We start from the raw sequence: 86,482 nt of genomic DNA, 5'->3' as shown, positions 1-86,482 counted from the left end.
CAGCGTCCTCGCCCTCCTCGGCAACCGCGACGTCCCCGTCGGCGAACTCCTCTTCGACCCCGAACTCGTCGTCCGCGCCAGCACCGCACCCCCGACGAGGGAGTGGGGCTGACGGGCGCCGTCCCGAAGGCGCGCCCGTCCTCTGCTTTGCGGCGACACAGCACGAATTGGCAGCGATCAACACTCACGGATGCCCCGGAGGGACTGTCCATGTCTCGGTTCGCGTTTCTTGGAGTTGCACTCGCGTTGCTCGGCGGCGCCGGCAGCCCTCCTGCCGCCGCGGTGGCGAAAGCGACCCCGGTGGTGGTCGACGTGGACGACTACGGAGCCGACCCCACGGGCCGGGCGGACTCGACGCCCGCCGTCACCGCGGCGCTGCGGCACGCCCGGAGCATCGACCGGCCGGTCAGAATCGTGTTCTCGAAGGGCACCTACCAGCTCTATCCCGAACGGGCCGAGAAGCGTGAGCTCTACGTGTCCAACACCGTGGGCGCCGACCAGCGTTACCGGGACAAGAAGATCGGGCTGCTCGTCGAGGACATGCACGACGTCACCGTCGACGGCGGCGGGGCCGAGCTGGTCTACCACGGTCTGCAGACGGCGTTCGCGTCGATCCGCTCCACGAACGTGACCTTCACGAACTTCTCCTTCGACTACGCGGCCCCCGAGGTCGTCGACGCGACCGTCGCCGCCACCGGTGTCACCGACGGGCACGCCTACCGCGTCCTGTCGATACCCGCCGGCAGCCCCTACCAGGTGAACGGCACGCACATCACCTGGCTCGGCGAGACCAGCCCGGCCACCGGGCAGCCGTACTGGTCCGGTGCCGACGGACTCCAGTACACCCAGATCCACGACCCGGCGGCACAGCGGACCCGGCGCGGGGACAACCCGCTGTTCAACGACGTCGCCTCGGTCACCGACCTCGGCCACCGCCGGATCCGGATCGACTACACCACCGCGGCCCGGCCGGCGGACGCCGGGCTCGTCTACCAGATGCGCAACATCGAGCGGACGGAACCGGGCGCGTTCATCTGGCAGTCGAAGAACGTGACCCTGCGCTCGATGAACGCCTACTACCTTCAGTCCTTCGGCGTGGTGGGGCAGTTCAGCGAGAACATCTCGATCGACAAGGTGAACTTCGCGCCCGATCCGGCGTCCGGCCGCTCCACGGCCTCCTTCGCGGACTTCGTGCAGATGTCCGGCGTCAAGGGGAAGGTCTCGATCACCCGGAGCCTCTTCGACGGCCCGCAGGACGACCCGATCAACATCCACGGCACCTATCTGGAGGTCGTCGGGAAGCCCGGCCCGGCCACCGTCACCCTCGCCTACGAACACCCGCAGACCGCCGGATTCCCGCAGTTCGCCCCGGGTGACGAGGTCGAGTTCACCGACAAGCGCACGATGACACCGCTGACGGACGCGCACGCGGTGGTCACCGCGGTCGAGGGGCCGAGCGGCACGGACCACGACAAGTCCCTCACCACGATGACCGTCACCCTCGACCGGCCGGTACCCGGCGGGACCGAGATCAACGGCACGGTCGTCGAGAACATCACGGCCACCCCGTCGGGGGTCATCTCCCACAACGTGTTCCGCAACGTCCCGACCCGCGGCGTCCTGGTCACCACCCGCAAGCCGGTCCTCATCGCCGACAACCGGTTCGACGGGATGTCCATGGCCAGCATCTACGTCTCCGCCGACGCCTACCAGTGGTACGAGTCCGGTCCGGTCACCGACCTCACGATCCGCGGGAACACCTTCACCCGGCCCACCGGTCCGGTCATCTTCGTGGAGCCGACCAACCAGGTCGTCGACCCGGCGCACCCGGTGCACCACAACATCAAGGTCGAGCAGAACGCGTTCGACATCGGCGACGTCACCGTCGTCGACGCCAAGAGCGTCGGTGGCTTCGCCTTCACCGGCAACACCGTCCGGCGCCTGGACGGCCCGGACCAACCGCCGTACAGCTCGCCGCTGTTCGTCTTCCACGGCAGTTCGGGCATCCGCATCGCCCACAACCGCTACGACAAGGGCCTGAACACCTCCGTGGTCACGGACTGATCCGGACTGATCCGGACCGGCCCGGGATGCCCCGGGCCGATGCGGGGATCTCCTCGGCGGCCGACGGCAGTTGCCCCGTCGGCCGCTCAGCCACTCAGCCGCGGAACACCACGGGCATGCTCGTCCAGCCGTTGCGGATGTGGTTCATGACCGGTGTCGGTTCGCCGGCGAGCTCCACGCCGGCGAACCGGTCGAGCAGTGCGTCGAGCACGATCGGTGCCTGGGCGCGGACAAGGCGGGCACCCATGCAGTGGTGGATCCCGGCGCCGAACGCCAGATGCCTGACGCTCTCGCTCCGGGTGATGTCGTAGCGGTGGGCGTCGGGGAACACGGACTCGTCCCGGTTGGCCGCCATGTACATCAGGTAGACGTGCTGTCCGGCGCGGATCGGCCGGCCGTCGATCTCGACGTCCTCCGTCGCGGTCCGCAGCATCGCCCGAGCCGGGGTGACGTAGCGCAGTGTCTCCTCGACGGCCGAGGGGATCAGCGAGCGGTCGCGGCGGAGCAACTCCCACTGGTCGGGGTGGAGGGCCAGCTGCCGGACCAGTCCGGAGAGCAGGGACCGGGTCGTGTCGTTGCCCGCTGCGAGCATGGTCATGGCGAACATGACGACGTTGGCCTCGGAGACGCCCCTGCCGTCGAGTTCCGCGGCCAGGAGGACCGTGAGGAGGTCGCCGTCGCCGGGGTCGCGGCGCTTTGCCTCCAGGTTCTCCACGATGAACCGCTGCAGGCTCTGGAACTCGGCGGCCGCGGCCCGCAGTTCCTCGAACGTCAGGTCGCCGGCGAGCTTCTCCAGTTCGTCGCTCCAGAACCGGACGCGCTCGAACTCCGTGTGGGGCAGCCCGATCATCCGGATCGCGGCGTCGATCGGCACCCGGTTGGCGTAGGACACCCAGTCGACCACCGTGTCCGGGGCGATCCCGGCCACGAGTTCCCGGACGTCCCGGGTCAGCGGTTCCCGCACCCGCCGCATCGCCTCCGCCGAGAACGCCGGTGCCATCACGCGGCGCAGCTCCGCGTGGCGCGGCGGGTCCGTGGTACCGACCTGCTCGCCGCCCTTGGGGAAGAAGCTGTCGGTGATCAGCTCGTCGCCGGCCTGCGCCTGGTACTTGACGTCGTTGAGGAACAGGCCCTTGGAGCTGACGAAGATCTCCGGCAGGCCGGCGACGGCCCGGATGTCGGCGTGCCGGGTCACCACGAAGGTGTCGAGAGGTTCGTAGTAGGAGAAGGGCGCGTTCTCCTGCATCCGGGCGAAGACCGGCCACGGATCGTCGACGTAGAACCGCGGGTCCTCGATCGGGACGGCGGGCGGGCTGTCGGTCATGTCGCGCTCCTGTCAGCTGCGTTCGCATCGTTCCGGGGTACGTGCCGGGAGTTCAGAAACGTCCTCAGGTCCGCCAGCGCCCCGGGCCCGGGACCGGCGCTCACCAGGAACTCGGGAACGGTGAGGTCGGGGAGCCGCAGCGCTCTCGCGAGCGAGTGCCACTCGCCGCGACACAGGCCGTCGTCGGTCTCCCCGCGCACGCCCACCTTCCGCACGGTGTAGCCGCGTGCGGCGTACTGGTGCGCGTCGATGACCACGCACCGCAGAAGTGTGCGGTGGGACGTGGTGGGAAGCGAGATCACCCCGTAGCCGGCGTCGGCGAGGACATCCAGCACGTCCGGTGTGCCGATCAGGTCCGCCGCGACCACGGCGACCCGGCCGCCGCGACGGTCCGCGGCGGCGCCGTGCGCGATCCCGGGCGACGCACTCATCCCGCCAACCCGCTCTCCAGGTCGAGCCGCAGCGAATCCGGTGTCGCGCCGGGCAGGTCCATTCCGACGCCCACCAGGCGCGGCGGCCGCAGTCCGCGTGCGCGGATCTCGGCCTCCAGTTCTTCGATCCACACGCCGCGCCCCGGGACCACCGTCCACGCGTCGGACCGCCCCGGCTCGCCGCGCCAGCGGGGGGCGCTCGTGACCAGGCCGACCCCGCTGGAGGGACTGCCGTCGATTCCGATCACGACGACCTCGGTGTCGGCGGCCGACGGGTCCCCGCTCATCTCGTCCACGACCGCCCGCGCGAGCTCGCGGCAGTGTTCGCGGTAGGTCGGGGTGTCGTACTGCTCCTTCGACTGCCACCAGCGGTCCGGCCCGGCGAAGGTGAATTCCGGGCAGGGCATCTGCACGATGCGGTGGTTCCGCTGCCGAAGCAGGTCGATCACGGGCGAGACCACCCCGGGACAGATGGCTCCGTCACTGACTTTCGCATTCTGGTTGAGAAGGCAATGGGACACCAACGCGATCGGCATGGCCCGTCTCTCCATGGGGGTGCGGTTTGTACGTCGCGTGCTGGTACGTCACGTCGGGCGCCGGGTCAGCCGGACCGGGACCTCGACAGGTCCCTGCACTCCGGACGGCGGGCCCCACCGCGCCGCGCCCGTCGGCTCCGGTGCGCCGAACCGGGCCGCCAGAGCACGCAGTACGGCGGTCAGCTGCCGTTCGGAGGCCGTGGCGCCTATGCAGTAGTGCAGGCCGGCGCCGAAGCTGAGGTGCGGCCGGGACGGCACGCGCCCTGGCTGGTAGGCGTCGCCGTCGGGTTCCGCGTCGCGGTTGGCCTGCACCGCGCACAGGAGTACCGGACGGCCGGGTTCCAGGGTGCGGTCGGCCAGCGTCAACGGCTGTTCGGTGAACCGGATCTGGATCGGCGCCGTCGGCATCCAGCGCAGCAACTCCCGCACCGCGGAATGGGCGACCGTCTCGTCCTCGGCCGCCGCCGACCAGGTCCGCGGGTGGTCCGCCAGCACCGCGACCAGCTGGCCGAGCGTCAGACGGTACGGCTCGAACCCGATGAGGAGCGACATCCGGGAGCGCGTCCAGTCCGGGCGCTCGGCCGCCGTGACGCCCTCCCGGCGGGCCAGCCGGCCGAGGAAGTCCTGCACGTGCTCGACGGCCGCCCTCGCCTGTGCGAGCGTCTCCAGCGGCATCAGCCGGTGGATGAGCGCCAGGTCCCGTACCGGTTGCGCGATCTCGCGGTACGTCCCTCTGTCGACGTCGAGCAGTCGCGCCGCCTGCGCGTCCACGATCGCGTCGGCGACGTCGGCCACGAACTCGCACGCGCCGTCGACGCCGGCGGTCGCGGCGAGGGCCTCGGCGGCGGCGAACGACGGGTCGAAGGCCGGGCCGCGCAGCAGGGGACGCATGCGCTGCCGCAGCGCGTCGTGGTCGGCGGCCCGGGAGAAGATGAGCAGCGAGGCGAACCAGGAGCCGATCGCGTGGTCCGTGACCCCGGAGCACCGGAGCTGCCGCCAGGGGTCGTGCACCAGGGTCGGCTGCCGCAACAGCCGTCCGACCGTGGCGTGGTCGCAGACCACGGGACCGTAGATGCTGTCCGGGAGCAGGCCCTGCGTGCGGGCCGCGCGCAGGCGGCGGTCGTCGAAACGGAACGAGGGGGAGCCGACGTCGACGAACGGCCGCTCCACGCCGTGGGGGGTGTCGTGGGGAGTGCCGCGGGGAGTCTCGTCCCCCTCGGCGACCTGCAATGCCATCGCGTGGCCTCACTCGTGGTGGCAAGGGCTCACCCGGCCCAAGCGCCTTCGCACGTACGCGAGTCATTGTGGGCGGGGCGCCCGGCCGCCGGTCAGGTCCCCGAACAGGCGTCCCCGATCGTCACGCGTCCCCGTACGCCTCCCCGCCCAGTTCGAGGGTCGCGGTGCCCGCCGTCGCGTCGGCGAGCCAGGCGCGGAAGGTGTCCACGTCGACGTCCGGCAGGCCGATCTCGATGGTGACGGCCTCGCCGTAGCGGACGTCGCGGACCTCGCGGCCGGTGGCGCGCAGGTCGTTCTGGACCTTGCCGGCCCGCTGGTGGTCGACGGTCACCGTGGCCAGCCGGAAGCGGCGGCGGGTGAGGGTGCCGAGGGTGTCGAGGGCCTCGCCGACCGCACCGCCGTAGGCGCGGATGAGGCCGCCGGCGCCGAGCTTGACGCCGCCGTAGTAGCGGGTGACGACGGCGACGACGTACCGCATGTCGCGGCGGAGCAGCATCTGGAGCATGGGGACGCCGGCGGTGCCGCCCGGTTCGCCGTCGTCGCTCGCCCGCTGGGTGGCGGCGTCGGCGCCGATGACGTAGGCCCAGCAGTTGTGGGTGGCGTCGGCGTGCTCCCTGCGGACCGCCGCGACGAAGTCCTGGGCCTCCTGCTCGGTGGCCGCCGGGGCGAGGGCGCACAGGAAGCGGGAGCGGTTGACCTCGGTCTCGTGCGTGCCCGCGCGGGCGACTGTGCGGTACTCGTCCTGCATCCGCCCAGCCTATGCGGACGCCGGGGGGCCGCTCGCCAGGGTGCCTGCCCCTGACCGAGCGCCGGTGACCGGTGCACCCGCGGCGACACGGACGGACCGGTCGACCGCGCGCCACCGACGCCCGGATCACCCGGTACCCGGGGGCAGGTCCTCTCGCGGGTGCTGCCCGTGCGTGCGCTCGTAGTGGCGGGCGACCCTCACCCGGTTGCCGCACACGTTGGCCGCGCACCACGTCCGCCGCTTGGTGGCGGCGAGAAACAGCATCGAGCAGGACGGATTCGCGCACCGGCGCACGGCGGCCAGCCGCTCGGGCGAGGCCAGCAGCTCGATGGTCCCGCGGGCCACGGCGGCGAGGGCCGCATTGCCGCCCTGCTCGGTGTGCCAGCGGGTCTGTGCGGTGATACCGGACTCCCCCCTGACGATGCGCGGACTCGTCGGCACGGCCGCGGCGGCCGCGTTGATGTCCTCGACGGAGGTGTCCTGAGGCGGCCGACCGGCCAGGTGGGCATCGAACACGTCGCGGATCGCGGCCCGCAGCGCCCGGGTGGCCTCCGGGCCGGGGACGGGCCCCTCGGGCAGCCGTGGCGCCTGCAACCTCCACCAGGTTGCGACGGCCGCCGGCGTGCCGATCAGGTCGACCTGCGGTTGGACGGCGAGCATCAGGGTGTCCGCGAGGTCCAGCGCGACCGAGGGTTCGCCTCCCATCGGAAAGCCGGCGCGCTGCATGTCCTCAAGCCTGGGCGGTGTCGTCATGACATCCATCTTATCCATTAGCCCCCACCGTCCCTTCTTGGTGCATGTCAGACAGAAGGCATCCCCTTTCTAACGCATGAAGTAGAGGAGTTGCCGTTAGTGTCCTAACGTGTATAGCCTCACCGTAGAAGTTAGACAGCGCGGGGGCGGCAGCGAACACCGGGACAGCGAGAGCAAAGGAACGGAACATGTCCACGAACCACATCGACGTCGTGCTGGTGCACGGCGCCTGGGCCGACGGATCGAGTTGGAGGAAGGTGATCGGCCCGCTGAAGGCCGACGGCATGCGGGTCGTCGCAGCGCCCCTGCCCCTGACCTCCCTGACCGACGACGTCACGGCGCTCGACCGCGTACTGGAGCGGCTCGACGGCCCGGTCGTCCTGGTCGGTCACGCCTATGCGGGCACGGTCATCACGGCGACACGCCACCCGAAGGTCGCCGCCCTGGTCTACGTGGCGGCACTCGCGCCCGACGAGGGAGAGTCCGCCGGCGACGTGTTCCACCGCGGGCGGCCGCACCCGCTGACGCCGAAGCTCGCGCCCGACCCGCACGGGATGGTCTGGCTGTCCGACAGGGACTTCACCGACGCCTTCGCGCAGCACGCCTCGGCCGAGGACCAGGCGGTCCTGGCCGCCGCGCAGCGCCCCATCGGCGCCCCCAGTATCGGGGCCCCGATCGAGCGGCCGCTGTGGAAGGACCGCCCGAGCTGGTTCCTGGTCGCCGAGGACGACCGCATGATCGCCCCGGAGACGCAGCGCTTCACGGCCGAACGGATGGGCGCCCACGTCCGCACCCGCCCCGTCGACCACACGCCGCAGGTCACCGCGCCCCAGGATGTCGTGGACATCGTCCTCGACGCCGTGCATGACGTGGTGACGACCGCGCACCCGGCCCGCACGAGCTGACCGGCAATCCGGGGGCGGGCGCGAGGTGACGACCACCAGGCGGCTGCCCGCCCCGAACCGACCCGCAGGAGAGACACACCATGGCCCCCACGAAGTACCGCACCGCCGACGTGAACGGTCTGAAGGTCTTCTACCGGGAATCAGGACCCTCGGACGCCCCGAAGCTGCTGCTGCTGCACGGCTTCCCCAGCGCCGGTCACATGTTCCGGGACCTGATCCCGCACCTGGCCGACCGATTCCACGTGATCGCACCCGACCTGCCCGGCTTCGGACAGTCCGACATGCCGGACCGTGACAGCTTCGGCTACACCTTCGAAACCCTCACCGACGTCGTCGAGGGCTTCACCGACGCGGTGGGCTTCGATCGGTACGCGCTCTACGTGTTCGACTACGGCGCCCCGACCGGGTTCCGGCTGGCCCTACGGCAGCCGGAACGGATCACCGCCATCGTCACGCAGAACGGAAACGCCTACGAGGAGGGACTCAGCGACGGCTGGAACCCCATCCGTGCGTACTGGAAGGAACCCACGCAGGCCCATCGCGACGCTCTGCGGACCATGGTCCAGCCCGAGACCACGGTGTGGCAGTACACCCACGGCGTCGCCGACCCGTCCTCGGTCTCACCCGACGGCTACACGCTCGACAACCACTACCTGGCCCGTCCGGGTGCGCACGAGATCCAACTGGACCTCTTCCTCGACTACGCGAGCAACGTCGACCTCTACCCCGCGTTCCAGGAGTACTTCCGAAGCCACCGGCCGCCCCTGCTGGCCGTCTGGGGCCGCAACGACCCGTTCTTCCTGCCGGCCGGAGCCGAAGCGTTCCGACGCGACATCCCCGGCGCCGACGTCCGGCTGCTGGACACCGGTCACTTCGCGCTGGAGACACACGCCGGTGAGATCGCCGACGCCATGCGCGGATTCCTCTCGAACTGACCGGGTGGCCCGGGCGAGTGGCTCCCCCGACACGGACTCGGCCACCCGCCCGGGCACCGGCGGCTCGCACCACGCGACCTCGGCTCCCGCCATGAGGTCACCCACGCGAGAGCAGGATTCACAATGCCTCAGTCAGTAGCCATCGTCACCGGTGCCAGCCAGGGCATCGGCCGATCCACCGCGATCCGGCTGGCGCGCGACTTCGATTCGATCGCGCTCGTGGCCCGCAACCGTGCCAACCTCGCCAAGACGGCGACCGCCGTCACCGAAGCGGGCGCCGAACCCCTGGTCGTCGACGTGGACCTGGCCGACCCCGCCGCGGCACGCCGTGTCGTCGACAGGACCCTCACCATGTTCGGCCGCATCGACGCCCTGCTGAACATCGCGGGTGCCGTCCCGCAGGTCGATCTGTTCGACATGAGCGACGAGCAGTGGGACCAGGGGCTCGCGCTCAAGCTGCACGGTGCCCGCCGCCTCACGGTCGCGGCGTGGCCGGCCCTGAAGAAGACCAAGGGGTCCGTCGTCCTCATCTCGGGCAACTCCGCGCTCTTTCCCAAAGCCCCCTACGCCGCGGTGGGCACGGTCAACGCGGCGATCGTCGCACTGGCCAAGGCGTTCTCCGATCGCGGCATCGCCGACGGCATCCAGGTCAACAGCGTCCTGCCCGGACCGGTGATGACCGGCCGCCGCCGCTCCTACCTGGAGCACTGGGCACCGCTCCACCACATGACCGTCGAGGAGGCCACCGACCGGTTCCCCCGGGAGGCGGGCATCGGACGCTACGGCGAACCGGACGAGATCGCCGAACTCATGGCCTTCCTCGTCTCGCCGGCGGCACGCTGGATGACCGGCTCGGCCCTCCGGATGGACGGCGGCGAGGTCAAATCGGTCTGAGCCCACCGCCCGCGACCGGTCTGAGCCCACCGCCCGCGACCGGAACTCCGCCGCCCGCACCGGAACCCCGCACAGCGACAGGCGGCTGTCACTGCTCCTTCCCCCGGGCCACCGTCACCTCCGTCAGCAGGGCCGTCCCCGGGGCGAGGGCCGCCCACGTCGTGCCGTGCCAGGCCAGGACGGCGATCGCAGAGGTCGGGAACTTCTTGCGCACCTGCTCCAGGGTGTCGTCGAGGCCGTCGCCCGCGAGGTCGAGGACGAGTTCCTCCAGGCCGGGGTTGTGCCCGACCAGCAGCAGCGTCTCCACCTCGGCCGGCACCTCGTGCACGACCGCCAGCAGGTCGGGTACGTCGGCCGCGTACACCCGCCCGTCGTAGCGGACCGGCGGCGGTGTGCCCCACTGGCCGGAGGCCAGCTCCCAGGTCTGCCGGGCGCGTACCGCGGTGGAGCACACCGCGAGGTCGGGCAGGCAGTCGGACTCGGCGAGGGCACGGCCGGCCGCGGGGGCGTCGCGGCGGCCGCGGTCCGCGAGCGGGCGCAGCCGGTCCGGGACGCCCTCGGGCCAGGCCGACTTGGCGTGCCGCAGGACGACCAGGCGGCGCAGCGGGCCCGCGCCCGCCCGGGTGATCACGCCGCCCGCCCGAGGTCGCGGGTGAGGTCGAGGGCGAGCAGCCGGTCGGCGTAGGCGCAGGTCTCGAAGCGGGCGCCGTCCGGGATCTCGGGCTGGTTCTCCATCCAGCGCAGCACGCCGAGCACCCCGGGCACGTCGAGGTCGTCCTCCCAGGCGTCCCGCAGTCGTCCCCTTACCTTCTCGGGCACCGGCCGCGAGGGGCTGCGTGCCCAGTGCGCCACCGACCGGCGCAGCCTGCCGAGCCGCCGTCCGGCCGCATCGAGGGCGCCGGCGCCGAGGTGGACGGCCGTGCCGCGCGGGGCGTCGAGGAGGGCGAGCCGCAGTGCGGCGGGGTCGTCGAGGGTGTTGAGGACACCGGCGTCGGGTCCGTCGGCGGGGGCGACCGCGACGGTCACGCCGGTCCCGGTACCGGGCACGGTGCCGCCCGTGGCCGTCACGTGGACGACCTGTGCCTCGCCCAGTCCCGCGGCGAGGTCACGGCCGTCCTCGAAGGGGCGGATGCCGAGGGTGGTGGCGGCCGCGTGCAGCTCGGCCTGGTGGCGGTCGGCGATGAGCAGGGGCAGGACCGGGGTGCCGCCGAGTTCCAGCGCGCGCAGGAGGAGGTCGGTGGTGAGCAGGACCCGCAGCGCCGTCAGGTCGTACCCGGAGGCGTGTGCCTCCACCCGGGTCAGGGCACGGCGGGCGGAGACGGCGGGGACGGTCTCACCGGACTTGGCGTCGAGGATGCGCAGCACGGGCTGAGCGTAGGCGGGTGGCGGGCCGTACGCAGGCACCTTGCGACGATTCAGGTCACCGTGGCGGGACATGCGGGACATGCGACACCCCCTGCCGCGTGGGCTGTCCCGACGGTACCGCGCGGACCGGGTCCGGGCCGGGGAATCAGGGTCCGGCGGCCGCTGTTGCCCACGGCGAATGTTCCCCGAGCCGAGGAGGCCGACGGTGTACGGCGACGAAGCGACGATCCGCAGGATTCTGACCGGGACGGGTGACACCTGGGCGGTGGTCGGCCTGTCGTCCAACCGGGGACGGGCGGCGTACGGGGTGGCGCAGGTGCTGCAGCGGTTCGGCAAGCGGATCGTGCCGGTCCACCCCAAGGCGGAGACGGTGCACGGTGAGCAGGGCTACGCGTCCCTCTCGGAGATCCCCTTCGAGGTCGACGTCGTCGACGTCTTCGTCAACAGCGAGCTGGCCGGGCCGGTCGCGGACGAAGCGGTGGCGAAGGGCGCGAAGGCGGTGTGGTTCCAGCTCGGGGTGGTCGACGAGGCGGCGTACGAGCGGGTGCGGGCCGCGGGTCTGGACATGGTCATGGACCGCTGCCCGGCCATCGAAATTCCCCTCCTGGACCAGAACTGAGCCGGATTTGAGGAAGATCTGAGCTTGCCTGTCTTACCCTCTTCTCACTAAACACAACTGAATACGGACATTCTGTGACCCTCGCTGACCTGTGCAAAAGCTTTGGCCAAGACAGGAAAGATCGAGGGTCAAATCTTTGGCAACACTCTTCTCCGGTTGCGGCGTGCGCCCTTAACTTGTGCCCTCTTGCTCGTTAAATCTGCGTTCAGAAACTGAGAGGCCACTTGACATGGTGAGTGTCGAGAAAGCCGCGACGGAGGACATCACACCTTCGGGCGGTCTGAGGCGGGACGTCGGCCTGATCGGCCTGATGTGGGCCTCTGTGGGCTCGATCATCGGCTCCGGATGGCTGTACGGCGCCGAGAAGGCGGTCGGCATGGCCGGCCCCGCGGCGATCATCTCGTGGGTGATCGGCGCGGTCGCGATCGTGCTCCTGGCACTGGTGCACGCCGAGCTCGGCGGCATGTTCCCGGTGGCGGGCGGAACGGCCCGTTACCCGCACTACGCGTTCGGCGGCCTGGCCGGCATGTCCTTCGGCTGGTTCTCCTGGCTCCAGGCGGCGACCGTGGCCCCGATCGAGGTCGAGGCCATGATCGGTTACGCCGGTCACTGGAAGTGGGCCCAGCACCTGGAGCACGCCGACGGGACCCTGACCACGAGCGGCCTGCTGGTGGCCGTCGTGCTCATGGCCCTGTTCGTCGGTGTCAACTTCTTCGGCGTCCGGGTGCTCGCGCACACCAACAGCGCCGCGACCTGGTGGAAGATCGCCGTGCCGCTGGCCGCGATCTTCATCATCGCCATCGGCAACTTCCACCCCGCCAACTTCCACTCCGAGGGCTTCGCACCCTTCGGCGCGAAGGGCGTGCTCACCGCGATCAGCACCAGCGGCATCATCTTCGCGCTGCTCGGCTTCGAGCAGGCCATCCAGCTGGCGGGCGAGAGCCGCAACCCGAAGAAGGACCTGCCGCGCGCCACGCTCGGCTCGGTCGCGATCGGCGCCGTGATCTACGTGCTGCTCCAGGTCGTGTTCATCGCCGCGCTGCCGCACAGCACGTTCGCGCACGGCTGGGCCGCCCTGAAGTACGCGGGCATCAGTGGCCCGTGGGCCGGTCTCGCCACCCTGGTGGGCCTCGGCTGGCTGGCCGTGGTGCTGTACATCGACGCGATCATCTCCCCCGGCGGCACCGGCCTGATCTACACCACCGCCACCTCCCGGGTCTCCTACGGTCTGGCGAAGAACGGCTACGCGCCGAAGATCTTCACCCGGACCGACTCCCGCGGTGTGCCGTGGTTCGGTCTCGTCATGTCCTTCGTGACCGGTGTGATCTGCTTCCTGCCGTTCCCGAGCTGGCAGCAGCTGGTCGGCTTCATCACCTCGGCGAGCGTGCTGATGTACGCCGGTGCCCCGCTGGCGTACGGCGTCTTCACCGACAAGCTGCCGCAGCGCGAGCGCCCGTACCGGCTGCCCTTCGGCAAGGTGATCTCCCCGCTGTCGTTCGTGGTCGCCAACCTGATCATCTACTGGTCCGGCTGGGACATCCTGTGGCGGCTCGGTCTCGCGATCATCCTCGGTTACCTGCTGCTCGGCGGCTACGCCTTCTACGCCCACAGCAGGAACCTGCCGGACGCGCCCCGGCTGGACTTCCGGGCCGCGCAGTGGCTGCCGGTCTACCTGATCGGCATGGGCCTGATCTCCTGGCAGGGCAGCTTCGGCGGCCAGAACAACATCGCGCTGTGGTGGGACATCCTGGTCATCGCCGTCTTCTCGATCGGCATCTACTACTGGGCCAAGGCGACCGCCTCCACGGCCCAGGACATCGAGCGCAGCATCGACGAGGTCGTGGTCACCGACGCCCCGGCGCACTGACCCGTCCTCCTCACCCGCGTCCCGTCAGCCACGGCGGCACTGCCGTGGCTGACGGGACACCGTCATAATGCGGGGGTGACTCACCCCTCCCCCCACAGCAACTCCCCGTCCGAAGAACGCCGTACGGTCGTCGTCGTAGGTGCCGGGCCCGCCGGGCTGACCGTCGGGAACATCCTGCGGGCAGCCGACGTCGACTGCGTGGTCCTGGAGACCGAGAGCAGACAGTTCATCGAGACCCGGCCGCGGGCCGGGGTCATCGAGGAATGGGCGGTGCGCGGGCTCCGGCAACGCGGCCTGGGCGACGGCCTGGTGGCCCGGGCGCAGGTGCACAGCGAGTGCGAGTTCCGCTTCGGCGGCGACCGGTTCCGGTTCGACTACAGCGAACTGACGGACCATCACCACTACGTCTATCCGCAGCCGTTGCTGGTGACGGACCTGGTGCGGGAGTACGCCGACGTACGCGGCGGGGACATCAGGTTCGGGGTGCGGGACGTCGCGCTGCACGACCTGGAGACGGACCGGCCCGCCGTGTCGTACGTCGACCCCGCGACCGGCGAACGGCACGTCCTGCGCTGCGAGTTCGTGGCGGGCTGCGACGGGGCGCGCGGGGTGACCCGGGACGCGATACCGCAGGGGCGGGTGCGCATCGCCCGGCAGGACTACGGCATAGCGTGGCTGGCGCTGCTGGCCGAGGCGCCGCCGTCCTCGGACTGTGTGGTGTTCGGCGTCCATCCGAACGGTTTCGCCGGGCACATGGCGCGCAGCCCCGAGGTCACCCGTTACTACCTGCAGTGCCCGCCGGGCGACGACCCGGAGAACTGGCCGCACGACCGGGTCTGGGACGAGCTGCGCGAGCGGCTCGGCGCGGCCGGGGCACCGCCGCTCGCCGAGGGGCGGCTGATCGAGAAGCGCCTGCTGGACATGCACGACTACGTGGTCGAACCGCTGGTGTTCGGCCGCCTCTTCCTGGCCGGTGACGCCGGGCACCTGACCGCGCCGATCGCCGCCAAGGGCATGAACCTCGCCCTGCACGACGCCTTCCTGCTGGGCGACGCGCTCGCCGCGCACGCCACCAAGGGCGACGACACCGGCCTGGAGGGCTACTCCCACGCCTGCCTGCGCCGGGTCTGGGACTACCAGGAGTTCTCCCAGTTCCTGTCCGGCATCTACCACGGCACGGCCTCCGGCGATCCGTTCCTCGCGGGCACCAGCCTGGCCAGGCTGCGCCGGCTGTTCACCTCGCGCACGGCGGCGACGGCCTTCGCCGAGCAGTACCTCGGTGCGGCCGCCGCCTTCTGAGCACTACGCGGGAACGGCCGCCGGGTTCCCGGTACGGGTCGTGAACAGCGCCGTACCGGCGAGGGCGAGCAGGACGACCGCGAGGGCCATGGCCAGATGGATACCGGCCAGGGGCGTGGCCCCCGCGGCCATCAGGGCGGTCGCGGCGGCCGAACCCAGGACCGAACCCAGCTGCCGGACCGTGTTGTTGACCCCGGAGGCCGCTCCGGCCAGGGACGCGGGCACGTGCCGCATCGCCTCGGTGGAGAGCGGGGCGATCATGCAGCCGGTGCCGAGGCCCATGAACATCAGCGGCACGGTGAAGACCGGTGCCGTGGCCGAGCCCTGCGCGAGCAGGATCACCGCGAGCAGTCCCGCGCAGAAGGACACCAGTCCGGCCAGCAGCACTTGGCGGCCGCCGATCCGGTCGCTGAAACGTCCGGCGAACGGCGAGACGAGGAGGGAGACCAGCGGGGAGGGCGCGAGGGCGAGCCCGGCGTGCACCGCGCTGAAGCCGAGCTGCTGCTGGAAGTAGAGGCCGAGCGGCAGCACGGCGGCGATCAGGGCGGCGCCGATCGCACCGACCAACGCGGTCATCACGGTGAAGCCGCGGTCGGCGAAGAGCCGGAAGGGCACCAGCGGCTCTGTCCCCTGGCGGCGCGCCTGCTGACGCAGGAACAGGCCGGCGAGAGCGAGCCCGGCGGCGCCGAGCGCGAGGATCCCGGCGTTCCAGGAGTACCGGTCGCCTTCCATCAGGGCGAAGGTCACGCAGGTCAGCGCGGCGGTGGCGAGCAGGGCACCGGACAGGTCGAGCCGGTGGGTGCGGCCGGTGCGCAGGTCGGGCACGAGGAGGAAGGTGAGGGCGAGGACCAGCAGGCCGATCGGGACGTTGACGAAGAAGACCCAGCGCCAGCCGACCGTGCTGACCAGCAGCCCGCCGAGCGTCGGCCCGGACAGCGTCGCCACCCCGGCGACCGAGCCCCACACGCCGAGCGCGGTGCCGCGCCGCCCGGCCGGGAACACGGCCACGACCAACGCCATGGTCTGCGGGGTGAGCAGCGCCGCCCCCAGCCCCTGCACGAGCCGGGCGGCGACGAGGACCCCGACTCCGCCGGCGAGCCCGCACACCGCGCTGGCCGCGGTGAACACCGCGACCCCGGCCGCGAACAGCGTCCGCTGCCCCCTCATGTCACCGAGCCGGGCCGCCGTCACCAGCAGGGCGGCCAGCACGAGGGTGTAGCCGCTGACGGTCCACATCACCTGGTCGAGCCCGGTGTGCAGGTCGCTCATCACGTCCGGGATCGCGATGTTGACGATCGTCATGTCCAGCAGGGTCATGAAGAACCCGAGGGACAGGGTGACCAGGACGGCCCAGGGGTTGCCGCGGAGCTTCGTCGTCTTCAGCATGAGCAGAAGCATATCCATCGGATGGAGATGCATCAAGATGAGATGCATCTTCTATGGATGTATCTTGGGGGCGTGAACGTCACCGACCTCTATCTGCTGGGCCACCGCCTCCAGAAGCTCGCCGAGTCCGCCATCCCCACGGACGGCATCGGCGAACACCCCACCAGCATCGGCACGGTGCTGATCGTCGCCGCCGACCTGCGGGACCACCCCCGGACCACGGTCACCGAGATCGCCAAGCGCACCGGCCTGGCCCAGAGCCAGGTCTCCAACTGCGTGGCCCGGCTGCGCAGCGCCGAGGCGGTCATGGCCGAACCCGACCCGCGCGACGGCCGGCGTACGCTGCTGAGCCCGGCCGCCGAGCCGTCCGCCCGCATGAAGGCGGTGCAGGAAGCACCCCTCGGCCCGGCACTGGCGGCCGAGACCAGTGACCCAGAGGCGGTACTCGTCCTACTGGAGAAGCTCAACCATCTGCTGCGGTAGCCGTCTCGGTCAGCCGGTGGTCCGCCACCTTCAGCGCCTCCTCGACCAGGCGCCGCAGATGACCGTGGCGCAGCGAGTACACCACCCGCCGCCCCTCCTTGCGCGTGCCCACCAGACCGGCGAGCCGCAGCCGGGCCAGATGCTGGCTGACGGCCGGCCGGGCGGCGCCGCACACCTCGGTGAGCGTGGTGACGTCGGCCTCCCCGGTCGTCAGGGCGTGCAGCAGGGTGAGCCGGGTGCGGTCGCCGAGCAGGGCCAGGAGTTCGGCGGCGAGCGCGAACTGTTCCTCGCCGGGGGTGCGCGGATGCGCATGATGCGCAGGTGATAGGTGCAAGCGTGCGCTCATACGCACATAATGGCGTCGTGGGCGTCCCGTGTCCACGTCCCGCACACCGGAGAGGGGAGCCGCATGAGCGACCGGCACCATCACGAACACGCACACGCGGACGGCCGTCATCCCCACCCGCACACACCCGCGGACGACCGCCACCCCCACGAGCACGCCCACGCCCCCGACCGGCGCGGCGAGCCCGCCCACGGCCATGAACACGACCACCGGCACGACCACTCCCACTCCCCCTCCGCGTCCGGCGGCCTCCGGCACCGTATGACGCACCTCCTGACGCCGCACTCCCACGAGACGGCCGACAAGCTCGACCCCGCGCTGGAGTCGTCGGCGCGGGGCATGCGCGCGCTCTGGGTCTCGCTGGCCGTGCTCGGCGCGACGGCGCTCGTGCAGGCGGTCGTGGTGGTCCTGTCCGGCTCGGTGGCCCTGCTCGGGGACACGGTGCACAACGCGGCGGACGCGCTGACCGCCGTACCGCTGGGCATCGCCTTCGTGCTCGGGCGCCGCGCGGCGAACCGTCGCTTCACCTACGGCTACGGGCGGGCCGAGGACCTCGCGGGGATCGCGATCGTGCTGACGATCACCGCGTCGGCCGTCTTCGCCGCGTGGACGGCCGTGGAACGGCTGCTGGATCCGCGTCCGGTCACGCACCTGACGGCGGTCGCGGTGGCCGCGCTCGTCGGGTTCGCCGGGAACGAGTGGGTGGCCCGGTACCGGATCCGGGTGGGCCGGGAGATCGGCTCGGCCGCGCTGGTGGCCGACGGGCTGCACGCCCGTACCGACGGATTCACCTCACTGGCCGTGCTGCTGGGGGCCGGCGGTGCCGCCCTCGGCTGGCAACTCGCCGACCCGCTGGTGGGGTTGGCGATCACCGCGGCGATCGCGCTGGTGCTGCGGGACGCGGCGCGCGAGGTGTTCCGGCGCGTGATGGACGCGGTGGACCCGGAGCTGACGGACCGGGCCGAGCGGGCGGTGCGGGAGGTGCCGGGAGTCCGGGCGGTGGGTGAGCTGCGGCTGCGGTGGATCGGGCACCGGCTGCGCGCCGAGGTGGCGGTCGTGGTCGACGGCGAGGCGACCGTACGGCAGGCGCACGCGATCGCCGTCGCGGCGGAACACGCGCTGCTGCACGCCGTACCGCGGCTGACGGCGGCCCTGGTGCACGCGGATCCGGCGCCGGCGCCGGGCCAGGCGGACCCGCATCTGGCGCTGGCGCACCACGCGCACCCCCGCTCCTAGACGCCCAGCCCCGCCAGCACGACCGCGCCCGGCAGCTCGGCGAACGCCTTGCCGGGGACCAGGAGTTTGCCGCGCCGACGGCCGCTGCCGACCAGGACGTAGGGCAGGTCGACCACGGCCGGGTCCACCAGCAGCGGCCAGTCGCGCGGGAGTCCGATCGGGGTGATGCCGCCGTACTCCATGCCGGTCGAGCCGGTCGCGGTGTCCGTCGAGGCGAACGAGGCCTTGCGGGCGCCGAGTTGGCGGCGCACCACGCCGTTGACGTCCACCTTGGCGGTGGACAGCACCAGACAGGCGGCCAGGGTCGTCTCGCCGCCGCGCCTGCCCGCCACCACCACGCAGTTGGCCGACTTCTCCAGCAGATCGCGCCCGTAGTGCTCGACGAAGACCGCGGTGTCCGCCCACTGCGGGTCGGTCTCGACGTAGACGATCCGGTCGGCGGGCACAGCACCGGTCCACGCGCGCAGGGCGTCGGCGACCGGCGCGGTCAGCTCGTCGAGGCAGTCGGGGGCGGGGACGGCGGTGTCGAAGTCTCCGATGGGTGCGCGCATGTCCGCACGCTAACAGCCCCGCCCGCCGGGCTCAGGGCACGGGCGGTACGGAGACCGTCATGACCATCTCCATCGGCACGTCCCCGGTGTTGCCGTACACGTGGGCCGTGTTGGCCTCGAAGGAGGCGCTGGCCCCGGTCGGCACGCGGTACTCGGTGCCGTCGACGGTGAGGGTCAGTTCACCGGCGATGACGTGGACGATCTCCACCGTACCGGTGGGGTGGGGTTCCGACGGGCTGCTCTCGCCCGGCATCAGGTGCCAGTCCCACATCTCCAGCGGGCCGGGCGCCTCGGTGCCGGCGAGGAGCCGGTTGTAGCTGCCGGCGTCGGTGTGCCACAGCCGTACCGCCTTGTCGGCGGGGATGATCTGGACCTTCGGGCCCTGTTCGTAGTCGAGCAGGGTGGTGATGCTGATGCCGAGCGCGTCACCGATCTTGACGACCGTGCCGATGCTCGGGTTGGTGCGGGCCTGCTCGATCTGGATCAGCATGCCGCGGCTGACCCCGGCCCGGGTCGCGAGCACGTCCAGGGTGAAGCCGCGCACCGCGCGCCAGTGCTTGACGTTGCGGGCCAGGGACTGGGTCAGCAGGTCGAGGTCCGACACGTTCCGTCCATCGTGGAAAGCATTGTGGTCCAATATTCTGAATGACGCAGTTCATCTGACTGAACTACGATGGGGTGTACCTGATCGTTCACCGAACTGTACTGCGAGGCGGGCCGTGACAGCATTCTTCGCCCTGACCACCAGTCTCCTGTGGGGGCTGGCCGACTTCGGCGGCGGGCTGCTCACGCGACGCGCCCCGGCGCTCACGGTGGTCGTCGTGTCGCAGGGCCTGGCGGCGGTCGTACTGGGTGTGATCGTGGTCGTCACGGGAGGCTGGAGCGAGGCCGGGCCCCGGCTCTGGTTCGCGGTCGCGGCGGGGCTGGTCGGACCGGTCGCGCTCTTCTCCTTCTACAAGGCCCTCGCCCTCGGCCCGATGGGCGTGGTCTCCCCGCTGGCCACGCTGAGCGTCGCCGTCCCGGTCGGGGTCGGGCTGTTCCTCGGTGAACGGCCGGGGCTGCTCCAGGTGGCGGGTATCGCGGTCGCCGTCACCGGGGTCGTGCTGGCCGGCGGCCCGCAGCTGCGTGGCGCGCCCGTGCAGCGCCGGACGATCCTGCTCACCCTGGTCGCCGCCGGCGGCTTCGGCACGGTGTTCGCGCTGATCACGGAGGCGTCCACCACGGTCACCGGCCTCTTCCTGGCCCTCTTCGTGCAGCGGCTGACCAGCGTTGCGACGGGCGGCGCGGCCCTGTGGCTGTCCGTGCGGCAGGGCGCGCCCGCGCTGCCGGAGGGCGGCTTCGCCTGGTCCACGCTCCCGGCGCTGGGCTTCGTCGGTCTCGCCGACGTCGCGGCCAACGGCACGTACTCGGTCGCCGCCCAGCACGGCCCGGTGACCGTCGCCGCGGTGCTCGCCTCGCTCTACCCGGTGGTCACCGCGCTCGCGGCCCGCGGCTTCCTCAGCGAACGGCTGCGCGCGATCCAGGCGGCGGGCGCCGGGCTGGCGCTGGTGGGAACCCTGCTGCTGGCCACCGGCTGAACCGGCGGCCGACGGCCCGCCCGGGCACCGCTCAGCTCTCGGGCTCCAGCTCGGCGAGCCGCGCCACGTCCTGCTCGTCCAGCTCCGCCAGCGCGCGCAGCTGCTCCGGCGTGGTGCCCGCCGGGATCGGCACCGGCGGGGGCGTGCGCAGCGGCGGCTGCCAGCCGGTCTCGGGCGTCCAGCGGCGTACGACCCGGGCGGGCGCGCCGGCCACCACGGCGTGGTCGGGCACCGCGCCCCGGACCACCGCGCCGGCGGCCACCACGACGTTCCGGCCGATCCGCGCCCCCGGCAGGATCACCGCGCCGGTGCCGATCCAGCAGCCCGGGCCGATCTCCACGGGCTCCATGCGGGGCCACTGCCTGCCGATGGGCTCGTGCGGGTCGTCGTAGGAGTGGTTGGTGGAGGTGACGTAGACGTACGGGCCGAAGTAGCAGTCGCTGCCGATGGTGACCGTCGTGTCCGCGATGACGTGACTGCCGCGGCCGAGGACGACGCCGTCGCCGATGCGAAGGATCGGGTCGGGGCCGAGGTCGAGGTCGGGCATCAGGCCCGCGGTGAGGGTGACCTGTTCGCCGACGATGCAGTGCGAGCCGAGGTGGATCCACGGTTCGCCGAAGACCGTGCCGAGCGGGAAGGCGAGCCGGGTGGCCTCGCCGAGGGCGCCGAACCGGAAGCGGCCGGGGTGGTCGGCGGTGACGGATCCCGTGCGCTGCACCCAGGCCCAGGCCGCGTGCACTGCGCGTTGGGCGAGGCGGCGGCGCCAGGACGAGAACGTGTTCTTGGGCTTCGGCACGCTGTCACGCTACTCAGCGGGCGCCGACTTAAAGAGGGCGGGCTGCTGTGATCTTCGCCCCAGGCGGTGGGCTAGGTTGCCGGGGAATCGACGACGACGGGAGACGGTGATGACTCAGCAGGCTCTGATCGTGGGGATCGGGGGGCGTGAGCCGAAGATCGAGGCCGACGTGTTCGTGGCGCCGACCGCCTCGGTGATCGGGGACGTGACGCTCAAGGCCGGGGCGAGTGTCTGGTACGGGGCGGTGGTGCGGGGGGACGTGGAGAAGATCACCGTGGGGGCGCACGCGAACGTCCAGGACAATGTGACATTGCACGCGGATCCGGGGTTTCCGGTGAGCGTCGGGGAGCGGGTGTCCATCGGGCACAACGCGGTGGTGCACGGGGCGACCGTGGAGGACGACTGCCTGATCGGGATGGGGGCGACCGTGCTGAACGGGGCCGTGATCGGGGCGGGGTCGTTGGTTGCGGCGCAGGCGTTGGTGCCGCAGGGGATGGTGGTGCCGCCGGGGTCGTTGGTGGCGGGGGTGCCGGCGAAGGTGCGGCGCGAGCTGACGGAGGAGGAGCGGGAGGGGGTGACCCTCAACGGGACCTTCTATGCGGAGTTGGCCAAGGCGCATCGCGGGGTGCATGAGTAGGTTCCACGGCGGGTGCGGGTGCGTGGGGGGGCTGGTCGCGCAGTTCCTCCCCCAGCCTTCGGCCGGGGGTACCCCCAGCGCCCCTAAAAACATCTACTCCCCGGCGCTTACCGGTTCGGCTTCCTTCTGGGTGACCTGGGCCTTCTTCGCCTTGCGGCGGACGAACAGCATCGACGCCAGGCCGAAGAGGACCGCGGCCGCCAGCCCCACGTACGAGAACCTCTTCAGCCAGTCCTCCGCGACGATGCCGACGTAGTAGACGACCGCTGTCGTGCCGCCCGCCCAGCAGATGCCGCCCAGGAGGTTGGCGGTCAGGAACTTCCAGTACGGCATCTGGAGGACGCCGGCCAGCGGGCCCGCGAAGATGCGCAGGAGGGCGATGAAGCGGCCGACGAAGACCGCCCACATGCCCCACTTCTCGAAGGAGCGCTCGGCGGTGGCGACGTGGCCCTCGCTGAAGTGGCTCGGGAACTTCTTCCCCAGCCAGGCCAGCAGCGGACGGCCGCCCTTGCGGCCGATCGCGTAGCCGATGGAGTCGCCGATCACCGCGCCCGCGGTCGCGCAGGCGCCGAGGACGAACGGGTTGACGCCCGAGTGCTGGGAGGAGAGCAGCGCGGCGGAGACCAGGACGATCTCGCCCGGCAGCGGGATGCCCAGGCTCTCCAGTCCGATCACCAGCGCCACCACGGCGTAGACGGCGACCGCAGGCACCGAGTCGAGCCATTCCTGGACGTGCACCGCCGGATCCTCCCCTGTCGCGTGCTCCTTCCCCAGGAAGGCTACCGGGTCGGCCGGGTACCACCGCGCCCGCGGCACCGGCCCGCCCCCCTGCCTTCGGTTTTCGGACATCCGGGTGTCATACGGGACGGGAAGGCTCCCCGGCGTCTGCTCGCCCGCGGCTCCCCACCGCAGGCCCGCCGTGGAAGGACAACGTCCCCGTGTCCTCACTGTCCTCACTGTCCCCGCCCTGCCCCGACGCGCCCGTGCGTCCGCTACCGGCGCCCTCCTCGATGGTGGGCCGGCCGCTCCGGCTCGCCCTGTGTCTGTCCCCGCTGCTCATCGCCGCGGTCTGGGGGCTGACCAACCAGTCACTGCTGTACGAGGGCGTCACCCGGCTCACCCGCGCCGAACCGGCGTGGCTGCTGGCCGCGGGCGGTTTCACCTGTCTGACCTGGGTGGTGGCCGCCTGCATGCGACAGGGCGCCGTACCCGACCGGCTGCCGCCGGGGCTGTTGCTGGCCTCGCAGTTCGCCGCCGGGGCCGCCAACCACGCGCTGCCCGCCGGACTGGGCGCGCACGCCGTCACCGTGCGTTTCCTGCGCACCCGGGGCGTCCCCCTGGAGCGGGCCACCGCCTCGATCGCGCTGTACTCGGTGGCGAAGTCGGGTGCGAAGACGGTCGTGCTGATCGGGTTCCTGCTGTCCTCGTCCGCGTGGCGGCGCCTCGGTGAACTGGTGCCGGACGGCGTGGTGCTGATCCCGGTCGCCGCGGTCCTCACCCTGATGGGCGTGGCGACGGCCGTCGTACGACCGCTGCGGCGCCCGATCACCGGCATGGTGCGGACCGCGCTCACCGACGCCCGGACGGTTCACGCGCGGCCCGCCCGGGTGCTGGCCCTGTGGGGCGGAGCCACCGCGATGCCGCTGGTGCAGGCGTGCGTGCTGGCCTGCACCGGGGAGGCGCTCGGGCTCGGGCTGTCCTGGGGCACCGTGATCTTCGCGTACCTGGCGGCGGGCACGGCGGGGGGTGCCGTTCCGGTACCCGGCGGGGTCGCGGTGGACGCGGCGCTCGTGATCACCCTGGTCGCGTTCGGCTCCCCGGTCGCGGTGGCCACCGCGACCGTGATCGGCTACCGCGTCCTGACCGACTGGATACCGCTGCTGCCGGGCGCCCTCGTGCTGTCGGCGATGATCCGCGCGAAGGTGCTGTGAGCCGTCCTCAGTCGCGGCGGGCCACGATGCGGTAGGCGTTGGAGACGCGGAGGCGGCGGGAGAGCGGCCGTACGGCGAAGCGGTCCAGGAGGGTGCCGGCGATCAGGGCCGGGATGCCCGCGATGAGCAGGGCGGCGCGGAGTGTCTTCTGCAGCGCGCCGGGCGGTGTCGGCAGCCAGGGGGCGTCCTCGGGCGGGGCGGTGTGGTCCAGGGCGAGCCAGACGGCGGCCAGCAGGTCGACGGGGTCGTGGGCCTCGGCGTGCTCTTCGGCGACGACCGTGAAGCCCAGGTCGGTGAGGCGGGCGCGGAGGTTGGCGACCGGGACGAAGTGCAGGTGCTGCGGCTGGAGCCAGGGCAGCCACCAGCGGCCCAGGAGGCGGGCGTAGCGGCTCTCGGGGTCGGGGACCTCGATGAGAAGGTGGCCGCCGGGGCGTACCGTCTCGTGGGCGGCGCGCAGTTCGCGGTCGGGGTCGGTGCTGTGCTCCAGGTAGTGGAACATGCTGACGACGTCGTAGCGGGCGGCGAGGTCGGGGGCCAGGTCGGGGAAGGCGCCGCGGTAGGCGTGCTCGACGCGGCCCTCGCGGGCGGCGAGTTCGACGCCGTCGGTGAAGTCGAGGCCGTCGAAGGCGGTGCCGGGCAGCACCTCGCGGGCGGCCTCGCAGAAGTGGCCGTGGCCGGTGCCGACGTCGAGCCAGTTCTTGGGGGTCGCGTCGTGCGGGACCATGGACCGGGCGCGGCCCTGGTACATCTTGGTGCGGCCGCCGAAGGTGCCGCTCATCTTCTGCTCGCCGAGGCCGTCGTAGAAGTCGCGGTAGTAGAACTCCAGGCCCGTCTCGTTGAGGCGCGGGTTCTGGAAGGTGTGGCCGCACTCCGCGCAGCGGTCGAGGACGAAGGCGCCGGGCTTGCGCTGGAGGAGGTCGGTGGTGCGCAGCCGGGTGGTCAGCCGGTCGGAGTCGCACCAGGGGCAGGTGGTGCGCCGGGGTTCGAAGAAGCGGTCGGTGCCCTCGGCGAGGTCCCGCTCGTAGGCGGGGCGCAGCGCCTCGATGTCACTCTGCTTGCTCATCGGCTCTCCTTGCGTGCGGGTCGGCTGCGAGGGCTTCCAGGTGGGTCGCGGCGGCCGGCGCGCCGCCCGCCGCGCGGAACGCGGCGCGGATCCTGGCCGCCGCCGTGCGCGGGCCGGGCTCGTACAGGACGGTGTCGAGGGCCTCGCCCAGCCGCGGGGCGGTGACCCGGCCGAACCGGACCCGGAGGCCCGCGCCGGCGTCGACGACCTGCCCGGCGATCACCGGCTGGTCGTCGCGGATGGGCGCGACGACCAACGGGACGCCGTGCCACAGGGCCTCGCACACGGTGTTGTGCCCGGCGTGGCAGACCACCGCGTCGACCCGCTCCAGGAGCGGGAGTTGGGGCAGCGAGGGCAGGATCAGGATGTCCTTGTCGTCGGCCGCGGGGGGCAGGGTGCCACCGGGGTCGGCGACCAGCGCCTGGACCCGGTCGGCCCGTTCGCGTACGGCGGCCACGCACTCGGCCAGGAACCGCCCGCCCACGTCCGCGTTGGCGGTGCCGAGGGAGACGAGGACGCGCTCCCGGCTCGGGTCCAGCCACTCCCAGGGGAAGCCGTCGGCGACCGGCCGCTCGGAGATCGACGGGCCCACGTAGCGGACCGCCGACCGGTCGGTGGGGCCCGCCAGTTCGGGTGTGGTGAAGGCGAGGGTGAGATACGGCGAGAAACGCGGGTCGGCCGTGCCCGCCGGGTCGCCGGTGCGGCCGCGCAGTTCCGCGAGCCGGTCCCGGAGCCACTCGGCGACCTTGGGGATGCCGTCGTACGCCCCGCCGAACTCGGCGGAGGTGGTCGCGGAGGTCGCCCACGGCAGCCCGAGCCGCTCGGCCACCAGGGCACCGGCGAAGGCCTGTTGGTCGGCGACCACCACATCGGGGCGGAAGTCGTCGACGGCCGCCCGTACGCCGGGCGCCATGGCGTCCGCCAGCGGCACCAGGAACCACTCCCAGAGGAACTTCAGCGCCTCCGCGCCCCGCAGGTCGGCGGGCCGCTCCCCCTCGGCGGTCCCCGCGCACGGGAACACCCGCGCCTGCGGCCCGGCCAGCCGGTGCACCAGCCCGGTGTCCGCGCAGACCCAGGCCACCCGGTGCCCGCGCGCGGCGAGTTCGGCCGCGACGGCGACGGCCGGGTTGATGTGCCCGACCAGGGGCGGTACGACGAACAGGAAGCCGCTCACCGGACCCCGGCCGCCCGCGCCCCGCCGACCGAGTGGATCAGCTCCAGGATGTGTCCGCCGACCGTGCCGGCCGCCTCGACCAGCACCGAGTGCTCGTGCCCTGGCAGCACCACCGACCGGTAGTCCGCAAGGAGGGCCTCCTTCAGCGGGACCACCTCGACCAGGTCGGAGTCACCGCCGTACACCCCGAGGACCGGGCAGCGTACGGCGCTGATCTGGTCCTCCGTCAGGACCCGGCTGGCCGGGATGTCCCGGCCGAGGCTGGTCTCGCGGGCGAGCCGGGCCGCGCCCTTGGCCAGCCGGGCGGTGTTGTGGCTGCGGTGGGCGGTGATCCAGGCGATCGCGTCCGGCTCGTTGTGGGCGAGTTCGGTGACGACCCGGTGCAGGATGCCGCCGAGTTTGGCGGCCCAGGCGGCGGTCGCCGGTTCGGACTCGATGAGGGTCAGGCTGGCCGCGCGCTCCGGGTGGCGGGCCGCGTAGCCGAAGGCGATGGTGCCGCCGTAGGAGTTGCCGACGAGGTGGACCGGGCCGGTGATCGACAGGTGGTCGAGCAGGGCCTCCAGGTCGTCGATGTTGTGGTCGAGGGTGTAGCCGCCGGTAGGACGGCCGCTGCGGCCGTGGCCGCGCAGGTCGTACATGACCACGTCGAGGCCGGAGGCGGCGAAGGCGGGGGCCACGGTGAAGTAGTAGCTGGCGAGGCTGTCGGTGAGCAGCCCGTGGACGAGGACCACGGTGGCGAGGGGGGTACGGCCCTCCCCCGGGCCCATTCTCTGTACGTGCAGCCGGATGTCCCCGGTGTCGACGATCGCCATGGCTCAGCCCGCCTCCGTGGCCTTCAGGCTCCACACCACGTACTCGACGAGCCGGCCGACGGTCAGCTCGATGATCTCGTCGAACTCCATCCCGGCCAGGAACTCGGCGAAGTTGACCCGCTTCCCGTACCGCTCCTCCAGGAGCCCGGCAAGGGTGACCAGGTCGATGCTCTCCAGCTCCAGGTCGCGGTTGAAGGTGGTGCTCATGCCGATCTCGGCGTCGTCGTCGCCGTACTCCTCCAGGAGGGTGCGGAGCATCCGCGCGAGGTCGGCGAGCACGGCCTCCTCGTCGGCGCGGATCTCGGGCTCGGTGGGATTCATCGCGGGTCCTCCTCGGGGTCTGCGGCTGCCGGTCCGGTGGTCCAGGCCACGACGTAGTCGCGGTCCGGCAGTGCGGGGGGATTGCGGACCGGCGCGCAGTGCACCGGGTAGGCGCGTTCCAGCCGGCCCGAGACCAGCAGCCGGCTGCCGTCCGGGGCCGCGTCCAGAACGGTGAAGTCCCGTGGCCGGCCGTCGAATCCGGTGCCCTCGGCCTTGGCGACGGCCTCCTTGGCGGCCCAGAAGCGGGTGAACCACAGCGACGGGGAACCGTCGGCGTCGTCTGCGGAAAGAGCGTGCAGCAGCCGGAGTTCGTCCGCGCCGAGCGCGACCTGCATGGCCGCCGGGTCGCGATCGGTGACCTCTTCGAGGTCGATGCCCGGACCGGGTCCCGGGGTGTGCGGACGTACGATCGCCACCGCCGCCTCGGCCCGGTGGGCGAGGGAGACGTCCAGCGCGGGCAGCGTGCGGCCGTGCACGCCCACCACGTACGGGCGACCCAACGCGTCGTTACGGACCCGGAGTTCGGCCGGGAAGACCGGGCCCTCGCCGTGCTGCCAGAGCCACTGCCGTACCGCGTCCTTCGCGGCGATCCGGCCCAGCAGCCACTGCCGACGGCCGCGTGGCGGGTGCTCGGCATACTCCGAACGCTCAAGTCCGCCCAGGGAGTTACGCATGATCAGCTCCCGGGAGGCCAGGTCCGGCCAGCGTTCGTGGAGCAGGGTCCAGCCGCCGGGCCGGGCCTCGGAGAGGGTGTTGCGCTCCGGGAAGCGCTCGACGGGGCGGGTGTGCGGGTCGTTGTCGAAGCGGCGGTCCTGCCAGCCGTCGATCCGGGCCCAGACCCGGTCGCCGACGGTGAGCTCCACGTCCGCCTCCAGGACGGTGTCGGTGAGCGAGGTGATCCGCACCAGGCAGCCGACCTCGGTGCCGGGGGCGGGGTGCGGGCCGTGGAAGCGCATCTCCCGCATCTGCACCGGGAAGACGACGGTCCGCTCGGTGCGGGTGGACATGATCCAGTAGCCGAGGATCTGGCCGACGTTGTCGAGCAGGGCGCCCGGGGCGGTGGGCGTGGTGATCACGCCGCGGACGTGCCGGTCGCCGATCGCGGTGAGTTCGGTGACGCCCTGGAACGCCGGGCCGTGGAACATCCAGCGCTCGGCGTACAGCTCGGCGGCGGTGTGGTCCGGGGTGCGTTCGAGGGTCGGGGGGTCGGCCGGGCCGGTGGGCGGCGGGGCGTGGTCCGGGGCCACTTCGACGACCGCGCGGGCGGTGGGGCCGAAGGTGACCGAGACGCGGCCGGGTCCCTCGGGGGTGACGGTGACGGGGACGTCGACGGGGGGTGTGGCGGTGAGCCAGCGGTCGAAGCGGGCGCCGTGCACGGCGACCGCCCGCAGTCCGGTGGCGGCCTCGGCCGCGTCCGTCATGTGCTGGACGATCGTGGTGGCCGGGACCACCGGCCAGCGGTCCTCGGTGTCGGGCCAGCCGGGGCGTTGCGGGAAGAAGCAGTGGTCGAGGAGGTGGGGCATCGCCTCGGGTGACACCCGGAGGGTGGTGGTGCGGGAGGCGGGGGGCGGTGACTGAGGTCCTGTGGGCTGAGGCACTGCGGGGGCCGGGATGCGGGGCAGGGCACGGGAGGCGGTTGCGGCCGGGGCGCCGGCCACGGTTCCGGCCGCGGTGTGGATCGCGGTGCCGGACGGGGTGCGGATCGCGGTGAGGACGGCCGCTGCCGTGTCGGCCGTCTCCCGGAGCAGCGCGTCGAGTTCGGCGGCGGCCGGGATGCGGGCGGCGAGGTCGTCCAGCGGGGAGGGCCCGGCGGGTGTCCGTCGGCTGCTGCCCAGCGCCGCGCGGAGTTCGGGCAGTTCCGGGCCGTCCAGGGACACCAGCGCGCCGCCCAGGTCGAGCCGGACGGGCGGCCGCTGTCGTGACGGCGTGGCCGTGCCGACCGTCCTCGGGACCGCCGGTGCGACGGCGGCGCCGGCCGTCCACAACGCCGTTGCCACACGCCGGAGTTGGGCCAGGCCGGAGCGGTGCGGGGAGTTGGCGGCGACGGCGAGGTGGTCGCGGTCGCCGAGGGTGTCGCCGATCAGGGAGGCCAGCTGGCCGGGGCCGGTCTGGACGAAGACCCGGTGCCCGTCGGCGTACAGGGCCTCGACCAGCTGCCGGAACCGGACCGGCTCCAGCAGGTGCCGGACGAAGAGTTCGCGTACGTCGGCCTCGGCCGCCGGGAAGGGGGCCGCGGTGGTGCCGGACCAGACCGGGACCGTCGGCCGGTGCAGCCGGAAGCGCTCGGCGGCCTCCCTGATGGGGGCCAGGTACGGCTCCAGCATCGGGGTGTGGAATCCGGACCGGAACGGCAGCACCTGGCACAGCACGCCGTCGGCGCGGAAGGCGCGGACGAAGTCCGCGACGGCCCGGTCCGGGCCGCAGACCATCGACTGGTTCGGCGCGTTGTCGTGGGAGAGGACGATCCCGGTGTCCGTCCGGTCCGCGTGGAGTGCGGCGAGGACCCGGTCGGCGGGAGCACCGACGACGGCAAAGGCGAGACCCGGCACGGTGACCGCGTCGGGGTCGAAGTCGGCCATGAACGCGTCGACCTGGTCCCCCGAGTAGAGCCCGGCGGCCACCATCGCCGTCCACTCGCCGACGCTGTGCCCGGCGACCGCGTCCGGCACCACGCCCATCCGGCGCAGCGCCGCGTCCAGCAGCCGCCCCACGCCGACGACACCGAACCCATGACGGCCTACGTCCCCGACCCGCACGGCGTCCGCGGCGGGGCCGGTGACGGTGGGGAGACCGAAATGCGCGGCGATGTCGTCGACGCGGGGAGTGAACTCGCCTTCCAGCCCGGGGAAGACGAAGGCCAGCCTGCCGGTGCGCAGCAGCGGGGCGGGCCGGTACCAGACGTCGGTGCGGCCCTGCCAGGCGCGGCCCTTGCCGACCGCGCGCCGGGCGAGGGCGAGCCGTTTGGCGGTGGGGTCGACGATGCCCAGGCGGGCCGGGCCCGCCTCCGGGTGGGTCCCCTCGGGGTCGAGGCCGGCGGCGAGGACGGCGGAGTCGTCGGCGGCGAGGATCGCGGTCAGCTGCTCGGGGGTGTCGGCTGCGAGCAGGAGGATGCGCTCGGGTTCGGTGACCTCTGTGACGCGGGGTTCGGTGACCTCTGTGACGCGGGGTTCGGGGCCCTCGGTGCTGCGGGGTGCGGTGACTTCCCCGACGCCGGGCCCGGTGCCCCTCGTGCCGCGGCCGACGGCGGCCGCGCGGTTGCCGGGGGCCTCCTCCAGCACCACGTGTGCGTTGATCCCGCCGAACCCGAAGGCGTTCACCGCGGCTCTGCGGACCGGCTGTCCGGGAGCGGTCTCCCAGGGCCGGGCCCGGTCCAGGGTGCGGAAGCGGGTGGCGGCGAGGGCCGGGTGCGGGTCGTCGCAGTGCAGGGTGGGCAGCAGGGTGGCGTGGTGGAGCGCGAGGGCGGCCTTGACCAGCCCGGCGACTCCGGCGGCCGGCATGGTGTGGCCGATCATCGACTTGACGGAGCCAAGCACGGCTCGCTCGTCCTCGCCGCTCGGCCCGAACACCTCGGCCAGTGTGGTCAGTTCGGCCGTGTCGCCGGCCGGGGTGGCGGTGCCGTGCGCCTCCAGGAGGCCGACCGAGTGCGGTGCGGTGGGGTCGAGGCCTGCGGCCCGCCAGGCCTGGCGTACGGCGTGGGTCTGGCCGCCGGGGTCGGGGTTGACGAGTCCGGCGGTACGGCCGTCGCTGGCCACGCCGGTGCCGCGGATCACGGCGTAGACGCGGTCGCCGTCGCGTTCGGCGTCGGCGAGGCGCTTGAGGACGACGACTCCGGTGCCCTCGCCGATGAGGATGCCGTCGGCGTCGCGGTGGAAGGGGCGGATGCGCTGGCTCGGGGAGAGCGCGCGCAGTTGGGAGAAGACGCTCCACAGGGTGATGTCGTGGCAGTGGTGCACTCCGCCGGCGAGCATCAGGTCGCAGCGCCCGGCGGTGAGTTCGGTGACGGCCTGGTCGACGGCGACCAGGGAGGAGGCGCAGGCCGCGTCCACGGTGTAGGCGGGGCCGCGCAGGTCGAGGCGGTTGGCGATCCGGGAGGCGGCGAGGTTGGGGACCAGGCCGATCGCGGACTCGGGACTGGCGGGGCCGAGCCGATCGGTGAACGCCTCGCGCACCCGTGCCAGTTGGCCGGGCGTGAGATCGGGCACCAACTCGCCCAGGGTGCGGACGAGTTGCCCGGCCGTGCGGACCCGCTGGTCGAGCCGGACCAGGCCGGGGGTGAGATAGCCGCCCCGGCCCAGGATCACCCCGATCCGGTGCCGGTCGGGCAGCCGGTCCGCGCCGCCCGCGTCGGCGATCGCCGCGGCGGCCACGTCGAGGGCGATCAGCTGGTCGGGTTCGGTGCCGTGGACGGAGTTCGGCATGATCCCGTACCGGGTGACCTCCACCTCGGCCAGCCCGTCCACGAAGCCGCCGCGCCGGCAGTACACCTCGTCGGGGACGGCGGGCCCGGCCGCCGAGCCGGGCCGGTAGTAGTCCGCGTCCCAGCGTCCTTCGGGCACCTCGCCGATCGCGTCCACGCCGTCGCGCAGGTTGGTCCAGTAGGCGTCGAGGCCTGCGGCGCCGGGGAGCAGCACCGCCATGCCCACGATCGCGACCGGTGTCCGGCGGTCGTCGGTCATGTCACCAGCCCGAGGCGGTGTAGACGACGGCCCGTACGGACTCCGCGCCCCAGGCGAGCTCCCGCAGCAGGGCTGCGGTGCCCTCGTCGGGGTCGATCAGCTCGATGCCGCGGCGCGCGTACTCGCGCCCGAGTTCCGGGCTGACCATGCCGGTGTGACCACCGACGGGTGCCCAGGGCCCCCAGTGCACGGTCAGCGCGCGGTTCCCGGTGCGCTCCGCCCAGCCGGCGCCGAGGCTCTCCAAGGCGTCGTTGGCGGCGGCGTAGTCGGCCTGGCCGCGGTTGCCGAGGACGGCCGAGATGCTGCCGAACAGGACGGCGAAACCGGGACCGTTGGGCAGTTCCTCAAGGGCGGCGAGCAGGGTGGCCGCGCCGGTCGTCTTCGTGCCGTAGACCCGCTGGAAGGACTCCGGGGTCTTCTCGGCGATCAGCCGGTCCTCGATCACCCCGGCCGCGAAGACGACCCCGTCCAGGCGGCCGTGGTCGGCGTGGATCTCCTTGACGGCCTGGAGGGCGGCGTCGCGGTCGCGGAAGTCGACGGCACGGTAGCGGGCCTCGCTGCCGAGCGCGGCGAGTTCGTCGAGGGTGGCGGTGATCTCCCGCTGGGCCAGGACCAGTTCGGCCTCGCGGTTGATCTCGGCGGGCTTCAGGCCGCCCCGGGCGGCGAGGGCGGCGCGGAGTTCGGCGGGGGTGCGGGCGGCGGCGGTGTCCGGGGCCTCGGGGCCGGTGGGCGCGGGGGTCCGGCCCAGCAACTCGATCCGGCAGCGGCAGGCGGCGGCGAGGGTGGCCGCGAACTTCGCGGTGATGCCCCGGGCGCCGCCGACCAGCAGCACCACCGAGTCCCGGTCGAGGCCGAGGGCTGCGGCCTCGGCGGCCCCCGCCCCGGCCGGTCCGGCCCCGGTGCTGCCGAGCGCGCCGGGCGCCACCTCGACCAGTTCCAGGCCCTGCCGGCCGACCGCCGTGCGCAGCACGACCGGAGCCGGCTCCGGTGCGAGCAGCTCGGCGACCAGAGCGTCGGCGACCGCCTCCGGTGCGGTGTCGCCGAGGGCCACGACCCGGGCGACGGTGTCCGGGTACTCCCGGGCCACGGTGCGGAAGAGCCCGTGCAGCCCGGCCGAGCGTGCCGCGTCCGCGCCGCCGGCGGGGCGGGCGGCCAGCAGCCAGCGCGGGCTCCTGGCCAGGGCCGCCCGCAGTACCGGGTAGGCGTCGGGCAGCACGGGGGTGTCGCTGCCGGGCAGCGCGCCCAGGTACAGCACGCCGTCGACCGGTCCGTCCGCGTCCCCGAGCAGGTGGTCCGCGTCGACGGCCACGGCCTCGGCGCCGTACGCGGCGAGCCGTGCCGCCAGCTGCGTGCCGTCCCCGAGGACGAAGAACCGCTTGCCGGACAGCACGGCGGCCGGGTCGGCCACGGCGTCCGGCGCGGCCAGGGCCACGGGCCGCATCTCGAACCGCTTGGGCGCCTCGCCCGCGGGGACCTCGTCGGCCGCGGCGGGGTGCGGCGCCGGTACGCCCGGGCCGGCGCCCGGCTCCGTCACGGCGGCGGCCGCGACCGCCGGCTCGGCCACGGCGGCCGTCGCGTCGGTGGCGGCTGAGGCCGGTCCCGCCGCAGCCGGGGCCGTCTCCTCCTCGCCCGTGCCGACCCGTGCCCTCAGCCATCCGGTGACGGCCGCGGCCGTGCGCGCCTTGGCCAGCTCCTCCAATTCGGCGTCGTCCAGGGTCTCCGCACCGCCCGCGATGCCGAGTCGCTTGGCCAGCTCCCCGGCGATCTCGGCCCGTTTGATCGAGTCGATGCTCAGGTCGGCTTCCAGATCGAGGTCGGGCTCGATCATGTCCACGGGGTAGCCGGTGCGCTCGCTGATGATCTCCAGGACGACCCGCTCGACGTCCGCCGTCGCCTCGGGCTCGGCCGCGGGGGCGGGTACGGGCGCGAGAGCGAGTGCGGGCTCCGCCGACAGCGCCTGCGGTGCGACGGCTGCGGCGGCCGGCAGCTGCTGAAGCACCGGCGCGGCCGGCACCTGCACCTGGGCCGCCCCGAAGTAGGTGAGCAGCACATCGCGCTGGGCGGCGATCATCTCCCGGCTGGTGCGCAGGAACTCGGAGATCAGCGCGTCCCGGTCGGCGGGGCCGCCGTGCGGCTGGTTCGTCGTCACAGTCGTCGTCTCCACGACTCGTCGGGCCGGTGCGAGGGCACCGGGCAGGAGGTCTCCGGCGGCGGTGCGCACGAGCTGTCCGTCGACCGTCCAGCCGGGCCGTTTCGGCGCCGGGGTCCGGACCGCGTCCACGGCGTCCCGGCCGCGCAGCAGCCAGGCGGTGCGTACCGGTACGCCGGCCGCGGCCAGCTGGGCGAGCGCGTCGAGCCAGCCGCGCAGTCCGCCGCCCGCACGGGGCTCGCAGGCCACGGTGGTGTACGGGCGGTCGCCGAGGATCTGCCCGACGAGCCGGGTGAGGACGGTCCCGGGACCGGCCTCCACGAAGACCCGGGCCCCGGCCTCGTACATCGCCTCGATCTGGGCGGCGAAGGCGACGGGCGAGCCGATCTGGGCGGCGAGTTCGGCACGCACGGCGTCGGCGTCCGGCCGGTAGGGGGCCGCCGTGCGGTTGGACCACACCGGGAACTCGGGCGGTCGTACGGCCGTGTCCGCGAGGACTTCCGCGAACCGGTCGCCCGCCCCGGCCACGACCGGGCTGTGGAAGGCGCAGGCCACCGGGATCCGTTTGGCACCGAGGCCGGCCGCGCGCAACAGCCGTACGGCTTCGGCCACTTCGTCGGTCGGGCCGGAGATGACCGTCTGGCGGGGCGAGTTGTGGTTGGCCACGACCACGGAGGCCGGGGCGTCGGCCGTCCGCAGCGCGCGCTCGACGTCGTCCGCTCCGGCGGACACGGCGGCCATGGTGCCGGGTTCGTCGCCCGCGGCGGCCAGGATCGCGGCCGCGCGTTCGGCGCTCAGGTCCAGGAGGGTCTCGGGGGTGAGGGCGCCGGCCGCGCTGAGGGCGACGAGTTCGCCGTAGCTGTGTCCGGCGGCCATGTCGGGGCGGACACCGGCCGCCGTCAGGAAGGCGTGGGCGGCGAGGCCGGTGATGCCGAGGGCGGGCTGGGCGGCCCGGGTGTCGGTGAGGGCGGCCCGGCGGCGCTCGCGGGTGTCGTCGTCGAAGGCGGCGGGCGGGTAGAGGGTGTCGGCGTGGGCGCGGCCGAGCTGGAGGTAGTGCTGCAGTTCGGGGAAGGCGATGAGGACGTCGGCGAGCATGCCGGGACGCTGGCTGCCCTGGCCGGGGAAGAGGAACGCGACCCGGGCCTCGGCGTCCGGGGCCGTGTGCGGGTCGGTGAGGTGGATGCCGGCGGCCGGGTCGTGCTCCCCCGCGAGGACGCGGCGCAGTTGCCCGGCCAGCCCGGTCACGTCGGTCGCGACCACCGCGGCCCGTACCGGCTCGTGCGAGGCGTCCGCGCGGCGGGCCGCGGCGAGCGCCAGGTCGCGCAGCCGCCAGGACCCGGTGCCGGCGGCCCGCAGGATCTCCTCGACCCCGCGGTGGGCGGCTTTCTCGTCCCGTCCCCGGAACACGAACAGCTCCGCGGGCCAGGCGTCCAGTCCCTGCTCGGGCGGCACGGCGCTGTCGTAGGCGCCCAGCACCACATGGAAGTTGGTGCCGCCGAACCCGAACGCGCTGACTCCGGCGACCCGTTCGGCGGGCGGAACCGCCCAGGGCCGGGCCTCGGTGTGGAAGGCGAACGGGCTGTCCGTCTCCTTCCAGGCCGGGTTGGGGCGGTCGAGGTGCAGGGTGGGCGGCTTGACGCCGGTGTGCAGGGCGAGGGTGGTCTTGATCAGCCCGGCGAGACCGGCGGCGCACTTGGTGTGCCCGATCTGGGACTTGACCGACCCGAGCCCGCAACCGCCGTTCGCCGCACCCGCCTCCGCGAACACCTCGCTGAGGATGGTGAGTTCGGTGCGGTCGCCGACGACGGTCCCGGTGCCGTGCGCCTCCACAAGTCCTACCTGCGCCGGGGAGATGCCGGCGTTGCGGTACGCGCGGAGCAGGGCGGCCCGCTGGCCCTCGGGGCGGGGCGCGGTCAGGCCCAGGGAGCGGCCGTCGCTGGACGAACCCAGCCCCTTGATCACGCCGTAGATCCGGTCGCCGTCGCGCTCGGCGTCCGCCAGGCGCTTGAGGACGACGCAGGCCACGCCCTCGCCGAGCGCGATGCCGTCGGCGGAGCCGTCGAAGGCGCGGGAGCGGCCGGTCGGGGAGAGGGCGTGCACCGAGGAGAAGAGAACGTAGTCGTTGATGCCGTTGTGCAGGTCGGCGCCGCCGCAGAGGACGACGTCGCTGGTGCCGGCGGTGAGTTCCTTGCAGGCGACGTCGACGGCGGCGAGCGAGGAGGCGCAGGCCGCGTCCACGGTGTAGTTGGCGCCGCCGAGGTCGAGGCGGTTCGCGATCCGCCCCGAGATGACGTTGGCGAGCATGCCCGGGAAGGAGTCCTCGGTGAGCCGGGGCAGCTGGTCGTCGAGGCCGTCGGGGACCTTGCCGTAGTAGGAGGGCAGTACGGCACGCAGGGTGGCCGCGTTGGAGAGGTCGCTGCCGGCCTCGGCGCCGAAGACGACGGAGGTGCGCGACCGGTCGAACTCCCGTCCCTGTGCGCCGTATCCGGCGTGGTCCAGGGCGCGCCGGGCGGCTTCCAGGGCGAGCAGCTGGACGGGCTCGATGTGGCCGAGGGAGGCGGGCGGGATGCCGTAGCCCAGCGGGTCGAAGGGGATGGGCGGCAGGAAACCGCCCCACTTCGAGGTGGTGGAGCCGTCGGCGTGGTGGACGGCCGGGTCCCAGCGCTCCGCCGGTACCTCGGTCACCGCGTCGTGTCCGGCGACCACGTTCGCCCAGAAGGTGGCGAGGTCGGGAGCCTCGGGGAACATGCAGGCCATGCCGACGACCGCGATGTCGAGCGGGGCGGGGGCGGGAGGCTGGGCCGGCCGCGCCACCGCCGACGTCCGCCGCGCCAGGAAGTCGGCGGCTCCGTCGGTCACGCCGTGGTGCAGGGCGGCCACGGTGGTGGTCGCCGAGCGCAGCACGGCGACCTCTCCGGCCATGAACATCCCGTCGGAGAACTGGCGTTGCTCGTCCACGGGCGTCAACTCGCCCCCGGCCGGGCGGTCTACGCCTTTGCTGGCGATGCGCAGCCGGCCGACGTTGAGCCGCTCCAGCTCCTCCCACACCTGCCGGTCGGGCACTCCGCTGTCCCGCAACTCCGCCTCGCGTTCGCGGTAGTTGAAGGTGAACGGACTGGGCACGCACCGGGTGGCGTGGCCGGGCGCGGTCTCCAGCAGGGCGGTCGTGGCCGCCGCCATGACCTGGCGCTGGAACAGGGGCTGGATCGCGCCCCGGTCCACGGCCTCCTCGGTGAAGAGGTAGGCGGTGCCCATGAGCAGGCCGACGGCCGCGCCCCGGGCGGTGAGCGGCGCGGCGAGCGCGGCGACCATCGCCGCGGAGCGCTCGTCGTGGATGCCGCCCGCGAAGAAGACCTCCAGGCCCTCGGCGTCCGGGAAGTCCTCAAGGACGGCGAGTTGGGCCTCCCAGAGTGGGAAGCTCGCGCGCGGTCCGACGTGGCCGCCGCACTCGGAGCCCTCGAACACGAACTTCCGGGCCCCGGCCTCCAGGAACTGCCGCAGCAGCCCCGGCGAGGGCACGTGCAGGAAGGTGCTGATCCCGGCCCGCTCCAGCGCCTCCGCCTGCGCGGGCCGCCCGCCCGCGACGATCACGTGGCTGGGCCGCAGCTCCCGTACCGCGTCGAGCTGGGCGTTCCTGAGCTCCTCGGGCGCGAAGCCCAGCACGCCGACGCCCCAGGGCCGTCCGTCGAGCGCGGCCTTGGCCTCGGTCAGCATCTCCCGGGTGCGGGCGCCGTCGGCGAGGGCCAGCGCCAGGAAGGGCAGCGCCCCGTCGTCGGCGACGGCGGCGGCGAAGGCGGCCCGGTCGCTCACCCGGGTCATCGGGCCCTGCGCGACGGGCAGCCGGGTGCCGAGGGCACGGCTCATGGCGGAGGTTCCGGGACGCAGCGCCTCGCAGGCGCCGGCGTCCACGCGTATCGCCGCCGTCAACTCCCTTACGGTCCGCCGTACATCGCCCCACCGCTCGGCGAACCGTGCGGCGAGGAAGCCGTCCTGCCCCACCGGGAGCAGCTGGCTGCGCAGGTCCTCGGCGCCGAGCAGCGCGGCGACCGCGGCCGGGTCGTCGGCGGGCGGGCGCACGGCGTCCGGGCCGCGGCGGTGCAGGACCCGGTGACCGGCCACGACGGCCGTCTCGGAGCCGTCCAGGGAGCGCAGTGCGGCCGCCGTCGCCTCGGGGAGCCGGGACTCGGCGAGCAGGGCCAGTTGGCTGTCGAGGACCACCCCGGCCGCGCCGCCGGCCACCGCGGCCGCCGCCGTGTGCGGTCCGATGCCGCCGGCGGCCCAGACCGGCACGTCCAACTCCGCTGCACTGAGCAGCTGTTGGAGAAGGACGAAGGTGCTCAGCTCGCCGACCCGGCCGCCGCTCTCGGCACCCCGGGCGATCAGCCCGTGCGCTCCGGCCGCGACCGCCGCGCGCGCTTCGGCCAGGTCGGTCACCTCGGCCAACACACGTGTGTGCGGAGTGAGTTCGGCGACGGCCCAGGGTGCGCCGGCGGCCCGGACCACGGTGTCGGGCGCCGGGCCGAGCTCGTCCGGGGTGAGGGCGCAGCCGGCGGCGACCCGCACGCCGTACGGTCCCGGTGCCGCCCGTCTCAGCCGGGCCAGCGCCTCCCGGGTTCTTCGGTCGCCGCGGCCCAGGTCGAGGACGCCGAGTCCGCCGGCGGCGCAGACCGCAGTGGCGAGCCTGGCATCGGGTTCTCCGAAAGGCGTGATGCACATGATCAGGTCGACGGCACGCACAGGGGACGTCATGACGCTCCGAATAATCGGGAGGACAGCACGGTGGGGGAGGTGTGCGGCGGAAAGCTCGTGGTGAGGCCACCGGAAACTAGCGAGTTCATTACTCGCGGGTCAATAACGGAGGTGCCCCACCACGTCCGGTAGCATTGATTCGGCCAGCGGGAGGAATTCACCGCAAGAGCCGAAAATCCGAGCAATCCACTGCGGATCGGCGGCCGTTCGGCGGCCGGATCACCGGCGGCACACCGTCACAAGCCCGTCAAAGCACCCCGGCCATTCACCCGGCACTCACCACGGCGCAACGCGCCGTGCGGCCGCGGCGAGCTCTGTAAATTCGGGATGACTTCGGTCCGCTGGCTCGATCGTGGCACACCGGAATCCCGCATCGAACGCCGCTGCGCAACCCCTCACCCAATCCTGACAAAAACTTGTCGTCAACCACATCGCTTCAAATGAAACACACACCGGGGAAAATTCTTGTAAACCCTTGAAGTAAACGGCCGGAGAGCCCCTGCTCTCCGGCCGCCCATTGACAGGAATTCAGCGGTGGCCGCCGCCCACCCGCGCGCCGGTGCGCAGCCTCAGGTCGCCCGCCGAGGCGCCGACCCAGACGGTCCGCCGCCCGGTGCCGAGCGTCCAGCGATGATGCCGCGCGTCCCAGGACGACAGGGTGCGCGCGGCGACCCGCACGGTCACCCGCCGCCGCTCCCCGGCTCGCAGCTCCAGTCGCCGGTAGCCGCCCAACACCCGTACCGCCTGGTCGAGTCGGAGATCCGGGGAGGGACCGACGTACACCTGTGGCACCGCGATCCCGGCGCGGCGCCCGGTGTTGCGCACGGTGAACGTGACCTCCAGTCCGCCGTGCGTCCACCGCGCCTTTGGGTCGGAGTAGGCGAAGGAGGTGTACGACAGCCCGTGCCCGAAGGGGAACAGGGGCCGCACGCCCTGCGCGTCGTACCAGCGATAGCCGGCGTGAATGCCCTCCGAGTACTCCTCCACGCCGTCGACGCCGGGGTAGCGGCGCGGGTCGCCGGCGACCGGGTGGTGGTCGTCGTCGGCCGGGAAGGACTGGGTGAGACGTCCGCCCGGGTCGCTGTCGCCGAAGAGGACGGCGGCGGCGGCGGCCGCGCCCTCCTGGCCCGGGTAGTACATCTGGAGCACGGCTCCGGTCCCCGCCAGCCACGGCATCGAGGTGCACGACGAGGTGTTGAGGACGACGGTGGTGCGCGGGTTGGCCGCCGCCACCGCGCGGATCAGCTGTTCCTGGTGGCCGGGCAGGGCGACGGTGGTGCGGTCGAGGCCCTCGGTGGCGTCCTCGTAGGCGAACAGCACGACATGGCGGGCCGCTCGGGCCACGCCGACCGCGTCGGCGACGTCCTGGGCGCGGGTCGCGCCGGTGATGCGGCGCAGCCGGAACAGCAGACCCGAGTCACCGCCGTCCGCGGCGATCTTCACCGTGTGGGAACCGCGGCCGAGTCGGAGTGTCTTGCGGCGGACGCCCAGCCCGTCGGGGGCTGCGGCGACCAGGCCGCCGGAGAAGTACTCGCCGTATCCGGCCGCGAGCGGGAAGAGCTCCTCACCGTCGAGCAGGACCTTGGGGCGGGCGGTGGCCGCGGAGGAGAAGTGGAGCACGAAGGTCCACTCGTCGTCCTCGGCGACGGTGAGCGTGCCGTCGTAGACCCAGGTCTTCCCGACGCCCACTTGCTGTCCCTCGCTGGTGAAGCCGGGGCTGAGGGCGTCGGCCGGCAGGGCCTTGCCGAACAGGTCCTCGCCGAGGGCGTAGGTGACCGGGCCGCGGGTCCGGGCCCTGATGGCGTCGAGGGGACTGTCGGCGTGGTCGGGGACGACATGGGCGCTGCCGCCGCCGCTGACGAAGGGCAGCGAGCCGGTCGGTCCGATCACCGCGACGCGGCCGCCGTCCAGAGGCAGGGTGCTGCGCTCGTTGTGCAGCAGGGTCGCGCCGGCCTTGGCGACCTCCAGGGCCACGGCGGCGCCCGCCGCGGCGTCACGGTCGGGCCGGGGCGGGGCACTGCCGTCGAGGAGGCCGAAGCGGTCCATCACCGCGAGGATCCGCCGTACCGCCCGGTCGACGTACCGCTCGGGCACACTGCCGTTCTGCACCGCCGACTTGAGGGCCGCCCCGAAGTACGTGCCGTCGGGCATCTCCATGTCGAGGCCGGCGGTGATCGCGGCGGCGGTGCTGTGGGCGGCGAACCAGTCGGTCATCACCCAGCCCGCGAAGCCCCACCGGTCGCGGAGGACGTCGGTGAGCAGCGCCTTGTTCTCGCAGGCGAAGGTCCCGTTGACCTTGTTGTAGGAGCCCATGACCGCGCCGGTGCCGGCGTCGACCGCCGCCTCGAAGCCGCGCAGTTCGAGTTCGTGCATGGTCTGTTCACCGGCGTGCACGTCGATCGAATTGCGGTCCTGCTCCTGGTTGTTGAGGGCGAAGTGCTTGACGGTCGCTATCAGGCCCTCGCCCTGGATGCCCCGGATCTCGGCGGCGACCAGGTCGGAGGCGAGCAGCGGGTCCTCGCTGAACGTCTCGAAGTTGCGGCCCGCGTAAGGGGTGCGGATGAGGTTGACCATCGGGGAGAGCAGCACGTCCTGGCCGAGGGCGCGGCCCTCGCGGCCGATCACCCGGCCGTAGCGGCGGGCCAGTTCGGGGTCGAAGGCGGAGGCGAGCAGCACCGGGGCGGGCAGTGCGGTGGCGTGTTCGGTGATGCGGACGCCGGCCGGGCCGTCGGCGAGTCTGAGGGGCGGGATGTTCAGCCGGGGGACGCCGGGCACGTAGCCGGCCTGGCCGAGCGAGCCGGGGTCGTCGGCCCCGTGCAGCAGGGAGATCTTCTCGTCGAGCGTGAGTCTGGCGAGCAACCCCTCGACGCGGGGGCCGGCCCCGACCTCGGGTCTGTCCGCCGCCACGGCGGGCGTGAGCGGGATGAGTCCGCCGGTGGCCGCGGCGGCGACCGCGATGGCGCCGGCGGTCAGTCGCAGGGCGGATCGTCGGGAGACGGTTTCGGACATGAGCCGTCACTCCTTCGGTGTGCGGGCACGACGATGTGGACCGCGAAGACGCCGAAGGCAACCCCGGAGCGCGTTCGGTCTGTGAACGCGCCAACCGCCACAGGACCTTGACGAGCCATCAGTCTCACCACCGGCGCGTCGGAAACGTAGATCCGGTGGTGACTCGTGTCAACGATCTGAACGAGAAAAGGGCCCGACGCCGACAAGAACCGAAAACGGGGGGCTGGTCCTCCGGGACCGGGACGGTCGGCCGTCCGCCGGGGCGGGCCGGACGCCGCCGCCCGTCAGGCCTGGTCCGCGCCCGCCCGCTTGCGGGCACGGTAGTTGCGCAGGTTGGCCGCGTTGCCGCAGACGTGGACGTCGTGCCAGACGCCGCTGTTGTTGCGGGAGCGGTCGTAGAAGGCGGTCAGGCAGCGGGTGTTGCGGCAGGACTTCAGGCGGCGCAGCGTGTCGGTGCACTGCGCCTGGTAGATCTCCACGAGGGCGAGTGACGCCACCTGCCGCCAGCCCGTGCCGCGGGGCTCGGCGTGGACGGCCCCGTGCTCGTCGAGCCGCAGTGCCGTGGGCAGGGTCAGCACCGAAGCCGCCGGGCCGGGCTCCGTCGCCGGGTCTTCGTGCCGGGCATGGAGGCTCTGGGCCAGGTCGTGACGGAAGCCGCGGAGGCCCTCCACGTCCTCGGCCGTCAGTTCGATGCCGGGTGCGGGCCGGTGGGTCACGCCGCTCCAGCTCCGCAACGCCTGGTCGAGCCAGGCACGGGCCTCCTCGTCGGTCTGCAGCAGGTCGGGCGCGCGCGGCTTGCCGGCGGACAGCGTGTTCAGCAGGTCCTGCACGAAGGCCAGCCCGCCCGGGGCGGGCTCCAGGCCGTATCGGGCGGTGGCGGTCCAGGACATCGGCGGATCTCTTTCGGTGAACGGCAGCTATGGAAACATTTACATACCCGGTCGGCCGCTCACCCCTTGGCGGACCTCGCCGAGCCCCACAGCGCACCTCGGTTGACCCGGCCGGGATGCCGTTCCAGCATGCCGCGGTAGAGGTCGAGCGTGCTCGTGGTGCGCTCCGCCACCGCCTCGAAGTCGTGGATGTAGCTCCGGGTCTCGGCGATCGTCCCCGGGCCGTCGGGACGGTCGGGGTTCTTGTGACCCGCGACCACCGCTTCCGGCTCCAGCGCGGCGATGGTGTCGAGCGCGTGCAGCCAGGCCCGGCGGCCCTCGGCCGGTGATTCGGCGAGGTAGAGGTGCACGTCGTTGTAGACGGCGTCGCCGGCCACGACCAGGCCGATCGACGGCACGTGCAGACAGGTGGTGTCGTCGGTGTCCGTGTGCCCGAGACCCACCACGACGAGGTCATGGCCCTCCAGCTGCAGCCGGTCGCCGGCCAGCGGCTCCGCGGCCACGAGCCGGTCCGGGATCTGTCCCGGGAAGCGCTTGTCCCAGAACGACGCGACGAACTCCGGCGCCATCTGCTCCTTCATCCGCTCCACCACCGCCGGTGTCGCCACCGCGCGCGCCCCCGGGAAGCGTTCGAGAAGGGTGCCCAGCCCGAACCAGTGGTCTCCGTGCCCGTGGGTCACGAAGACCGTGGTGAGGTTCTTGCCGCTCGCGGCGACCCAGTCGGCCAGCCGGTCCGCCTGCCCGACGGTCATCAGCGCGTCGACCAGCACCGCGTCGCGCTCACCCGTGATCAGCGTGGCCGTGATGGGCGACCACATGCGCCGGGGGACGTCGGGCGGCAGATCGGCGATCTCGGTGGGGATCGACGGCGCTACGTGGACACTCCAGCTCAGCCGTGGTGCGGGCATGATCGCTTCCTTGGGGCTCAGGGCGGCAACGTCGTACTTCTCCAGCCGAAATTAACCCGGGTAATGGACATAGTCAAAATATGTACACCTATGCCATCCACAGATGGCACCCATCCATGGACGCCCCTCCGGATGCGACAAAGACCGCAACAACGGCCGAGGTCGGCATCACATCAAGACGACACATGTAAAGGGCATACACTTCTGTCGGGTGAGCGTTATGTCCGATGGCGGGTGTTCGACACCGTCCCACGAGTCGCTCCTCTCCGGCGCGGACCGCGCCGCAATCCGACGGAGGCCAGAAGATGATCATTGACGCTGCGGAACTCGACGCCGCCCACGCGTACAAACTGCTGATCGGGAGCATCATTCCGCGGCCGGTTGCGTGGGTCAGCACGGTGTCGACCGAGGGTGTGGCCAACCTCGCGCCCATCTCCTTCTTCACCGCGGTCGGCAGGAAGCCGCCCATGGTCTCGATCACGCTGCAGCCGCAGGCGGACGGCGTCACGCTGAAGGACACCTTCATCAACATCCGCGACACCGGTGAGTTCGTCACCAACCTGGTGACGCTGCCGCAGGCGGACGCCATGCACGGTTCGGCGTTCGGGTTCGAGGCGGACGTGGACGAGTTCGAGGCACTCGGCCTGGGCAAGTTGCCGTCCGAGGTGGTCCGCGCCCCCCGGGTCGAGGAAGCGCCGATCTCCTTCGAGTGCGTCGTCGACCGGATCATCCCCGTCGGGGACGACAAGGTCGACCACGTGGTGTGGGGCCGGGTCGTGCGCTTCCACATCCGGGACGACCTCTACCTGGACAGGGGCCGGATCGACACCGCCGCCCTGCCGGCCGTGGGACGCCTGGCCGCCGAGTACACGCTGGTCGAGAACGTCTTCACCACCCCGCTGGACAAGGAACTGCTGACGGCGAGGCACGGCCGGCGGATGCAGCGCCTGGACGGACGGCCCACCGACTGGTCCCCGATCGACACCAACGAGTGGTCCCCCTCCGGAGCCACGACCGCCCCCGGAAAGTGAGCGCGGCGACCATGCGGACAGACCGGATCGGAACGAGCGACGTACGGTTCCGGCGACAGGGAGAAGGGGACCTCGCCGTGCTCTTCGTCCACGGCTTCCTGGACGACCAGTACGTCTGGGACGGCCTGATCGGCGAACTCACCACCCCCGGCGTCGAATGCGTCACCCTCGACCTGGCCGGGAGCGGGGACCGCACGCAGGCGACCGGGCCCTTCACCTACGACCGGTTCGCCGGCGAGGTCGGTGCCGTGGCCGACGCGCTCGGCAAGCCCTTCGTGATCGTCGGCCAGAGCATGGGATCGGCCGTGGCCGAGCTGGTGGCCGCGGAGCGGCCCGACCGAGCCCTCGGCCTGGTCCTGGTCACCCCGGTCCCGCTGGCCGGCACCCGGCAACCCGACGAGGTGATGGACTCCTTCCGGTCCCTCGGCGGCGACGGCGACGCGCAGCGCGCGGTCCGGACGCGGCTGTCGACCGCGCTGGCGGAGGCGGACCTCGACCGGCTGGTGGTGAGCGGCACCCGGATCCGCCCCGAGACCGTGCGGGACACCGCCGACTGCTGGAACGACGGACACCCGGCGGGCGAGCGGCCCAGCCGGTACCCGGGCCCCGTGCTCGTCGTGCGCGGCGAGGACGACGGTTTCGCCACCGCCGAGCTGGTCGCCCAGGGCGTCACGCCGCGGTTCGCCGCACCCGAGACGGCCGTGATCGGCCGGGCCGGGCACTGGGCCCACCTGGAGCAGCCGGCCGTCGTCGCGGGCCGCCTCGACCGCTTCCTGGCCGGTGTGCTGCCCGCTGCGCACGCGGCGGGCTGGACCGGTGCCTTCGCGGAGAAGTCGGCCGACGCGTTCAGCGAGGCGTTCGCCGAAGACGTGACGCTGGAGGCGAGCGCGCTCACCCGCCCCGTCGAGGGCCGGGACCTGGTCAAGAACGTGATGGCAGCGGCGAGCACGATCTACGACTCCCTCGTCTTCACCCAGGAGACCGACAACGGGGAACGCTCCTACCTGGAGTGGCGGGCCACCGCGTTCGGCGGCATGCAGATCGACGGCGTGACGGTCCTGACGAAGGACACGGCCGGTCGGATCGTCCGGGCCGCCATCCACCACCGGCCGCTCGGCGTCGTCCACCGGTTCTCCGCCGAGCTGGGCCGCAGGCTCGCGGGCCTGCTCGACGCCGAGTACTTCCACCAGGGCTGAGCACCCGTTTTCCGTCACTCCGGCCAGGGATCGGCCCTGGTCGACCGAGGAGGTTGTCCGATGATCCAGCGCGAGGATGTCGCGTTCCAGGCCGACGGCGGGGTCACGCTGCGCGGCTGGCTCTTCCTGCCGGACGGTCCCGGCCCGCACCCGGCGATCACCATGGCCCACGGCTACGCCGGGGTCAGGGACCACGGCCTGGAACCCTTCGCACGGGCCTTCGCCGAGGCGGGGTTCGTCGTCCTGCTGCACGACCACCGCGGCTTCGGCGCCAGCGACGGCCTTCCCCGGCAGGACATCGATCCCTGGCGGCAGATCGCCGACTGGCGCCGCGCCGTCTCCTACCTGGAGAGCCGGCCCGAAGTCGCCGCCGACCGGATCGGCCTGTGGGGCACCAGCTACGCCGGCGGCCACGCGATCGTGCTGGGCGCCACCGACCGCCGGCTGCGCGCAGTGGTCGCGCAGGTCCCGACCATCAGCGGCTTCGAGCAGGGCCGGCGCCGCGTGGCACCGGAGGCGGTCGTGAGGCTGGAGGCGGCCTTCGACGAGGACGAGCGCGCCCAGGCGCGCGGCGAGGCCCCCCGCAGGCAGGCCGTCGTGAGCGACGACCCCGCGGTTCCCGCGTCCTACCGGACCCCGGACGCCGTCGACTTCTACCTCCGGCCGAAGCCCGAGGGCGTGTGGCGCAACGAGGTCACGGTCCGCTCCAACCGGCTGGCCCGCATGTACGAGCCGGGGACCTGGATCAGCCGGGTCTCCCCCACACCACTGCTCATGGTGGTCGCCGAGCACGACACCGTGACCCTCACCGACGCCGGGCTCGCGGCCTTCGAGCAGGCGCTGGAGCCCAAGGAACTGCGGCTGATCCCGGGCGGCCACTTCGACCCCTACACCACCGAGTTCGACCGGTCGAGCGCCGCCGCGCTCGACTGGTTCCGCCGGCACCTCTCCTGACAGACACCCACGACACGACGCAAGGACGAACCATGCCCCACCTGACCTACGCCATCGACGACGGCCTCGCCACCCTGGTCCTGACCAACCCGCCGCAGAACCGCATCGACCCGCAGCTGGCCACCGAACTCGCCGAAGCGCTGGAGGCGATCGGCCACAGCGACGCCCGCGCGGTCCTGCTGCGTGCCGAGGGCCCGGACTTCAGCTTCGGCGGCGACATCGTCGACTGGCCGGATGCGGACGTACGCGAACTACGGGCCCTCTTCGAGCGCTACATGCAGGTCTTCAACCAGCTCGAACGGCTCCCGATGCCGGTGATCGCCGCCGTCCAGGGGCTGTGCTTCGGCGGCGGTCTCGAACTCGCCCTGCGCGCCGACGTGATCTTCGCTGGCGAGACCGCGCGCTTCGGCCACCCCGAGCAGACCCTGGGCATCGTCACCCTGCTCGGCGGCATCTACCGCGTCGCCGAGCGCGCGGGCCGGGCACGCGCCGCGGAATGGGCGATCACCTCCGAGCAGGTGCCCGCCAGGGTCATGGCCGACGCCGGTGTCGTCAACCGGGTCGTCGCCGACGACGCCCTGCCGGCCGAGGCGACCGCCTTCGCCCGCCGGGCGGCCAAGGGACCCACCCGCGCCTACGCCGCGCACAAGGCCCTGCTGCGTGCCTGGGCCGTCGGCGGGGTCGCCGCCGCCGACGAGGCGATGTTCGACATCGCCATGCCGCTGTTCAAAACCGACGACGTCACCAAGGGCCTCGCCTCCGCCGTCAGGGCCTTCAAGGCGAAGCAGCCCCGGCCCGCCGTCGACTTCCAGGGCCACTGACCTGCCCGGCACCCCGCCCCGGCCACCCCACACGGTCCCGCTGCCGTCGATCCACCACCAGTCATGGAGAAACCCGGAGTGCATCCCCAGTCCCACCCGCCCCACCCCCCGCAGCACAGGCGTCGCCGTCCCGTCCGGGTGTGGCTGCAGCCGTTCCTGATCGGCCTCGTCATCGTCTCGGCGTTCGTCAGCTGCTACATCGGGCTCATGCGCGACCCCCAGCCGCACCGGATCCCCGTGGCGGTCACGGGCCCGAAGCTGGCGGACAAGGTCCAGCAGGCCCTGGGCGACTCGCTCGACGTGCGCCGCGCCCACTCGGCCGCCGAGGCACGCGACGCGCTGCGCCACCGTGACGTCGTGGCCGTGCTCGGCAGCGGTCCGCACGGCAAGGACCTCGAACTCGACGTCGCGAGCGCGAACGGCCTGTCGACGACCACCGCGGTCACCAAGCTCGCCACGGCCTACGCGCACGGCGCCGACCGGCACCTCGGCGTCTCCGACCTCGTGCCGCTCGGCCGGTACGACGCCCGCGGCCTGGCCGGGTTCTACGTCTCGTTCGGCGTGACCCTCTCGGGCTTCGCCCTCGCCCAGAACGTCGTGGGACTCAGCGGCCTGCTGAAGCTGCGGCACCGCTTCGCCCTGATGGCCGCGTTCGCCGCGGCGTCCGGCCTCGTCGCGGCCGCCATCGCCGGCCCCGTCCTCGGAGCCGTCCCCGCACCGTACCTTCCCCTCGCCTTCGTCCTGGCCCTGCTGGCCGCCGCCGCGGCCTTCACCACGAAAATGCTGGCCACCTACGTCGGCCCCCTCGGTATCCCCCTCGCCACCCTGTTGCTGCTGACCGTCGGCAACTCCACCAGCGGCGCCACCATCGGCACCAACCTGATGCCCAGCGGCGCCCGGGCGCTGTCGGAGCTGATGCCGCCCGGCGCCGCCGTCCGCGCCATCGCCGACCTCAGCTACTTCCGGGGCTCCCACGTCCTCGCCCCGCTGGCGACACTCGTCCTGTGGGCCGCGGGATCCGCGGTCCTGCTGGCCTTCCGCACCGCCGAGCAGAGCCCGGCGACCCCCCTCGCCGCACCCGACGCCCCTGCCCGGGGCGCGACCGCGTAGCGGACCGCGACTCCGGTCTGCTTCCGGGCAGCACCCCGGTCACCGAAGAACCGAGGTCAGGACGTGGGCCTGCGCAGCAGCCACTGCGCGAAGGTGCGTCGTGGGGGCCGCACCACCACGCGACCGTGGGCCTTCTGGCCGACCAGTTCCACGCGCAGAGTGACCGGCGTCGCCGGACTCGTAGGCGGCTGACGGTACTTGACCTTGGTGTGGACCAGTTGCAGACCGTCGGTGTCGACCACGACGCCCGGCCTCGTGATCAGCGTCAGCGCCTTCCCCGTCATGGCCACGTCGATGCGCAAGGTGTCGTGCGTGATCACGGCCTCCGTGAAGTCGAGCGTCACCTCGCAGTACGTCACGGCGAGCTCCAGCCTGCGCGGTACCACCCAGCGCCCCACGCGCTCGACCGCGCCGCTGTGGACCTGTTCGATGCGCACCACGTCCTTGACTTCCGCTCCGAGCGCCCCGGCCACCGCCGAGACGGGGGGCAAGTCAGCGGTGAGCGCGGCCAGTTCGCTCAGTGTCCGCGCCGACAGGGCGGCTTCCAGGCGCTCGTCCAGCTCGTCCGCGGTCAGCAGGCCGTCGCCGGCCGCGATGCGCAGCACATCCACCACCCGGTCCCGGTCGGCGTGCGAGGCCCGCAACTCGGGCGGCGAGCCGGGGCCGGACTGCTTCCCCGTGGGCGAGATCTCTCCCGGCATGGTTCCGTCCTGGTCCTGTCGAAACGTGTCCGCGCGACGCGGTCAACGGCGCGGACAGCAGACTAACGCCATAGCGCGACACCGATCCCGGCCCGGCCGCACCGCGTGCAGCCGGCACGGCTCAAGATGCGTCGTGGCATGCGGCGCCGTAGGGTCGAGGCGTGCGCCGCCCCGAGGCGAAGACGGCAGTCCCCGCTCCGTGAGGCGAGAGGCCGACCCGTGCGAGGGCAGGTTCTCGGACCCCTCCCTCCCTTTCGGCACACCCTTCGGGCACGTCGCGGCCGCGACGGAGCACGCCCGATCACACCCGGTCCCGGTCAGCCGGCGGAGCGGCGGCGGGCATCCTGCTCCGGGCCATGGTCGCCCGTCCCTGCCGCGCGCTTGCCCGTGCGTCGCGAGCCGAGACCCCGGAAGCGACCGAAACGGAAGAGTTGATCGATCATGTCCAACAGCGACATCGCGCTGACCGCTCCGAATCAGTTCGTCGAGGGCACCAACGGGGTCACCTACGCCTACCGGCGGTTCGGCACCGCCTCCGACGACGTGCTGCCGCTGGTGATGCTGCAGCACTTCCGCGGCAACCTGGACAACTGGGATCCGCTGCTGCTCGGTTCCCTCGCCGCCCACCGCGAGGTCATCCCGGTCGACAACGCCGGTGTCGGCCTGTCGTCCGGGACGGTGCCGAACAGCATCACCGGGATGGCCCGGGACGCCATCACCTTCGTCGAGGCACTCGGGCTGCCCAGGATCGACCTGTTCGGGTTCTCCATCGGCGGGATGGTCGCACAGGAACTCACACTGATCCGTCCGCAGCTCGTCCGCCGGCTCGTGCTGGCCGGCACCGGGCCGCGCAGCGGTGTGCTGATGCACGGCTGGATCAACGACGTCCAGGCCCTCGCCAACGTCGCCGACAACCACCCCGAGGATCTGCTCTCCCTGTTCTTCGAAGTCACCCCGACCAGCCAGCAGAAGGGCCGGGAGTTCCTGGAGCGGCGCGCCTCCCGGACCGAGGACCGGGACAAGCCCGCCGGGCTGCAGGCCCGCGACGCCCAGATGGACGCCCTCACCGAATGGGGCATCCCCGACCCGGCCCAACTGGACCGGCTGGCCGGGATCACCCAGCCGGTGCTGGTCGCCAACGGTGACAACGACATCATGATCCCGACGCCGAACACCTGGCTGCTGGCCGATCACCTGCCCAACGCACGCGTCCGGATCTACCCCGACTCGGGACACGGCTTCCTCTGGCAGTGGCCCGAGGAGTTCGCCGCCCTGGTGCACAGCTTCCTGTCCGGGGCGGGCGAGGAGAAGGCGCCGTGATGGCCACGACCGGCCAGGTGCGCAGGCTGGAGCGGGCGTCACACACGGCGGCGACCGCCGGGCTGCGGGTGCTGCTGTGGTGGCTCGGGCACGGGCTGGTGCTGGCGGCGCGGTGCAGCGCGGCGCTCCGGTCCCAGATCACGCGCGGTCTCACGGTCGAGATCTCCGCCGACGACGGCCCCGGGCGCCACTGGGACTTCGACGGACAGCGGCGCCGCGTTTCCACCTCGGCGGGCCGGGCCGCGGCACCCGACCTGGCGGTCCGCTTCCCCGACAGCGGACACGCACTGCGTGACCTGGTCTCACCGGATGCCCTCGACGCCGTCATGCGCGACCGCATCGACGGAACCGTTCGCGTCGAGGGCAACCATCTGCTCCTGATGTGGTTCCGCGGCCTGCTCCGGACCGTGGTGCCCATCGGCGGGGCCGGCCCGCCCCGGCGGGCCCTCCCGGGCGCCTACCTGGCGCACGACCCGGCCGCCAACGGTGTCGAGAAGATCACCGTCGAGCCGGCGGTGCGGCAACTGGATCCGCGGTGGACCGGCGGCTGGAACGCACGGGCCAAGCTGTGGATCGTACGCGGGACCAACGGGGAACCGCTGCGGGAGCCGTGATGAGCGCCCACGCCGTGACCCCCGAGACGGCGACACCCGCACCCGCGCTGAACGACCGCGCCCTGGGCTGGCTGCGCTACATATGGGACAAGGCGACCACCCCGGACGACTGGAGCGACCAGGGCGAACCCCTCCCGTGGTGGGACCGCTACACCGCGCCGCCCATGTGCTCCTTCCCCCGGTTCGACGTCCACAACATGGCCTACGTCCTCCCGGTCCTGCTCGAATCGACCCCGGCCTGGCGGGAGGTCTACACCCGGATCGCGGACGAACTCGTCCGCCGCTACACCTCGTTCTGGGGCGCGGTCGACTGGTGCACGCTGATCGGTCCCGACCCCGGTGCGGACCGCTATCCCCCCGCGTGGCAGGCCTTCATCCCGGAACCGCTGCGCGGCCGCTACCCGGTACCGGGCTGGACCGGAAACGGGATCGAACCGTGGGGGCTGCAGCCCGACCCGTGCGGCGCCGACGGGAACGTCTTCTACCGAGGCTGGCTCAACCTGGTCCTCGGCATCCGCCGCTACGTCTCCGGAGAGGCCGCCGAGCACCGGCCGTTCGAGATCACCGGATACCAGAGCCGCCGGTTCACCTGGACCCACGAGCGGATCGCCGAATTCATCTCCGCCCAGTTCCGCAGCCGCCCGCAGGGCCCGCACTGCGAGAACACGAAGATCTGGCCGTTCTGCGTCAGCGCCACCGGCCTCGGGCTCAAACTCTACGACGCGCTGCTCGGAACCACCTTGAGCGAGCCGGTCCCGCACTGGTTCGACTACGTCCGCCGGCACTACATGACCCTGACCCGCTCCGGAGAGCTGCGCACCTTCGCCCTCTACTACGACCCGATGGAGCAGCGCCTCCACTCGCTGCCCGGTCCGTCCGTGGCCCACGGGGTGTTCCCCTGCCTGCTGTACATGTACCCGCAGGACCGCGAATTCTCCCTGTGGATCTACGAGTTGGCAATGCGGCGGCTCGGCTGGTCGGACCCGGATCTCCCGCTGAGCAGGCTCCGGGTCGACCCCAACCACCTCAGCACGGCCCTGTGGATGGCACACGAGACGGCGGACACCGCCACCGAGGACCGCATCCGGGAATACGTGGAAAGGGAATACCAGCCCCGGTTCTTCGGCGAGGAGAACGACCGTTTCGGATTCTGGTTCGGCTACGACTCCACGTGGCCCCGCGGGCAGATCAACGCCACCCTGATGCTCGTGGAGAGCGGCACCCCGGGAGCGTGGTGGCGGATCTTCAACGAGCCCCTGCCCGCTTCGGCGTCGGAACCGCGGCTCAGTGGCGTCGACTACCCCGCCCTCGGCATCCGGCGCGCCCGGAACGACATGGTCCACCGGGTCCTCGACATCGAGACCACGGCCGCCACCCCGTCCCGGCGGGGCACACCCACCGGTTTCACCGTCGACCGGCTCCCCGCCCCCGCCGCGGTCTCGGTCACCGTCGACGGCCGGGACACGGCCGGCTGGCACGTCACCGGCGGCGACTCCATCCGGCTCGACCTCGACATCGACGACCACCGGATCCGGGTCGCCTTCCCGGACGGCGGCTCCCGGTGAAACAGCCCCTGCGCACGACACGCACACGAAAGGTGCCTCTATGACGTCCGCATCCGCATGGGCGGCCCCGCTCGTCGAACTCCTGGGCCTCGCCCACCCGCCGGTCGCGATCACCTTCGACACGCAGCAGCCCGCCGCCGGCGACGGGAGTCTCCCCGCCCAGCCCGCAGGCTGCTGCTTCTGGGAACCCGCCCAGCGACAGGCCCTCGACACCCGTGCCGCGGACCACGCCCACTGCAGCACCGGAAGCTACACACACGGCCTGATCGACCGGGCCGGCGCCGCGTCCGGGGCCGACACCGCCGCCCTGATCGACAGCGGCTGGATCTCCCCGGCGGACCTCGACGTCGTCGCCCGCCTGCCGTTCCGGCCCACGTCGATCCGCTACGCACCGCTGACCTCCGCGACCAGCGCGGACGTCGTGCTCATCCGCCTCTCGCCTGCCTCGCTCATGACCCTCCAGGGCGCGTGCCCGGACCTGCGGCTCGCCTCCAGGCCGCAGTGCCAGATCGTTCCGCTGGCCTACGGCGGCCAGGTCGCGGTCAGCCCGGGATGCGCGGTCAGCCGCGCCCGTACCGGCCTTCCCGCGCAGGAGATGACGTGCGCGCTGCCCGCCGCGCGCCTTCCCGCCGTCATCGACCGCCTGCGGCAGGCCGTCGCCGCCGACCAGGCGGTCGCCGACTACGCCGCCACCGACCGCCGGCGCTTCGCCACGCTCGACCGACCGGCCTGACCCGGCATCAGCCGAGCAGGCCGCCCACTCCGCTCACGACATCCGGAACGGAGTCCGGAACAGAGTCCAGAACGTCCGCCACGGTCGCCGGTACGGAGTCCAGGACATCGCCGACCGCCTCGCCGACCGTTCCCGCGCCCGGATTCCCGGGCTCCCGGGGCGCGGTCGGTGTGACGGCGACGGGCGGCTGCCGGTCCCCGGCCTGCGCGACCCGCGTGCCGTACGGCTCCCCCGGTTCACCGGACTGCCCCTGCGGAACGGGCGGGGGCGCGGGGATCCCCGTCGGCCCGGTCTCGCGGGGCACGGGTGGTGCGGGGAGCGTGTCGCCCGGCGTCTCGGGCGTCACCGGCGCACCGCCGCTCCCGGACTGCAGTTCCCACCGCTGCCGGACCGACCCGTTCCGTACGGCCACGACCACCCGCGTGCCGTCCGCGGCCAGCCCGAGGTCCTTGTCCCAGCGGAGCAGGAGCTCCCCGCGCACCGTCAGGTCGTACGACACCTCCCCCGCGTGCACCAGGCAGCCGGAGACCACGACCCGGCGCGCACCTGGGTCGGCGGCGAGGCAGAGGGTGGGGTCGAGCGCGCTGCGCAGCATGCCGTCGTCCTGGTACGACCACTGCTGGGACCCGGCGTCCGAACACAGGCCGAGCCGCAGTTCCGCCCCGGTCCGCACCCTGCCCCCGCGCACGTCGACGCAGCGCCCGGCGTCGAGGCTGCGCAGCCTGCCGTGGGCGATCTCGACGGGCTCGCCCACCGAGGCCGGGGACGGGGAACCCGAAGAGGGCGGGTTCGCGGCGGGGCCGGACCGGGTGGTACCGCCGCTGGGGGCTCCCCAGGTGGTGACGCCGGGACGCGGGACACCGTTGTCATCGGACCAGCCCTTGGCCACGAGCACGGTGGCGAGGAGTGCCAGGGAGACCAGGCCGGCACCGGCCAGCAGGGCCTTGCGCCGTCCGCTCTCGGTCACGACGCGGTGCCGTCCGCCGGGCACCGCGGCCGTGCTCGCGGCCTCGCCCCCGGCCGGCCAGGCCTCGACGACCCCGCCGGGTCCGGGCCGCGAGTCGAGATAGCGGCGGGCGCCCCAGCCCAGCACGGTCTCGGCGAGCAGCACCTCGAGGCCGCCGTCGAAATGGCTGAGTTGTTCGGCGGCGTGCCGGCAGTACCGGCACTCGGTGAGATGCCGTTGCACATCCGGGAGCAGAGCGCCGCCCCGGCGAATGGGGACGTCGAGGAGCCGGTTGTAGAAGCGGCATTCCTTCGAGGGTGCGAGTTCCCGGTGGGCGCGCACCAATCCGGTCCTGAATTGTTCCCTGGCCTGGCCGAGGGCGACCGTCGCAGTAGCGGTGTCGACACCGAGCAGACCAGCGGGTATGTTTATCGGTTCGGCTTCGACCTCGGTGTGCCAGAGGAGGCATTGCGAGGCTCCCGGAAGAGCCTGGAAAGCGCGTTCGGCGAGCTGCCGTCTTTCGGGGGTGCCCGGTCTCGCGGCGCTGAGTCCGCGGCCACCGGTGGTCTTGCGCAGTTCCGGTGCGACCACCGAAATGGCTTCGTCGGCGGCCCACGCGCGGACGGTCTCCCGTACCGCCACGAGGAGCTGCGGCCGCAGGGCGCCGCCCACCGCGCCGCCGGCCAGCCGGCCGAGGACCCGCTCGAAGGCGGCGCTGGCGACGAGTTGGGCGGTGGGCGTGGCGGCGGCGAGGCAGACGACGGCGTAGTCACAGGTGGCGCGCCAGTGCCGGGCCAGCAGCAGGGCGACGGCATGATGTCTGGCCGCGGGAGTTCCGGTGAGCTGGGCGATGAGATTGCGGTCGGACTCCCCCGGGGTCGAACCGGGGCGAGGCGGGTAAGGCGGGCGTGGGGGGTAGGGGGAATGCACTGAACCATTTCCTTCCGAGCCGCAGGACGGCATGCGAAATGGCGCCCTGACGGAATGCAGTGCTGATTGGTGCGTACCTTTTGGGGTCCATAACGGCCGGCCTGACGGTCGCACCGTTCCGTGGACCCTCCCGCGGGGTGGCTCACCTTCGCACACAGGCCTCACAGGAAACAAGAAGTTGAGGTGACCGAAGTTCAAAGAGGCGGGAATTCAGATAAGTTACCGACGGTATCCACATCCGGCCGGGATTCAGCGGCCGCACAGGTTCAACTTGTGTGCGCCACCGACCCGATGGCACACGAAATCTTCAACTCCCGGACGGCCGGGGTCACCCATGGCGGAACGCCGAGTTCCACAGCCGCCTCCCACGTTTCTCCCGGCCCCCTCTCATCCCGGTGGGCCAGCATGTGCCGCATGATCGCCCCCCACTCCTCCCCCGTCCCCTCGTCCCCCCGGCCGGTCCGCAAGGCAGTCGTCCCGGCCGCCGGGCTCGGCACCCGGTTCCTGCCCGCCACCAAGGCCACGCCGAAGGAGATGCTCCCGGTCGTCGACAAGCCGGCCATCCAGTACGTCGTCGAGGAGGCCGCCAAGGCCGGGCTCGACGACATCCTCATGGTCACCGGCCGGCACAAGCGGGCCATCGAGGACCACTTCGACAACGCCTTCGAGCTGGAGCAGGCGCTGGCCGCCAAGGGCGACACCGTGCGCCTGGACGCCATACGCGATCCCGCGCGGCTCGCCGACATCCACCACATCCGCCAGGGCGACCCGCTCGGCCTCGGCCACGCGGTGCTGTGCGCCAAGCACCACGTGGGCGACCAGCCCTTCGCGGTGCTCCTCGGCGACGACCTGATCGACGCGCGCGAGACCCTGCTCAGCCGGATGCTGGACGTCCGCGACCGCCACCAGGGCAGCGTGGTCGCGCTGATGGAGGTCGACCCGTCCCAGGTCCACCTCTACGGCTGTGCCGCCGTCGAGCCGACCGGCGAGGACGGTGTGGTCAGGGTGACCGGGCTGGTGGAGAAGCCCTCCCCGGAGAAGGCACCCAGCAACTACGCGGTCATCGGCCGCTATGTCCTCGACCCCGAGGTGTTCGACGTCCTGGAACGGACCGCGCCCGGCCGCGGCGGCGAGATCCAGCTGACGGACGCGCTGCAGGACCTGGCCGCGGCCGGCACGGTCCACGGGGTGGTCTTCGACGGACTGCGCTACGACACCGGCGACAAGGCCGACTACCTGCGCACGGTGGTCCGGCTCGCCTGCGAACGTCCGGACCTGGGACCGGAGTTCACGGCATGGCTCAAGGAGTTCGTGGCGGGCCTGGCGGAAACGGGGGCCGGGCGCGAGGAGAGCCGTGCCGCCTGAGCGGCCCCGACACAGGACGGGGTGAGGGGCCGGCGCCCCTCACCCCGTCCGACATGTGACAACGAAATGCGACACGGCGTCCGACACCGGCGGCCGATACCGCCGGGCGGCCGATGTCGCCGGGCGGCCGATGTCGCCGGCCCGCCGGTCAGCCGTTGGGACGCAGCGTCCAGACGACGGTCATCTCACCGGTGACCGCGCCGTCCTCGCGCGTGATGGCGACGGCGACCGGGAACTCGGGGCGCTTGCCCTCGTCGAGCTCGGCGACGACGTCGGCGATCGGGCGGCCCAGGGTCGCGGTGGCCTTGACCGGGCCGAGGGCGACCTTCTTGTAGGCGATCTCGGCGCTGACGGCGAGCGGCACGGCCCGGGAGAGCTGGTCGCCGAAGGCGGCGAGCACGATCGCGCCGCTCGCGGACTCGGCGAGGGTGAACATCGCGCCCGCGTGCGGGCCGCCGATGTGGTTGTGGAAGTCGCCCTGGTCCGGCAGGGACAGCACGGCCCGCTCCGGAGTGGTCTCCAGGTACTCCAGGTTGAGGGTCCGCACCATCGGGACCGTGGCGGCGAGCATCTCGCCGATCGACATCTGGTCAGTGCTCATGACGAGCATGTTACTAGCGAGTAGCAGAGTCTGGCCAGAGCGGTGCGGTGATCGTTGTCATCGGCAAGGCCACGGCCCACGCCTTCGACCGGACCGGCCGGCACTAGGGTTACGAGCCATGTGGCCAGAACAGCAGCCGCCAGGGGGCGAGCAGTACCCGCAGAACAACCCGTATCAGCAACCGGGTTACCAGCAGCCGAATCCGTATCAGCAGCCCGGCTACCAGCAGTATCCGCAGCAGGGCGGGTACGGGCAGCAGCCGCAGTGGGGCCCGCCCGGGTCCGCCGGCGCTCCGCAGCCACCGCAGGGCGGGGGCGGGGGCGGCGACCGCACGAAGCTGGTCGCGATCATCGCGGCGACGGCCGTCGTGGTGGCGGCCGGGGTGACCGGGTTCCTGGTCCTCGGCGGCAAGAAGGACGACAAGGCGGACACCGGCAAGGACCGGCAGGCGACCCACTCGCCGACCGCCTCCACCTCCACCTCCGCTTCGGCCTCCGCTTCGACGGACGACAACCCGCGCGGCGAGGAGGAGACCGAGAAGCCGACGATCGCGGGCTGGAAGACCGTCGTGAACCCCAAGTGGGGCACGGCCTTCGACGTACCGGCCGACTGGGAGGTCCTCACCCCGGGGACGTCCGTCGGCTTCGAGGACAAGGACGGCAAGCCGATCATCACGATGTCGGCGCCCGCCCAGTACAAGTCGAAGTGGTGCACGAGCGACGACGACAAGGACGGCAGGACCGAGGACACGGCCCTGGCGGCGGTGGGCACCAAGGGCGAGAGCGGCGCGAAGACCCCGGGCGACGCGGCCGTCCAGGAGGTCCCCTGGTGGGTGTACGGCGGCTACACGTACCCGGACAAGAAGACCATCACCTACGACAAGAAGGCCACCGCCTACACCACCGCATCGGGCCTCAAGGGCGCCTACGCCTGGGCGCGTTCGGCGAACAGCCCACAGAAGGGCAAGTGCGCGAGCGAGGGCAGGGCGATCACCTTCGGCTTCGAGAACTCGGCCGGCGACCTGGTGTCGTGGGACTTCTACGGCGCCCAGGGAGTGAACGGCGAGGTCCCGACCGCGACGATCATGAAGATCCTCGGCACCGTGCGGCTGCACGGCACCCCGAGCGGGGGCTGACGGCGGCCGGGGACCGCATACCTGCCGGGGACCGGATGCCCGGGAACCGGATGCCCGGGAATCGGGTTGGCAGGGCGGGCTCCCGGCGGGGATAGTCGGGCAGTGACCTCCGCCTCCGGCTCCCCCGGCCCCTCCGGCGCCCCCGGCAGCGCCTCCCGCCTGCGCAGACCCGCCTGGGCGAGCCGCAACTACAGCCTGCTGACCGCGGCGACGATCGTGACGAGTCTGGGCGCCAACGGCTCCCTGATCGCCGCCGCGTTCGCGGTGCTGGACGCGGGCGGCGACGCCGGGGACGTCGGACTGGTGGCCGCCGCCCGCACCTTCCCGCTGGTGCTGTTCCTGCTCGTCGGCGGCGCCGTGGCGGACCGTTTCCCCCGCCACCGCGTGATGGTCGCGGCGAACGCCCTCAACTTCCTCTCCCAGGGCACCTTCGCCGTCCTCGTGCTCACCGGCGACCCCCGCCTGTGGCAGATGATGCTGCTCACCGCGCTGGGCGGCACCGGCCAGGCGTTCTTCAGCCCGGCGGCGGAGGGCATGCTGCTGTCCTCGGTGAGCGGTGAACAGGCGGGTCGTGCGTTCGCCGTGTTCCGGATGGCGATGCAGAGCGCCGCCCTCGGGGGCGCGGCCCTGGGCGGCGCGCTGGTGGCGGCGGTGGGCCCCGGCTGGGTGCTGGCGGTGGACGCGGCGGCGTTCGCGGTCGCCGGTGCGCTGCGTTCGTTCCTCGACGTCGGCCATATCCCGCCGCGCGCCCCAGGCGAGGGGATGCTGGCCGATCTCCGGGAGGGCTGGCGGGAGTTCGCGGGCCGCCCCTGGCTGTGGGGGATCGTCGTGCAGTTCTCGATCGCGAACGCGGTGGTGGGCGCAGCCGACGCGGTCTACGGCCCGCTGGTCGCCCGCGACAGCCTGGGCGGACCGGGCCCCTGGGGCCTGGCACTGGCCGCGTTCGGCGCGGGCACGGTGGCCGGCGCCCTCCTGATGACCCGCTGGAAACCCCGCCGGCTCCTCTTCGTCGGCACCCTCTGCATCTTCCCGCTCGCACTCCCCTCCGCGGCACTCGCGGTACCCACCCCGGTGGGAGTCCTCTGCGCGGTGATGTTCGTGGCGGGCACGACGGTCGAGGTCTTCGGCGTCTCCTGGATGACCGCGCTGCACCAGGAGATCCCCGAGGAGAAGCTCTCCCGGGTCTCGGCGTACGACTGGTTCGGTTCCGTCTCCCTGCTGCCCCTGGCGACGGCGCTGGCGGGCCCCGCCGAGCAGGCCTTCGGCCGGGGCCCGGCCCTGTGGGGCTGCGCGGGTCTGGTCGTCGCCGTCACGGCCGCGGCGCTTCTCGTCCCGGACGTACGCAACCTCACCCGCCGCACGGTCCCGGTCGCCACACGGCCGTCGGCCGCCTCACCCGATCCCGAACGCTCCGCCGGGGGGCTCGGGTGACGGTACGGCGTCCGCGTCCCCGACCGGCCGGGCCGCGCCGACGAACTCCCGCAGCGCGGCGCCGTGTTCGACCCGCGCGGGGAAGGCGTCGGCGGCCGTACGACGGGCCAGCGGGCCGGCGTCGATTTGCCGGTGCGAGGCGATGAGCACCGCGTTCCCGAACCGCCGGCCGCGCAGCACGCCGGGCTCGGCGATGAGCGCCAGCTCCTCGAAGACGGCGGCGAACGTGGCGAGTTGGGAGCGCAGGAAGCCGAAGGGGGCGGAGTCCGCGAGGTTCGCAAGGTAGACCCCGTCGGCCCGCAGCACCCGCTCGGCCTCCCGCGCGTACCCCAGCGAGGTCAGATGCGCGGGGATCCGGGACCCGCCGAAGACGTCGGCGACGATCACGTCCGCCGAATCCCCGGGCGCCGCTTCCAGCCAGCCCCGCGCATCGGCGGCATGCAGGACGATGCCGGTGCCGTCCGCCAACGGCAGATGCTCGGTGACCAGCTCCAGCAGCTCCCGGTCGGCGTCCACGACATCCTGCCGGGACCCGGGCCGGGTCGCCGCCACGTACCGGGGAAGCGTGCAGGCGCCCCCGCCGAGATGCAGCACGTCCAGGGGCACGCCGGCCTCCGCCACGGCGTCCAGCACATACCCGAGCCGCCGGGCGTACTCGAACTCGAGATGCGTCGGCTCGTCGAGATCCACATACGACTGCGGCGCCCCGTCGACGGTCAGCAACCAGGCCCGTTCCCGATCGACATCGGGCATCAGCTTGGCGGTCCCGTGCCCGGTGACACGGACGACGGGTATGGATTCGTTCACTTCTCCATTGTGCGATGCCGATGCCTGCCCAGGGGCGCGGGGCTGTATCGGCGTGGGTGTCGCCGGCCGAAGGCTGGGGGAGGAACTGCGCGACCGGCCCCCGCCGGCCCGCAGTCCCCCACACACCGCGACCTCACTCCACGGAGGTCACGGTCCCCGCCCCCACGGTCCGGCCCCCCTCACGGATGGCGAACCCCAGCCCCGCCTCCAGCGGAACGTCCCGCCCCAGCTCCACGGTCATCTCCACCGTGTCCCCGGGCCGCGCGACCGCCGTCTCGCCGAGGTCGACGTCCCCGACCACATCCGCCGTACGGATGTAGAACTGCGGCCGGTAGCCCGTCGAGACAGGAGTCGTACGACCCCCTTCGCGCCCCGACAGGACGTAGACCCGCGCCGAGAACCGCCGGGCCGGCACCACGCTCCCCGGCGCCGCCACCACGTGCCCCCGCCGCACCGCGTCCCGGGGCACGCCCCGCAACAGCAGCGCCACGTTGTCCCCGGCCTGCGCCTCGTCCATCGGCTTCCCGAAGGTCTCCAGGCCGGTGACGACCGTCTCGACGTCCGCGCCGAGCACCTCGACCCGGTCCCCGACCCGCACGGTCCCCCTCTCGACCGCACCGGTCACGACGGTCCCGCGCCCGGTGATGGTGAGCACGTTCTCCACCGGCAGCAGGAACGGCGCGTCCAGATACCGCTCGGGCATCGGCACGTACGTGTCCACCGCGTCGAGCAGCGCCTCGATCGACGCCGTCCACCGCGGGTCGCCCTCCAGGGCCTTGAGCCCGGAGACCCGTACGACGGGCACGGAGTCGCCGCCGTAGCCGTGCGCGCTGAGCAGCTCGCGGACCTCGAGCTCGACCAGTTCGACCAGCTCCTCGTCGGCCGAGTCCGCCTTGTTCAGCGCGACCACCACGTGGTCGACGCCCACCTGCCGGGCGAGCAGCACGTGTTCGGCGGTCTGCGGCATGATCCCGTCGAGCGCGGAGACGACGAGGATCGCGCCGTCCAGCTGCGCGGCCCCGGTGACCATGTTCTTGACGTAGTCGGCATGGCCCGGCATGTCCACATGGGCGTAATGCCGGGTGTCGGTCTCGTACTCGACGTGCGCGATGTTGATCGTGATGCCGCGGGCGGCCTCCTCGGGGGCCCGGTCGATGCGGTCGAACGGCACGAACGTGCCGGTGCCGCGGTCGGCGAGGACCTTGGTGATGGCGGCGGTCAGGGTGGTCTTGCCGTGGTCGACGTGGCCCATCGTGCCGATGTTGAGATGCGGTTTGGTGCGGACGTATGCCGTCTTGGGCATGGCTGTACCTCGAAGCTTGTCCGAAGGAAGAGCGGGGACCCCGAGGAACTGGCCGACCCTCCCCCTGCGGGGTCCGCCGGACTTTCCGGGGAGGGTCAGCTTCGGGCGCCGTCGACAGCGGCCGCGAGAACGGGAACGGCAGCCTTCGGCGCATCCGCGACTGCGGATGCTGCGACGAGGAAGGCGAACCGGAACATGACACAGATCATGTCCGACGCGTCACCCCACGTCGAACGGTTTTCCGCGGCGTCGATTTCACCCAAGGGACGGGAACCATACGGCGATCACACATCCGCTTCGGTTAGTGTCACCGAATGCTCGATGCCAACCGCTCTGGCACCGCCACGGCCTCTCCCCGGGCCGCCGCCGAGGAGCTGACCATCGCCGTGCCTGCTCCCTTGAGTTTCGGCGCACGCTGCACACGCGTGCTGCTGTCGCCGTGGTCCCGGCTGTCCCTGCTCGTCGCCCTGCTGGCGGCGGCCGGGGCGTCGGTGCTGCTCTTCGAGCCCCAGAAGCTGATGACGCAGGGCTGGCCGCCCCACGTGGCGGGCACCACCGCGGTGGTGGTCTTCGCCGTGGCGTACGGCCTGATCACGGTGGCGTTCGTGCCCCGGCCGATCCTGAACCTGGCGGCCGGCGCGTTGTTCGGTTCGGCGCTGGGCATGGGCGCGGCCATGGCCGGCACCGTGCTCGGGGCGTGGATCTCCTTCGCGCTCGGCCGGATGCTCGGCCAGGAGGCCCTGCGCCCGCTGCTGCGCGGCCGGCTGCTGAAGGCGGCGGACAACCAGTTCAGCCGGCACGGCTTCCGCTCGATGCTGGCGGTACGCCTGTTCCCCGGCGTCCCGTTCTGGGCCGCGAACTACGCGGCCGCCGTCTCCCGCATGCGGTACACCCCGTTCCTGGTCGCGACCGCCCTGGGCTCGATCCCGAACGTCGCCGCCTACGTCGTGGCAGGCGCCCGCGCCTCGACCCCGACATCCCCGGTGTTCCTGATCTCGGTGGCGGCCATCGTCGTACCGGCGGTGGCCGGAGCAGTGGTGGCCTGGAGAAAGCGCCACCACTTTCGCGCGAAATGAGCCCCGCGGGCAGAGCGCCCCGTAACTACAGCGCCCCGTCAGGGGCGCTGGGGGTACCCCCGGCCGAAGGCTGGGGGAGGAACTGCGCGCTCAGCCCCCACGACGCGCCAGCCGCCCAACGACACCACGCGGCACCCCCCTAGGCGCACCGCCCCCTACCGAACCGCTTCCAAAATCATCGCGTTCGCCAGCCCACCCGCCTCGCACATGGTCTGCAGGCCGAAGCGAGCGCCGCGCTCCCGCATCGCATGCACAAGCGTCGTGGTCAGCCGGGTCCCGCTCGCCCCCAGCGGATGCCCCAGCGCAATGGCCCCACCGTTCACGTTCACCTTCGCCAGATCGGCCCCGGTCTCCTGCCGCCAGGCCAGCACCACGCTGGAGAACGCCTCGTTCACCTCGAACAGGTCGATGTCCCCGATGCCGAGCCCGGCCCGCCGCAGCACCTTCTCCGTCGCCGGGATCACGCCGGTCAGCATCAGCAACGGGTCGGATCCGGTCACGGCGAACTCGTGCAGGCGCGCCAGTGGCCGCAACCCGAGCCTCGCCGCGGTCTCACCGGAGGTGATGAGCACCGCGGACGCCCCGTCGTTGACCGGGCTCGCGTTGCCCGCCGTGACGTTCCACTCGATCTGCGGGAACCGCTCGGCGAACCCGGGGTCGTAGTAGGCGGGCTTGAGCCCGGCGAGCACCTCGGCGGTGGTGCCGGGCCGTACCGACTCGTCGCGGGCGACGCCGTCCAGCGGAGCGACCTGCGCGTCGAACAGTCCCGCTTCCCACGCGGCCGCCGCCTTCTGGTGCGAGGAGACCGCGAAGTCGTCCATCTCCGCCCGGCTGATCGACCACTTCGCGGCGATGAGTTCGGCGCTGATGCCCTGCGGGACCAGGCCCTCCGGGTAGCGCGCGGCGATTCCGGGCCCGAAGGGGTCCTTGCCGGCCGGCACGTTGGACCACATCGGGACCCGGCTCATCGACTCGACGCCGCAGGCGATCACGATGTCGTAGGCACCGGACATGACGCCCTGCGCGGCGAAGTGCACGGCCTGCTGGGAGGAGCCGCACTGGCGGTCCACGGTGGTCGCCGGCACCGTCTCGGGGAAACCGGCGGACAGGAGGGCGTACCGGGTGGTGTTCATGGCCTGCTCGCCGACCTGATCGACGGTGCCGCCGATCACGTCGTCGACGAGGGCCGGGTCGACGCCGGAGCGCTCGACGAGGGTGCGCAGGGTGTGGGCGAGGAGTTGGACGGGGTGGACGTGCGCCAGGGACCCGTTCGGCTTGCCCTTGCCGACAGGGGTGCGTACGGCTTCGACGATGACTGCGTCACGCATCTCGGGGACCTCGATTGCCAGTCTCGATTACCGGTGAGTAGGAAATCCGAACCCACCATAACTCCGAGCGTTTGAAAATCCAACCCTCTACTAGACTGACCCCATGACCGCCCCCAAGGACCCCCGCCCGTGTTCGATCGCCGACGCCCTGGCGCTCGTCGGCGAGAAGTACTCCCTGCTGGTCCTGCGGGAGGTGTACCTGGGCAACGGGCGCTTCGACCGGCTGGTGCGCAACATCGGCGCCCCGCGCGACATCCTGGCCACCCGGCTGCGCCGGCTCGTCGACGCCGGGATCCTCACCAAACGCGTCTACAGCGAGCGGCCGCAGCGCTTCGAGTACCGGGCCACCCAGGCGGGCCTCGAACTGGAGCCGGTCCTGATGACCCTGATGGCCTGGGGCGACCGACACCTCCACCCGGACGGCGACCGCCCCATGGTGATCGAGCACAGCTGCGGGAAGACCCTCACCCCGGTCGTCACCTGCGCGGCCTGCGGCGACCCGGTACGGCACGAGGACCTGACGGCCCACCCGCAGGCACCGGGCTGGACCGTCACCGGACCGGAAGCCGCCTGAGCGGGGCTACTCCCCCACGCTCACCACGGATGCGCCGCCAGGTACGCGGCGATCTCCGCGCGCTCCCAGGCGCCGTCGGCGACGACGACCCGGTAGCGGCGCCGGAGGGTGTCGCCGGGGGCCAGTTCCAGCTCGTCGTGGAAGGCCCAGGAGGGGGCGATGCCGGCGAACGGGTCGTTGCGCACGAACCAGTGCGCGGGGTGGCTGCCGCGGATGCCCAAATGGTCGTTCTCCGGGGCGTGTTCGAAGACGACGGTGGCATGGCCGTCGGCGCCGTCGTGCTCGCCGGACAGGGCCAGCCAGGCGGACTGCGAGCCCATGGACTCCGAGCCCTCCCCCTCCGGGCCGACGATCCGGCCGTCCCGGAAGGCGCGCGGGCCGCGCCAGAACAGACCGGTGTAGCCCGCCTGTTCGCGCCCGGCCGTGGTCGGGCTGCCGAACAGCAGAGGTTCGGCACGGCGGTTGGTGATCTCACTGGTCCAGGTGAGCGCCCAGGAACGCGCCCCGGGGTCCACGTCATGGACCTCGATGCGGCGCCGCTCCTCCGCCCACAGCGTCCCGTCGTACGGATGCCAGGTCAGCCGCTCCGCGACGACCAGGCGGCCGTCGGCCGACGACACCTCGTCGAAGCCGGCGTGCCGCATCGAGCCGACGCGCTCCGGGATGGCCACGTAACCCTGCCCGTGCACATAGGAGTTGCCGCCCCACAGGTTCGCGCCCGACAGATGCGAGGCGGTCAGGGAGAGGCCCTTGTGCCAGCGGTGGTCGTTCGGCCGGTAGTCGGTGACGACGTCCCCGGCGAGGGTACGGATCGGGTGCAGGTAGGGCCTCGGTGCCTCCCAGGCCGTCTCGGGCCGGTAGACGTACGAGAAGAGCTGCACCCCGGTGACCGGCTCGGTCACGGTGACCCGGTCGCCGTGGGTGTGCGTGATCCGCAGCTCGCCGCTCACGCGGACACCTCCTCGCGCGCGGCCGGCGCCCAGCCCGGGGCGTTCCCGTGCAGGGCCGTGTAATAAGGATCACCCGGACCGATCTCGCCCGCGCGAACGGTCGTGCCGGTGAACGCCGCCTTGTACAGCGCGGTGATCAGCTCCAGGCTGGTGCGCCCGTCGGCGCCGCTGCTGCGCGGCCGCTCCCCCGCGCGCATGCTGCCGACCAGCTCGCGCAGCTGGGCCAGGTGCGAGCTCGGCACGTCCGGGCCGAAGTCCCGCCAGGCCGCCGCCTCGTCGGCGGAGACGTCCGGGGCCGGGGTGATGCGCCAGTTGTCGTTGCCGTGACCGTACAGGTGGGTCAGCTCGACCGTCGCGCGCTCGCAGTCGATGCGGATGCGGCTCACCTCCTCGGGGCTGAGCACGCTGTTCACGACGGTCGCCAGGGCGCCGTTCTCGAACCTGACCAGGGCGGTGGACACGTCCTCGGTCTCCACCGCGTGCACCAGTCGGCCGGCCATCGCCCGCACCTCGCCCCACGGCCCGAGCAGGTCGAGGAGCAGATCCATCTGGTGGATGCCGTGCCCCATCGCCGGGCCGCCGCCCTCGCTCGCCCAGCGGCCCCGCCAGGGCACCGCGTAGTAAGCGGTGTCCCGGTACCAGGTGGTCTGGCAGTGGGCGACCAGCGGGCGCCCCAGCGCCCCCTCGGCGAGCAGCCGCCGCACCTGGTCGGCCGCCGAGCCGAACCGGTGCTGGAAGACGATCGAGGCGTACGGCCCGCCGTCCGTCCCCTCCTCCGCCTCGACCGCGTCGAAGTCGGCGAGGCTCGGCACCGGCGGCTTCTCGCACCACACCCAGGCGCCGGCCCGCAGCGCGGCCACCGACTGGTCCCGGTGCAGGGTCGGCGGGGTGCCGATGGTGACCAGGTCGGGCCGCTGCTCGGCGAGCATCCGGTCCAGGTCGGTGTAGGCGTGCGGGACGCCGGCCTCGGCGCACATCGCCTCGACGGCGATGGCATCGATGTCGACGGCGGCGACGACCTCGGTCTCGCCCTCCGCGGCCAGCCGGGCGAGGGCGGGCAGATGGGAGCCGCGCCCGATGGCGCCGGCGCCGACGACGGCGGCCCGGATGCGGCGGCCGGCGAAGGGGTCCGTGGAGCGGGGGGAGCGGGGCATGGACGTGATCAGCACTCCTCGGGCGTGTACCGACGATGGGCGAACTCCCGCCCGAGGTGCGCCGCACCCGCACCCCGATGTGCGGAGCAAGCGCTTTCCCCTGCTGAAACGTAAGCGGCGGCACCTTGACCGGTCAACACCCCGCGGCCGCCCGGCCGCCTGCCGAACCCCTGTGTCCCCGCCGTCACCCCGGCCCGCTACGCTGCGGTGGCACGCGCATGATCACATGTCCGTGTGCCCACGCGCGGCCGCCTGAGCGCGTGTGCCCGCATGACCACGTGTGCCCACGCGACCGCCAGCCTCTTCCTCACCCCTGGGACGCCGTACCTTCATGTCTTGGTTTGAATCGCTGGTCCTCGGCCTCGTCCAGGGGCTGACCGAGTTCCTGCCCGTCTCCTCCAGCGCGCATCTGCGGCTGACCGCGGCCTTCTCCGGCTGGAAGGACCCGGGGGCCGCCTTCACGGCGATCACCCAGATCGGCACGGAGACCGCGGTGCTGATCTACTTCCGCAAGGACATCGGGCGGATCGTCTCGGCCTGGTTCCGGTCGCTGTTCGACAAGGCGATGCGGCGGGACCACAACGCCCAGATGGGCTGGCTGGTGATCGTCGGCTCGATCCCGATCGGCCTGCTGGGCGTGACGCTGAAGGACCAGATCGAGGGCCCGTTCCGCGACCTGCGCATCACCGCGACCATGCTCATCGTCGTGGGCATCGTCATCGGCATCGCCGACCGGCTCGCCGCCCGCGACGAGACGGGCGGCCGGCACCGGGCGCCGAAGCAGCGCAAGACGCTCGAGAACCTGAGCGTGAAGGACGGCCTGATCTACGGCCTCTGCCAGGCCTGCGCCCTGATCCCCGGCGTCTCCCGCTCCGGCGCCACCATCAGCGGGGGCCTGTTCATGGGCTACAAGCGCGAGGCGGCCGCCCGCTACTCCTTCCTGCTCGCCATCCCGGCGGTGCTGGCCTCCGGCGCCTTCGAGGTCAAGGACTCGGTGAGCGAGGGCCATGTGGCCTGGGGTCCGACCCTGTTCGCGACGGTGATCGCGTTCGCGTCGGGCTATGCGGTGATCGCGTGGTTCATGAAGTGGATCTCCAACAAGAGCTTCATGCCGTTCGTCTGGTACCGCATCGCCCTCGGCATCGTGATCATCGCCCTGGTCTCGGCGGACGTGCTGAGCCCGCACGCGGCGGAGTCGGCGAGCTAGGCGCTTCGCTGGAAACGCCGGGCCGTCCGGTCGGCTGCGGCAGCGTCGTGGCTGGTCGCGCCCACGCGGCGGAGCCGCATATGGCTACAGCCCCGCGCCCCTTCGGGGCGCTGCCGGCCGTGCGCTCAGCCGCGGTCGGCAGCCAGGGTGCCCTGGTGGTAGAAGACACGCCAGCCCGTCTCCGTGAGCCGCCACAGGGAGCTGCGCCAGGCCCGGCGGCCCTGGTTGTCCGCGAAGTACGTCAGGTGCACGATGCCCGGGGCCAGGACGGTCCCGGACATCTCACTCACCTCGACCGGTGACTCCGGGGACACCGATCCCCCGCTGGTCACCGTCAGGATCGACGTCGCGTCCCAGCGGCGGCCCGACACCCCGACCTCGGTGAACTCAGGATCGAGCAGTTCGAGGACGAGCTCCGGGCGGGCGCGCACCTCGGGATCGAGGAGCCGCAGCTCCGCGTCGACCGCCGCCTGTACCGCCCGCCGGTTCTCGTCCATCGCCTGCTGGTCCTCGTCCGCCATGCGCCGACCCTACGGACACGCGGCCGACGGGCCCAGCGAATATCCCGCTCGGGATCAGCCCAGCTTGAGCAGCAGGTCGGTGAGTTCGGCCGGCATGGTGATCATGCAGTCGTGGCCGGTGGGCAGTTCCCACACCTGCTGGGCCGCGGGGACCGGACGACGGACGATGCCCTCCGGGACGTTCGCCACGCAGTGGATGTGGGTCCGCGGGATCGCGCCTACGGCAGGATCGTCCAGCCGCACCGGCTGCTGCAGGGTGCGCACCGCCTGGTCGGACAGCATGGCGCGCAGCCATGCCACGTCCGCCGCCTCGGTCACCCCGAACAGGCCGTAGGGCGGCGGCAGTTCGGGCAACGGCGGGACCCGCCAGCCGCTGTCGGACGCGAGGGCCCTGTCGATCAGGTCCCGGGTCGCGGGCTGGACGTCGGCCGCGGTCTCGCCGTGCTCCGGGACCATCGCGTCGAGGTAGACCAGGTGCCCGATGCGGTCGGGGACTTCGTTGGCGGCGGCCGTGACGACCAGCCCCGCGTAGCTGTGCCCGACGAGGACGACGTCGGTGAGGTCCTCGTCCCTGATCAGCCCGACGACGTCGGCCATGTGGGTGTCGAGACCGACGTCCGGTCCGAGCAGACGGGCCTTCTCGCCGTGACCGGTCAGGGAGGGTGCGTACACCCGGTGCCCCGCCGCCGCCAGCAAGGGGACCACCCGCTCCCAGCACTCCCCGCTGTGCCAGGCACCGTGTACCAGCAGATACGTCGACATGATCGCGCTCCTCGGCTGCTCGTCGCTGTCACCGACCACGCTCGCGGCCCGGCCCCGGACGGGGCAGAGCCCTGGTGATCCTGGGGGTGACAGGACCAGGCACGAGCGCGGTGGCCGCATTACGGTGGCGGGATGACCGACGAACCGAACCTGCTGGGCTCGTATGTGCGGGCCCGCCGCGAGCTGGTCACGCCGGAGCAGGTCGGCATCCCCGTACTGGGGGTACGGCGGGTGCCGGGCCTGCGCCGGGAGGAGGTCGCGATGCTGGCCGGCATCAGCGCCGACTACTACCTGCGCCTGGAACAGGGCCGTGACCGCAACCCCTCCGTGCAGGTCCTGGAGTCCCTCGCGCGCGTGCTGCGGCTCGACGAGGACGCGACGGCGTACCTGCTCCGCCTCGGCACCGACCGGCCCCGCCGGCGCCGGCGCCGAGCCCGGAAGGAGACCGTCCCGCCGGGCGTCGCCCAACTCGTCGCCGCGCTCCCGCTCCCCGCGCTGGTCGAGGGCCGGTACTTCGACGTCCTCGCCGTCAACGCCCTGGCGACCGCGCTGTCTCCGCGCTTCTCGGTCGGCGCCAACCGGCTGCGGGACACCTTCCTGGACCCCGCCGAGCAGGCCCTCCACCCCGGCTGGGAGGAGGCCGGTGCCGGCATGGTCGCCGGCTTCCGGCGCTCCGTCGGGACCGACACGGACGACCCGCACGTCATCGACCTGGTCGGCGAACTCTCCCTCGCCAGCCCGCACTTCCGCCGACTCTGGGCCCGCCACGACGTGGCGTCCTGCGACGGCGCGGCCAAGGTCGTCGACCACCCCCAGGTCGGCCGGCTACGGCTGAACCGGGAGCGGCTGGACGTCAGCGGTGCGGCGGGGCAGACGCTCGTCGTCTACCACCCGGACCCGGGGAGCAGCACCGAGGAGAAGCTCGCACTGCTCGCCTCGACGCTGCCGACGGGGTGACGACAGGGGCCCACGGGGGACGACGGGGGACAACAAGGGAGCGACGAGGGGGCGACCAGGCAACGATCAGGCGACGACGGCCGGGCGCCGGATCTCGGCCAACCCCCGACTTCCGTCGTTTTCCAGGGGTTTCGGGCCGCCGCACCCGCTCCGGCAAGGGCGAAGTCCCGCTCAGGGGCACACGGGCCGGCCGGAGTCCCGACGAGCCGCCTGGCAAATGCCAAGGCGTGGCCACCCGTAGGCCGTATCGCCCGTGACCAACCCCATACGGTCTGCGTAGTGGCCCGGTAGCGCACGGTCAGTTCTTGCCCCTACGCTGTTTCTCATGTCCCCCGATTCCCGAACCCCTGGTTCCGTGCGGTCTGCTGCCGAGGTCAACGAGCACATCCGGGCGCTGTGGCTGCGTGCGGGCGGAACACTGTCGGCGCAGGAACGGACCGAGTACGAGCTGCTGGTGGTCGAGTGGGCCGCGGCGATCCGCGAGCAGATCATCGAGGCGGCCTGACCGGCTGAGGGTTCAGCGGCCGCCGGAGACGCGCAGCACCGTGCCCGTCGTGTAGGAGGCCTCGGGCGACAGCAGCCAGGCGATCGCGGCGGCGATCTCCTCGGGCCGGCCGGCGCGGCCCAACGGCGTGGAGTGACCGACCCGTTCGGCCCGGCCGGGGTCGCCCATCGCCGCGTGGATCTCCGTTTCGATCACGCCCGGTGCCACCGCGTTGACCCGCACGCCGTCGGGGCCCAGTTCCTTGGCGAGGCCCACGGTGAGGGCGTCGACGGCCGCCTTGGTCGCCGCGTAGTGGACGTACTCGCCGGGGCTGCCGAGGGTGGCCGCCGCCGAGGACACGTTCACGATCGCACCGCTCCCCCGCGCCGCCATCAGCCGGGCGGCACGGCGTGAACACAGCAACGTGCCCAACAGGTTGACCTCCACCACCCGGCGGAGACCCGCGGTCTCCGCGTCGGCCAGCCGCCCGAACGGCCCGGTCACGGCGGCGTTGTTCACCAGCCCCGTGACGGCCCCCAGCTCCCGCTCCGCCGCGTCGAACAGCCCCTCCACATCGGCCTCCACGGACGTGTCCACCCGGACGACGGCACAGCGCGCCCCGCCCTTCCGCACCCCCTCCGCGACCGCCTCGGCGGCGTCCCCGTCCCGAACGTAACCGATCACCACGTCGTGCCCGTCGGCCGCGAGGCGCAGACAGGTCGCCGCGCCGATACCCCGACTGCCACCGGTGACCACCGTGACGGGACGTGCCATCGCCAACCTCCTCGGAACGACCGGACGACGATCTTACGACCACGGAGGCGCGCACACCGGCCCGCACCGGCTCTCAGCGCCGGGTGTCCGGGCCGTTGGGATCGAGTGCCGCTCGGATCTGGCCGAGCCACTCCGCGCCCAGCTGACGCCCGTTCGGGAGCTGGTCGTCCGCGTCCCAGCGCCATGCGGTGATCATCGCCAGCACGAGGATCCGGCACTCGCGGAGCAAGTCCGGATCGACCCCTGGACAGTGCTCGCCGACTGCTTCGGGCGCATGGGCGAGGTCGAATTCGACGGGCCCACGGCAGCACGTCTCAAGGTCGATGAACAGCAGCCCGTTCTTCGTGGTGAGCACGTTGCCCGGGTGCGGTTCGCCGTGCAGCAGCTGCTCGGCGGCGCCGCGCTCGCCGACCGCTCGCCTCAGGCTCCGCAACGTGTCGCCAAGCAGTTCGCGGTCCGCGTCGGCGAGCGCCGGAGTACGGTCGCGGTCCGCCACGAGTCGCTGAGCCTGCTCGACTCGATCCGTGAAGTGCGGCGTCGGGACGTCGAGTTCGCGCATGCCGGCATGCAACCGCCCGAGCGCATGGGCGTAGTCGGCTGGTGAGACCTCTCGACCAGGTGCCACGGGTTCGTAGTAGGTCCACAGCGTGACCTCGAAACCATCACGCTCATGGACGCGTGGCTCCACTCGCGGTTCGAGCGCAGCCACAGGGCACCCGGATGCGGCGAGCCGCTGAGCAAGCCCGATCTCGAACTGCGCGACCTGATGCGCCGCAGGTGCCACCCGGGCCAGGACGTCACAGGGCAGCAGACGCAGTGTCAGCTTGTTGGAGTCGTGAAGAACGAGCGCGTCGTCGACGGTCAGGTCAAGCGATGCGACGACCGAGACGGCCGCAGCCACTGCACGCCGGGCCTCTGACGCCTGCATCGTCCCCCCGGCCCCCTTCCCTGCGCGGTGCCACGACTCTCCAAGCTGTGCAACCCGCGCACCCTACCAACTGCTCCGGCCCGGGGCATGACTGCACGACCGGCGACGATCTACCCTGCTGCCCAATGCTCCGAGCCGGGGTGGACGGCTCGCGTTCCAGAATCAAACGGGTGGGAAAACAGTGGTTCGCCAGTCACATGCCGGCATTGCGGTTGCCATGATCATGACTTCCTTGACGCTCGCCGCATGCGGAACCGGGCAGGGCTCCCGGGCGGGCGCGGCGGAAACGGCAGGGGCGTCCGGTGTCCAGGACAAGCCGCTGAGCAAGGCGGACCTGGAACGGGCGACGGTCACGGGCACCGATCTGGACGGCTACGAAGTACAGCGGGACGTGGCGGCCGCCTTTGCGTCCCGCAAGACGGCCTCCCCCGCCGAATGCGCGCCCGCCGTACAGGCGGTGGGCGGCAGCAGTGGTTTCGCGGCAACCGCGCGCACCGCCCGGTTCATCACCTCGAAAGAGCGCGGATCCGATACGCACATGACGCTTTCGGCGCACAGCCCAGGAGATGCCAGGCAGGTGATCGACGCGTTGCGGACGGCCGCCGAGCGGTGCAGCACGTTCAAGGACAACCTGGTGGACTTCGACTACGACGCGGTCCAAGTCCGGCCCGACCCCGGCTACGGCGATGAATCCGTGTCCCTGCGCCTCACACAGCTGGCGTCGGGCAGCGAGAACGAGGAACCGGTACGGGTGCCCTACGCGGTGGTGGCTGTCCGGCAGGGGACGACGGTCGCCATGTTCACCGACTTCAACCTCCCCGGCGGACCGAAGGGCAAGGAGCCGGCTGCCGTGCCGGAGGCGATCATCAGGGCGCAGCTGAACAAGCTCCGCAAGCCGGCGGCCGCCAGGCGACCAGGATGATTCCTGACGTTGCCGGCTTCGGACCGCTGGGGCGGTCGCAGGACCCCGGTGACCAGCCTGTGCTCACGGGTGGTCGGCCATTCAGCTCAGCGAGCAGCTGTCGGCTACTCGCCGGTGACGCCGTCGATGGCCTCGCGGAGGAGGTCCGCGTGGCCGACGTGGCGGGCATACTCCTCGATCACGTGCTCAAGGACGAACCGCACATCGGTGTCACCGAACTCCGGGTTCGGCACGATGCGCGCGAGATCGACGGTCACCTTCGCGAAGACCTGCCGCGACTCCTCGCACGCCTTGAGGTAGTCCTCGTAGACGTCCCTGGCCGGCGTAGCGTCCGACTCGTCGTACCACTCGCCGCCGTCAGCGGTGGCGTAGGTCCGATAGGGAAAGAAGCGAGGCGTCGTGCCGGCCAACGTCCGCTGGAACCAGGCACGCTCAACCCCCTGCAGATGGCGCATGAGCCCCAGCAGGGTCAACGCCGACGACCGCACCGGACGTAGCCGCAGCTGTTCGTCCGAGAGGCCCTCGCACTTCCACAAGAAGGTCGCTCGGTGGTAATCGAGATTCGAGGCGATCACCTCCAGCCACGGGCCCGACACCGCGCGCTCGGGCCGGACGATCTTCTGGACCACAATGTCGCTCACTGGGGATACCTCATATCCGACGGGGTCTCGCCCTCCGCGCGATGTGGGCAGCCACCAGCACGGGCTTCGGGAGGGACATTGATCGCATGCACGCACCATGCAGGATGCCGATGACCGCACACATGAGTGCTCATCCTCGCCTCACCCTGAGCTGACGCTCTGAGCACTCCGCCGCGCCACGCGGTAACGGAGGTAGCGGACTCCTGAGCCGAAGGAGCGGGTCTCGACCAGTTCGAGATCCACCCGGCGCTCGTGCCGGGGAAAGAACGGGATGCCGCCGCCGACCAGCACCGGGTAGACCATGACCCGGTACTCGTCGATCAGACCCGACGCGGCCGCCTCGGCGGCGAGAGTCGCACCGCCGATCGCGATCTCGCCCGCCCCCGGCTCGGCCCGCAGCCGCTCGATCTCCTCCGCCGGGCCGCCGGAGGCCAGGCGGGCATGGCCCTGCACCGCCGACAGCGTGGTGGAGAACACCACCTTTGGCAGCGGCTTCCAGAGCGCGGTCCACTCGAGCATGGACTCGTCGAGCGATGGATCCTGGTCGGCCGTCTCCCAGTACAGCATCGTCTCGTACAGCCGTCGCCCCAGCAGGTGGACGTCGACGTCCCGGATCTCGTCGATCCAGAAGCGGAAGACGTCCTCGTCGGGCGCCGTCCAGTCGAAGTTGCCGTCCGGCCTGACGATGTAGCCGTCGAGCGAGACGCCCATTGAGTAGGTCACGCTGCGCATCGGGAGTCCTCCTCGGTAACGGGTTCGACTGTACGACCGCCGGACCCGGCAGAACTCATCGCGGCTCGTGTCCGCATGGCGGGCACGGATACGGAACTCGGGCTCCTGTTCGACGGACTGACTGTTCATGGGCCCGGGGCCGGGGGTGGTCGGTTCGAACATCACCGAATATCGCCCGTGCCCCTTGGCTCCGCCCGCCCCGTGCCCAACACTGAGCCGATGACGCAGCGCGTGGAGCTCGCGACCGTGATGGACCGGCTGGCCGTGGACGAGATGGTCACCGAGTACGCGGTGGCCGTCGACGACGGTGACTGGGCGGCGTACCGGAGGTTGTTCGCGGCGGACGGGCGGGCCGACTACCGCTCCGCCGGCGGGATCGAGGGCGATGCCGGGCAGGTGGCCGGGTGGCTCGCGGAGAACCTGACCCTCTTCTCGATGCGGCAGCACCTGATCGTCAACCGCCTGGTGCGGTTCGGGATCCTGGATCACGACACCGGCGACACCGCCCATCTGCAGGCCGACTACGTCAACCCCATGCGCTTCGCCGGCGGCGACGGCGCCTCCACCGCCCCGGACTTCGTGTGCGGCGGCCGCTACTCCTTCGCGTTCCTGCGCACCCGGGACGGCTGGCGGCTGCGTCAGGTCGTCGTCGAGGAGCGGTGGCGCAGACTGCCGGACCCGCGCGCGGTCGCCGTGTCCGACTGAGCCCGCGCCCATGCCCCCTGTCGGAGCCCCCGCCCGGTCCCGCACACTGGAAGGACCCGCAGGCAGGAGGCGATGGATGAGGACCGTCGAGCGCTGGCTCACCTCCCCGTGGCGGCGTTCCTGCGTCGGGGCGCTCGCGGGCGCCCTGCCGGTCCTGGCCTTTCCGGCGCCGTCGCTGTGGTGGTTCGCGTACGTCGCGCTGGTTCCCTGGCTGCTGCTGGCGCGCTCGGCGCCGACCGGGCGGCGGGCGGCCTACGACGGCTGGTGCGGCGGGTTCGGGTTCATGGTCGCCGTGCACCACTGGCTGCTGCCGAGCCTGCACGTCTTCATCTTCCTGATCGCCGGTCTGCTGAGCGTGTTCTGGGCGCCCTGGGGCTGGGTGACGCGCCGGCTGCTGGGCGGGGTGCCGTCGCCGGGGCGGGCCGCGGCCGCGGTGCTGGTGCTGCCCTCGGGCTGGCTGCTGGTGGAGCTGGTGCGGTCGTGGCAGGGGCTCGGCGGGCCGTGGGGCATGCTCGGCGCGACCCAGTGGCAGGTGACGCCGGCGCTGCGGCTGGCCTCGGTCGGCGGGGTGTGGCTGCTGAGCTTCCTGGTGGTGGCCGTCAATGTCGCGGTCGCCGTGCTGATATCCGTGCGGGAGGCCCGCGTGCCGGCGGTGGCCTCGCTGGTGGCCACGGCCGCCGCGACCTCGGCCGCCTGGATGTGGTCACCGCGCCCGGACGTCGACGGTCACGTCCGGATCGCCGTCGTGCAGCCCGGCATCGTCGACGGCACCGACAGCGGCGTCCGGCGGTTCGACCGGGAGGAACAGCTGACCCGGCAGCTGGCCGGGCAGCATCCCGATCTGATCGTCTGGGGCGAGAGCAGCGTCGGGTACGACCTCGGGGACCGGCCCGATCTCGCGCGGCGGATCGCGGCCCTCTCCCGGGAGACCGGCGCGGACATCCTGGTCAACGTGGATGCCCGGCGTTCCGACCGGCCCGGTATCTACAAGAGCTCCCTACTGGTCGGCGCCGACGGCCCGACCGGGGGCCGGTACGACAAGATGCGCCTGGTTCCGTTCGGCGAGTACATACCGGCCCGCTCGCTGCTCGGCTGGGCCACGTCGGTCGGCAAGGCGGCCGGCGAGGACCGGCGGCGCGGCACCGAGCAGGTGGTGATGAATGTCGGCCACGGGCTGCGGATCGGCCCGATGATCTGCTTCGAGACGGCGTTCCCCGACATGAGCCGGCATCTCGCCCAGGACGGCGCGCAGGTGCTGATCGGCCAGACGTCGACGTCTTCCTTCCAGGACAGCTGGGCCCCCGAGCAGCACGCCTCGCTGGCCGCGCTCCGGGCCGCCGAGACCGGCCGCACGATGGTCCACGCCACGCTGACCGGGGTGTCCGCCGTCTACGGCCCGGGCGGCGAGCGCATCGGCCCGTGGCTGGGCACCGACGCGAGCACCGCGCGCGTCTACGAGGTGCCGATCGCCCGCGGGGTCACCCCGTTCGTGCGGTACGGCGACTGGCCGGTGGACGGCGCGCTGCTGGTGCTGGCCGCGTACTGCCTGGCCGAGGGGCTGCGGACGGTCAGGCTGCGCCGGAGTGCCGCCGCACCTCTCGTACCACCTGCTCGCACAGTTCATGAGTCGCCAGTGCGTCCCGGGCGCTGAGCACCTTTCCGGCGCGGACGGCGTCCAGGAAGGCGAGCACGGCCTGTTCGATACCGCGCTGCCGGGCGACCGGCACCCAGTCGCCGCGCCGCCGGACCGTCGGCTGGCCCTTGTGGTCGACGACCTCGGCGAGGTTGAGGACCTGGCGCTTGGTGTCCTGCCCCGAGACCTCCAGGATCTCCTCCGCCGAGCCGCTGAGCCTGTTCATCACACCGAGCGCCGTGAAGCCGTCCCCGGCGAGCTGGAGGACGACGTGGTGCAGCAGGCCACCGGCGACCCGGGCGCGGACGGTCACGTCCTCGACCGGGCCGGGGGCGAGGAAGCGCAGGGTGTCGACGACGTGGATGAAGTCGTCGAGGATCATCGTGCGGGGTTCCTCGGGCAGCCCGATGCGGTTCTTCTGCATCAGGATCAGCTCGCGCGGGTGGTCGGCGCACTGCACGTAGCCGGGGGCGTGGCGGCGGTTGAAGCCGACGGCCAGCGACACGTTCCGCGCCTCGGCGAGCGTCACCAGCCGTTCGGAGTCGGCGAGCCGGTAGGCAAGGGGCTTGTCGACGTACGTCGGTACGCCCGCGTCCAGCAGGCGGGTGACGATCTCGGGGTGGGCGACGGTGGCCGCGTGCACGAAGGCGGCGTCGAGGTCCTGGGCGAGGAGGTCGTCGAGGGTCGCGTGCCGACGGCCGGCGGGCAGGTGGAGGCTGTCGGCGATCCGGTCGAGGGTGGCGGGGGTGCGGGTCTGGAGGTGGAGTTCGAGCCCCGGCTGCACGGCCAGCACCGGCAGGTACGCCTTCTGCGCTATGTCGCCGAGTCCGATGCAGCCGACCTTCACTGACGCTCCCCTGGTGGTTGCCTACGGTTGCCTGCGCATGCCTGCGCATGCCTGAAAGGAAGCATACGGGCCGATAATCCGTGGTGTGATCGGCCGTGGTGGGCCAGGATGCCGGGCATGACGACCGAACGCCGTATGCCCGCCGCGGACGCCGACGAACGCACCATGCTGGAGGGCTGGCTGGAGTTCCACCGGCGGACCCTCGCGGTGAAGTGCGAGGGCCTGACCGACGCCCAGCTCCGGACCGCCTCCGTGGAGCCGTCCCCGCTGTCCCTGATGGGGCTGGTGCGGCACATGGCCGACGTGGAGCGGTCCTGGTACCGCAGGGTACTCGTCGGCGAGGAGGCACCGCCGCTCTACTGGAGCGACGAGGACCCCGACGGCGAGTTCCGGCTCACCGAGGCGCATACCTGGCAGGAGGCGTACGCGGCGTGGCAGGCCGAGATCGGGGCCGCCCGGCAGGCCGCGGCCGGCTTCGGTCTCGACGACCTCTCCAAGGGCCGCCACCGCCGCACCGGACAGCAGATGAACCTGCGCTGGATCCACACCCACATGATCGAGGAGTACGCCCGGCACAACGGCCATGCCGACCTGATCCGGGAGCGGATCGACGGCGCGACCGGCGACTGACGTCAGCCTGGCACCCGCCCGTCCCCCGTACGGGGCGCGAGATCACCCGTGCGGGGCACCAAAGTCCTGTCGACGGTGTCAACCTCCGCGCCGACCCAGCAGAGTTGCGCGGGTGCATCGAACGACGACCACAGCAGCGCTCCTGGTCACCGTGACCGTCTCGGCCCTCTCCGGCTGTGTGACGGTCCAGCGCCCGGCGGTGCCCGGCCCGCCTCCGGGTACGGCGCCCTCGCTGCCCTCGGTGCCCCGCCCGGACGGCAGTGCCGAGCCGAGGGTGGTGCAGGCGCCGGTCAAGGAGGCCCTGGAGATGGTCGGGCCGCCCCGCCCGACCCATCGGGCCGCGCCGGCCGCCTCCCACACCCCCGTGCCCCCTCCCCCGGCCCACCACCGCGCCCCGGCGGCCCCGCGCGCCGCCACTCCGCACCCCCACGGCGCACCCCGGTCGCACAGCCCGCAGGCCGGCCTCCCCGGCCTCTCCCCCTCCGCCCCGAAGGCCCCGGACGTGTGCGCCCTCGGCAAGCAGTACGGCGGCTGGGGCGCGGACAGTCCGCAGGCACGGATCTGCGAACAGACGTACGGGCGTTGAGACGCCGGCGCGGCCCTACGTCGGCCGCTGCCGTGGTGGGCCCCAGGAGTCGGCGCCCGGGTCGCCGTCGTCCCCGAGCCGCAGCTCCAGGCGGCTGATCGCGGACCGGACCCCGTTGCCGTACCCGTCGTCGCCGAGTGCGGTGGCCGCGCCGCGGGCCCGGTGCAGGTGGCTGCGGGCGGCCTCGGCACGGCCGAGCTTCACGTAGTCGGCGGCGAGGTTCAGGTGCAGGGAGGGGTAGAAGCCGCGCAGCTGCACGTCTCCCTCCGCCTCGTCCGCCGCCGACAACGCCCGTAGATCCCAGGCGAGTTCGTCGGACGGGTCGTCCTGGGTGTCGGCCAGGTAGTGGGCCAGGGTGCAGCGGTGCAGCGGTTCGCCGTGCTCGCCGAGCTCCGCCCACAGGTCGAGCAGGCGCCGGCGGGCCTCCTCGCGGTCCCCGGCATGGTGCAGCATCACGACCTGCCCGATCCGCGTGAGCACGGCATCGAGTGCCGTACGCTCCTGTCGCTCCGCCACCGGGCCCTCCGGGCTGTAAGCCGTTGTGTGGTGCCGACGCTAGACGGCGCCGCCGGTTTTCACCGTCAGGCGGCGCCGTCGGACCACGGTCCGGTGGCCGGCCGCGGGCCGGCGGGGGCTGCCCCCGGTCGGCTTCGCGGCGCCCTGTGTCTGCGTTCAGCCCAGGTTCGGGATCCGCCAGTCGATCGCCTCGTGGCCCTGGGCCGCGACCGCCTCGTTGATCTGGGTGAAGGGGCGGGAGCCGAGGAACTTCTTCGCGGAGAGCGGGGACGGGTGCGCGCCCTGGATCACCACGTGCCGGGTCTCGTCGATCAGCCGGAGCTTCTTCTGCGCGTAGCCGCCCCAGAGGACGAAGACGGCCGGGTCGGGCCGGTCGGCGACCGCGCGGATCACCGCGTCCGTGAACTTCTCCCAGCCCTTGTTCTTGTGCGAGTTGGCCTCACCGGCGCGGACCGTGAGGACCGCGTTGAGCAGCAGCACGCCCTGCCGCGCCCACGGCATCAGGTAGCCGTTGTCCGGCACGGACTCCCAGCCCAGCTCCTCGCGCATCTCCTTGTAGATGTTCCGCAGGGACGGCGGGATCCGCACCCCGGGGCGGACGGAGAAGCACAGCCCGTGGCCCTGGCCCTCGCCGTGGTAGGGGTCCTGGCCGAGGACGAAGACCTTGACCTGGTCGAACGGCGTCGCCTCCAGCGCGGCGAAGACCTCCTCGCGCGGCGGGTAGACGGGGCCCTTCGCCCGCTCCTCCTCGACGAACTCGGCCAGCTCCTTGAAGTAGGGCTGCTGCAGCTCGTCACCCAGAACCCCGCGCCAGGACTCGGGCAGCATGGCGATGTCGGTCACGTCAACGTCCTCACGAATTGCGGTCACTTGCAGTTCCTGCTGGTACCGAAAAACCTACAGGCGACCACTGACAACCGGTGCCGGACGGCGGTTTCACCAGCTGGTCTTGCGGTGCAGCTCCCACATCATCATGATCGTCGACGGGTCGAGCGTCTTTTCGCCGCCGGAGATGTCGTTGCTGGCCGCGACGTACTGCCGGCCCTGCCACAGCGGGATCAGCCGGGCGTCGTTGACGAGGATCTGCTGGGCCTCCTCGAAGTCCTTGACGACCTCGCCGCGGTCGCTCTCGCTGCGGGACTGCGGCAGCAGCTTGCCGGTGATCACGGGGGACGGGTAGGGCGTGCCGAGGGCGTTCTGCTCGCCGACGAAGGGCGCGATGAAGTTGTCGGCGTCGGGGAAGTCCGGGAACCAGCCGCGGCCGAACACCGGGTACTCGCCCTTCTGGTAGCCGACGACGTAGGTCTTCCAGGGCCGGCTCTTGAGGGTGATGGTGAACAGCCCGGAGTCGTCGAGCTGCTGCTTGAGCTCCTGGAACATCTGGCCGGTCTCGGAGCCGTAGCGGTCGGTGGTGTACCAGAAGGTGAGCGGGACCCGCTGGGTGATGCCGGCGTCGGCGAGGATCTTGCGGGCCTTGGAGGTGCTGGGGTCGCCGTAGTCGTCGAAGAAGCCGGTGGTGTGGCCGGTCAGGCCCGCCGGGACCATGGAGTACAGCGGGTCGACGGTGTCCTTGTAGACCGTGTGCGCGATCGCGGCCCGGTCGACGAGCTGGGCGACGGCCTTGCGCACGGCGGGCAGCTTGGCCCACGGGTCCTTGGGGTTGAACACCAGGTAGCTGATGTCGGTGCCGGACCCGTCGATCAGCTGCAGGTCGGTGCTGCTGTGCGCCTCCAGGGCGACGATGTCGGAGGCGGCGAGACCACGGTAGGTGACGTCGATGTCCCCGGACCTGAGGGCCTTGACCATGGTGGCCGAGTCCTGGAAGTAGCGGATGGTCACCGCGTCGTTCTGCCGCTGGGCGAAGCCCTGGTAGTTGTCGTTGCGGACCAGCTCGGCCCGCTTGCCGTCCTCGTAGGACTTGAGGGTGTACGGCCCGGAGCCGTGCACGGAGGCGTCCTTGCGCAGCGAGTGGGCGGGGTAGTCGTCGGGGTCGACGATGGACATGGCCGGGGTGGCGAGCACGAACGGGAAGGTGGCGTCCGCCTTGTTGAGGTGGAAGACCACCTCGCGGTCGCCGGTCGCCTGCACCCGGTCGAGGCTGCCGAGCAGTCCGGCCGGGCCGCTGGGCGCGTTGATGCTCCGGATCCGGTCGATGGAGTACTTGACGGCCCGGGCGTCGAGCTTGTCGCCGTCGGCGAACTTCAGTCCTGAGCGCAGTTCGCAGCGGTAGGTGCGGGAGCCGGAGTCCGTGAAGGCGCAGTTCTCCGCGGCGTCGGGCTGGGGGGTGGTGGCGCCGTCGGGGTAGGCGAGCAGTGTCTGGTAGACGTTGCGGAACAGCTCCCAGGAGCCGTCCCACGATCCCGCCGGGTCAAGGGTGCTGGGGGCGCTGGTCGTACCGACGACGATCGGCCCGCTGTTGCCCGCGCTGCTGCCGGAGAGCACCCCGCACCCGGCCACCAGGGAGATGGACGCGACCGCGGCGACTCTTCGCAGACCTCGGTTCCGGTTGAACACGCGCACGCTCCTCGATCCGCCGTACCAGGGGTCGGCGGCAGACCATACCGCAGCGTTGCGCGCCTTGAAGTACCCCGGAAACACGGGCGTTGATCGAATGTGCTATGACGACGTTGTCATCCGGCTGTGCGGATCTTGTACGACCGCGTGGGCGCCGTTTTCCTCACACATGCGGCAAATATGTGTGACGAAAACGACGCCCGAGGGTCCGTCAGGCCATGCCGGCGTTCAGGAAGATGCCGCCGTCGACGACGAGCGTCTGGCCGGTGATCCAGTCGGACTGCTCCGAGGTGAGGAACGCGGCGGCGCCGCCGATGTCGGAGGGCACGCCGAGCCGCTTGAGCGGGTAGCCCGCGGCGGCCTCCGCCTCCCGGCCCTCGTACAGTGCCTCCGCGAACTTGGTCTTGACGACCGCGGGGGCGATCGCGTTGACCCGGACGCCGGGGGCGAACTCGTGCGCCAACTGCTGGGTCAGGTTGATCATCGCGGCCTTGCTGATGCCGTACGCGCCGATGAACGGCGAGGCCGACAGACCGGCGACGGAGGCGATGTTGACGATGGCGCCGCCGTTGTCCTTCTGCCAGGCGTGCCAGGTCTTCTGGGCGAAGCCGAGGGCGGAGACCACGTTGGTCTCGAACACCTTGCGGGCCACGTCCAGGTCGACGTCGGCGATCGGGCCGAACACCGGGTTGGTTCCCGCGTTGTTGACCAGGTAGTCGACGCGGCCGAAGGCCGCCATGGTGCGCTCGACGACCTCGCTCTGGTGGGCCAGGTCGTGCGCCTTGCCTGCGATGCCGATGACGCGCTCGGCGCCGAGGCTCTCGACGGCCTCCTTGAGGGCGTCCTCGTTGCGGCCGGTGATGGCGACGCGGTCGCCGCGGGCGATCATCGCCTCGGCGACGCCGTAGCCGATGCCGCGGCTCGCGCCGGTGACGATGGCGACCTTGCCGGACAGCTCGGGCAGTTCAGTCATGTCAGTGTTCCCCAGGTTCCCCGGTGTTCTTCTAGTCGAGCGGTCCGCCGGCCACGTACAGCACCTGGCCGGAGACGAAGCCTGCGGCCTCGTTCGTGAAGAAGGCGATGGCGTTGGCGATGTCCTCGGGCTCGCCGACGCGCTGCACGGGGATCTGGGTGGCGGCGGCGGCCTTGAACTCCTCGAAGCCCATCTTGACGCGCTCGGCGGTGGCCTTGGTCATCTCGGTGGCGATGAAGCCGGGGGCGACGGCGTTGGCGGTGATGCCGAACTTGCCGAGCTCGATGGCGAGGGTCTTGGTGAAGCCCTGCAGACCGGCCTTGGCGGCGGAGTAGTTGGCCTGGCCGCGGTTGCCGAGCGCCGAGGAGGAGGACAGGTTGACGACCCGGCCCCAGCCGGCCTCGACCATGTGCTGCTGGACGGCCTTGGTCATCAGGAAGGAGCCGCGCAGGTGCACGTTGAGGACCGTGTCCCAGTCGGACGCGGACATCTTGAACAGCAGGTTGTCGCGGAGCACACCGGCGTTGTTGACCAGGATGGTCGGGGCGCCCAGCTCCTCGACGACCCGCGCGATCGCGGCGGCGACCTGGGCCTCGTCGGAGACGTCGGCACCGACCGCGATCGCCTTGCCGCCGGCGGCGGTGATCTTCTCGACGGTGTCCTTGCAGGCGGCCTCGTCGAGGTCGATCACGGCGACCGCGCGGCCCTCGGCGGCCAGTCGTACGGCGGTGGCGGCGCCGATGCCCCGTGCGGCACCGGTGACGACGGCCACCCGCTGCTCAGTGCTGGACATTGCTGTTTCTCCTCGCCCTTGAGAACACCTGATCGAGAACCCGGCCGACTAGTGAGCGACCGCTTAGTACCTTCGACAGACGTGACGCTAGAAGCCCTGGCACGCGGTGTCAACGTCACTCCGCGCACTGTGATCCATTACCTCACCAGGAGGTCCAGCAACCGCTCCGTCTCGGCGGCCGGGTCGCGGGTGAGTCCGGTGTGCACGGGCCCCGGCTGGACGACGGTGGAGCGGGGCGCGACCAGCCAGCGGAAGCGCCGCCCCGGGTCGTCCCCGGCCGCGTGCCCCGCCGCCGCCCCGCCCGCGCAGACCCCCTCCACCGCCCCGAGCGCGGCCCGCACCCCGGCCACGTCCGCGGCCGGGTCCAGGGCCAGCAGCCGGGCCTCGTCGAGATGGGTGCGGGCGCCGACGTAGCCCTTGGCCCGGCAGTACACGAGCACGCCCGCGTTGATGCACTCGCCGCGCTCCACGCGGGGTACGACGCGCAGCAGGGCGTACTCGAAGACGTCCCGGTCGCCGCCCTGGCCGGTCCGGGTGATGTGGCGCTCGGTCACATGTCCGGCCACGTTGATGTGGGTCTCGCTCACTTGGCCCCCTCGATGCCGGTGATGCGCTCGTGGATGACGGCGGCCCGGGCGAGCAGCGGCCGCGCGTAGGTGCGCCGCAGGTCGTCGGGCGTGTCGAAGCCGGGCTCGGCGGCGAGCCAGACGTCCGGGATCTCGGCGGTGACCTCGGCGAGCAGCTCCTCGGTGACCAGGGGCGCCAACTCGGCGGCGGCCGCCCGGACGTCGGGGCCGAACCCGCTCAGCGCGTGGTCGGCGGCGTCGTACGGGCGGGCCGCGGACGCCTCGGCCGACGGCCAGTTGTGCTGCCAGATCATGGTGGCACCGTGGTCGATGAGCCACAGGTCGCCCCGGTGGACCAGCAGGTTGGGATTGCGCCAGGAGCGGTCGACGTTGTTGACGAGCGCGTCGAACCAGACGATCCGCCCGGCCTCCTCGGGGCTCACCGCGAAGGCGAGCGGGTCGAAGCCGAGGGCACCGGACAGGAAGTCCATGCCGAGGTTGGTGCCGCCACTGCCCCGCAGCAGGTCCTGCACCTGCTGCTCGGGTTCGCCGAGCCCCAGCACCGGATCCAGTTCGACGGTGACCAGCCGGGGCATCCGGAACCCGAGCCGGCGCGCGAGTTCACCGCAGACGACCTCGGCGACCAGCGTCTTGCGGCCCTGGCCCGCGCCGGTGAACTTCATGACGTACGTCCCGAGGTCGTCGGCCTCGACGAGCCCCGGCAGCGAGCCGCCCTCCCGCAGGGGCGTGATGTAGCGGGTCGCGGTGACTTCTCGCAGCATTTTCCCTGGCCATCCAGCTTCTCAACCATGCAGTCGGCGACCGGGGTGACCTCCGGCACGAAGTGAGCATAGTAACCGAGCGTGACAGCGGGCGAGGAGCGCCCCGGCCCCCGCGCGGGAGTCACCGCACGGCTTCGGGAGGGGAGCCCTGGGGCCCATGTCGCCGACCCTGTCGCCGACCCCGTCGGCGGCAAAAAAGTAGGTGTCCGCAGCCGGTCCAGCACCCATGGGCATCCCGTGGCAGCCATGACGTCCACGACATCCATGACTTCAGCGCATACCAGCTGTTCCCAAGTCTCGTTGGCGTCATGGTCACGGAGACTCCTACGGTGAGGGACGGAACCACCGTCCAAGAGGAGTTCGGCCCATGACAGACCTGGTCCAGCGCGACGAACTCGGCGCCTTTCTCCGTGCCCGGCGGGAGGCGACGGACCCGGCGGCGGCAGGCTTCCGGTCCGGGCCGCGGCGCCGCACCCCGGGGCTGCGCCGCGAGGAGCTGGCGCAGCTCGCCGGGCTGAGCGTCACCTGGTACACGTGGCTCGAACAGGGCCGCGACATCAGCGTGAGCAGGCAGGTCATCGAAAGCCTGGCCCGCGCGCTGCGGCTCGAAGAACGGGGTGTGCCGGCCGCCCTCGTCCTTGGAGAGGATGTACGCGCGCGCCTCGAACTCCACGTGCGGGGTGACCGATCCGGG

At 72.3% G+C, this 86,482-nt stretch carries 80 protein-coding genes and 2 pseudogenes; 35 read left to right on the top strand and 47 right to left on the bottom strand.

What is annotated here, in order from left to right; translation table 11 throughout:
- Window positions 1-210 precede the first annotated feature (210 nt).
- Window positions 211-2,064, top strand: coding sequence for an alpha-1,3-galactosidase-related protein (locus ABT137_RS41515; RefSeq protein ID WP_351717210.1), 1,854 nt, complete (start codon window positions 211-213; stop codon window positions 2,062-2,064).
- A 94-nt stretch (window positions 2,065-2,158) separates the two neighbouring features.
- Here the strand turns inward: ABT137_RS41515 and ABT137_RS41510 are convergent, their stop codons facing one another.
- The 6 genes from ABT137_RS41510 to ABT137_RS41485 form a co-directional block, all read right to left on the bottom strand.
- On the bottom strand, window positions 2,159-3,388 hold the full coding sequence (locus tag ABT137_RS41510) for a cytochrome P450 (protein WP_351717208.1): 1,230 nt from the start codon (window positions 3,386-3,388) through the stop codon (window positions 2,159-2,161).
- Window positions 3,385-3,819: a hypothetical protein gene (locus tag ABT137_RS41505; protein WP_351717206.1), complete on the bottom strand. Its 435-nt coding sequence runs from the start codon at window positions 3,817-3,819 to the stop codon at window positions 3,385-3,387. The genes ABT137_RS41510 and ABT137_RS41505 overlap by 4 nt, the downstream gene beginning before the upstream one ends.
- Window positions 3,816-4,355 (bottom strand): hypothetical protein, encoded by a 540-nt coding sequence (locus ABT137_RS41500; protein ID WP_351717204.1) that lies wholly within the window; start codon window positions 4,353-4,355, stop codon window positions 3,816-3,818. The genes ABT137_RS41505 and ABT137_RS41500 overlap by 4 nt, the downstream gene beginning before the upstream one ends.
- Window positions 4,356-4,403: 48 nt before the next feature.
- On the bottom strand, window positions 4,404-5,591 hold the full coding sequence (locus ABT137_RS41495) for a cytochrome P450 (RefSeq protein WP_351717202.1): 1,188 nt from the start codon (window positions 5,589-5,591) through the stop codon (window positions 4,404-4,406).
- Window positions 5,592-5,712: 121 nt separating this feature from the next.
- A complete protein-coding gene (locus tag ABT137_RS41490; protein ID WP_351717200.1) occupies window positions 5,713-6,339 on the bottom strand; it encodes a YigZ family protein in 627 nt (208 codons plus the stop codon).
- 126 nt (window positions 6,340-6,465) lie between these two features.
- Window positions 6,466-7,092 carry a CGNR zinc finger domain-containing protein gene (locus tag ABT137_RS41485; protein WP_351717198.1) on the bottom strand — a complete coding sequence of 209 codons (627 nt, stop codon included), beginning with the start codon at window positions 7,090-7,092 and terminating at the stop codon, window positions 6,466-6,468.
- Window positions 7,093-7,280: 188 nt separating this feature from the next.
- On the opposite strand from ABT137_RS41485, the gene ABT137_RS41480 reads away from it, so the two are divergent.
- The 3 genes from ABT137_RS41480 to ABT137_RS41470 all read left to right on the top strand — a co-directional run bounded on the left by ABT137_RS41480 (window position 7,281) and on the right by ABT137_RS41470 (window position 9,826).
- Window positions 7,281-7,997 (top strand): alpha/beta fold hydrolase, encoded by a 717-nt coding sequence (locus ABT137_RS41480; protein WP_351717196.1) that lies wholly within the window; start codon window positions 7,281-7,283, stop codon window positions 7,995-7,997.
- Window positions 7,998-8,077: 80 nt separating this feature from the next.
- Complete coding sequence (locus ABT137_RS41475) at window positions 8,078-8,932, top strand: alpha/beta fold hydrolase (protein ID WP_351717194.1); 855 nt, start codon at window positions 8,078-8,080, stop codon at window positions 8,930-8,932.
- A gap of 123 nt (window positions 8,933-9,055) precedes the next feature.
- On the top strand, window positions 9,056-9,826 hold the full coding sequence (locus tag ABT137_RS41470) for an SDR family oxidoreductase (RefSeq protein WP_351717192.1): 771 nt from the start codon (window positions 9,056-9,058) through the stop codon (window positions 9,824-9,826).
- Between the two features lie 88 nt (window positions 9,827-9,914).
- On the opposite strand, the gene ABT137_RS41465 is transcribed toward ABT137_RS41470, so the two are convergent.
- Together ABT137_RS41465 and ABT137_RS41460 are read right to left on the bottom strand one after the other, a co-directional pair.
- Window positions 9,915-10,457 carry a SixA phosphatase family protein gene (locus tag ABT137_RS41465; protein WP_351717191.1) on the bottom strand — a complete coding sequence of 181 codons (543 nt, stop codon included), beginning with the start codon at window positions 10,455-10,457 and terminating at the stop codon, window positions 9,915-9,917.
- Window positions 10,454-11,191 carry a hypothetical protein gene (locus ABT137_RS41460; RefSeq protein ID WP_351717189.1) on the bottom strand — a complete coding sequence of 246 codons (738 nt, stop codon included), beginning with the start codon at window positions 11,189-11,191 and terminating at the stop codon, window positions 10,454-10,456. Before ABT137_RS41460 ends, ABT137_RS41465 begins: the two co-directional genes overlap by 4 nt.
- Before the next feature lie 205 nt (window positions 11,192-11,396).
- On the opposite strand from ABT137_RS41460, the gene ABT137_RS41455 reads away from it, so the two are divergent.
- From ABT137_RS41455 to ABT137_RS41445, 3 genes are all read left to right on the top strand, one after another.
- Window positions 11,397-11,810: a CoA-binding protein gene (locus ABT137_RS41455; protein WP_351717188.1), complete on the top strand. Its 414-nt coding sequence runs from the start codon at window positions 11,397-11,399 to the stop codon at window positions 11,808-11,810.
- Window positions 11,811-12,039: 229 nt separating this feature from the next.
- Window positions 12,040-13,677 (top strand): APC family permease, encoded by a 1,638-nt coding sequence (locus ABT137_RS41450; protein ID WP_351717186.1) that lies wholly within the window; start codon window positions 12,040-12,042, stop codon window positions 13,675-13,677.
- 75 nt (window positions 13,678-13,752) lie between these two features.
- Entirely contained in the window at window positions 13,753-14,976 is a 1,224-nt protein-coding gene (locus tag ABT137_RS41445) for a 4-hydroxybenzoate 3-monooxygenase (RefSeq protein WP_351717185.1), read from the top strand.
- A gap of 3 nt (window positions 14,977-14,979) precedes the next feature.
- Here ABT137_RS41445 and ABT137_RS41440 read toward each other — a convergent pair whose 3' ends face one another.
- Complete coding sequence (locus ABT137_RS41440; RefSeq protein WP_351717183.1) at window positions 14,980-16,362, bottom strand: MFS transporter; 1,383 nt, start codon at window positions 16,360-16,362, stop codon at window positions 14,980-14,982.
- Between the two features lie 72 nt (window positions 16,363-16,434).
- Here ABT137_RS41440 and ABT137_RS41435 point away from each other — a divergent pair, with 72 nt between their 5' ends.
- On the top strand, window positions 16,435-16,845 hold the full coding sequence (locus tag ABT137_RS41435) for a MarR family transcriptional regulator (RefSeq protein ID WP_351717181.1): 411 nt from the start codon (window positions 16,435-16,437) through the stop codon (window positions 16,843-16,845).
- On the opposite strand, the gene ABT137_RS41430 is transcribed toward ABT137_RS41435, so the two are convergent.
- Window positions 16,826-17,191: an ArsR/SmtB family transcription factor gene (locus tag ABT137_RS41430; protein WP_351717180.1), complete on the bottom strand. Its 366-nt coding sequence runs from the start codon at window positions 17,189-17,191 to the stop codon at window positions 16,826-16,828. The genes ABT137_RS41435 and ABT137_RS41430 overlap by 20 nt on opposite strands.
- Window positions 17,192-17,254: 63 nt before the next feature.
- On the opposite strand from ABT137_RS41430, the gene ABT137_RS41425 reads away from it, so the two are divergent.
- Complete coding sequence (locus tag ABT137_RS41425) at window positions 17,255-18,427, top strand: cation diffusion facilitator family transporter (RefSeq protein WP_351717178.1); 1,173 nt, start codon at window positions 17,255-17,257, stop codon at window positions 18,425-18,427.
- Here the strand turns inward: ABT137_RS41425 and ABT137_RS41420 are convergent.
- Window positions 18,424-18,978 carry a YbaK/EbsC family protein gene (locus ABT137_RS41420; RefSeq protein ID WP_351717176.1) on the bottom strand — a complete coding sequence of 185 codons (555 nt, stop codon included), beginning with the start codon at window positions 18,976-18,978 and terminating at the stop codon, window positions 18,424-18,426. The genes ABT137_RS41425 and ABT137_RS41420 overlap by 4 nt on opposite strands.
- A gap of 31 nt (window positions 18,979-19,009) precedes the next feature.
- Window positions 19,010-19,582, bottom strand: coding sequence for a cupin domain-containing protein (locus ABT137_RS41415; protein ID WP_351717175.1), 573 nt, complete (start codon window positions 19,580-19,582; stop codon window positions 19,010-19,012).
- Window positions 19,583-19,697: 115 nt separating this feature from the next.
- On the opposite strand from ABT137_RS41415, the gene ABT137_RS41410 reads away from it, so the two are divergent.
- Window positions 19,698-20,555: a DMT family transporter gene (locus tag ABT137_RS41410; protein ID WP_351717173.1), complete on the top strand. Its 858-nt coding sequence runs from the start codon at window positions 19,698-19,700 to the stop codon at window positions 20,553-20,555.
- 31 nt (window positions 20,556-20,586) lie between these two features.
- On the opposite strand, the gene ABT137_RS41405 is transcribed toward ABT137_RS41410, so the two are convergent.
- A complete protein-coding gene (locus tag ABT137_RS41405) occupies window positions 20,587-21,351 on the bottom strand; it encodes an acyltransferase (RefSeq protein ID WP_351717171.1) in 765 nt (254 codons plus the stop codon).
- A gap of 109 nt (window positions 21,352-21,460) precedes the next feature.
- On the opposite strand from ABT137_RS41405, the gene ABT137_RS41400 reads away from it, so the two are divergent.
- Window positions 21,461-21,988, top strand: coding sequence for a gamma carbonic anhydrase family protein (locus ABT137_RS41400; protein WP_351717169.1), 528 nt, complete (start codon window positions 21,461-21,463; stop codon window positions 21,986-21,988).
- 93 nt (window positions 21,989-22,081) lie between these two features.
- Here ABT137_RS41400 and ABT137_RS41395 read toward each other — a convergent pair whose 3' ends face one another.
- Window positions 22,082-22,726: a DedA family protein gene (locus ABT137_RS41395; RefSeq protein WP_351717167.1), complete on the bottom strand. Its 645-nt coding sequence runs from the start codon at window positions 22,724-22,726 to the stop codon at window positions 22,082-22,084.
- Between the two features lie 200 nt (window positions 22,727-22,926).
- Between ABT137_RS41395 and ABT137_RS41390 the strand changes: the two genes are divergently transcribed.
- Entirely contained in the window at window positions 22,927-23,919 is a 993-nt protein-coding gene (locus ABT137_RS41390) for a lysylphosphatidylglycerol synthase transmembrane domain-containing protein (protein ID WP_351717165.1), read from the top strand.
- Window positions 23,920-23,926: 7 nt separating this feature from the next.
- Here the strand turns inward: ABT137_RS41390 and ABT137_RS41385 are convergent, their stop codons facing one another.
- The 9 genes from ABT137_RS41385 to ABT137_RS41345 form a co-directional block, all read right to left on the bottom strand.
- Window positions 23,927-24,982: a class I SAM-dependent methyltransferase gene (locus tag ABT137_RS41385; protein ID WP_351717163.1), complete on the bottom strand. Its 1,056-nt coding sequence runs from the start codon at window positions 24,980-24,982 to the stop codon at window positions 23,927-23,929.
- A complete protein-coding gene (locus ABT137_RS41380; protein ID WP_351717162.1) occupies window positions 24,966-26,156 on the bottom strand; it encodes a glycosyltransferase in 1,191 nt (396 codons plus the stop codon). Before ABT137_RS41380 ends, ABT137_RS41385 begins: the two co-directional genes overlap by 17 nt.
- Window positions 26,153-26,968, bottom strand: a complete 816-nt coding sequence (locus ABT137_RS41375; RefSeq protein WP_351717161.1) for an alpha/beta fold hydrolase — start codon at window positions 26,966-26,968, stop codon at window positions 26,153-26,155. The genes ABT137_RS41380 and ABT137_RS41375 overlap by 4 nt, the downstream gene beginning before the upstream one ends.
- 3 nt (window positions 26,969-26,971) lie before the next feature.
- Complete coding sequence (locus ABT137_RS41370; protein WP_089105552.1) at window positions 26,972-27,289, bottom strand: acyl carrier protein; 318 nt, start codon at window positions 27,287-27,289, stop codon at window positions 26,972-26,974.
- Complete coding sequence (locus tag ABT137_RS41365; RefSeq protein ID WP_351717160.1) at window positions 27,286-31,965, bottom strand: beta-ketoacyl synthase N-terminal-like domain-containing protein; 4,680 nt, start codon at window positions 31,963-31,965, stop codon at window positions 27,286-27,288. Before ABT137_RS41365 ends, ABT137_RS41370 begins: the two co-directional genes overlap by 4 nt.
- A 1-nt stretch (window position 31,966) precedes the next feature.
- Window positions 31,967-38,863, bottom strand: coding sequence for an SDR family NAD(P)-dependent oxidoreductase (locus tag ABT137_RS41360; protein WP_351717159.1), 6,897 nt, complete (start codon window positions 38,861-38,863; stop codon window positions 31,967-31,969).
- A 528-nt stretch (window positions 38,864-39,391) separates the two neighbouring features.
- Window positions 39,392-41,872 carry a beta-glucosidase family protein gene (locus ABT137_RS41355; RefSeq protein WP_351717157.1) on the bottom strand — a complete coding sequence of 827 codons (2,481 nt, stop codon included), beginning with the start codon at window positions 41,870-41,872 and terminating at the stop codon, window positions 39,392-39,394.
- Window positions 41,873-42,156: 284 nt separating this feature from the next.
- Complete coding sequence (locus ABT137_RS41350; protein WP_351717156.1) at window positions 42,157-42,762, bottom strand: CGNR zinc finger domain-containing protein; 606 nt, start codon at window positions 42,760-42,762, stop codon at window positions 42,157-42,159.
- A 59-nt stretch (window positions 42,763-42,821) separates the two neighbouring features.
- Window positions 42,822-43,670 (bottom strand): MBL fold metallo-hydrolase, encoded by an 849-nt coding sequence (locus ABT137_RS41345; protein WP_351717154.1) that lies wholly within the window; start codon window positions 43,668-43,670, stop codon window positions 42,822-42,824.
- 305 nt (window positions 43,671-43,975) lie between these two features.
- Here ABT137_RS41345 and ABT137_RS41340 point away from each other — a divergent pair, with 305 nt between their 5' ends.
- From ABT137_RS41340 to ABT137_RS41320, 5 genes are all read left to right on the top strand, one after another.
- Complete coding sequence (locus tag ABT137_RS41340; protein ID WP_351717152.1) at window positions 43,976-44,701, top strand: flavin reductase family protein; 726 nt, start codon at window positions 43,976-43,978, stop codon at window positions 44,699-44,701.
- A 77-nt stretch (window positions 44,702-44,778) separates the two neighbouring features.
- Window positions 44,779-45,897, top strand: coding sequence for an alpha/beta fold hydrolase (locus tag ABT137_RS41335; RefSeq protein WP_351717150.1), 1,119 nt, complete (start codon window positions 44,779-44,781; stop codon window positions 45,895-45,897).
- A 60-nt stretch (window positions 45,898-45,957) separates the two neighbouring features.
- Window positions 45,958-46,851 carry an alpha/beta hydrolase gene (locus tag ABT137_RS41330; protein WP_351717149.1) on the top strand — a complete coding sequence of 298 codons (894 nt, stop codon included), beginning with the start codon at window positions 45,958-45,960 and terminating at the stop codon, window positions 46,849-46,851.
- 32 nt (window positions 46,852-46,883) lie between these two features.
- The gene (locus ABT137_RS41325) at window positions 46,884-47,672 is read left to right on the top strand and encodes an enoyl-CoA hydratase/isomerase family protein (RefSeq protein ID WP_351717147.1); all 789 of its coding nucleotides are present in this window, start codon (window positions 46,884-46,886) and stop codon (window positions 47,670-47,672) included.
- Window positions 47,673-47,735: 63 nt separating this feature from the next.
- Entirely contained in the window at window positions 47,736-48,782 is a 1,047-nt protein-coding gene (locus ABT137_RS41320) for a hypothetical protein (RefSeq protein ID WP_351717145.1), read from the top strand.
- A gap of 56 nt (window positions 48,783-48,838) precedes the next feature.
- On the opposite strand, the gene ABT137_RS41315 is transcribed toward ABT137_RS41320, so the two are convergent.
- A complete protein-coding gene (locus ABT137_RS41315; protein ID WP_351717143.1) occupies window positions 48,839-49,483 on the bottom strand; it encodes a DUF1707 SHOCT-like domain-containing protein in 645 nt (214 codons plus the stop codon).
- Between the two features lie 441 nt (window positions 49,484-49,924).
- Between ABT137_RS41315 and ABT137_RS41310 the strand changes: the two genes are divergently transcribed.
- From ABT137_RS41310 to ABT137_RS41295, 4 genes are read left to right on the top strand one after another with little or no spacing between them, the layout of a single operon-like run.
- A complete protein-coding gene (locus ABT137_RS41310) occupies window positions 49,925-50,803 on the top strand; it encodes an alpha/beta fold hydrolase (protein ID WP_351717141.1) in 879 nt (292 codons plus the stop codon).
- Window positions 50,803-51,417, top strand: coding sequence for a hypothetical protein (locus ABT137_RS41305; RefSeq protein ID WP_351717139.1), 615 nt, complete (start codon window positions 50,803-50,805; stop codon window positions 51,415-51,417). Before ABT137_RS41310 ends, ABT137_RS41305 begins: the two co-directional genes overlap by 1 nt.
- The gene (locus ABT137_RS41300; protein ID WP_351717137.1) at window positions 51,417-52,982 is read left to right on the top strand and encodes a linalool dehydratase/isomerase domain-containing protein; all 1,566 of its coding nucleotides are present in this window, start codon (window positions 51,417-51,419) and stop codon (window positions 52,980-52,982) included. The genes ABT137_RS41305 and ABT137_RS41300 overlap by 1 nt, the downstream gene beginning before the upstream one ends.
- A gap of 40 nt (window positions 52,983-53,022) precedes the next feature.
- On the top strand, window positions 53,023-53,715 hold the full coding sequence (locus ABT137_RS41295; RefSeq protein ID WP_351717135.1) for a DUF169 domain-containing protein: 693 nt from the start codon (window positions 53,023-53,025) through the stop codon (window positions 53,713-53,715).
- Between the two features lie 7 nt (window positions 53,716-53,722).
- On the opposite strand, the gene ABT137_RS41290 is transcribed toward ABT137_RS41295, so the two are convergent.
- A complete protein-coding gene (locus ABT137_RS41290) occupies window positions 53,723-55,591 on the bottom strand; it encodes an RICIN domain-containing protein (RefSeq protein ID WP_351717134.1) in 1,869 nt (622 codons plus the stop codon).
- Between the two features lie 414 nt (window positions 55,592-56,005).
- On the opposite strand from ABT137_RS41290, the gene galU reads away from it, so the two are divergent.
- On the top strand, window positions 56,006-56,956 hold the full coding sequence (gene galU, locus ABT137_RS41285; protein ID WP_351717132.1) for a UTP--glucose-1-phosphate uridylyltransferase GalU: 951 nt from the start codon (window positions 56,006-56,008) through the stop codon (window positions 56,954-56,956).
- Window positions 56,957-57,104: 148 nt separating this feature from the next.
- Here the strand turns inward: galU and ABT137_RS41280 are convergent, their stop codons facing one another.
- Window positions 57,105-57,542 (bottom strand): DUF4442 domain-containing protein, encoded by a 438-nt coding sequence (locus tag ABT137_RS41280; RefSeq protein WP_089105668.1) that lies wholly within the window; start codon window positions 57,540-57,542, stop codon window positions 57,105-57,107.
- Window positions 57,543-57,675: 133 nt separating this feature from the next.
- Here ABT137_RS41280 and ABT137_RS41275 point away from each other — a divergent pair, with 133 nt between their 5' ends.
- Complete coding sequence (locus ABT137_RS41275; RefSeq protein ID WP_351717130.1) at window positions 57,676-58,692, top strand: DUF8017 domain-containing protein; 1,017 nt, start codon at window positions 57,676-57,678, stop codon at window positions 58,690-58,692.
- 102 nt (window positions 58,693-58,794) lie between these two features.
- Entirely contained in the window at window positions 58,795-60,123 is a 1,329-nt protein-coding gene (locus ABT137_RS41270; protein ID WP_351717128.1) for an MFS transporter, read from the top strand.
- Here ABT137_RS41270 and ABT137_RS41265 read toward each other — a convergent pair.
- The 3 genes from ABT137_RS41265 to ABT137_RS41255 all read right to left on the bottom strand — a co-directional run bounded on the left by ABT137_RS41265 (window position 60,085) and on the right by ABT137_RS41255 (window position 62,496).
- Entirely contained in the window at window positions 60,085-60,930 is an 846-nt protein-coding gene (locus tag ABT137_RS41265; RefSeq protein ID WP_351717125.1) for a spermidine synthase, read from the bottom strand. The two genes, ABT137_RS41270 and ABT137_RS41265, sit on opposite strands and share 39 nt — an antisense overlap.
- Before the next feature lie 133 nt (window positions 60,931-61,063).
- Complete coding sequence (tuf, locus tag ABT137_RS41260; protein WP_351717123.1) at window positions 61,064-62,233, bottom strand: elongation factor Tu; 1,170 nt, start codon at window positions 62,231-62,233, stop codon at window positions 61,064-61,066.
- Between the two features lie 95 nt (window positions 62,234-62,328).
- Window positions 62,329-62,496, bottom strand: coding sequence for a hypothetical protein (locus ABT137_RS41255; RefSeq protein WP_351717214.1), 168 nt, complete (start codon window positions 62,494-62,496; stop codon window positions 62,329-62,331).
- 51 nt (window positions 62,497-62,547) lie between these two features.
- Between ABT137_RS41255 and ABT137_RS41250 the strand changes: the two genes are divergently transcribed.
- On the top strand, window positions 62,548-63,309 hold the full coding sequence (locus ABT137_RS41250; RefSeq protein ID WP_351717121.1) for a TVP38/TMEM64 family protein: 762 nt from the start codon (window positions 62,548-62,550) through the stop codon (window positions 63,307-63,309).
- 155 nt (window positions 63,310-63,464) lie between these two features.
- Here ABT137_RS41250 and ABT137_RS41245 read toward each other — a convergent pair whose 3' ends face one another.
- On the bottom strand, window positions 63,465-64,637 hold the full coding sequence (locus ABT137_RS41245) for a thiolase family protein (RefSeq protein ID WP_351717119.1): 1,173 nt from the start codon (window positions 64,635-64,637) through the stop codon (window positions 63,465-63,467).
- 103 nt (window positions 64,638-64,740) lie between these two features.
- Here ABT137_RS41245 and ABT137_RS41240 point away from each other — a divergent pair, with 103 nt between their 5' ends.
- Window positions 64,741-65,211: a winged helix-turn-helix transcriptional regulator gene (locus ABT137_RS41240; RefSeq protein WP_351717118.1), complete on the top strand. Its 471-nt coding sequence runs from the start codon at window positions 64,741-64,743 to the stop codon at window positions 65,209-65,211.
- A 20-nt stretch (window positions 65,212-65,231) separates the two neighbouring features.
- Here ABT137_RS41240 and ABT137_RS41235 read toward each other — a convergent pair whose 3' ends face one another.
- A complete protein-coding gene (locus ABT137_RS41235; RefSeq protein WP_351717116.1) occupies window positions 65,232-66,161 on the bottom strand; it encodes a DUF6807 domain-containing protein in 930 nt (309 codons plus the stop codon).
- Window positions 66,158-67,315 (bottom strand): Gfo/Idh/MocA family protein, encoded by a 1,158-nt coding sequence (locus ABT137_RS41230; protein ID WP_351717114.1) that lies wholly within the window; start codon window positions 67,313-67,315, stop codon window positions 66,158-66,160. Before ABT137_RS41230 ends, ABT137_RS41235 begins: the two co-directional genes overlap by 4 nt.
- Window positions 67,316-67,646: 331 nt before the next feature.
- On the opposite strand from ABT137_RS41230, the gene ABT137_RS41225 reads away from it, so the two are divergent.
- Entirely contained in the window at window positions 67,647-68,522 is an 876-nt protein-coding gene (locus ABT137_RS41225; protein ID WP_351717112.1) for an undecaprenyl-diphosphate phosphatase, read from the top strand.
- Window positions 68,523-68,647: 125 nt separating this feature from the next.
- On the opposite strand, the gene ABT137_RS41220 is transcribed toward ABT137_RS41225, so the two are convergent.
- Window positions 68,648-69,043: a nuclear transport factor 2 family protein gene (locus tag ABT137_RS41220; protein WP_351717110.1), complete on the bottom strand. Its 396-nt coding sequence runs from the start codon at window positions 69,041-69,043 to the stop codon at window positions 68,648-68,650.
- Window positions 69,044-69,097: 54 nt separating this feature from the next.
- Window positions 69,098-69,805: an alpha/beta fold hydrolase gene (locus tag ABT137_RS41215; protein ID WP_351717108.1), complete on the bottom strand. Its 708-nt coding sequence runs from the start codon at window positions 69,803-69,805 to the stop codon at window positions 69,098-69,100.
- Between the two features lie 132 nt (window positions 69,806-69,937).
- Here ABT137_RS41215 and ABT137_RS41210 point away from each other — a divergent pair, with 132 nt between their 5' ends.
- Both ABT137_RS41210 and ABT137_RS41205 read left to right on the top strand, forming a co-directional pair.
- Window positions 69,938-70,762 carry a helix-turn-helix domain-containing protein gene (locus tag ABT137_RS41210; RefSeq protein WP_351717106.1) on the top strand — a complete coding sequence of 275 codons (825 nt, stop codon included), beginning with the start codon at window positions 69,938-69,940 and terminating at the stop codon, window positions 70,760-70,762.
- A gap of 325 nt (window positions 70,763-71,087) precedes the next feature.
- The gene (locus ABT137_RS41205) at window positions 71,088-71,267 is read left to right on the top strand and encodes a hypothetical protein (protein WP_089105573.1); all 180 of its coding nucleotides are present in this window, start codon (window positions 71,088-71,090) and stop codon (window positions 71,265-71,267) included.
- A gap of 12 nt (window positions 71,268-71,279) precedes the next feature.
- Here the strand turns inward: ABT137_RS41205 and ABT137_RS41200 are convergent, their stop codons facing one another.
- Window positions 71,280-72,020, bottom strand: a complete 741-nt coding sequence (locus ABT137_RS41200) for an SDR family oxidoreductase (protein ID WP_351717104.1) — start codon at window positions 72,018-72,020, stop codon at window positions 71,280-71,282.
- 73 nt (window positions 72,021-72,093) lie between these two features.
- Window positions 72,094-72,948, bottom strand: a complete 855-nt coding sequence (locus ABT137_RS41195; RefSeq protein ID WP_351717103.1) for a phosphotransferase enzyme family protein — start codon at window positions 72,946-72,948, stop codon at window positions 72,094-72,096.
- Window positions 72,949-73,180: 232 nt separating this feature from the next.
- Between ABT137_RS41195 and ABT137_RS41190 the strand changes: the two genes are divergently transcribed.
- Window positions 73,181-73,870 (top strand): hypothetical protein, encoded by a 690-nt coding sequence (locus tag ABT137_RS41190; protein WP_351717101.1) that lies wholly within the window; start codon window positions 73,181-73,183, stop codon window positions 73,868-73,870.
- A 104-nt stretch (window positions 73,871-73,974) separates the two neighbouring features.
- On the opposite strand, the gene ABT137_RS41185 is transcribed toward ABT137_RS41190, so the two are convergent.
- Entirely contained in the window at window positions 73,975-74,511 is a 537-nt protein-coding gene (locus tag ABT137_RS41185; RefSeq protein ID WP_351717100.1) for a DinB family protein, read from the bottom strand.
- Between the two features lie 141 nt (window positions 74,512-74,652).
- Window positions 74,653-75,243 (bottom strand): dihydrofolate reductase family protein, encoded by a 591-nt coding sequence (locus tag ABT137_RS41180; RefSeq protein ID WP_351717098.1) that lies wholly within the window; start codon window positions 75,241-75,243, stop codon window positions 74,653-74,655.
- A 219-nt stretch (window positions 75,244-75,462) separates the two neighbouring features.
- Between ABT137_RS41180 and ABT137_RS41175 the strand changes: the two genes are divergently transcribed.
- Together ABT137_RS41175 and lnt are read left to right on the top strand one after the other, a co-directional pair.
- On the top strand, window positions 75,463-75,948 hold the full coding sequence (locus tag ABT137_RS41175) for a nuclear transport factor 2 family protein (protein WP_351717096.1): 486 nt from the start codon (window positions 75,463-75,465) through the stop codon (window positions 75,946-75,948).
- A 76-nt stretch (window positions 75,949-76,024) separates the two neighbouring features.
- Window positions 76,025-77,599: an apolipoprotein N-acyltransferase gene (gene lnt / locus ABT137_RS41170; protein WP_351717094.1), complete on the top strand. Its 1,575-nt coding sequence runs from the start codon at window positions 76,025-76,027 to the stop codon at window positions 77,597-77,599.
- Here the strand turns inward: lnt and ABT137_RS41165 are convergent.
- Window positions 77,517-78,428, bottom strand: a complete 912-nt coding sequence (locus tag ABT137_RS41165; protein ID WP_351717092.1) for a Gfo/Idh/MocA family protein — start codon at window positions 78,426-78,428, stop codon at window positions 77,517-77,519. The two genes, lnt and ABT137_RS41165, sit on opposite strands and share 83 nt — an antisense overlap.
- A 117-nt stretch (window positions 78,429-78,545) precedes the next feature.
- Between ABT137_RS41165 and ABT137_RS41160 the strand changes: the two genes are divergently transcribed.
- Both ABT137_RS41160 and ABT137_RS41155 read left to right on the top strand, forming a co-directional pair.
- The gene (locus ABT137_RS41160; protein WP_351717090.1) at window positions 78,546-79,058 is read left to right on the top strand and encodes a DinB family protein; all 513 of its coding nucleotides are present in this window, start codon (window positions 78,546-78,548) and stop codon (window positions 79,056-79,058) included.
- A 112-nt stretch (window positions 79,059-79,170) separates the two neighbouring features.
- Entirely contained in the window at window positions 79,171-79,644 is a 474-nt protein-coding gene (locus ABT137_RS41155) for a hypothetical protein (protein WP_351717088.1), read from the top strand.
- A 15-nt stretch (window positions 79,645-79,659) separates the two neighbouring features.
- Here the strand turns inward: ABT137_RS41155 and ABT137_RS41150 are convergent, their stop codons facing one another.
- The 7 genes from ABT137_RS41150 to ABT137_RS41120 all read right to left on the bottom strand — a co-directional run bounded on the left by ABT137_RS41150 (window position 79,660) and on the right by ABT137_RS41120 (window position 85,788).
- Window positions 79,660-80,160 (bottom strand): hypothetical protein, encoded by a 501-nt coding sequence (locus ABT137_RS41150; protein ID WP_351717086.1) that lies wholly within the window; start codon window positions 80,158-80,160, stop codon window positions 79,660-79,662.
- 156 nt (window positions 80,161-80,316) lie between these two features.
- On the bottom strand, window positions 80,317-81,003 hold the full coding sequence (gene ung, locus ABT137_RS41145) for a uracil-DNA glycosylase (RefSeq protein ID WP_351717212.1): 687 nt from the start codon (window positions 81,001-81,003) through the stop codon (window positions 80,317-80,319).
- A 93-nt stretch (window positions 81,004-81,096) separates the two neighbouring features.
- A complete protein-coding gene (locus tag ABT137_RS41140; protein WP_351717084.1) occupies window positions 81,097-82,674 on the bottom strand; it encodes an ABC transporter substrate-binding protein in 1,578 nt (525 codons plus the stop codon).
- 211 nt (window positions 82,675-82,885) lie between these two features.
- On the bottom strand, window positions 82,886-83,647 hold the full coding sequence (locus ABT137_RS41135) for an SDR family oxidoreductase (protein WP_351717082.1): 762 nt from the start codon (window positions 83,645-83,647) through the stop codon (window positions 82,886-82,888).
- A gap of 31 nt (window positions 83,648-83,678) precedes the next feature.
- The gene (gene fabG, locus ABT137_RS41130) at window positions 83,679-84,440 is read right to left on the bottom strand and encodes a 3-oxoacyl-ACP reductase FabG (RefSeq protein ID WP_089105586.1); all 762 of its coding nucleotides are present in this window, start codon (window positions 84,438-84,440) and stop codon (window positions 83,679-83,681) included.
- 137 nt (window positions 84,441-84,577) lie between these two features.
- On the bottom strand, window positions 84,578-85,027 hold the full coding sequence (locus ABT137_RS41125; RefSeq protein ID WP_351717080.1) for a DUF3037 domain-containing protein: 450 nt from the start codon (window positions 85,025-85,027) through the stop codon (window positions 84,578-84,580).
- Window positions 85,024-85,788 (bottom strand): HipA family kinase, encoded by a 765-nt coding sequence (locus ABT137_RS41120; protein WP_351717078.1) that lies wholly within the window; start codon window positions 85,786-85,788, stop codon window positions 85,024-85,026. Before ABT137_RS41120 ends, ABT137_RS41125 begins: the two co-directional genes overlap by 4 nt.
- A 367-nt stretch (window positions 85,789-86,155) precedes the next feature.
- On the opposite strand from ABT137_RS41120, the pseudogene ABT137_RS41115 reads away from it, so the two are divergent.
- A pseudogene (locus ABT137_RS41115) lies at window positions 86,156-86,398 on the top strand (helix-turn-helix domain-containing protein); the annotation flags it as partial.
- Here ABT137_RS41115 and ABT137_RS41110 read toward each other — a convergent pair.
- Window positions 86,384-86,482: pseudogene (locus ABT137_RS41110) on the bottom strand (EF-Tu C-terminal domain-related protein); the annotation flags it as partial. The pseudogenes ABT137_RS41115 and ABT137_RS41110 overlap by 15 nt on opposite strands.

This window comes from Streptomyces sp. NPDC001980 (genome assembly GCF_040296885.1).
Classification (GTDB): Bacteria; Actinomycetota; Actinomycetes; order Streptomycetales; family Streptomycetaceae; genus Streptomyces.
The sequence above is the reverse complement of the archived record's forward strand: the minus strand, read 5'-3'. Positions and strand labels throughout refer to the sequence as shown.

Bases quoted from the DNA above. Each gene is read 5' to 3' on its own strand.
- ABT137_RS41515 (WP_351717210.1), top strand. From the start codon at position 211: ATGTCTCGGTTCGCGTTTCTTGGAGTTGCACTCGCGTTGCTCGGCGGC.
- ABT137_RS41510 (WP_351717208.1), bottom strand. From the start codon at position 3,388: ATGACCGACAGCCCGCCCGCCGTCCCGATCGAGGACCCGCGGTTCTAC.
- ABT137_RS41505 (WP_351717206.1), bottom strand. From the start codon at position 3,819: ATGAGTGCGTCGCCCGGGATCGCGCACGGCGCCGCCGCGGACCGTCGC.
- ABT137_RS41500 (WP_351717204.1), bottom strand. From the start codon at position 4,355: ATGCCGATCGCGTTGGTGTCCCATTGCCTTCTCAACCAGAATGCGAAA.
- ABT137_RS41495 (WP_351717202.1), bottom strand. From the start codon at position 5,591: ATGGCATTGCAGGTCGCCGAGGGGGACGAGACTCCCCGCGGCACTCCC.
- ABT137_RS41490 (WP_351717200.1), bottom strand. From the start codon at position 6,339: ATGCAGGACGAGTACCGCACAGTCGCCCGCGCGGGCACGCACGAGACC.
- ABT137_RS41485 (WP_351717198.1), bottom strand. From the start codon at position 7,092: ATGACGACACCGCCCAGGCTTGAGGACATGCAGCGCGCCGGCTTTCCG.
- ABT137_RS41480 (WP_351717196.1), top strand. From the start codon at position 7,281: ATGTCCACGAACCACATCGACGTCGTGCTGGTGCACGGCGCCTGGGCC.
- ABT137_RS41475 (WP_351717194.1), top strand. From the start codon at position 8,078: ATGGCCCCCACGAAGTACCGCACCGCCGACGTGAACGGTCTGAAGGTC.
- ABT137_RS41470 (WP_351717192.1), top strand. From the start codon at position 9,056: ATGCCTCAGTCAGTAGCCATCGTCACCGGTGCCAGCCAGGGCATCGGC.
- ABT137_RS41450 (WP_351717186.1), top strand. From the start codon at position 12,040: ATGGTGAGTGTCGAGAAAGCCGCGACGGAGGACATCACACCTTCGGGC.
- ABT137_RS41440 (WP_351717183.1), bottom strand. From the start codon at position 16,362: ATGCTGAAGACGACGAAGCTCCGCGGCAACCCCTGGGCCGTCCTGGTC.
- ABT137_RS41430 (WP_351717180.1), bottom strand. From the start codon at position 17,191: ATGAGCGCACGCTTGCACCTATCACCTGCGCATCATGCGCATCCGCGC.
- ABT137_RS41425 (WP_351717178.1), top strand. From the start codon at position 17,255: ATGAGCGACCGGCACCATCACGAACACGCACACGCGGACGGCCGTCAT.
- ABT137_RS41420 (WP_351717176.1), bottom strand. From the start codon at position 18,978: ATGCGCGCACCCATCGGAGACTTCGACACCGCCGTCCCCGCCCCCGAC.
- ABT137_RS41400 (WP_351717169.1), top strand. From the start codon at position 21,461: ATGACTCAGCAGGCTCTGATCGTGGGGATCGGGGGGCGTGAGCCGAAG.
- ABT137_RS41385 (WP_351717163.1), bottom strand. From the start codon at position 24,982: ATGAGCAAGCAGAGTGACATCGAGGCGCTGCGCCCCGCCTACGAGCGG.
- ABT137_RS41375 (WP_351717161.1), bottom strand. From the start codon at position 26,968: ATGGCGATCGTCGACACCGGGGACATCCGGCTGCACGTACAGAGAATG.
- ABT137_RS41370 (WP_089105552.1), bottom strand. From the start codon at position 27,289: ATGAATCCCACCGAGCCCGAGATCCGCGCCGACGAGGAGGCCGTGCTC.
- ABT137_RS41365 (WP_351717160.1), bottom strand. From the start codon at position 31,965: ATGACCGACGACCGCCGGACACCGGTCGCGATCGTGGGCATGGCGGTG.
- ABT137_RS41360 (WP_351717159.1), bottom strand. From the start codon at position 38,863: ATGACGTCCCCTGTGCGTGCCGTCGACCTGATCATGTGCATCACGCCT.
- ABT137_RS41355 (WP_351717157.1), bottom strand. From the start codon at position 41,872: ATGTCCGAAACCGTCTCCCGACGATCCGCCCTGCGACTGACCGCCGGC.
- ABT137_RS41350 (WP_351717156.1), bottom strand. From the start codon at position 42,762: ATGTCCTGGACCGCCACCGCCCGATACGGCCTGGAGCCCGCCCCGGGC.
- ABT137_RS41345 (WP_351717154.1), bottom strand. From the start codon at position 43,670: ATGCCCGCACCACGGCTGAGCTGGAGTGTCCACGTAGCGCCGTCGATC.
- ABT137_RS41340 (WP_351717152.1), top strand. From the start codon at position 43,976: ATGATCATTGACGCTGCGGAACTCGACGCCGCCCACGCGTACAAACTG.
- ABT137_RS41330 (WP_351717149.1), top strand. From the start codon at position 45,958: ATGATCCAGCGCGAGGATGTCGCGTTCCAGGCCGACGGCGGGGTCACG.
- ABT137_RS41325 (WP_351717147.1), top strand. From the start codon at position 46,884: ATGCCCCACCTGACCTACGCCATCGACGACGGCCTCGCCACCCTGGTC.
- ABT137_RS41320 (WP_351717145.1), top strand. From the start codon at position 47,736: ATGGAGAAACCCGGAGTGCATCCCCAGTCCCACCCGCCCCACCCCCCG.
- ABT137_RS41315 (WP_351717143.1), bottom strand. From the start codon at position 49,483: ATGCCGGGAGAGATCTCGCCCACGGGGAAGCAGTCCGGCCCCGGCTCG.
- ABT137_RS41310 (WP_351717141.1), top strand. From the start codon at position 49,925: ATGTCCAACAGCGACATCGCGCTGACCGCTCCGAATCAGTTCGTCGAG.
- ABT137_RS41305 (WP_351717139.1), top strand. From the start codon at position 50,803: ATGGCCACGACCGGCCAGGTGCGCAGGCTGGAGCGGGCGTCACACACG.
- ABT137_RS41300 (WP_351717137.1), top strand. From the start codon at position 51,417: ATGAGCGCCCACGCCGTGACCCCCGAGACGGCGACACCCGCACCCGCG.
- ABT137_RS41295 (WP_351717135.1), top strand. From the start codon at position 53,023: ATGACGTCCGCATCCGCATGGGCGGCCCCGCTCGTCGAACTCCTGGGC.
- galU (WP_351717132.1), top strand. From the start codon at position 56,006: ATGATCGCCCCCCACTCCTCCCCCGTCCCCTCGTCCCCCCGGCCGGTC.
- ABT137_RS41280 (WP_089105668.1), bottom strand. From the start codon at position 57,542: ATGTCGATCGGCGAGATGCTCGCCGCCACGGTCCCGATGGTGCGGACC.
- ABT137_RS41275 (WP_351717130.1), top strand. From the start codon at position 57,676: ATGTGGCCAGAACAGCAGCCGCCAGGGGGCGAGCAGTACCCGCAGAAC.
- tuf (WP_351717123.1), bottom strand. From the start codon at position 62,233: ATGCCCAAGACGGCATACGTCCGCACCAAACCGCATCTCAACATCGGC.
- ABT137_RS41250 (WP_351717121.1), top strand. From the start codon at position 62,548: ATGCTCGATGCCAACCGCTCTGGCACCGCCACGGCCTCTCCCCGGGCC.
- ABT137_RS41245 (WP_351717119.1), bottom strand. From the start codon at position 64,637: ATGCGTGACGCAGTCATCGTCGAAGCCGTACGCACCCCTGTCGGCAAG.
- ABT137_RS41240 (WP_351717118.1), top strand. From the start codon at position 64,741: ATGACCGCCCCCAAGGACCCCCGCCCGTGTTCGATCGCCGACGCCCTG.
- ABT137_RS41230 (WP_351717114.1), bottom strand. From the start codon at position 67,315: ATGCCCCGCTCCCCCCGCTCCACGGACCCCTTCGCCGGCCGCCGCATC.
- ABT137_RS41225 (WP_351717112.1), top strand. From the start codon at position 67,647: ATGTCTTGGTTTGAATCGCTGGTCCTCGGCCTCGTCCAGGGGCTGACC.
- ABT137_RS41220 (WP_351717110.1), bottom strand. From the start codon at position 69,043: ATGGCGGACGAGGACCAGCAGGCGATGGACGAGAACCGGCGGGCGGTA.
- ABT137_RS41215 (WP_351717108.1), bottom strand. From the start codon at position 69,805: ATGTCGACGTATCTGCTGGTACACGGTGCCTGGCACAGCGGGGAGTGC.
- ABT137_RS41210 (WP_351717106.1), top strand. From the start codon at position 69,938: ATGACCGACGAACCGAACCTGCTGGGCTCGTATGTGCGGGCCCGCCGC.
- ABT137_RS41205 (WP_089105573.1), top strand. From the start codon at position 71,088: ATGTCCCCCGATTCCCGAACCCCTGGTTCCGTGCGGTCTGCTGCCGAG.
- ABT137_RS41200 (WP_351717104.1), bottom strand. From the start codon at position 72,020: ATGGCACGTCCCGTCACGGTGGTCACCGGTGGCAGTCGGGGTATCGGC.
- ABT137_RS41195 (WP_351717103.1), bottom strand. From the start codon at position 72,948: ATGCAGGCGTCAGAGGCCCGGCGTGCAGTGGCTGCGGCCGTCTCGGTC.
- ABT137_RS41180 (WP_351717098.1), bottom strand. From the start codon at position 75,243: ATGCGCAGCGTGACCTACTCAATGGGCGTCTCGCTCGACGGCTACATC.
- ABT137_RS41175 (WP_351717096.1), top strand. From the start codon at position 75,463: ATGACGCAGCGCGTGGAGCTCGCGACCGTGATGGACCGGCTGGCCGTG.
- lnt (WP_351717094.1), top strand. From the start codon at position 76,025: ATGAGGACCGTCGAGCGCTGGCTCACCTCCCCGTGGCGGCGTTCCTGC.
- ABT137_RS41160 (WP_351717090.1), top strand. From the start codon at position 78,546: ATGACGACCGAACGCCGTATGCCCGCCGCGGACGCCGACGAACGCACC.
- ABT137_RS41135 (WP_351717082.1), bottom strand. From the start codon at position 83,647: ATGACTGAACTGCCCGAGCTGTCCGGCAAGGTCGCCATCGTCACCGGC.
- fabG (WP_089105586.1), bottom strand. From the start codon at position 84,440: ATGTCCAGCACTGAGCAGCGGGTGGCCGTCGTCACCGGTGCCGCACGG.
- ABT137_RS41120 (WP_351717078.1), bottom strand. From the start codon at position 85,788: ATGCTGCGAGAAGTCACCGCGACCCGCTACATCACGCCCCTGCGGGAG.